The organism is Streptomyces sp. NPDC044064, from assembly GCF_056434245.1.
In genome coordinates this window covers 1-111,717 of the sequence record NZ_JBWKFN010000007.1, presented here as the reverse complement: position 1 = coordinate 111,717, position 111,717 = coordinate 1, and the positions used below count along the sequence as shown (strand labels likewise).

Genomic DNA, 111,717 nt, shown 5'->3' with positions numbered 1-111,717 from the left:
GAGCGGGAGGAACCCCCATCGTCACGGACGGCACGCGTACCGAGCGCCGCCAGGTCGGAGCCGGCACCCGGCTCGCTGAACAGCTGGCACCAGACCTCCTCCCCCGTCCACAGGGGCCGCAGATAGCGCCGCTTCTGCTCCTCGGTGCCGTAGCGCAGGATCGTCGGCGCGGCCATGCCGAGGCCGATGCCGATGCGCCGCGGGTCGTTGTCGGGGGCGCCGGCGGCCTCCAGCTCGGCGTCCACCGCGACCTGGAGGGAGCGCGGGGCACCGAGTCCGCCGAGGCCCTCCGGGTAGTGCACCCAGGCCAGCCCGGCGTCGAAGCGGGCCCGGAGGAACTCCAGGCGGCCGGTCTGCGCGGGAGGGTGGGCGGCCAGCAACTCGGCCGTACGGCGCTTGAGTTCGGCGGCGTCGATCATGCGGCGGCTCCCTTGTCCATGACCACGGCCACCCGGCCCGTGGTCACCCCGTCGGCGACCCGCTGCACGGCCGCGGCGGCGTCGGCGAGCGGTACCCGCTCGCTCACCAGCGGCTTGATCGCGCCCCGTGCGGCCAGCTCGGTGAGCCGCTCGTGGCAGTGCAGGACCAGCTTCGGGTTCTTGGTGTTGTACAGGCCCCAGTGCAGGCCGAGGATCGAGTAGTTCTTCACCAGGGCGTGGTTGAGCGCGGGGCTCGGGATGGTGCCGCTGGCGAAGCCGACCACGACGATCCGTCCCTCGAAGGCGACGACCTTGGCGGACTGGGCGTAGGCCGCGCCGCCGACGGGGTCGTAGATCACGTCGGCGCCCCGGCCGCCGGTGGCCTCCTTCACGGCGGCGACCACGTCCTCGGTGCGGCGGTCGACGACCACGTCACAGCCCAGCTCCCGGGCGACGGCGGCCTTGTCGGCACCGCCGACCACGCCGATCACGGTGGCTCCGGCCGCCTTGCCGAGCTGTACGGCCGCGCTGCCGACGCCGCCGGCGGCGGCGTGCACGAGCAGGGTCTCCCCCGCTTCCAGGCGGGCGCGGCGGTGCAGCCCGAACCAGCCCGTCTGGTAGCCGATGTGCAGCGCGGCGGCCTCGGCGTCGTCCAGGGACTCGGGGGCGGGCAGCAGGGCGCGGGCGTCGGCGAGCGCGTACTCGGCGAAGCCGCCGTACGGCAGCGCGGGGTTGGCGATCACCCGGCGGCCGTCCTCGGTCTCGGCGCAGATCTCCACACCGGGTGTGAAGGGCATCGGCGGCCGGATCTGGTACTGCCCCCGGCACATCAGGGCGTCCGGGAAGTTGATGTTGGCGGCGCGCACCCGCAGCAGCACCTGGCCCTCGCCGGGCGTGGGCCGCTCCACCTGGGCCAGGCGCATCACCTCGCTCGGCTCGCCGTTCTCGTGCACTTGCCATGCCTGCATGCGGGGCCTCCACGGGACTGCTTCGTCTGACCGGGTCCGATCGCATACTAAGCGGTCGCTTGCCATTCGGGAAACAGGCCGGGCACGTCACTTGCGCGCCGGCTTCGCCCGTACGTGCATCCGCTCCCCCTGCGGACCGAACAGGCTGAGGAACTCCACCGGCCCTTCTCCCGTCGACCCGAACCAGTGCGGCACCCGCGTGTCGAACTCCGCCGCCTCCCCCGCCGACAGCACCACGTCGTGCTCCCCGAGCACCAGCCGGAGCCTGCCCGAGAGCACATACAGCCACTCGTAGCCCTCGTGGGTGCGCGGCTCCGGCTCCTGCCTGCGCTCGGGTTCGCGGACCTTGAAGGCCTGGAGGCCGCCGGGCTGGCGGGTAAGCGGCCAGAAGGTACGGCCGTGCCGCTCCAGGGGCTTCGCACGCACCCGGGGGTCGCCGACCGGCGGCGCACCGACCAGCTCGTCCAGCGGCACCTGGTGGGCCTGGGCGATGGGCAGCAGCAGCTCCAGGCTGGGTTTGCGCAGACCGGACTCCAGCCGGGACAGGGTGCTGACGGAGATGCCGGTCGCCTCGGACAGCGCCGCCAGGGTCACCTCCCGCTCCTTGCGGATCCGCCGGAGCCTCGGGCCCACGCCCGCCAGGACGTCGTCGGTGTTCTCGGTGCTCATGCCCGTATTGCAGATTCGGCAAAGAAGTTTGTCAATGCGGCAGCCGGCGGGCGACCGTCGGGCGCGGAGGTGGTCACCGTGACCGAGACATATGAAGTGGTGGTGGTCGGGGGCGGCGCGGCCGGCCTGTCCGCCGCGCTGGTGCTGGGCCGGGCCCGGCGGCGCACGCTGGTGGTCGACGCGGGCGAGCCGCGCAACGCGCCGTCCGCGCACCTGCAGGGCTATCTGTCCCGGGACGGCATGTCGCCCGCCGAGTTCCTGGCCGTGGGCCGCGAGGAGATCGCGCGGTACGGCGTGGAGCTGGTCCGGGACCGGGCCGTGGACGCGACCAGGGGCGAGGACTTCACCGTGGTGCTCGCGAGCGGCCGGACCGTAAGGGCGCGGCAGCTGGTGGTCGCCACCGGTCTGAAGGACGAGCTGCCGCCGGTCCCCGGGGTCGCCGAGCGGTTCGGCCGGGACGTGATCCACTGCCCGTACTGCCACGGCTGGGAGGCCCGCGACCGGGCGACCGGCGTGCTCGCGAGCAGCCCGATGAGCGTGCACCAGGCGCTGATGGTGACGCAGTGGTCGAAGGACGTGCGGTTCTTCCTGCACGAGGTGCGCGAGACGGAGCTGACGGACGAGGACCGGCGCAGGCTGGCCGCCGCCGGGGTCAACGTCGTACCCGGTGCGGTCACGGAGGTGCTCGCCGAGGAGGACCGGCTCACCGGCGTCCGGCTCGCGGACGGCACGGTCCACGACCGCGAGGTGCTGTACGTCGCGCCGCGTGCCGTTCCGCAGAACGCCCTGCTCGTGCGGCTGGGTGCGGAACTGCGCGAGACGCCCTTCGGCAGCTTCCCGGTGCTCGACGAGCGGGGCCTGACGACCGTGCCGGGCCTGTGGGCGGCGGGCAACGCCGGCGGCTTCGCCGAGCAGGTGGTGAACGCGGCGAGCCGTGGCTACCGGGCCGGGGCGGCGATCAACGGCGAGCTGCTCTTCGCGGACCTCGACGCGGCCGCGCGGGTGTAGAGACCGCACCCGCGGTGCAACCATGACTGCATGCTGCTGTCCCGGCTGGCCGAGGTGTCCCGGGAGGTCGCCGCGACGGCCGCCCGGTCCCGTAAGACCGCGCTGCTCGCGGAACTGTTCCGGGAAGCGGAGGCGGACGACGTGCCGATCGTCATCCCCTACCTGGCCGGACGGCTGCCGCAGGGGCGGCTCGGCGTCGGCTGGAAGGTGCTGGGCCGACCGGTCCCGCCGGCCGCCGGGCCCTCGCTGACCGTGCGGGAGGTCGACGCCCGGCTCGGCGAGCTGGGCAAGGTGTCCGGGGCCGGCTCCCAGGCGGAGCGGGCCCGGATCGTCGGCGAGCTGATGGGCGCGGCCACCGGGGCGGAGCAGCACTTCCTGCGCGGCCTGCTCACCGGTGAGGTGCGGCAGGGCGCGCTGGACGCGGTCGCCGTGGAGGGTCTGGCGCAGGCGACCGGCGCGGATCCGGCGGACGTCCGGCGGGCGGTGGTGCTCGCCGGGTCGCTGCAGACGGTGGCACAGGCCCTGCTGGCACAGGGGCCCGGGACGCTGGACCGGTTCCGGCTCACGGTCGGCCGCCCGGTGCTGCCGATGCTGGCGCAGAGCGCCTCCTCGGTGGCCGAGGCGGTCGAGAAGCTGGGCTCGTGCGCGGTGGAGGAGAAGCTGGACGGCATCCGGGTCCAGGTCCACCGGGAGGGCAGCGCGGTCCGGATCCACACCCGGACGCTGGACGACATCACCGACCGGCTGCCCGAAGTGATCCGGGCGGCCCTGGGGTTGGCGAGCGACCGGTTCATTCTCGACGGCGAGGTGATCTCCTTCGGCGCGGACGGCCGGCCCCGCTCCTTCCAGGAGACCGCCGGCCGGGTGGGCTCCCGGACCGATGTGGCGAAGGCCGCCGCGGAGGTGCCCGTCTGCCCCGTCTTCTTCGACGTGCTGCTGGTCGACGGCCAGGACGTCCTCGACCTCCCGTTCTCCGAACGGCACGCGCTCCTGGCCGATCTGGTGCCCGCGCCGCTGCGGGTCCGCCGGACCGTGGCGTCGGGGCCGCAGCACATTCCCGACGCGGAACGCTTCCTCGCCGACACCCTCGCCCGCGGCCACGAGGGCGTGGTCGTGAAGGCGCTGGACGCCCCCTACAGCGCGGGCCGGCGCGGTGCGTCCTGGCTGAAGGTCAAGCCCGTGCACACGCTCGACCTGGTCGTCCTGGCCGCCGAGTGGGGCCACGGCCGCCGCACCGGCAGGCTCTCCAACCTCCACCTCGGCGCCCGCAACCCGGACGGCACCTTCGCGATGCTCGGCAAGACCTTCAAGGGCATGACCGACGCGATGCTCGCCTGGCAGACCGAGCGGCTGCGGGAGCTGGCCGTCGAGGACGACGGCCGGTTGGTCACCGTACGCCCGGAACTCGTCGTGGAGATCGCCTACGACGGCCTGCAGCGCTCCTCACGCTACCCGGCCGGCGTCACCCTGCGCTTCGCCCGCGTGGTCCGCTACCGCGAGGACAAGAGGGCGGCACAGGCCGATACGGTGGAGGCCCTGCTGGCGGCCCACCCGGAGGTCAAGCCGTGACGGTGCGGACGACGAAGCGCAGCGCGGGACTACTGCTGTTCCGGCACACCGACGACGGGCTGGAGGTGTTGCTCGGCCATATGGGCGGTCCCTTCTTCGCGAAGAAGGACGCGGGAGCGTGGACCGTGCCCAAGGGCGAGTACGAGCCGGACGAGCCCGCCTGGGAGGCGGCCCGGCGCGAGTTCCGGGAGGAGCTGGGGCTGGCGCCGCCCGACGGGCAGGCCGTACCGCTCGGCGAGGTCGCGCAGGCCAACGGCAAGATCGTGACCGTGTGGGCGATCGAGGCCGACCTGGACCCGGAGGCGATAGCCCCCGGCACCTTCACCATGGAGTGGCCTCCGAGGTCCGGGCGGACCCAGGAGTTCCCGGAGCTGGACCGGGTGGCGTGGTTCGGCCTGGACCGGGCCCGGGCGCTGATCATCACGGCTCAGGCCGCGTTTCTCGACCGCCTGGGGGAGCACTCGGGCTGAAGGGGGGGCCTACGCGTTGCGGTCGGCACCGCCGCGCGCGAAGGTCGAAGCAAGCCCGCTCCCAGGGAGGTCAGCCATGCCCATCGCGACGGTGAACCCGGCGAACGGCGAGACGCTCAAGACGTACGAGCCCATGGGTGAGGAGGAGCTGGAACGCCGGCTCCAGCTCGCCGAGGCGACGTTCCGCACCTACCGGACGACCACGTTCGCCGAACGCGCCCGACTGCTGAACAAGGCCGCCGACCTGCTGGCGGAGGACCAGCAGGAGATCGGCCGGGTCATGACCACCGAGATGGGCAAGCCGGTCAAGCAGGCCCGCGCGGAGGCCGCGAAGTGCGCCAAGGCGATGCGCTGGTACGCCGAACGCGCCGAGGGACTGCTCGCCGACGAGGAACCGGCCGAGGCGGACGTGCGGGACTCCGGCGCCTCGCGGGTCCGGGTGCGCTACCGGCCGCTCGGGCCCGTCCTCGCGGTGATGCCGTGGAACTTCCCCCTGTGGCAGGTGATCCGCTTCGCCGCGCCCGCGCTGATGGCGGGCAACGTGGGCCTGCTCAAGCACGCCTCGAACGTCCCCCAGACGGCCCTGTACCTGGAGGACCTGTTCCACCGGGCGGGCTTCAAGGAGGGCTGCTTCCAGACACTGCTGGTCGGCTCGGGAGCGGTCGACGGCATCCTGCGCGACGAGCGGGTGAAGGCCGCGACGCTCACGGGCAGCGAGCCGGCCGGGCGGGCCGTCGCCGCCGCCTCCGGCGAGATGATCAAGAAGACGGTGCTGGAGCTGGGCGGCAGCGACCCGTTCGTCGTCATGCCCTCCGCCGACCTCGCCCGGGCGGCGCAGGTCGCCGTGACCGCGCGGGTGCAGAACAACGGACAGTCCTGCATCGCGGCGAAGCGGTTCATCGTGCACACCGACGCCTACGACGCCTTCGCCGAGAAGTTCGTCGCGGGCATGAAGGCGCTCAAGATCGGTGACCCGCTGGCGGAGGACACCGAGGTCGGACCGCTCGCCACCGAGCAGGGCCGGGTCGACCTGGAAGAGCTGGTCGACGACGCGAAGCGCAGTGGCGCCCGGGTGCTGTGCGGCGGGGAACGCCCCAACTGGCCGGGCTGGTACTACCCGCCGACCGTCCTGGCGGGCATCACCCGGGAGATGCGCATCCACCGCGAGGAGGCGTTCGGGCCGGTCGGCACGCTGTACCGGGCCGACGACCTGGACGAGGCGATCCTGATCGCGAACGACTCCTTCTTCGGGCTGAGTTCGAACGTGTGGACGCAGGACGAGAACGAGGTGGAGCGGTTCGCGCGGGACCTGGCGGCGGGTGGCGTGTACGTCAACGGGATGACCGCCTCCCATCCGGCGTTCCCGTTCGGCGGTGTGAAGAGGTCCGGGTACGGACGTGAGCTGTCCGGGCACGGAATCCGGGAGTTCTGCAACATCACCACGGTTTGGCAGGGTGCGTGAGGACTGCGCGGCTACCATCCCGTTTGTGAACCGCGAAGTGACTCTGCCTCTGATCGTCGACGACCGCGGTGCCCTGCAGGTTGCCGCGGCCGATGTGAGTAAGTTGTTGCGGACCGTCGGTGGGCGGTGGCTGCATCTTGTCGAGGCAGGGGAGCAGGGGCTCGACGAGGATACCGTCGCCGCGTTGACCATCGAGCTGGCGAAGCTCGCGGATCGTATCGACGTGGCGTGCATCGCCCACAGCAGTGGAGCTCCTGGCTAGGGAGTTTCCCCCAGCGCGTTCCAGAACATCGCCTCGTAGGACTGGAGCAGGCTTCCGTAGGTGTGGGCCAGGCCGGTGTTCAGGCGGCCGGATTCCAGTGCCTCCGCCACCGCCGCCGTCGCCTGTGCGTCCAGACCGGGGGACGGCTCCGCGAAGAGGTCGAAGAAGGCGCAGGCCTCGTCGGAGAAGTCGTAGTGACGGCGCAGGCCTTCGGCGATGCGGGCGCAATAGCCGCCCCACGCCGAGAAGTTGGCGGTGAGGGCCAGGATCGCGTCGGCCGGGGAGGCGTTGAGGGCGAGCCAGGAGACGTAGGCGGGGTAGGCCTGGCAGCCGGAGCGGGGAACGTACGCGCGCGTCTGCTCCCCGGTCACGCCGGATGCGGCCGCGAACGCGGCCAGATGCTCCCCCGCCAGCGTCTCGCCCTCGGCGAGCGAGGTGAAGAAGGCGGCCGCGGTGCGGGAGTCGGCCGCGCGCTCCGCCAGGTGTACGAAGGCGCGCCGGTCCGCGGCGATCACCCACCGCTGTTCCAGGGCCAGGGCGGCGAGGATCTCGCCGCTCGCCTCGCCTCCGGCGATCAGCGGGACCAGGTGGTTGGTCCGCGGGTCCGGGGCGAGTTGGGCGGTCGTGTCGGCCAGTAGTTCTGCGGCTTCGGGCGCCATCGGGTCCTCCTTGGGGCGTACGGGTTCCAGGTCCGATACCTACCCCTTGTCCCCGATTCGGAGTAATCCGACGAGAGATCGTCGCCCCCTCGGGTGAACCTGGGTGGACCACCTTCTGACCGGCGGGCGCGGGTCCGCCGGACGGCGAAAGCAGGGACGGCTCATGGCGACTTTGTGCAGACCCTCGGTGTCCGTACCCGAACACGTCATCACGATGGAGGAGACGCTGGAGCTGGCACGTACGCACCACACGGACCACCCCCAGCTCCCGCTGGCCCTCCGGCTGATCGAGAACACGGGCGTCCGCACCCGGCACATCGTGCAGCCCATCGAGGAGACCCTGAAGCACCCCGGGTTCGAGGAACGCAACAAGCTCTACGAGGCCGAGGCGAAGGCCCGTGTCCCCGCGGTGATCCAGCGCGCGCTCGACGAAGCGGAGGTCCTGACCTCCGACATCGACGTCATCATCTACGTGTCGTGCACGGGCTTCATGATGCCCTCGCTGACCGCGTGGCTGATCAACGAGATGGACTTCCCGTCCAACACCCGCCAGCTCCCCATAGCCCAGCTGGGCTGTGCGGCCGGCGGCGCGGCCATCAACCGGGCCCACGACTTCTGCTCGGCCTACCCCGAGGGCAACGCCCTCATCGTGGCCTGCGAGTTCTGCTCGCTGTGCTACCAGCCCACCGACCTCGGCGTCGGCTCGCTGCTGTCCAACGGCCTGTTCGGCGACGGCATCGCCGCTGCCGTGGTGCGCGGCCGGGGCGGATCGGGCGTCCAGCTGGAGCGCAACGGCTCGTACCTGATCCCCAAGACCGAGGACTGGATCGCGTACGACGTCCGGGCCACCGGCTTCCACTTCCTGCTGGACAAGCGCGTGCCGACCACCATGGAGCCGCTCGCCCCGGCGCTCCAGGACCTCGCGGGCATGCACGGCTGGGACGCCGCCGACCTGGACTTCTACATCATCCACGCGGGCGGGCCCCGAATACTCGACGACCTCAGCAAGTTCCTGCAGGTCGACCCGCACGCGTTCCGGTTCAGCCGGGCCACGCTCACCGAGTACGGCAACATCGCCAGCGCCGTCGTCCTGGACGCGCTGCGCCGGCTGTTCGAGGAGGGCGGTGCCGAACATCGGGCGCGCGGGCTGCTGGCCGGGTTCGGTCCCGGCATCACCGCCGAGATGACCGTGGGCCGCTGGGTCCAGGACAGCGGGACGACTCGATGAGTGAAGAGACCCTCACCGAGACCCTGCCCCCGATCCGGCACTGGCCGGCGGTCGATCTGACCGGGACCGACTTCGACCCGGTGCTGGCCGATCTGATGCGCGAGGGCCCGGTCACCCGCGTCCAGCTGGCCAGCGGCGAGGGCTGGGCGTGGCTGGTCACCCGGTACGACGACGTGCGCATGGTGACCAACGACTCCCGCTTCAGCCGCGAGGCGGTCATGGGCAGGCAGGTGACCCGGCTCGCCCCGCACTACATCCCGGACCGGGGTGCGGTCGGTGTCCTGGATCCGCCCGACCACACCCGGCTGCGCCGTTCGGTCGCCGCCGCGTTCACCGCGAAGGGCGTGGAGCGGATCCGGCCGCAGGCACGCGGCATGCTGGACGAGCTGGTCGACGAACTCCTCCAGGACGGCCCGCCCGCCGACCTGACGGCGACGGTCCTCACTCCCTTCCCGATCGCGGTGATCTGCGAGCTGATGGGCGTCCCGGCGGGCGACCGGCGCGACATTCACACCTGGACCCAGCTGATCCTGTCCTCCGCGCACGGAAAGGAGGCCAGCGAGAAGGCCAAGCGCGAGATGAGCGCCTACTTCTCCGATCTCGTCGGGCTGCGCGAGGGCAGCACGGCCGAGGACGTCACCTCGCTGCTCGGCGCCGCCGTGGGCCGGGGCGAGGTCACCCTGGAGGAGGCCGTCGGTCTCGCCGTCCTCCTCCAGATCGGCGGAGAGGCGGTCACCAACAACAGCGGCCAGCTGTTCTACCTGCTGCTGACCCGCCCCGACCTGGTCGCCCGGCTGCGCTCCGATCCGGGGATCCGCCCGAGGGCGATCGACGAACTGCTGCGCTTCATCCCTCACCGCAACGCCGTCGGCCTCTCCCGGATCGCCCTGGAGGACGTGGAGATCAGGGGTGTACAGATCCGCGCGGGCGACGCGGTCTATGTCTCCTACCTGGCCGCCAACCGCGACCCGGGCGTCTTCACGGACCCGGAGACCATCGACTTCTCCCGCAGCCCCAACCCGCACGTGGCGTTCGGCTTCGGCCCGCACTACTGCCCCGGCGGCATGCTGGCGCGGCTGGAGTCGGAGCTCCTGGTGGACGCCCTGCTGGACCGGCTGCCGGGTCTGCGGCTCGCCGTACCGCCAGGACAGGTGCCATTCAGGAAGGGCGCGTTGATCCGCGGGCCCGAGGCCCTGCCCGTGACGTGGTGAGCGGCCGATGACGACGACCGAGGGGCTGGCGGTACCGGAAGGGTCCGCGGCCCGAGGAGTGGCGCAGGCCCGGGCGGACGCGCCGGTCCAGGAGGCGACGCAGTCCGAGGGACTGCTGGTGCCTCCCGGCCATGGCCGCGTCGTCGCGACGTCCGCCCAGCGGGTGACGTTCAAGGTCACCGGCACCCATTCGCGGACGGCCTCCACCTTCGAGGTGGAGGTCCCGCCGGGCTTCGACGTCGGTGCCCATGTACACACGCGCAGCGAGGAGTTGTTCTACGTCCTCGACGGCGAACTGGACGTGCTCGCCTTCGAGCCGCGTGTCCGCACCCCCGACAACTGGCAGAAGTGGGAGTCGAGTTCGGGCAGCCGTGTGGTGAGGGCAACCCCGGGCACGGTGATCGTCGTACCCCCAGGCTGCCCGCACGCCTTCGCCAACCCGACGGACACCCCGGCGAAGATGTTCTTCCAGGCGTCCCCGCCCCCCGATCACGAGCGCTACTTCGAGGAGCTCCTGGAGATCCTGGGGAACGGGGGGCCGCCGGACCACGAGGCGATCGAGGAACTCCGCAAGCGGTACGACATCGAGCAACTCACGCCTCTGAGACACCGCTGAGCGTCCCCACGACGCTACCGGATCGGCATCCCCGACAGGGTCCGCGCGATCACCAGCCGCTGGATCTCGCTCGTACCCTCGAAGATCGTGTAGATCGCGCTGTCCCGGTGCATCCGCTCCACCGGGTACTCCCTGGTGTACCCGTTGCCGCCCAGGATCTGGATCGCCTGCGCGGTCACCTTCTTCGCGGTCTCGCTGGCGAACAGCTTGGACATGGAGCCCTCGGCCGCGGTGAACGGCTTGCCGTTGACCGCCATCCAGGAGGCACGCCACACGAGCAGCCGCGCGGCGTCGATCTGCGTGCGCATGTCCGCCAGCTGGAAGGCGACGCCCTGGTTGTCGATGATCGGCCGCCCGAACTGCTCACGGGTCGTCGCGTAGTCGAGAGCCACCTCGTACGCGGCCCGCGCGGTGCCCACCGCCATCGCGCCGACGGCCGGGCGGGAAGCCTCGAACGTGGCCATCGCCGCGTTCCTGACCCGCTCACCGCCGGAGGCCTTGGCCCGCTGCCGGGCCCGGGCGAGCCGCTCGTCCAGCTTCTCCTTGCCGCCGAGCAGGCAGGAGCCGGGAACGCGCACGTTCTCCAGGACGACCTCGGCGGTGTGCGAGGCGCGGATGCCGTGCTTCTTGAACTTCTGCCCCTGGGACAGGCCCGGCGTGCCCGGCGGGACGATGAAGGAGGCGTGGCCCTTGGAGCCCAGCTCCGGGTCGACGACCGCGACGACGACGTGGACGTTGGCTATGCCGCCGTTGGTCGCCCAGGTCTTCGTACCGTTGATCACCCACTCGTCCTTGGCCTCGTCGTACACGGCACGCGTGCGCATGGACGCGACGTCGGAGCCGGCGTCGGGCTCGGAGGAGCAGAACGCGGCGACCTTGACGTCGTTCGCGTCGCCGTACATCTGGGGGATCCAGGTGCCGATCTGCTCCTCGGTCCCGTTGGCGAGAACGCCCACGGCGGCCAGGCCGGTGCCCACAATGGAGAGGGCGATGCCCGCGTCGCCCCAGAACAGCTCCTCCATGGCCATCGGAATACCGAGGCCGGTGGGGTCGAAGTACTGCTGCGCATAGAAGTCGAGGGAGTAGATGCCGACCTTCGCGGCCTCCTGGATGACCGGCCAGGGAGTCTCCTCACGCTCGTCCCATTCGGCGGCCGCGGGGCGGATCACATCGGCGGCGAAACCGTGCAGCCAGTCCCGGACCTCCTTCTGTTCGTCGTTGAGCTCCATGGTGAACTCGGCCATGTCCCCTCCAGCGGCGGCGCGTACGGTGTTACTAGCGGTAACCCGAGTGTGTTACTGACCGGTAGGAAAAGTCAACTCCCGATGACGCCTCGGCATCCCGTTCGATGTCAGGGGCGTGGACAGTGTTAGTTTGCGCAGGCGTCACCGAATCAGCACGGGTGGGGAGAGCACATGGACACCACGCAGCGGACCGATCAGCAGCGGTCCGCCGACCGCCGACGGCGCGAGCTGCTGGAGGCGGCGGACCGAGTCGTTCTGCGTGACGGTCCGCAGGCCTCGATGAACGCCATCGCGGCGGAGGCCGGAATCACCAAGCCGATCCTCTACCGCCACTTCGGCGACAAGGGCGGGCTCTACGCGGCCCTGGCCAAGCGGCACACGGACGCTCTCCTCGACTCGCTGCGGGCGGCACTGGACGCCCCGGCCGAGCGGCGGGAGCGCGTGGAGTCCACGCTGGACACCTATCTCGCGGCGATCGAGGCACGGCCTCAGGTGTATCGGTTCCTCATGCATCCGGCGGAGGGAAGCCAGGGCGGCGAACCGGGCTTCGACGTCGGCAAGCATTCGGCTCCGCTGCTCCGGCGGATGGGCGAGGAGCTGGCCCAGGTCATCGAGGAGCGGCTGGATCTCGGGCCCGGGAGCCAGCAGCTCGCCCGGGTCTGGGGGCACGGGATCGTCGGGATGATGCATGCGGCCGGGGACTGGTGGCTCGGGGAGCGGCCGTGCTCCCGCGCCGAGTTGGTGAGGTCTCTCGCCGATCTGCTGTGGGGGCGCCTCGCGGCGGCCGGGGACAAGATGGGCGGTCCGGGGTTCTGACCGCCCGCCTCCTGCCCGCGGGCCGTGGGGGTTTGTCGCACAGTCCCCCGCGTCCCGTCAGGCGCGACCGCCCGCACGGTGCCACGAAGATCGCGAGATTTGTCTCATCAGTCTGCGGCGGCGCCGGCCCTCGAGGTGGTCGGCGTACACCGTGCCCTCCAGGTGGTCCGACTCGTGCTGCAGGCACCTGGCGAAGAAACCCGTGCCGTGCACGGTGACCGGTTCTCCCGTCACCGTGAATCCCTCGACGACCGCGTGGTCGTGGCGTTCCATACCCGCTTCCAGTCCCGGCAGGGACAGGCAGCCCTCCGGACCGCGGATCACCACACCGTCGGCCTCCACCAGGCGCGGGTTCACGACATGTCCGAGATGTCGGACGTCCTCGTCGTCGGGGCAGTCGTAGACGAACACCCGTAGCGGCACGCCGATCTGGTTCGCGGCCAGGCCCACCCCCTGGGCCGCGTACATGGTCGCGAACAAGTCCTCCACGAGTGCCGCCAGTTCGGGGCCGAAGTCCGTGACGTCCCGGCAGGGCTCGTGCAGGACGGGGTCGTGGAGCAGGGAAAGAGGCCGGACGCGCCCGTGGGCGCCCGGGATCGGGCCGTGTCGCATGGCGGCAAGGGTACGGTTCGTTCAGTTCATGCCCGCCGCCAGGCAAGGGCCGGGATTCGGGTGTGCGAATGGATCTCGATAGGCTGAGGCCCACACCACGTAGCCGGATGGCCCCAGGCGCGGCGCGTACGCAAGGAGGATCGAGAACTGATGGCAGGCAACTCGGACCCGCTCACGCCGCGGGCCAAGCTGGCCGTGACCGCGGGCAAGGCGGTCGCGGCGGCGTCCCGCGCCGCAGGACGCGGCAGCGGATCGGTGATCGGTGGCCGGGTCGCACTCAAACTCGACCCCGACCTCCTCGCCCGGCTCGCCCAGAACCTGGACGTCGTCCTGGTCTCGGCGACCAACGGCAAGACCACGACGACCCGGCTGATCGCGGAGGCCCTGCGGGCCGCGGGCGAGGTCGTCTCGAATGCGCTCGGCGCGAACATGCCGGCCGGCATCACCTCGGCGCTGGCCGGCGGCTCGGACGCCAAGTTCGCCGTCATCGAGGTCGACGAGAAGTACCTGGCCGGCGTCGCCCGGGACACCGACCCGAAGTGCATCGCGCTGCTCAACCTCTCGCGCGACCAGCTGGACCGCGCGGCCGAGACCCGGATGCTCGCCGAGAACTGGCGCGAGGGCCTCGCCGGGACCAAGGCCGTGGTCGTCGCCAACTGCGACGACCCGCTGGTGGTCTGGGCCGCCTCCTCGTCCCCGAATGTGATCTGGGTCGCAGCCGGGCAGATGTGGAAGGACGACGCCTGGTCCTGCCCGTCCTGCGGTGGCGTGATGCAGCGCCCAGGTGACGACTGGTTCTGCGGCGAGTGCGGCTTCCGCCGGCCGACGCCCACCTGGGCGCTGTCCGGGGACCATGTGCTGGATCCGCACGGTTCCGCCTGGCCGATCCACCTGCAGCTGCCGGGTCGCGCCAACAAGGCGAACGCGGCCAGCTCCGCGGCCGTCGCCGCCGTCTTCGGGGTGCCTCCGCAGGTCGCCCTGGAGCGCATGTACCAGGTGCAGGCCGTCGCGGGACGCTACGACGTCGTCCAGTTCGAGGGCCGTGACCTGCGGCTGCTGCTGGCGAAGAACCCGGCCGGCTGGCTGGAGACGTTCTCCCTGATCGACCCGCCGCCCGCCCCGGTGATCCTGTCCGTCAACGCCCGCGGCGCCGACGGCACCGACACATCCTGGCTGTGGGACGTCGACTACACACGGCTGACCGGCCACCCGATCTTCGTCATCGGTGACCGGAAGCTGGACCTCGCCGTCCGTCTGGAAGTCGCGAACCAGCACTTCCAGGTCTGCGAGAACCTCGACCAGGCCGTGCAGATGTGCCCGCCGGGCCGGATCGAGGTCATCGCGAACTACACCGCGTTCCAGGACCTGCGCCGCCGCGTCGGCAACTGATCTTCGAAGGGCGATCACCTCATGAGCGACAACCAACTGCGGCTGGTGTGGATCTACCCCGACCTGCTGAGCACCTACGGCGACCAGGGCAACGCCCTCGTCGTGGAGCGGCGGGCCCGGCAGCGCGGCCTGGACGTGGCCCGGCTGGACGTACGCAGCGACCAGCCGATCCCGACCTCGGGTGACATCTATCTGATCGGTGGCGGCGAGGACCGGCCGCAGCGGCTCGCGGCCGAGCGGCTGCGCCGCGACGGCCATCTGCAGCGCGCGGTGGAGAACGGCGCGATCGTCTTCTCCGTGTGCGCCGGCTACCAGATCCTCGGCCACGAGTTCATCAACGACCTCGGCCAGCGCGAGCCGGGCCTCGGCCTGCTGGACGTGGTCTCGGTGCGCGGCGAGGGCGAGCGGTGCGTCGGCGACGTCCTCGGGGACATCGACCCGCAGCTCGGCCTCCCCGAGCTGACCGGATTCGAGAACCACCAGGGCGTCACCCACCTCGGGGCCACGGCGCGTCCCTTCGCCCGGGTGAAGATCGGCAAGGGCAACGGGACCGGGGACGGCACCGAGGGCGCGTACAACGGGACGGTCTTCGGCACGTACATGCACGGCCCCGTGCTGGCCCGCAACCCGCTGATCGCCGACCTGCTGCTGAAGCTGGCGCTCGACGTCAACGCGCTGCCGCCGATCGACGACCGGTGGTACGACGCGCTCCGCGACGAGCGCATCACGGCTGCGCAGCAGCCTGCGTAAGCGGCGTCTCAGCGCCGTTTCAGCGTGGTCTCAGCGGTTTCCGGCAGGCTCGTAGCGGGCCCGCCTGACGGGCCGTCCGCTCACATGTGCGGGCGCGTCCAGCAGGCGGACGCCCGCTACGGTACGACCCCCTCCCGCCGGTAGGGTGGCCGGGAATCCGCCGGACGACGTGGTCCGGTTTTCCGGCCCACGTTGAGAAGGTAATTCGGGCTATGCGCATTGGTGTCCTCACGTCCGGCGGCGACTGCCCCGGCCTGAACGCCGTCATCCGGTCCGTCGTGCACCGTGCCGTCGCCGACCACGGCGACGAGGTCATCGGTTTCCGGGACGGCTGGAAGGGCCTCCTGGAATGCGACTACATGAAGCTCGACCTGGACGCCGTGGGCGGCATCCTGGCCCGCGGCGGCACCATCCTCGGCTCCTCCCGGGTCCAGCCCTCGCATCTGCGGGACGGCGTGGAGCGGGCCAAGAGCCATGTCGAGGAACTGGGCCTCGACGCGATCATCCCGATCGGCGGCGAAGGCACCCTGAAGGCGGCCCGGCTGATGTCGGACAACGGCCTGCCCGTCGTCGGCGTCCCGAAGACCATCGACAACGACATCGCCGTCACGGACGTCACCTTCGGCTTCGACACGGCGGTCGGTGTCGCCACCGAGGCCCTGGACCGGCTGAAGACCACCGCCGAGTCCCACCAGCGTGTGCTGGTCGTGGAGGTCATGGGCCGGCACACCGGCTGGATCGCGCTGCACTCCGGTATGGCGGCCGGCGCCCACGCCATCGTCGTGCCGGAGCGGCCCTTCGACATCGACGAGTTGTCCGCGCGCGTCGGGGAGCGGTTCGAGGCGGGCAAGCGGTTCGCCATCGTGGTCGCCGCGGAGGGCGCCAAGCCGCGGCCCGGCTCCATGGAGTTCGACGAGGGCGGCAAGGACATCTACGGCCACGAGCGGTTCGCGGGGATCGCCCGGCAGCTGTCGATCGAGCTGGAGCAGCGGCTCGGCAAGGAGGCGCGGCCGGTGATCCTGGGGCATGTGCAGCGGGGCGGGACGCCCACGGCGTACGACCGGGTGCTGGCCACGCGGTTCGGCTGGCACGCGGTGGAGGCCGTGCACCGCGGGGAGTTCGGCATGATGACCGCGCTGCGCGGCACCGACATCGTGATGGTGTCGCTCGCCAAGGCCGTGGAGACGCTCAAGACGGTCCCCGCCGAGCGGTACGACGAGGCGGAGTGCGTCCTCTAGCCCGGTGGTCCGACAGAGAACAACCCGCCCCCGGTCACAGCCGTGACCGGGGGCGGTTCTACTCTTGGGGGCGGACAGACGCGTACAACCCCCACGAATCAGGAGCCGCCGGATGGATCACAGCGGGCACGGCATGATGATGGACTTGCCGCCGTTCACGCTGGGGCGGGGACTCCAGTGGTCGGCGGACCCCTTCTTCCTCGTCGCCTGTCTGGCCGGGCTGGCTCTGTACGGCTGGGGCGTGGTGCGGCTGCGGCGGCGCGGGGACGCGTGGCCCGTGGCCCGTACGGTGTCGTACGTCGTCGGTGTGCTGACCATCGCGCTGGTGATGTGCACCAGGCTGAACGACTACGGCATGGTCATGTTCAGCGTGCACATGGTGCAGCACATGGTGATCAGCATGCTGTCGCCGATCCTGATCCTGCTGGGCGCCCCGGTCACGCTGGCGCTGCGCGCGCTGCCGGTGGCCGGCAAGGGCCGCAAGGGGCCGCGTGAGCTGCTGCTCGCACTGCTGCACAGCCGGTACATGCGGATCATCACCCACCCGGCCTTCACGATCCCGATGTTCGTCGCGAGCCTGTACGCGCTGTACTTCACCCCGCTGTTCGACTTCCTGATGGGGTCGAGGGCCGGGCACGTCGGGATGATGGTGCACTTCCTCGCCGTGGGTGTGGTCTTCTTCTGGCCGATCATCGGCGTGGACCCCGGGCCCCAGCGGCCGGGTCACCTGATGCGGATGCTGGAGCTGTTCGCGGGCATGCCGTTCCACGCCTTCTTCGGCATCGCGCTGATGATGGCGTCGGAGCCGATGGTCGAGACGTTCAAGCACCCGCCCGCCTCGCTCGCCGTCGACGCGCTCGCCGACCAGAACGCGGCCGGCGGCATCGCCTGGGCGTTCAGCGAGATCCCGTCCGTGCTGGTGCTGATCGCGCTGCTGTTCCAGTGGTACGGCTCCGAGCAGCGGCAGGCCAAGCGCAAGGACCGGGCCGCCGACCGGGACGGTGACAAGGAGCTGGAGGCGTACAACGCCTATCTGGCCTCTCTCCACGCGCGGGAGAGCTGAGTCCGCGGTACGGGGAGCTGAGCCCGGGTTACGGGAGGCGGCTCCGCGGTATGCCGTTCGCGCGGCGTTCGGGGCACCATGGTCGGGGACGGACCATGAGGAGGGTGTCGCGATGCCCGGTTCCATGAACGGTTCCACCAAAGCCATGGGGGCGATGACCGTCGGCGGTCTCGTCGTCGTGACGGCCTACACGGTCGCACTCGGCAGCAACGGCTGGCTGTGGTTCGGCTGGGTGGTGCTCATGCTGCTGACGCTCGCCATGGTCGTCACCCAGTCGTAGGACGCTCGACGCGGGCGTGGCTGATTACAGTGCCCGCATGAACAGCAGGGCTGCCTCCTTCGACGACCTCGACCGCAAGATCATCACCGCGCTGATGGCGAACGCCAGGACCAGCTTCGCCGAGATCGGCGCGGCGGTCGGGCTGTCGTCCACCGCGGTCAAACGGCGCGTGGACCGGCTGCGGGAGACGGGGGTGGTCACCGGGTTCACGGCGACCGTGAAGCCCTCCGCGCTCGGCTGGCGCACGGAGGCGTACGTCGAGGTGTACTGCGAGGGCGCGGCCCCGCCGCGGCGCCTGGCGGAGGTGGTGCGCAACCATCCGGAGATCACGGCGGCCATGACGGTGACCGGCGGCGCGGACGCGCTGCTGCACGTGCGCGCGCGGGACGTGGAGCACTTCGAGGAGGTGCTGGAGCGGATCCGTGCCGAACCGTTCATCCGGAAGACGATCAGCGTGATGGTGCTGTCCCACCTTCTCCCGGAAAGCCCGGAGGCGGGCGCGACCCACGCCGCACCCGAATGATCGTGAGCCAAACCCCGAAGCGCGCAGTTCTCATGCGTATTCCCTGACCACGACGCAGCGATGCTGCGCATGCACGCAGCTTTCGTCGCTTGTCGTCCGCCTCCGTCCCTTCCTACCGTTGTGCCAACCCTCAGTGACGCGCAGGAAAGCGGAGGAAACCCTCTGTGCCCGAAAGCCGTGTGTCGCGCCCCCGGCGCTTCCTCGTCTGCGAACCCAGACATTTCGCCGTGCAGTACGCGATCAATCCCTGGATGCATCCCGACACACCCGTCGACGTGGATCTGGCCCAGGAGCAGTGGCAGGCGCTGATCCGCACCTACCGCTCCCACGGCCACGTCGTCGAGGCGGTCGACCCGGTCCCGGGCCTGCCCGACATGGTGTTCTCCGCCAACGCGGCGTTCGTGGTCGGCGGCCGGGTCTTCGGCTCCCTGTTCCACGCGCAGGAGCGACGCCCCGAGTCGGTCCACTACGACACGTGGTTCAAGTCGGCCGGCTACGACGTCTACCGGCCCGAGGCGGTGACCGAGGGCGAGGGCGACCTGGTGTGGACCGGCCGGTACGTGCTGGCCGGCACCGGGTTCCGCACCACCCGTGAGGCCCACCGCGAGGCGCAGGAGTTCCTCGGCCACCCGGTGATCGGCCTGACCCTGGTGGACCCGTACTTCTACCACCTCGACACCGCGCTCTTCGTCCTCGACGACGACAACATCGTGTACTACCCGGAGGCCTTCTCGCCGGGGAGCCGGGAGGTGCTCAAGCGTCTGTACCCGGACGCGGTGCTCGCCACCCGCGACGACGCGATGGCGTTCGGCCTGAACTCCGTGTCCGACGGCCGGCACGTCTTCATCGCACCCAAGGCCGAGGCGCTGGCCGAGCGCCTGACCGAGCACGGTTACGTCCCCGTCCCCGTCGACCTGTCGGAGTTCCACAAGGCCGGCGGTGGCATCAAGTGCTGCACCCAGGAGATCCGCTGATGACCGCACCCGCGCACGAGCGCACGTCCGACGACCTGATCAAGGCGGAGGAGCCGGTCCTCGCGCACAACTACCACCCTCTGCCCGTGGTCGTCGCCCGGGCCGAGGGCACCTGGGTGGAGGACGTCGAGGGCCGCCGCTACCTCGACATGCTGGCCGGCTACTCGGCCCTCAACTTCGGCCACCGGCACCCGGCGCTGATCGAGGCCGCGCACCGCCAGCTCGACCGGCTGACCCTCACCTCCCGCGCCTTCCACAACGACCGGCTCGCCGAGTTCGCCGAGCGGCTCGCGGAGCTGACCGGCCTGGACATGGTGCTGCCGATGAACACCGGCGCCGAGGCGGTGGAGAGCGGCATCAAGGTGGCCCGCAAGTGGGCGTACGACGTCAAGGGCGTCCCCGCCGACCGGGCCACGATCGTGGTCGCGGCGGAGAACTTCCACGGCCGCACGACGACGATCGTCAGCTTCTCCACGGACGAGACGGCCCGCGCCGGCTTCGGCCCCTTCACGCCCGGCTTCCGGATCGTGCCGTACAACGACCTGGCCGCGCTGGAGGAGGCGGTCGACGAGACGACGGCGGCGGTGCTGCTCGAGCCCATCCAGGGCGAGGCCGGGGTCGTCATCCCGGACGACGGCTACCTGGCCGGCGTGCGTGAGCTGACGCGCCGCAAGGGCTGTCTGTTCATCGCGGACGAGATCCAGTCCGGCCTCGGCCGCACCGGCCGCACCCTCGCCGTCGAGCACGAGGACGTCGTCCCGGACGTGCTGCTGCTCGGCAAGGCGCTCGGCGGCGGCATCGTGCCGGTGTCGGCGGTGGTGGCCCGGCGCGAGGTGCTGGGCGTGCTGCGCCCGGGCGAGCACGGCTCCACGTTCGGCGGCAACCCGCTGGCGGCGGCGGTCGGCACGGCAGTGGTCGAGCTGCTGGAGACCGGCGAGTTCCAGCGCCGGGCTGCCGACCTGGGGCAGATCCTGCACGGCGGCCTCGCCGAGCTGGTCGGCCGGGGCGTGACCGGCTTCCGCGCGCGCGGGCTGTGGGCGGGCGTCGACGTCGACCCGGCCATCGGCACCGGCCGTGAGATCAGCGAGCGCCTCATGCGGGAGGGTGTCCTGGTCAAGGACACGCACGGCTCCACGATCCGGCTGGCCCCCCCGCTGACCATCACGGCCGACGAGCTGCGCTCGGCGCTGGGCTCCCTGGAGAAGGTGCTGGGCGCGGGCGGCCGGTGACGGGGGCAGGGGGCCGGCCGCACGTCGCCGGCCCCCTGCCCGCTCGGTCAGCCCTGCTTCCTGCGCCAGCTCCAGCTCCAGCTCTAGTTCTTGCTCTTACTCTTGCCGAGGAGCTGCTTCATCTCCTCGATCTCGGCGTTCTCGCGCGTGGGAGGACGACCGCGGCGCACGCCGTCGTCGCGGCCTCTGGATCCGCAGGAGTGGGAGTTCCACCAGGGAGGGTGGTGCACGGGCCGCGTCCGGCGCCATGACCGCACACGAGCGCAGGCCGGTCGCCGCTGCGAGGGCGGTCACGGGGTCGGGTACGAGTGGGCCCCCACCGGTGCGGGCGCGGGCACGGTCCGTCAGGTCGCGGACGGCAGACAGCCCTTGACACGGGTTCAGCCGATCGATATGTACATGCCATACCATTGGTACGTACCAATCCCGCGCGGCCTCGCGCGTCGACCCGGCGCCCGACTCCCCAGTGGAGGCAGCGATGCGAAGACCATCGGCACTCGTCGCCCTGTTCCTCGGCGCACTGCTCCTGCTCCTCTCCCCACCACCCGCACTCGCCGCGGGCTCGGCCACGGCGTCCTTCGCCAAGACCTCGACCTGGGACGGCGGTTACCAGGGCGCCTACACCGTCACCAACGGCGGCAGTACCACCGTGTCCGCCTGGACCATCGAGTTCGACCTGCCCGCCGGCACCACGGTCGGCTCGTACTGGGACGCACTGCTCACCCGGAGCGGCAGTCACTACACCTTCAAGAACCGTGAGTACAACGGTTCGTTGGCGCCGGGGGCGAGCACCACTTTCGGGTGGGTGTCGAGCGGCACCGGCACACCGGCCGGCTGCCGACTCAACGGAGCGCCCTGCACCGGTGGTTCGGACGGCGGCGACACGACCCCGCCCGGCGTGCCGGGCGGGGTCACCGTGGGCTCCGCGTCCAGCTCGTCACTGACCGTGCGGTGGACGGCCGCCACGGACGACTCCGGCTCCGTCGCGGGCTACGACATCTCGCGCGACGGCGGCACTCCGATCGCGGTGACCGGCACCTCGTACACCGCCACCGGGCTGCAGGCGGCCACGAGTTACTCGTTCCGCGTGCGGGCCCGGGACGCGGCGGGCAACGTCTCCGCCTACAGTGCGGCGGTCAGCGGTACGACCGCCTCCGGGGGCACCCAGCCGGGCGGCGGCGTGCACACCGCTCCGTACATCGACATGGGCGCCTGGCCCACCCCGAGCATGCCCGACATGGCCTCCGCGAGCGGGCTGAAGAGTTACACCATGGCGTTCGTCACCGCCTCCGGCTGCAAGGCCATGTGGTTCAACGCCTATGACCCGCGCAGCGGCTGGGCCAAGGACCAGATCGACGCGATCCGGGCGAACGGCGGTGACGTGAAGGTCTCCTTCGGCGGCGCGTCCGGCATCGAACTGGCCCAGGCCTGCGACTCGGTGGACTCCCTCTACACCGAGTACAACGCGGTCGTGAACGCGTACGGCCTGACCTATGTCGACTTCGACATCGAGGGTGCGGCCGTGGCCGACCCGGCCTCGGTCAGCCGCCGTTCCCAGGCCCTGGCCCGTCTGCAGCAGGCCCACCCCGGGCTGCGGATCTCCCTCACCCTCCCCGCGCTCCCGGAGGGCCTGACCTCGGACGGCCTGAACGTGGTCAAGGCGGCCCGGGACGCCGGTGTCGACCTCGACCTCGTGAACATCATGGCCATGGACTACTACCGCAGCGTCGACTACGGCGACGCCGCCCTCCAGGCCGGGCAGTCCACCTTCACCCAGCTGCGCTCGCTCTACCCGGGCAGGTCGGACGCCCAGCTGTGGGCGATGACCGGCGTCACACCGATGCTCGGCCAGAACGACGACGGCCACGTCTACGACCAGAGCGACGCCCGCCAGCTGGTCTCCTTCGCCCAGGGCAAGCACCTCGGGGAACTGTCCTTCTGGGAGGCGACCCGGGACCGCAACGCCTGCACCGGGGCCCTGTACCAGTGCACGAACGTCCCGCAGTCCCCCTACGAGTTCGCGAAGATCTTCGCGGCGTACACCGGCTGACGCAGCCTCGCGCCGTCTACGGCCGCTCGCCCGCGCCACGACCCGGTGGACCGGGCGAGCCGGCCGGTCCGGGGCGGTGCCGCGAGTGGCCGTACCAGTCGTGCAGCACGGCACTGCCCACCAGGAGGTCCTGGACGGAGGCCCGGCGTCTGCTGGCCGGGATCCACAGCAGTCCCAGCGGGAAGAGGAGGTACAGGACGGCCCGCAGCACGGCGGGCACGAGGGTGAGCCGGGCGCCGGACCGGCCGGTCACCCGCAGGCCCATCATCTGGTCACCGACGGTGCGCCCGACCGTGCACCAGCTGCCCGCGAGATAGACGGCCGCGAGCGCGGAGCCGAATCCCACGGCACCCCACAGTCCGAGCCGGGGTGCCGAGACCGGGGGCCCCACCAGCAGATACCGCAGCGCCGCGTAACCGAACTGAACGACCGCGACCGCGCCCAGCACTACGAGGACGTCCACGACGGCGGCCACGGTACGCGTGACGATCCCGGCCGGCAGTCCCTGCACGACCGCCGGACCGGGCGCACGGGCCGTCGAGGTCACGACGGCTCCGGTCCCCCGCGTCGCGCTCCGGGCGGCGGCCCGCCGGCCGACGGCCCCGGAGGGGATCCGGCGCGATGCAGCAGCCGGTCGGTGAAGCGGTCCACGAACCGGTCGGCGCGGGCGTTCTGCTCACGGAACGCGTCCAGCGTCTCCGCCGTCATGCTGCCCCCGGTGTCCCGGACGATCCGCCCGACGTCCAGCTCCTCCAGCACCTGCTCGGTGTACGTCACCAGGTCCAGCCGGGCCAGCACCGCGTCGAGGTCGATGCGCCGGGCGACCCGGTCCACGTCCAGCCGCTCCGCCACCGCGTCCACGTCGATCCGGCCGACGGCGGCGTCCAGGTCGATCCGGGACAGCAGGGCGTCGACGTCGACCCGGGCCAGCACGGCGTCCAGGTCCACGCGGGCGAGGACCGCGTCGAGGTCGATCCGGGACAGCAGGGCGTCGAGGTCGACGCGCCGGGCCACGCGGTCCACGTCGAGGCGGTCGGCCAGGGCGTCGAGGTCCAGTTCGTCCACGACGGCCGCCGTCACCGCCCGGACGAGCGCCCGCGCCAGGTCCCCCGCCTGGCCTCGCGACCGCTCCCGTTCCGCCGCTCCCCGCGCACTCCAGTACGCGATGCGGCGGTCCGCCGCACTCCGCACGGCCGACGGCACGAGCAGCCGGGTCGCGGCGCCGGCCCAGCGCCCGGCCCGGTCGGCCGTGCCCACGACCCTGGACACCGACTGCCGCTCCACCTCCAGCGCGAGTGCGAACAGCGCGTCGCCCAGCGGCGCCGGCGCACCCACCCGATGCGGCCTCCCGCCACGAGCCGCGGACACCGTCTGCGACACCAGGTCGGCCAGCCCCAGGACCAGCCGCGTCACCCCCTGGGGCACGGGCCCCACGAGGCCGTCGTCGCCGCTCCCACCCGCCGGCTCGGAGGCGGGCGAGTCGCCCGCGGACCTGCTCATGCCGGTATCGGACCATCCCGGACCCGGGCCCGCCCTCACCCACCAGGGGTGACCTGCGCCGGCCGGCCGGAGCGCGGGTACACGTCATCCGCATCACGGTCACCGGTGTCCGGACAGCCTCACCCGCGTCGGGTGAGCAAGGGGCGCCGGGCGGCCGCCTACGGTGAAGGAGCCCAGACGGCAGACTCCGGAAGGCGGACCCCCCATGCCCACCACATCAGACGCTCCCGTCCTCGACACACTGGCCGCCATGACGATCGACTCGATAGAACGCTGCGGCATGGACGAGCGCTCCCTCATCCTGACCCGCATCGCCGCGCTCGTGGCCATGGACGCGCCGGCGATCTCCTACCTCGCCCACGTCGACCCGGCGGTCAAGGCCGAACTGACCGTGGAGCAGCTGCAGGACGTCCTCGTGGCGATCGCCCCCGTCGTCGGCACCGCACGGGTCATGTCGGCCGCTGGCCACATCGCCCAGGCCTTCGGCGTGGCCATCGCCATGGCCGAGGCGGAGGCCCAGTCCATCGCCGAGGCGGAGGCCCGAAGCCGGGACAGTTCCTGAGCCGGGCGACAACGGCTCGTACCTGAGCACGTGAGGTGACGTCAGGTACGAGCCGTTGTTCTCACGCGATGTCGGGCATCCCGGACGCCCAGTCGTCCAGCACCCTGGAGGGGTCCAGCGCGACGGGCAGTTCGGTCAGGCCGCGGAACGCGGGGAAGGGCACGGTCAGCCACTTGGCCTCGTCGGCCGGCAGGGCCAGGGAGATCCCCGGGAAGCGGCGGAAGAGCGAGGCCAGGGCGATCTGCATCTCCATCCTGGCCAGCGGTGCGCCGAGGCAGTAGTGCGGGCCCGTGCCGAATCCCAGATGATTGCTCTGCACGCCCGGCCGGGCGATGTCGAAGGTGTCGGGGCTCTCGAACGCGGCGGCGTCCCGGTTGGCCGAGGTGACCGCGATCTGCACCAGCGAGCCCTTGGGAATGTCCGTCCCCGCGATGGAGATGTCCTCCAGCGCGTGACGGAAGGTCGCGTTCTCGACCGAGCCCTCGAAGCGGATGATCTCCTCGATGGCGTTCGGGAGGAGTTCGGGCGAGTCGATCACCTGCTTGAGCTGCTCGGGATGCGTGAGCAGCGTGAAGACGGCGTTGCCGATGAGGTAGGCGGTCGTCTTGTGGCCGGCGAACAGCAGCACCCACAGTGTGGACAGCAACTCGCCGTCCGTCAGTGACTCCTGCTCGTCCTGCGTCTGGATGAGGATGCTCAGCAGGTCGTCCTCGGGGGCCTTGCGCTTACGGGCGATCAGGACCTCGAAGTACTCCCGGAGCGCGGTCTCGGCGTCGGCCAGCCGGTCCTTGTCCTTCTTGCTGAAACCGGTCCGCGCGACGACGCTGCACCACTGCTGGACCTCCTGCCTCTCCTCCTCGGGGACCCCGATCAGCTCGCAGATCACCTGCAGGGGCAGCGGGAAGGCGAAGGCCGACAGGAGATCGACGGACTGCAGGGTGGAGCACTTGTCGAGCAGCGCGTCGGTGATCTCCTGGATCCGTGGGCGCAGGGCCTCGATACGGCGGGGGACGAAGGCACGGCTGACGATCCGGCGCAGCCGCGTGTGCTTCGGCGGGTCGGCGAACAGCATGTTGTCGTCCAGGGCGATGGAGGAGTCGCCGAAGATCGAACGGTAGGCGTCGATGGCCGCGTACATGTCCTTGCTGATCCGCGGGTCGGCCAGCGCGGCCTTCGCGTCCTCGAACCGCGTGATGAGGTACGAGTCCACACCGTGCGGCGGGGTGAGACGGCACACGGGCGCGTTCTCACGCAGATGCTGATAGAGAGGGTGCGGGTTGGACCGGTATTCGGGACAGCCGCGGGACGCCGCATCCACTGCCCGGGCTGTCTCGTCCGCGGTCTCCTGCTCTTGCATCTGAGTCATCGACGGCCCTTCTTCTCTTCCCGCAGTGGCACGAGTCGGCTGAACGCTGGAACGCAGGAATGCATTGACGCCACTCGTGACGGGAAAACGCCATTCACCCTGACGCTGGCCGAACTCCTCGGCACGGTACGGCCGTGGAAACACCGAATGCGCCGTCCGAGGGAAGGATCGATTGCCGACCCGCTGACCGTATGACAGGTTCGAACCCAGGGCCGCCATGAGGTCGAATTGCTGCCCGAACTACCGCTGGGTCACTGGAGGAGGACGGGCCGTGGACAGGCGCGACGAAGAAATGGTGCCGGTGTTGATCGTGGGCGGTTCGCTCGTCGGACTGTCCGCGTCGGTGTTTCTGGGAAGACTGGGCGTCGGCCATACGGTCGTCGAACGCCGGGCCGCCACTTCCGAACACCCCCGGGGCCGGGGGAACAACATGCGGACAATGGAGTTGTTCCGCACCGCCGGCCTGGAACCGGACATCAGAAAGGCCGCGGCCTCCCTGTCCGGCAATCACGGCATCATGCAGACGGACAAGCTGTCGGGCGGTCGGAGCAGATGGCTCTCGGCCCGGCTCACCGGCGGGGCGCCCGAGAAGGAGGTGTGCTCCGCCCTGCGGTGCGCGTGCAGCCAGAACGACCTGGAGCCGGTCCTGCTGACCCACGCCCGTGAACTGGGCGGGGACGTGCGCTTCGGTACGGAGCTGGTCTCCTTCACCGAGGACCGGGACGGCGTGACGTGCGAACTGCGCGAGCGGGAGAGCGGCCGTACGTACACGTTGCGCACGGCCTACCTCCTGGCAGCCGACGGACCGCGCAGCCCGGTGCGCGAGCGCCTCGGCATCGGGCAGAGCGGAGGGGGCGACCTGTTCCACAACGTCAGCGTCACCTTCCGCAGCAAGCTCCTGCGCCAGGTGGTGGGCGATCAGCGCTTCCTCGTCTGCTACCTGAACGGGACCGAGGGCGACGGGGTCCTGCTGCCCGTCGACAACGAGGAGAAGTGGGTCTTCCACATCCCGTGGTTCCCCGAGCGCGGCCAGACGCTCGACCACTTCACCGACACGCGCATCGCGGACCACGTCAGGGCCGCCGCCGGGGTACGGGACCTGGACGTCGAGGTCACCGGGCGTGCCCCGTGGCACGCGGCGGACCGGGTCGCCGACCACTACCGGCAGGGACGCGTCTTCCTCATCGGTGACTCGGCCCACGAGATGCCCCCCACCGGCGCGTTCGGATCCAACACAGGCATCCAGGACGCTCACAACCTGGCCTGGAAGATCACCGCGGTACTGCACGGCTGGGCGGGCGAGGGCCTGCTGGACACCTACGATGACGAACGGCGCCCGGTCGCCCTGGCCACGATCGCCCGGGCCATCGAGCAGGCGGCGCGCGAGGAGCACCCCGGCTACGCCGCCGCGCAGGGCCCCGGCCAGAGCGCGGACCTGATGACCGTGGCCCTCGGCTACCGCTACCTCTCCACGGCCGTGTCCGGCGCGGACACCGGAGCGCCGACCATCCCGGAGACGCTCCGCCTGCAGGCGGACCCCGGCACCCGGGCCCCGCACATGACCGTCGTGCACAACGGGGACACCAAGTCGACCATCGATCTGTACGAGCGGAGCTTCGTACTGCTCTCCGGCCTTCCGGACGGACCATGGCCGTCGGCCGCCCACGCCGCGGCGACCAAGCTCGACGTCCCCCTGGTGCCCTACCGCGTCGGCGCCGGCCCGGACTTCGACCTCGACACCACGGCCGCCCACGGCACCGACGCCGGTGGCGCGGACTGGGCCGCCGTCCACGGCGTCACCCCTCGGGGCGCCGTGCTCGTCCGCCCCGACGGAATCGTCGCCTGGCGTTCCGCGGACCTCCCCGCGGACCCCGCGGCCGAGCTGACGCGCGTCCTCGAAGGCCTCCTCAGCCGCTGATCCCGCTCTCCGACGCCCCCGGACCCTTCCACCGTAGGGAGCCCCTTCCATGCCGACCGACCTGCAAGCTCCGGGCGACATAGGCCACCGCACCGCACTGGGCGACGACGACGCCCGACACGAACGAATAGACGTCCACCACCACTACACCGCCCCCGAATGGGTGCGGTGGGCAGAGAAGAAGGGGATCGCGGGCCGTGACAGCCTGCCGCCGTGGACCCGGTGGGACGAGACCGCCGCCCTGGACCTGATGGACCGGACCGGGACGCGCACCAGCATCCTCACCGTCGCCATGCTGGGACGCTTCAAGGAGGCGGCGGCACGCAAGGAGAGCACGCGTGTCGCCCTCGACGCCGCCGGCGCCCTGACCACCAGGCACTCCGGCCGCTTCGCCTTCTTCACACCCGTCTTCCTCGACGACGCCGAACTCTCCCGCTGGTCCGTCTCCTACGGAATGGACCAGCTCGGGGCCGTGGGCGTCAGCGCGCGGACCAGCACGGGCGACACGTATCTGGGCGACCCCGCACTCGACCCGATCATGGCGGAACTGGACGAACGCGCCGCCGTGATCAGCACGCACCCCATGCAGGTGAACACCTCCGGCGCCCCCCAGGGCGTACCGCCGTTCGTGTGCGACTTCCTCATGGACACCACCCGCGCCGCCCTGAGCCTGATCATGAACGGGACCCTGGACCGCTTCCCGCGGCTCACCTTCATCCTCCCGCACGGCGGCGGGTACCTCCCCTACATCGCGAGCCGGGTCGAGGTCTTCGGCCGCCAGCTGGTCCCCGCCGTCGACCCGGGCCGCGTGCGCGACTACCTGCACCGCTTCTACTACGACACGGCCGCGCCGATGTCCCCGTCGGCCACCCCCACGCTGCTGGCCGCCGCGGGTTCCTCCCGGATCCTCTACGGAAGCGACTGGCCACCCACCCCCACGCACGTGGTCACCGAGGTGACCGCTCCCGCTCTGGACGGGGATCCCGCCCTCGGCGACCGGGAACGCGACCACATCAACCGCGGGAACGCCCTGCGTCTGCTGCCCGCACTCGCTCCTGCCTGAGCCGCGAAGGCAGTGTCCCTTCGTACCGCTCGCGGGGAGCGACGCGAAGGGACACTGCCCGCTTCACCGAGCCGCACGGGCGGCGGGCCGGCTCAGCTCAGCACAGTCCGGCCGGGATCGAGACCCGGCAGAAGTTGCCGCGGAAGAGGTTGCTGCCCTTCGAGGCGTTCTGATTGACCAGGTCGGCCGGGGCGTTGCCGGTGAACCAGTTCTCGTCGACGCGGTTCTTGTCGTTGACGGCGCCGACGAAGCTCTTGTACAGCACGACCCCGCCCGACAGCGGCGACCGGCCGCTGTTGCCCGCGACCACGTTGTGCTTCAGCAGAACGCTCTCCGCACCGGACAGTACGATCCCGGAGCCCTGCACGAACGGCAGCCGGGCCGTCTTGGCGCAGTACTTGTTGTTCCGCAGCACATAGTTCTCGCTGACGGTGAGCGCGCCGGCCCGGGGCTTGTTCTCGTCTCCGATGACGATCATCCCGGTGCAGTTCCCGGTCATGTAGTTCCGCTGGACCGTGAGGTTTCGCAGGCGCAGGACCGTCAGGCCGTTCCGGTTGCCCTCCAGGGCGTTCCCCTCCACGACCAGGCCCCGGCTGTCCGTGGCCCCCTTCTCCGACATCGTCGTGTTGGCGAGGTACAGCCCGGCGTCACCGTTGTCGCGGGCGACGTTGTTCTTGAACACCCCGCGCGTGGAGTGCTCCTGCGAGATGCCCCACTTGCCGTTCTTCTCGGATCGCACCCGCTGCACGGTCAGGTGGTCGGTGGCCATGGACCACAGACCCACGTTGGCGAAGCCCGTCAGCTTCAGGTCGGAGACGGTCACGTCCGCGACGGGCTTGTTCCGGAGCCCGATCACACAGATGCCCTTGCCGCCCTCCACGCAGCCGACCGCTGCCTTCGGGCTGGGAACGGCCTTCTTCTTCGGAGGCACGATCACCGTGCGCGCACCGACGCCGCGGAGGGTCAGTCCGGAGGTCTTGACCGTGACGCTCTCGTGGTAGGTACCGGCCTGCACCAGGACCGTGTCACCGGCGTGGGCGGCATCCACCGCCTTCTGGATCGACCCACCCTGGCGCACCGTCAAGGTCCGCGCGGTCGGGGAGGAGACCGCCGAGGCCGGGAAAGCACCCGGGCCCGCAGCGAGAAGTACGGCGACGAACGCGGCGTACCGAACATGGTTCAGTTTCATGTCCGGAACGTAGGACCGAATCGGCGGATGCCCGCACGGAACTCACCCGCATACCTCCCAACGGGCGTAAAGGTTCATATGACCGGCCGTGTACGGACGACGTCGGAGTAGCAGCGGTGGCAACCCCATCGGGCCGTACCTAGGCTCGCTAGCGGAAACGAGCCCGCGGGAAGGAAAGAGAATGTCGCAAGTCCACGAAGAACAGATCCGCGTCGGCGCGCTCGATACGGTGGCTCGGCCCCGAAAACTCACGGGTGTTCTGCGTTCCGCGGCCAAGCAGACCAACCTGGTCCCGGTTTTCCTGGTCCTCACGGCCATGATGGTGGCACTGTGGCTCATGGGAATGCCCTTCATGCAGGCCCTGACCATTTCGACCGCACTGAAGATTTCGATGGTTCTTTTCGCTGCACGTCGGCTGCCTCGCGCCTCGAAGGGCTGACGCACGGGGATCATCCCTGTTCCGACCGCTGAAGACCGCTCGGCCCGAGGCGCCCCGTCCGGCCTCGGGCCGAGCCCGGTCTCAGGCCCCTCGGCCCGCCTTCTCGCCGGCCCCGCTCTCCCCCACGCCCCACCGCGGCGTCGCCGCGGAGTCGTCGTCGCGGCCCGGATGCGCCCGGCGCTCCCGCAGATCGGCCACGGCCAGGACCAGGGCGACCAGGATGATGGCCGTGGCGGTGAGCAGCCCGAGCTGAAGGGCCGTCGTGGCACGGCCGTGGTTGGAGAGGTGCGCGAAGTACACGGCGCCGACCACGGCGATACCCATGGCCGAGCCGATGCGCTGACCGGTCTGCATCACCCCGCCGGCCGCACCGGCCCGTCGCACCGGCACGAGCGTGAGGGTGAGGGTCGTGTTGGGCGAGACCGTGAGACCGGACCCGATCCCGCCGATGACCAGCGGCAGCGCCATGGCCCAGCCCACTCTCTCGCCGGGCACCAGCTGAACGGCCAGGACGACGCCGAGCAGCCCGAGGACCACCGCACCCAGGCCGATCACGACCAGACTGCGGCCGTAACGCGTCACCAGCCGTCCCCCGAGGGCCGCGCCGACCGCCGAGGCAACCGCGAACGGCAGGATCGTCACACCGGCGGCGAGGGCGCTGTATGCCGCGGAGTTCTGCAGGAACAGCGACAGGACGAAGAAGATGGTGGTGAGCCCGGCGAAGAACGTGAGGCTGATCAGGGTGCCGAGCGTGAAGGAGCGCAGGGAGAAGAGCCCGAGGTCGACCAGCGGCGCCCTGCCCCGGCTGCCCCGTGCCCTTTCCCACACCCAGAAGGCCCCCAGCAGCAGTGCGCCCACCGGGAGCAGTACCCACTTCGCCCGCCCCTGCCACTGCTGCTCCTGGACCAGGGGAAGCAGCAACGCGAGCACGCCCGCGCCTAGGAGCAGTACGCCCACCGGATCGAACTCCTCCCGTCTGTCGCCCGGCACCGGGAGGCGGGGCAGCAGCCGGTGCCCCGCGACGAGGGCGGCCACCCCGATGGGCACGTTGACGAAGAACACCCAGCGCCAGCCGTCGTCCGTGCCGAACGCCTGGATCAGCAGTCCGCCCGCGAGCGGGCCCACCGCGGTGGACACGGCGACGACGCTGCCGTGGAAGCCGAAGGCCCGGGCCCGCTCGGCGCCCTGGAACATCTGCTGGATCAGCCCCGAGGTCTGCGGTGCGACCACACCGGCGGCAGCGCCTTGGACCAGCCGGAACACCACCAGCCAGGTGGGGCCGGCGGCGAGACCGCACGCCACCGACGCGGCCGTGAAGACACCGAGGCCGAACAACAGCGCCTGGCGGCGCCCATACAGGTCACCCAGTCGTCCCGCCGGCGCGAGCGCGAGCCCGAAGGCGAGGGCGTACCCGGACACCACCCAGGACTGGGTGGCTTCGGAGGCACCGAGCCCGCGCTCCATGGAGGGCAGAGCCACGTTCACGATCGAGACGTCGAGCAGCGAGATGAAGCCCGCGGTCAGACAGACTCCGAGCGCTTTCCACCGCCGGTCGTCGAGAGCGGGCCGGGCCGTTTCTGTGGTCATGTGATCACGCTATGCATGCGTGAGCGGTCGCACCAGTCGACGAGAGCGGGGCGGCCCTCACACCTGACTATCTGTCAATGAACTCAGTAAGGTGTCAGCATGAGCCCGGCTGAACACAACCGCAGATGACCACAGGCGCACCTGAGCCCATACCCGTGATCCCTGTACCGACCTGGGGAAACACCGGCCCAGCGGGGCGGCCGGCAAAGTGAGGGACGAACCGTGTTCTACTACCTGCTCAAGTACGTGCTGCTGGGCCCCCTGCTCAGACTGGTCTTCCGCCCCCGGATCGAGGGGCTGGAGAACGTGCCGGCGTCGGGTCCGGCGATCGTCGCGGGGAACCATCTGTCCTTCTCCGACCACTTCCTGATGCCGGCGATGCTGAAGCGGCGCATCACCTTCCTCGCCAAGGCGGAGTACTTCACCGGGCCCGGCATCAGGGGCCGCCTCACCGCGTTCTTCTTCCGCAGCGCCGGCCAGATCCCGGTGGACCGCTCCGGCAAGGACGCGGGGCAGGCCGCGATCCGCGAGGGGCTCGGGGTGCTGGGCAAGGGCGAGCTGCTGGGCATCTACCCGGAGGGCACGCGCTCGCACGACGGCCGGCTGTACAAGGGCAAGGTCGGGGTCGCGGTCATGGCGCTCAGGGCGGGGGTGCCGGTGGTGCCCTGCGCGATGATCGGCACCTTCGAGGCCCAGCCGCCGGGCAAGGTCATTCCGAACATCCACCCCGTGGTCATCCGCTTCGGCAAGCCGCTCGACTTCTCCCGCTATGCCGGCATGGAGCACGAGAAGGCCATCCTGCGGGCCGTCACCGACGAGATCATGTACGCGATCCTCACGCTGTCCGAGCAGGAGTACGTCGACCAGTACGCGGCCGTGGTCAAGGCGGAGCAGGCGGCCGAGAAGAAGGAGCGGAAGTTCCCGCGGGCGCCGCTCAGCTGATCTGCCGTCGGCAGAACGGCTCCGCGCCGAGCGTGCCGCCTGCCTAGGCTCGCCCCATGAAACGGGCTGTGGTGATCGGGGCGAGCGGACAGATCGGCCGTCCGGCGGTGGCGGCACTGGAACGGGACGGCTGGGACGTGACGGCCGCCTCGCGGGGCGGCGGCCGGGACGAGTCGTGGGGCCCGGGGGTGCGTGCGGTCCGGCTGGACCGTGCCGACGGCGGGGCGCTCGCGGCCGTGGTGGGCGACGGCTGCGACCTGGTGGTCGACATGGTCGCGTACGACGCCGGGCACGCGCGGCAGCTGACGGACCTCGCGGGCCGGATCGGCTCAGCGGTGGTGATCTCCAGCGTGTCGGTGTACGAGGACGACAAGGGGCGGGGCTTCGACACCCTGGACGAGCCCGACGGCTTCCCGGCGTACCCGGTGCCGGTCGCCGAGACGCAGCCGACGGTGGCGCCGGGCGAGGCGACCTACAGCACCCGCAAGGCGGCCCTGGAGCGTGAACTGCTCGCGATGGGCGCGGAGTTGCCGACGACCGTGCTGCGGGCGGGCGCGGTGCACGGGCCGTACAGTCCGCTCCCCCGCGAGCTGTACTTCGTGAAGCGGCACCTGGACGGGCGGGGCGGGCGGGTGCTCGCGTACGGCGGGGAGAGCCGGTTCCATCCGGCGAGTGCCCGGAACATCGCCGAGCTGGTCCGGCTGGCCGCGGCCCGCCCCGGGACCCGGGTGCTCAACGCCTGTGATCCGCAGGCGCCGACGGTCGCCGGGATCGCGGCGGCGATCGACGCGGTCATGGGCGCGGAGCCGCAGACCACGCTCGTGGCCGGTCCGCCGCCCGCCGGATCCGTGGGCCGCACCCCGTGGTCGGTGCCGCTGCCGGCCGTCTTCGACATGTCCGCAGCCGGGCGGGAGCTGGGCTACCGGCCGGTGGTGTCGTACGAGGAGAGCCTGCCCCGGACGGTGGAGTGGCTGCGGCAGCGGCTCGCCGGGGGAGACTGGCGGGAGCTCTTTCCGCTGCTGGCGCGGGCCTATCCCGACCTCTTCGACTATGCGGCCGAGGACGCCTGGACGGCGGGGACATGACGAAGGGGCGGCCGGAGAGTCCGGCCGCCCCTCGTTGCCGTACCGGAGGGGTTACGGCTTGGGCGTCGCGTGCGGCGCGCAGCTCACGTCGGCGGTGTCCAGCTTGCCGTCGATCAGGTAGCTGTCGACCCGCTCGTTGATGCAGGGGTTGACCAGGCTGGTCACACCGTGGGAGCCCGCGCCCTCCTCGGTGATCAGGCGGGAGCCCTTGAAGCGCTTGTGCAGGTCGACGGCGCCCGGGTACGGGGTCGCCGCGTCACGCGTGGACTGCACGATCATCACCGGCGGCAGACCGCGGTGCGTCCTGACGTCCACCGGGGTCAGCTGCTTGGTCGGCCAGGTGGCGCAGGGCAGGTTCATCCAGGCGTTGGCCCAGGTCATGAACGGGTAGTCCTTGTTGAGCCGGGTGTTGTCCCGGTCCCACTTGCGCCAGCTGGTGGGCCACTTGGCGTCGGCGCACTCGACGGCGGTGTAGACGGCGTTGCCGTTCTCGGCGCTGATGTTGCCGGCCGTGTCCGACAGGTCGGGGGCGGCCGCGTCGACGAGCGCCTTGGTGTCTCCGGCGACGTACTTGCTGAACACCGAGGCGACCGGCACCCACGACGAGTCGTAGTACGGGGCGCTCTGGAAGAAGGAGATCAGCTCGGCCGGGCCGACGACCCCGCCGATGGGGTTCTTCTTGGCGGTGGCGCGCAGTTCGAGCCACTTGGCCTGGACGGCGGCGCGGGTGGTGCCGAGGTGGAAGGCGGCGTCGTTCGCGGCGACCCAGTCCTCCCAGTCCTTCCAGCGGCCCTCGAAGGCGATGTCCTGGTTCAGGTTGGCCTGGTACCAGATGTTCTCGCGCGACGGGTCGACCACGCTGTCCACGACCATGCGGCGCAGGTGGCCCGGGAAGAGGGTGCCGTAGACGGCGCCGAGGTAGGTGCCGTAGGAGACGCCGAGGTAGTTGAGCTTCTTCTCGCCCAGCGCGGCGCGGATGACGTCCAGGTCGCGGGCGGTGTTCGGCGTGGTCATGTGGGGCAGCATGGCGCCGCTGCGCTCGGCGCAGCCCTGCGCGTACCCGCGGGCCAGCTTGCGCTGCGCGCTCTTGTCGGCCTCGGTGTCCGGGACCGGGTCGGCCTTGGGGGCCTTGACGAACTCCTGCGGGTCGACGCAGGAGATGGGCGCCGAGTGGCCGACACCGCGCGGGTCGAAGCCCACGAAGTCGTAGGCCTTGGCGACGTTCGCCCAGACGGCGTTCTTGGTGACGACCCGGCGCGGGAAGCGCAGACCGGAGCCGCCGGGACCGCCCGGGTTGTAGACGAGGGCGCCCTGGCGCTCCTCGGGGGTCCCCGTGTTGCCGATGCGGTCGACGGCGAGCTTGATCTGCTTGCCGTACGGCTTGGCGTAGTCGAGCGGCACGGAGACCCAGCCGCACTGGATGGGCTTCTCCAGGCCCCAGTCGGCAGGGCAGTCCTGCCAGTCGATGCCGGCCTTGGCGGCGCGGGCGGCGGCGATCTGGGCGCCCCTGGCCTCGCGGTCCTGCCCGTGGCGGCTGTCGGCGCTGGCCGCGGGAGCCGCCACCGCGCCGGCTATCAGGGTCGCGGTGACGAGTGCTCCGGCCGAACCGAACGCCAGCAGGCGGCTCTTCGGTCTGTTCTCCCTCAAGTGGGCCCCTCCCCCAACAGAGTTGTACAAGTGGTCAGGCGGGGATCCTCTCCGCTGTGAGCCCTCCGAGAACAGGGGGCGCAGACGTTTCTTTACCAATCCGATAAACGGACGATCGCGTCCCGCTGAGCGGAGCGTGTGCCTTTCAGGCCAGCAGGGTCAGCGCCTCGTCCAGCAGCCGCCGCAGCCCGAGCGCGTCCGGGGCCAAGGCGCTGACGAGCACGGCGGGTCCCGCCAGCGGAACCAGTGCGGCGCACTCCCCCAGCATCCGCGCCGCAGCCGGCCGCTCTGCGAACTCAGGCCGTACGACGAGCAGTTGGCCCACCGACCGGTGTCCGGCGAGCACGGCGGGCCCGTCCCAGCCGCCCGGCGCGCCGGGTCCGCAGGACAGCTCCTGGTCCAGCACGGTCCGGCCGGCGACGCGCACCGTGAGCCGGCTGGTGAGCCGTCCCGGTGCCTCTCCGACCCGGCCGAGCACCTGCTCCTCGCGCAGCACGAGCCGTGCCCCGGCGGCGAGTTCGGCCCGCGTGGTGACGTACAGGTCGCTGCCGCCGGCCGAGATCAGCTGCTCGGGCAGCCAGCGCAGCTCGCCGCCGTCGGCCACGTCCAGCCGTACGTCGTAGCGGGCCTCGCCCTTGCCCTGACCCGGGAGCGCGATGGTGGCAGCGGCCGAGCCGACGTGCAGCCGGGCGCCCTCCTCCACCCGCGCCGCCAGCGAGAAGCGGTCCCCGCCGAGCGGGCCGCTCATCGCGCCGACGACCATCACCCGCGCCTCGCCGACGCCCGCCCGGGTACGGCGCAGCGCCAGCGGGCCCTCGCCGTCGAGCACGGGCAGCGCCGTACCGCCGCGTCCGTCGGCGCGGGCGACGATCCGGGCGTTCGCCCGGACGCCGGTCGCCGTCATGCCGCCCACGCGGCGAGCCGCTCCCGCACCCACGCGGCCACGTCAGCGACGCCGGCCTCCCCGCGCAACGACTGGAAGACGACCGGGAGTTCGGCCCGCTGCGCCTTGGCGTCGGCGGCCATCCGGGCCAGGTCGGAGCCGACGTGCGGCGCGAGGTCGGTCTTGTTGACGACGAGCAGGTCGGCGGTGGTGACGCCGGGCCCGCCCTTGCGCGGGATGTCGTCGCCGCCCGCCACGTCGATCACGAAGATCTGCGCGTCCACGAGCCCCTTGGAGAAGGTGGCGGTGAGGTTGTCCCCACCGGACTCGACGAGGATCAGGTCCAGCGGCCCGACCTCGTCCTCCAGATCCTCCACGGCCTCGAGGTTGGCGGAGATGTCGTCGCGGATCGCGGTGTGCGGGCAGGCCCCGGTCTCCACGGCAGTGATCCGCTCGGGCGGCAGCACGGCCTCCCGGAGCAGGAACTCGGCATCCTCGCGGGTGTAGATGTCATTCGTGACGACGGCCAGGGACAGCTGGTCGCGCAGCAGGCGGCACAGCGCGGCGACGGTCGCGGTCTTCCCGGAGCCGACGGGCCCGCCGAGCCCGATGCGCAGCGCGCGGCGGGAGCCGTCGGGACGGTGGGCGTCGGCACTCAGGGCGGCGGGGCCGTGGTGGGTGTGGTCGAGGTGCATGTACGGCTCCAATGGTTGAGAGGCTTCGTGTGGGGTCGGCCACTCGCCGCCCGACCGGGTCGGGCGGGTGCGGTGCGGAGATCTATGACGCGAACAGGCGCACGGGCCAGGTCGCGTGCCACTGCGCACCGACCTCCAGCAGGGGCCCCGACGCGGCGGGCAGCGCATCGACTCCCTCGTCGCTCACCCTGCGCGCCGCCTCCACCGCCGCGTCCGCGACGCGGTCCAGCTCCGGGGTCAACCGGGCCAGAACCCCTGTCGCGTCGAACGGGTCGAGGCTCAGCAGACGGACCGTGGCCGTCGCCGGCCCGCTCACGCTCTCGTACGCCGCGCAGTACGCCGCGTCCACGGGGCCGAGACCGGCCGACCGCGCCGCGACTCCGAGCACGACCGGCTGATGGGCGCCCTTGGGGAACTCCCCTGCCAGCGCGTCGAGTTCGGCCGAAGGCCAGCTCGCGCGCGCGGCCCGCATCAGCTGCCGGCCGAGCCTGCGCGCGGCGAGCCGCAGCGCGGGCGAGGGGGTGCGGGCGTCCGCGGCCGCGTCCAGCTCACGGGGCTCGACGCCCAGGACGGCGGCGGCCGCCAGCGCGCCCGCGACCAGGCCGGCGGTGTGCAGCCGCCCGCGGCAGAAGTCCTCCAGGCCCGCCGCGGAGGTGATCCGTCCCGCCTTGACTGCGGCCTCCGCTCCACCGGAGTGCGCGTGCCCTCCGGCGGGGAAGCGGCCGTCGGCCAGGACGAGCAGTGCTGCCCTGGACATCAGAAGAGGAAGTAGCGCTGGGCCATGGGCAGTTCTGCCGCCGGAGCCGCCTCGACCAGCTCGCCGTCGATGTGCACGGCGAAGCTGTCGGGGTCGATCCGCACCTGGGGACGCGCGTCGTTCTCCCGCATGTCCGCCTTGGTCACCCCGCGCGTCGAGTCGATGGCGACGAAGCGCTTGCCCAGCTGGAGCCGCTCCGGAAGCCCGTCCTCGACGGCCGCCGGGGCCACGAAGTTGAACGAGTTGGCGGCCGGCGCCCGTCCGATCGCCCCGTACATCGGCCGGGGCAGGATCGGCTGCGGTGTCGGGATGGAGGCGTTGGCATCACCCATCTGTGCGTACGCGATCTGGCCGCCCTTGATGACGAGGTGCGGCTTGACCCCGAAGAACGCGGGCTCCCACAGCACCAGGTCGGCGAGCTTGCCGGTCTCCACGGAGCCGATCTCGCGGGCCAGGCCCTGGGCGAGCGCCGGGTTGATCGTGTATTTGGCGACATAGCGTCGCACCCGCCGGTTGTCCGCGCGCCCGTCGCCGGGCAGTGCGCCCCGCCGCCGCTTCATGACGTGCGCGGTCTGCCAGGTGCGCAGGACGACCTCGCCGACCCGGCCCATGGCCTGGGAGTCGGAGGAGATGATCGAGATCGCGCCGAGGTCGTGGAGTATGTCCTCGGCGCCGATGGTCGACGGCCGGATCCGGGACTCGGCGAAGGCCAGGTCCTCCGGGACCGCCGGGTTGAGGTGGTGGCACACCATCAGCATGTCGAGGTGTTCCTCGGCGGTGTTGACGGTGAACGGCCGGGTCGGGTTGGTCGAGCTGGGCAGCACGTGCGGCTCGGAGACCACGGTCATGATGTCCGGCGCGTGCCCGCCGCCGGCACCCTCGGTGTGGTACGCGTGGATGCCCCGGCCGGCGATCGCGGCGAGGGTGTCGCCCACGAAACCGGCCTCGTTGAGGGTGTCGGTGTGGATGGCGACCTGGATGCCGGTGCGCTCGGCGACGGTCAGGGCCGCGTCGATGACGGCCGGGGTGGACCCCCAGTCCTCGTGCAGCTTGAGGCCCAGGGCGCCGCCGCGGATCTGGGAGAGCATCGCCTCGTGCGAGACCGTGTTGCCTTTACCGAGGAAGCCGATGTTGAGCGGGTACTGCTCCATCGCCTCCAGCATCCGGGCCAGGTGCCAGGGGCCGGGCGTCACGGTGGTCGCCTTCGAGCCTTCGGCCGGTCCGGTGCCACCGCCGACCAGGGTGGTGATGCCGGAGGCGAGCGCCTCGTCGGCGATCTGCGGGCAGATGAAGTGGACGTGCGCGTCGATGGCGCCGGCCGTGAGGATCCGTCCGTTGCCGGCGATGACCTCGGTCTCGGGGCCGATCACCAGGTCGGAGTGCACGCCGTCCATGGTGTCGGGGTTGCCGGCCTTGCCGATGCCGGTGATCCGGCCGTCGCGGATGCCGACGTCGGCCTTGACGATCCCCCAGTGGTCGACGATGACGACCCCGGTGACGACCGTGTCGGGAGTGCCTTCCGCGCGCGTGGCACGCGACTGGCCCATGGACTCGCGGATGACCTTGCCACCGCCGAAGACCGCCTCGTCACCGGCGAGTCCGGGGCCGCCGGAGCGGTCCTCCTCGATCTCGATCAGCAGGTCGGTGTCGGCGAGCCGGATGCGGTCGCCGGTGGTGGGGCCGAACAGGTCGGCGTAGGCCTCGCGGGAGATCTCAGGCATCGAGGGCACCTCCGGTCTCGCCACGCAGTCCGGGCACGATCCGGGCGCCGGCGATCGGCACGAGCTCGACGGCGACCGGGATGCCGGGCTCGAAGCGTACGGCGGTGCCGGCGGCGACGTTCAGCCGCCTGCCGTGGGCGGCGGTCCGGTCGAACTCCAGGCCGGGGTTGGCCTCGGCGAAGTGGTAGTGGGAGCCGACCTGGACGGGCCGGTCGGCGGCGTTGAGCACGGTCAGCCGGGTGACCTCGCGGCCTTCGTTGCAGACGACGGGGCCGTCCGCGAAAAGCACCTCTCCGGGAATCATCGCGGCCCCCTCAGATGATCGGCTCGTGGACCGTGACGAGCTTGGTGCCGTCCGGGAAGGTGGCCTCGACCTGCACGTCGTGGATCATCTCCGGGATGCCGTCCATGACGTCTTCCCTGGTGAGGAGCTTGCGGCCGGAGGACATCAGCTCGGCGACGGTCCGGCCGTCACGCGCGCCCTCCAGGATGTGCGACGTGATGAGGGCGACCGCTTCCGGGTGGTTGAGCCTGAGCCCACGGGCCCGGCGCTTCTCGGCCACGTCGGCCGCCACATGGATCAGCAGCCTCTCTTGTTCGTGCGGGGTCAGTTGCACGTCCCACCTCACAGTCCTTGCTCCGGACCGTGCGGGGTCCGGCTGCCGCAGCCACCACGACGGGGATAGGTGTAACACACAGACAAATTCGCCCGAACATGATCAACACAGGCAGAAAAACCCCTGATGGCGTGGATCGGCAGGCTAGTTCGCCGGAGTTTCAGCGACGTTAACCAGACCTTGATCAACACATGACTGCGCGATGGGCCCGCACATACCCGGCTACGAGGCGCCGGGCCCCCGGTGCTCGGCCGCGATCCCGAAGCGCTGCCGCTCCCGGGCCGCGGGCTCGACCTCGCGGACACGGGACACCGAGGTGACCACCGGCTGCTCCTCGGCCGGCTCGTCGAGGGCGTCGAGCCGCTCCAGGTCCGCGGCCGAGACCAGCGCGACCAACGGCTTGCCGTGCCGGGTCACGACGACGCGCTCACCGCCGTACACCACCCGGTTGATCAGGTCGGCGAGCTCAGCCCTGGCTTGCGTCACCGGAATCTCGTAGGCCATGCCCCTAGCTTACGGGGCGCTCATGACGTCCATGAGGTCCATGAAGTACGACGAAAGTCCAGGTCAGTGCAGCACTAGCCCTCGCCCGCCGAGTGGACGTGAGGATGTGTGAGACGGCGGCACCCGGCCGCCGAGCCTCACAGATGTCCTTCTACAGCACGTCGCCCGCGTCCGCCTGCCCGATCGCTGCCGCCAGCTCTTGCCGCAGGACCTCGGTCCGCTGCTCGGCTTCCCCGTTCGGCGGCGACCCGGGCGGTTGGTACGCCATGGAGCGGTCACTGGCTGCGGCCGAGTGGATTGAGGCACACGCCAGTCGATCAGCGGGGAGTCCGCCACCGCTTTCGGTTCGATGACCGTCAATCATCCGCATGTTCGATTCTATGGCGATGGGCAGGCGACCTCCCCGAACGGGGATCTTTGATCTGTCGCAGCGAAGGTTGAGTGATTCTCAGCGAAGCTTGAGTGGTGCGGGTCACTCAGTTTCGTTGCGCTGGCGGGCGGCGAGGATCGCGACGTCGTCCTCGTACGCGCCGTTCGCCAGGCGGGCCAGGAACGTGTCGAGCATGTCGTCCAGAGGGCCGTCTGCTGGCAGGCTCAGCGCTTCGAGCGCCTGCACCGAGACGTCGATGTCTGTGCCGCGTCGTTCCACCAGTCCGTCGGTGTAGAGCACCAGCGTGGTGCCGCGGTCCATTCGGACGGTGAGCGGTTCGTAGCCCCCGAGTCCGGTACCGATGGGCGGGCCGGCCGGGAGCCACCAGACCTCGATGCTGCCGCCCGGTCGCAGGACAGCTGGCGGCAGATGTCCTGCGCTGGCCGCCGTGCAGGTGCCCGCCCGCGGATCCATGACCGCGAGAAGACAGGTGGCGAGGCGGTCAAGCCCGAGCTGCGCGACCTGGCGGTCGAACTCGCCGAGGATCTTGTCGACGCCCGTGCCGGCAGTGGCAATGGTGCGCAGTAGGGAGCGGTACTGGCTCATGGCGACAGCGGCCTGGAAGCCGTGGCCCATCACGTCGCCCATGACCAGCAAGGTGCGGGAGTCAGGCAGGGGAATCGAGTCGTACCAGTCCCCACCGACCAGGACGCTGCGGCCGGAGGGGAGGTAACGGGTGGCCACTTCCACAGCAGGGTGGGGGGTGCGGGGTTCGGACAGCAGGGCCCGCTGGAGTTCCAGCGCCATGGTGTGTTCGTAGCTGTAGCGGCGCGCGCTGTCGATGGAGAGGGCGGCCCGGTCGGCCAGAGCCTGGATTGTCACGAGGTCGTCGTCGTCAAAGGGCTGCGATGCGCTGGCCCGGCCCAGAAGGACGACGCCGACGGGGCGGCCTGCCGTGATCAGGGGGGCGATGAGAAGCGAGTGGATGCCGGCCGCGCGGAAGATTCTAGTTCGTTCGGGGTCTACCGTCACTTTCTGGAACAGCTCGTCCGAGGCCAGGTTGCCCAGCCATGGCCGCCCGCTGTCCAGGCAATGCCGTGTGGCGACGCCACGGGGAACGTCGACGTACGGTCCTGGTCCGCCCATCTGGTGCAGCAGCCATTCCATCCCAGGGGGCGCTGAACCCCTCACCTTGCGCAGCCGCAGGAAGCCGGGAGGAGGCGGGGGAGCACCGGTGAACTCCTCCTCGACGATTCCCACCGCGGCCATGTCGGCCAGCGAGGGCGCCAGGAAGTCGACCAGCTCCTGGCACGTGGTTTCGATGTCGAGCGTGGTGCCGACGCGCGTGACCGCGGCATCCAGCAAGGCAAGCCGCTGATGGGCGGTCTCCAGGTCGTCCAGATAGCGGCGCAGATTACTGATCTCCACGCCGATCCCGCACAGACACGCATCCTGTCCGGGCAGATCCACCCGGTGATAGACCGCTCGCCAGAGCCTTTGCCCTAGCGGCGAGGAGACTCCTGTCGTTCCTGAGATGGTTGCCTCCCGAGGTTGCCCGTCCGCGAGTACCTCGAACAGGACGTCGTCCGATCTCTGGAGGTCCGGCAGCACTTCCCCGAGCGTTCGCCCCAGGAACGCGGAGGCGGGCAGGCCAGTGACCTTGACCCACGCCGGATTGACGTACAGATGACACAGTTGCGCGTCGAGAACGACGATGGGGGCCAAGGTCCCCTCTACAAGCTGACGCGCCAGAAGGCCATCACCCTCTGGAAAGTGCCACTGCGGCATGGGGCCCTCACCGTTCACAGGTTCCCTCTCGCTGTCATCGCTGGAGCCAATGCATACCCCGTTGATGGAGTGACCTCTCGCTTGAGCGTCCTGCGGGTGGGGCCGCAGGGCTGCCACTGTCCGGCGGCCGGCGCATCGCCCTGATCTGTGCGCTTAACCATCGGTGAGAAAAACCGCCAGTCAGCAATCTTCGTTGCGAACCGCTCAGCCTTCGCTGCGAGAGGTCAATCTTCACCGTGATGGGTGACCACCGGTCACAACACGGCTACAGCACGCACATGCCGCCCTCGCGGCGCGCATCATGCGGGCACGATCCACGAGTCATGGGGGGACCATGAGCAACACCACGCCACCACGACCCGAGTTCACGCCGCCACCCCCGGCCGCACCCGCCGAAGAAGTCCCGCACCAACCTGATCATCATCGGATCGGCAGCCGCCGTGATCGCGGCAGTCATCGGGACCGGCATCGCCGTCGTCAACAGCCGTGACGACAGCGGCAAGCAGGACAGCAAGGCTTCTACCGCGCCGTCGACGGACACAGCCGCCACCGCCGCGGAGGACCCGACCCCGGAGCCGGCGTATGACACCGTCAACGAGAACAGCTTCACCATCAAGCTGAAGACCACGAAGAAGCAGTGCTTCGGCTCCGCCGGCTGCAACCTGACGGTCGAACCGCGCCTGACGTACATGGGTGACAGCGAGGGCATAGACCCGGACGCCATGTATGAGATCACCTACGAGATCCACGGCGACGAGTCCGGGCCGGTCATCGAGACGGCTGAGCTGTCGGATCAGACGAGTCTGAACTACACGCCGTCGATGATCAGCACCGGGTCGTCGGGGACGAAGGTGACGGCGGAGATCACCGACGATTCGACCTCCGGGTAAGGGCTCACGCAGCGGCCCCGCTCCGGATCCCGGGCGGGGCCGTCGTCATGCGATGGGCTCATCGCCGGCGGGTGGCCGTTCTTCGCCTTCGCAGCGCGGTTGCGCGCAATCGCCGTGCACCTGGGAGGCCGCGCAATTTGCCGCAATCCTCGGGCGCCCCCGCGCCATGCCGCGCATTCTGGGAGTCCAACCATCCGGCAGCGGAGGCGACATGGCGCTCAGGTTCATCGGCACGACCAGCGACGACGGCGACTGCCCCACCCTGCACGAGATCGAAGGCACGGACGAAATCCTCGTTCAGGGCGACCGCGAGACCGACCCCGAGCACCTGGTACAGCTGCGGGACGTGAAGCCGTCCGAGACGTTCGTACGCGTCCCCCGCAGCCTGCTCACCCGCTACGCCCCGAGCACCCCGGCGCCCGAGCTGCAGCCGTTCTCGTCGATCGCCCACCTGTTCCGAGAGTTCCGGCACACCGCCTGGCGGTTGGAGACCCGCCGCGGCTACGCCTCCGACCGGCGCAGCCCCAAGTGGGCACGCTGGCAGGCGGGCGAGGACATCGCCGCCGATCCGGCCAACACGTGGCGGGAGAACGTAGCCGAGCAGACTGCGGCCGGGAAGCGGTTCGAGCGCGTGCGCCTGGTCGACGCCCCGCTCACCGACGGGCAGCAGTTCCTGCTCGCCAGCGCGCCGGGCAACTTGGCCGCAGGCGAGGACATCCGCAACCTGACCCGCACGCTGGCCGAGCAGTTGCGGCTGCCCGACTACGACTTCTGGCTCTTCGACTCCCGCGTAGTCGCCCGGTTCGCCTTCGGCGAGGACGACACCACCCTCGGCGTGTACGTCACCGAGGACCCGGCCGAGGTGCTCGCCGCCTGCCAGGCCCGGGACGCCGCTTGGCATCACGCTGTGCCTACGCAGGAGTTCGCTCGGCAGGTAGCTTCGACCGTGTGAGCACAGACTTCCAGACGGCCCGTGAAGCCCTCGGTGCGCGCCTGCGCGAGCTGCGCGCCGAAGCCGGGTTGGAAGGCAAGGAACTCGCTGCCCGCCTCGACTGGCAGACCTCCAAGGTCAGCCGCCTGCAGAACGGCAAGCAGACCCCGACACGCGAAGACCTGACCGCGTGGGCGGGCGCCCTGGACCGGCCGGACGTCGAGTCGGAGCTGCACGGGCTGCTGGCCGGTCTGGACATGAAGCAGCGGAACCGGTCATGGCGCAGGCAGCTGGCCGGCGGACACCGCGGCCGGCAGGAGATCGCTGTACGGCAGACCGAGGCCACATCACTCATCCGCGGCCTTGAGGTGTCCCGGATCCCGGGGTTGTTCCAGACCCCGGAATACGCACGGGTCATCTTCGACGCCAACGCCGAGTTCCGCGGGATCCCGCCGACCACGGACGACGCGGTCGAGAAGCGCATGCGCAGGCAGGAAGCCCTGTACGACCCGGAGAAGACGTTCCGGTTCCTCGTCTGCGAGGCCGCCCTGTATCACCGGCCGTGCCCCGCCGAGGTGATGGCCGAGCAGCTCGACCGGATGTACAACCTCGTCGGTCAGCGACGCATCGAGCTGGGCATCATCCCGTTCGGCGCGCAGCTGCGCCGCACAGCCCCGCACGCGTTCTGGATCTACGACCGCCGGTTGGTCATCGTCGAGACGATCAGCGAGGAACTGTGGCTGACGGGTGACGAGGACTTGGCGCTGTACGAGCGGGCGTGGGACTGGCTCGCCGAGTCCGCCGAGTACGGCGCCCCGGCACGGCGTCTGATCGGCCGTGCACGGGCCTCTCTCGACCTGTCGTAGGCAATCAGCTGCAACCTCCGGAGCAGCTCGCGCAATCCCGCGCAATCGGCGCGCAGCGGCGCAATCGCCCTGCATACGTTCGGGTCATGGCGACACACATCCCCTTCGCCCCAGTGCGTGAGGGCCAGGGCTGGCTCCTGTCCTGCGCCCCCAACCCGGCAGAGGTACGGCGTGCGTGGGACGCCCAACAGCTCGCCGCGATCCCTACCGGCCCCCGCTGGCGGGTCGCCGAGGCGGCGCTGGCGCGATCCCTCGAAGCGATCCGGCGGCTGGGCTCGAACCCCCACGGCCCCGTGCTCGCCGACATCCCCCACGGCCTGACCTGGTGGCTTCTCCCGCCGGGCCTGGCCGACGAACTCGACGACGTCGCCGACCTCACCGTTCGCCCGGCCGACTGGGCTCTTGAGTGCCCGCCCGTCACGCTCTCCCTGGGCGGCCGGTGGTGGCTGGCGCTCCCGGACGGCACCGGCCAGCTGACCGACCCGACACTCCTCGCCGCCGCGTTCGGCCCGGGCGGCTACCGGCCCGAAGCGGAGACACGAGCATGAGCACCGCGACGCAGACAACCCGGTCGAGCCCGTTGGCTCTGTTCCAACTGCCAGCCCCCGCGGCCCTGACCGGCGCCCAGCTGCGCGGCGCGCATTGCGTGTGGTGCGCGGCGGAACTCCACGGTGACACGGCCGTCAGCCTGGAGCCGCGCCACGACAGCGTCAAGGGCGTGCCCGGCCGCTGGTACCCCCGTGGCTGTCGGTCCTGCACCCTCAAGCCGCTCCTGCTGCTGGTGCGAACGCACCCGGGCGAATGCGAGCAGTGCACGGACGACGCCTCTCTGTGCGAGACCCGCCGCGCCCTGCGCGCCCTGGCCTTGGAGCTGCACCGATGAGCCAGACAGGGGAAACAGAGCAGGCCTCGCGAGCAGCTGGCCGGGCCGCCGGGTGCTGCTGGGAGCCATACCTGGGTGGCAAGGCTCGCTGCACGCGGCCGCCGCACGAAGGCCGTAAGCATGTGGACCACTTCACCGGCCGGACGTCCATCGCCGACGTGAAGGGTGTCGAGTGGACCAACTGACCCAGCTCTAGACCCCGTCCCGGCACACAGGCCTCCAGCGTTCCCCACGACGGTGAATCGGGGAGGAAACGGCGCTGGAGAGCAGGGCCGTCTCTACCCGGCCAGGGGCGGCCCTGCAAACAAACGCCAGCCATGCCGGAGCACCCAGTACCCCCAACCGGGGGACATGCATCTACACGAGGAGGAACAACGTGACCGTCGCGTTAGAACGTCCCACCGCAGCCCGCACCCGCGATCCGCAGGAGCTGCTCAACGCGGTCGCACCACACATCACCGAGCTGACCGTCAACGTCTTCGACTCCGGCATGAGCCTGTGGGACCGCGAGATCGCGCTGCTCCTGCGCGACCACACGGTGGTCCGCGACATGGCCGAACGTATCCTCGGCAACGCGGTCATGTACGTCATGGGCTCCATCGAGAACCCCGACCAGCACCTCGGCGTCGGCAAGCTAGTCGACATCGGCGTGCACCAGCTCATCCTCGACACCCCCGTCTGGTGGGGCATCTGCCGCCTCTACAACGGCGGCCGATTCAAGCACCACGCCCCGTTCATCGAACGCCGCCGTGACGGCCTGTGCCTACGCACCGGCGAGTTCCTCCGCTCCCAGGGCTGGCCGATCGACGAGGAGCTGTGGGCCATCGACGGCGCGGACTGCTCCCCGTGCGACGACAAGGTCCCTGACAGCCACTGAGCCCACTACAGTCGCCCCCGCCCTCACGTTCCCCCGGAGGGCGTGGGCTCCCTCGTACCTACGACCAGAGGAACAGAAGTGCCCGTACCGCACGACATCCCCGCCGAGACCGAACTCTGGGACGCCTTCGCCGAGTCGGCGTTCAAGGATGACGCCGAGCCCTCCTTCTGCTGGACCCAGTACGCCGGCCACGGCCCCGGCCCCGACCTGCTCGACACTCCGGAATCGGTGCTGGAGATCGGCTGCGGTACCGGCCGCGCCCTCGCCCACCTCGCCCAGCGGGGCGTCAAGGCCTGCGGCGTCGACCTCTCGCCCCGCATGGTGGAACGAGCCGGGGAGAAGTGGGCACCACTCGGCGTGCGGATCGAGCAGGGTGAGATCCTCGAATGGCTCGCCGCCGACGAGACACGCTACGACGCGGTGTACTCCATCTTCGGCGCGGCCTGGTTCACCGACCCGTCCCGCCTGTTCCCGCTCGTGCGCGAGCGCCTGGTGTCAGGCGGCGTGTTCGTGTTCTCTCAGCCGCCGGCCATCCCGGGCGCCTACGGACCGCAGGGCATGTACAAGGGCGGCTTCGCGGGCAAGGCGATGTTCACCTACCGCTACAGCTATAAGCCCGCGGTGTGGGAGCGGCATCTCCTACGGGCTGGTTTCACCACCGCCGTGGCGATGGTGGTGGAGGCTCCACAGCCTGGGCATATCGGCACGCTCATCGTCCAGGCGCGGGCCTGACTGGCACAATGCCGCCCGCCCTCAACGCTCCCCAGGCGGTCACGAGGACGGGCTACTGGTCATGGGTGGCGCCGCTACCTACATCGCCAACCGCAACCCCGCCCTAGCGGCGGCGATCGTGGTCGACACCGGGGTGGTCGGCCTGCTGATCATCATGCTGCAGGGCAGCAACGACAACAAGCAGTGAGCGCAAGCGGCCGTGGCCTGCGGGTCCGCCTGATCATGACCTCGGCCGACTTCGCGCGTCACCTACGCCTGCGACCGGCTGGAAGAGACGCTGGGCGATCCTCATCCAATCCTTCCCCGGTGTCCGGTAGCCACGTCACCGCGGCCTCCCTCTCCGGCGACAACCAGCAGCAGGAGGTCTCCACCGGACCGTGCGCGAGAAGGGGTACGAGCGCGTAACCTCGCGGTCGAGGGCACCTGGCGCGGTCGCTTCGGGCTGAGGAAGCAGTGGGTCCACCGCACACACTGACACGACCGTGCCCGGACGCCGCGACGACGACCGGGCACATTGCTGCACGCAACACGATCAGACGATGAACCCCCGCGCCTCGCACATCGCCCACTGGTGGTCCTGGTAGGCGATCCCGGGTGCGCCACCTGAGCCGACCGCCGCGCGGAGCTGCCCCTCAGGTTGGCAGTCCGCTCCTCGACATGTGGCTCGCCAAGAAGGCACGCGACCTTGAGGAGAGCACGATTCAGGGGTACAAGAACGCACTGGTTCACGCACACGAGTACCTGGGACAACTTCGCGTACAGGAGCTGACCGAGGATCAGGTCGAGTCGATGGCCGCCTTGCTGCTCGTAGCGGCGCGGCGGGAAGACCCGAGCGGCATCAGGCCGAGCGCGGCCAGCGGGGTGCTCTCACGCCTCAAGGAAGCCCTCGGCCGGACCGTCGTGCGCAAGCTCGTTCACCCGAATGTCGCCGAGTACGTGCAGATCCCCCGCAAGGCATGGAAGGGAGACCGGCGCTCCAACAAGCGGCCCATGCCGTGGAATGTCGTCGAGGTCAAGGACTTCCTGGTAGGCATCAGGGGCGACCGCCAGTTCGCCGTCCTCATGCTGAGCCTGATGGGGCTGCGTCCGGCCGAGGTGGCCGGCCTGCGCTGGGAGGACGTCGATGTCGACGCAGGCACGCTGTCCATCGCCAGACACTCGAACGATGATCGCGAACAGCCGGGTCTTGGAGAAAGACACCAAGACAGAAGCCGGCGAGCGCGTCCTGCCGCTACCGGAACCCGTCCGGCGGGCCCTGATCGCCTTCAAGGCCCTGCAGGAGATCGAGCAGATGTCCCTGGGCGGCTACTGCCTGCCGTCCGGCTACATGTTCGTCGACCACCTCGGGCAGCCGCTGACAACTCGCCATCTGCGTGAGAGCGCCTACTCCCTGATGCGATCGCTTGGGATGCGGCAGGTGCGGCTGTACGACGCTCGCCACAGCTGCCTGACGTTCCCGGCGGTCAATGGAGTCGAGGACGCCGTCCTGGCGGCGTGGGCGGGGCGTCCTTCACGGAGCGCGTCTACGTCCATCCGAGCCCGGAAGATCTGCGGGCTGCTTCCGATCACCTCACGGTCCTCTTGGGCTTCGGCGAGGAGCCAGCGGCCTGAGCGCCGTTTGTGAGAGATCACCGCTGAGGGAGGCCTAAAAGGCGCCTCTGAGCTGCCACTTATTCGCGATCACTAGCATGTGCACCCATTCTAACGTCACGTACGTCCTGTACATTTTTTACAGAAGCGAGGCCGCACCGGCCCTGTCGCGACGAAGGGGTATGCCCATGACCCGACTGTCCGCCCGTCACGTCCTGCCCGAGTTCACCGAGCGCACGAGCACGGGCCACCGCACGCTCGACCCCTACTCGAAGCTGTTCGAGAACCGGGTCGTCTTCCTCGGGACACCGCTCGACGACACGGCGGCGACCGACGTCATCACACAGTTCATGCACCTCGAACACACGGCCCCGGACCGGGACATCACGCTGTACGTCAACTGCCCGGGCGGCTCGTTCAGCGCGATGACGGCGGTCTACGACACGATGCGGTACGTCACCTGCGACGTGGAGACCTACTGCCTGGGCCAGGCCGCCTCGGCCGCCGCGATACTGCTCGCGGCAGGAACCCCGGGGAAGCGGTTCACGCTGCCGAACGCACGCATGGTGCTCGAACAGCCCGCGATGCCCGAGCCGGCCGAGGGGCAGCCGAGCGACCTGGTCATCCAGGCCGACGAGTTGGCCCGGACCCGCTCCCTCATGGAGGAGATGCTGGTCCTGCACACCGGGCGCACCCCGGAACAGGTCCGACAGGACCTGGAGCGGAAGCTGGTGCTGGACGCGCCGGGCGCACTGGCGTACGGCCTGGTGGACGGCGTGGTCCCGAGCCGCAGGGGCACCCCCGGCGCACAGCACGCGGGGTGAGCCGGCCGATGCTGCCACCGGAGCTTCCGCCGCTGCCCGCCCTGACGCGTGCCGAGGGCGAGTTGATCGACCGTTACCTGGAGGCGGTCGACCTGCTGGGCCGGATCAACCCGGCGCAGTCCGGGGACACCTACCGCGGGCTGCGCGCGGCGCAGGCCCTGGTGCGCAAGGCGTCCGAGCTGCGCGACGCACTCGCCCTCATGCACCAGCGCGGCGAGACGCAGCTGCATGGGGACACGCTGGCAAGGGCGTTGAGGGTGCTCGACGGCGAGCGCCGCACCGCTCGCGTCGTGCTCCCGCCGGACTGCGTGGGCTGATCCGGACGCTCGACCGGCCCGACGGGACCAACGCGTCGACGGACCCGTCGGAGCCGGACTCGAAACGGCCCGAACGATGTACCCCCGGCCGGCGTATCTTCCGAACTTTTTCCGGGTCTCCCGGCTTGCGCAGCACGCCGGTTGAAGGTCGGCGGGAAAGTGCTTCTTCCCAGGTCCGGGGCTACGCCCGGGATCTGACGGTGCCTCGAACACAGCAGCGTCCACCCGAACGGGTGAGTGGTGAGTAACGCCACAAATCCCCGATTCCATTGGGATTTTCCGACTCCTGTGAGTGAAGATCCCTGTCTGACGACAAGACCCCGCCACCGCGGCGGGGCGATCCGGGCGGACGCCGAGTCCTGCCGCCGCCCTGGATGACCGGTCGACAGGAGTGGATCGGCAGGAGTGGAGGACCCAAGCAAGCCGGGTCGCCGGAACGGACGTTCGTCGCACAGACGGGCGGCCGCACCGAGCAGCCCTTGGGGTGAAGCCGCAGCGATGCGGCCGGGCAACTTCGCCAGCCCGAATCCGACAGGTCATCCTTCACAGGCGGCTGACGAAGGGTTGCGCATGACTGCGCTCAATCGTGTCCCGTCGCTCATGGCCCGGGCCGGTACGGCCTCGGCCCTCACCCTCGCCGCCGTGGGCGGCTCGATCGTGGTGCCGGGCCTCGCCACCGACGCCTCGGCCGCCGGCACGGCGGCGAAGGCACTCCAGGTCGCGGCCTCCAAGAAGGGTGCCCCGTACGCATGGGGGGCCACCGGGCCGCGCCGCTTCGACTGCTCGGGGCTGACCCTCTACTCGTTCAAGAAGGCGGGCAAGAAGCTGCCGCGCACGGCCGCTCAGCAGTACAACAAGACGCATCACATCTCGGCCGGCAACCGCAGGGCCGGCGACCTGGTGTTCTTCCACTCGGGTTCGAGCGTCTACCACGTCGGCATCTACGCCGGGAAGGGCAAGATCTGGCACGCGCCGAAGACCGGGGCCGTGGTGCGACTGGAGAAGATCTGGAGCAGGAGCGTCTGGTACGGCCGGGTCAGCTGACCCGGGCTCAGGGCAGGAGCGGCTCCAGCAGCAGGGCCGCTCCCAGCACCGTGAGCGCCGCCCCGGTGCCCGTCCGCAGCATGCGGGCGGCCCGGGGCCGGCGCAGCCACCGGCCGAGGCGGTCCACCAGCAGGGCCACCACCTGGAACCAGGCCAGCGCCAGCGTGCAGACGATCAGCGCGAGCAGCAGCGTCCTGGGGAGCGCGGAGCCGCCGGACGGCACGAACTGGGGCAGCAGGCTGAGGAAGGTCAGCGATGCTTTCGGGTTGAGGACGTTGGTGACGAAGCCCTGCCGCAGCGGGTGCCCGGCCGACGGTGCCGCCTCGACGGAATCGGTGGCGGGCCGCCGCAGCGACCACAGGGTCCGCACGCCGAGCTGCAGCACATAGACGCCGCCCAGGAGCTGCAGCGCGCGGAAGAGCGCGGGGACGGCCACCAGCACGGCCGCGACTCCGGCCACCGCCAGCGTGGTGTGCACGAGGAGGCCGCCCGCGATGCCGAGCCCGCAGACCGCGCCGGCGCGGCGGGAGACCAGGGCGTTGCGTACGACCACCGTGAAGTCGGCGCCCGGCATGGCGACGAGTCCGGCGGCGATCCCGGTGAAGGCGATGAGCTGTCCGTCCATACCGCCAGCGTGCACGGAGCCGGCCTTCAGCAGGTATTTCGAATGAACATGGTCTGTCTTAAGCAGTGCTTTAGGCTGGTCCCATGTACGACCCCACACGGCTGGCCGCGCTGGTCGCCGTGGCGGAGGCGGGCTCCATCACACGGGCCGCCGACCGGCTCGGCTACACACCGCCCGCGCTATCCCAGCAGCTGGCCAAGCTGGAGCGGGAGGCGGGCACGGCGTTGCTCGTACGGCATCACCGCGGGGCCCGGCTGACCGAGGCGGGCGAGGTGCTGGTGGCGCGGGCCCGGAGAGTTCTTGACGAGCTGGAGCAGGCCCGGCACGAACTGGCCCGGCTGACCGGTCTGTCGGGCGGGGTGCTGCGGCTCGGCACCTTCCCGACCGCGGGCGTCCATCTGCTGCCGCCGGCGCTGAGCGCGTTCCGCCGGGCACACCCGGACGTCGAGCTGTCGGTCGCCGACTACGACCCGCCGGCCGGGGTCGCCGCGGTGGCGGCCGGCGAGGTGGATCTGGCGCTGACCCACGCCTACGACCCGGGCGAGGGCGCCGCGGTACCGGCCTCGGTCGGTCTGGAGCCGGTCCTGGTGGAGGAGCTGGTGCTGGTGACGGCACCGGGTCATGCGCTGAGCAGCGCCTCGTCCCGGCTGCCGCTGGAGCAGCTGGCCGGGCAGCCGCTGATCAGCATGGCCCCGCACCATCCGGCCCGACGGGAGGTGGAGGCCCTGCTCGCCGAGGCGGGCGCCACTCCTGCGCTGCTGGTGCCGACCCCTGGATATGCCGTGGTGTGCGCGCTGGTCAGCGCGGGGCTCGGGGTGGCCGTCGTACCGGAGATGGTGGCGCGGACCGCGGTGACTCCCGTCGGGGTGCGGCCGCTGGAGGCGGGACGGCTGCGCCGTACGATCTCGGTCGCCTTCCGGCCCGACGAGGTCGCTCCGGCGGCGGAGGCGTTCCGGGCCCTGCTGCACGGGGCGTTCGGCCGCGCCCGGCAGACTCCGGTGCGTGAGCGGCCGTCACGGTGAACCGTCGCCCGGCCGAATTGGGGTGGCCTTCTGCATCCGAAGCGGTTCAGCAGGGGCGGGCGGGGACCGGCTAGAGCTCGGGCTGGCCTGCCGTCACCGGCTCGGCCGGGACGGCCCAGGGGAGTTCGATGGAGACCGTCTTGCCGCCCTCGCGGGTGGGGCGCACGCGGAGCTTGCCGCCGCACTCGGCGGTGAGCCAGCGGATGATGACCATGCCGCGCCCGTTGTCCTGCTGGACGGCGGCGGGCAGTCTCTTCGGAAAGCGCGGATGGCTGTCCGTGACACCGATGCGCAGATGTTCGTCACGGTCCAGCGCGATGTCGACCGTGAAGGTGGGTGACTGTCCGAAGGTGTGCTGTACGGCATTGGTGGCCAGCTCGGAGACGATGAGCCGCACGGTGTCGGCCGCTTCGGTGTCCGACGGCAGCCCCCACTCCTCGAGGGTTCCCACCACGTAGGAGCGGGCCGCGGAGACCGAGGCGGGATCGCTCGGCAGAGTGACGGATGCTTCCAGATGGTCTGCCATGGCGACGTCGTCCCTTTCCCACGGGACCGCAGTCCGACGAGGAGCGGATGGTTCGAGTACGGTCCCGGAATGGTGCTTGTTCGCCAGACTGCCATCACCGGGCCGGTCAGGGGAGCGATCCACCAAGATATGCATATATCTGTCGCTCAAAGCGGTGAACTCTGCGACGCGAGAGCGTATTTGGGCGGCCCGGAAGGAGTAAGGAGTAATCCATGCAGAACGGTCCCGCGGTGCGGCGTCGCAAATTGGGCGCCGAACTGCGTGCACTGCGTACCGGGGTGGGGCTCACCAGCGGTGAGGCGGCCCGTCTCGTGGGCTGGCACCAGTCGAAGGTGAGCCGCATCGAAACCGGCGCCAGCGGGGTGAAACCGGCCGACGTGCGGTTACTCCTCGATGCCTACGGGGAACGGGACGGCCAACTGCGTGAGTTGCTGATGATGTTGGCGGGTTCGGAGGAGGCGGGCGGGCGCAGCCGCTGGTGGCACGCCTACCGTGGCATCCTGCCGTCCACCTACCGCGATTTCATCAGCCTGGAGTCGCAGGCGACCGGGATGCGCACCCTGGAGACCACGGTGGTTCCCGGCCTTCTTCAGACGCCCGAATACGCCCGCGCGGTCACCCGCGCGGCCCTGGACGGGGTGGACACGGAGCGGCTGGACGCGCTGGTGGAGGTGCGGCTGGCCAGGCAGGACGTGCTGCGCTCCGATCCACCGCTGGAGCTGAGTGCCGTGCTGGACGAGGCGGTGCTCAGGCGCGAGATCGGCGGGCCGGAGGTCATGGCGCGGCAGCTGGCCCGGCTGGTCGAGTGCGCCCGCCTGCCCCAAGTGCGCCTCCAGGTGCTCCCGTTCGCCTCCGGTGCGCATGTCGGCCTGACCGGGCCTTTCGTTATTTTCTCATTTCAGAGCACTTCCGATCTGGATGTGGTTGTTCTCGACCAGTTGACGAGTAGCCTCTACCTGGAACGGAAAGAAGACCTCAAGGCCTACCTGGAGGCCTTCAACACCCTCCAGATCCACGCCCTTTCACCCGAGGAATCGTTGGATTACATCGCCGGGATAGGTGACGGCGCGTAAGGAGGCACCATGCCAGCACTGCCTCGGAACGTCCCTGCCAGTACCGATCTGCACGACGTGCGCTGGCTGCGCAGCAGCTACAGCACGGGAGCCAACAACTGTGTGGAGACGGCCCGGCCGCACTCCGGCCGCTGGGCCGGACTGCTCGCCGTGCGCGACTCCAAGAAGCCGGCCGGACCCGCGCTGCTCTTCTCCCCCGGGAGCTGGGCGGGGTTCGTGACCGCGCTCCGATGATCCCGTTCCCACCCGACCGGACCGACCCCTACTGATCAGATCCGATCACTTTCGTGCGATGCCCGGCCGTGTCACGCCGACTCATGGTCGCGTCTCGCCGATCACACGTACAGCGCGTTCGATCTCGGCCCCTGAGAGGTCCGCGCGGGCGGTCAGCCTCAGCCGTGAGATGCCGTCGGGCACGGAAGGAGGACGGAAGCAGCCCACGGCCAGGCCTGCCGTACGGCAGTCGGCCGCCCAGCGCACGGCCTGCTCCGGGGACGGAGCCCGCACCGAGACCACCGCGGCGTCCGGACGCACCGCTTCCAGACCCGCGGCGGTCAGGCGTGCATGCAGTTCGGCGGCGACCCCACGGGCCCGTTCCGCCCGTGCCGGTTCGCGCCGCAGCAGCTGCAGCGCCGCCAGCGCGGCGCCGGCGGCCGCGGGCGCCAGACCCGTGTCGAAGATGAACGTCCGGGCCGCGTTGACCAGATGGTCGATCACCCGGGCCGGACCCAGCACCACCCCGCCCTGGCTGCCCAGCGACTTGGAGAGCGTGGCCGTGACGACCACGTCCCCGGCACCCGCGAGACCGGCCGCGTGCGGGGCGCCCCTGCCGCCGTCGCCCAGTACTCCGAGACCGTGGGCGTCGTCCACGACCAGCCCCGCGCCGTGCTCCCGGCACGCCTCGGCCAGCGCGGCCAGCGGGGCCGCGTCCCCGTCGACGGAGAACACGGTGTCGGAGACGACGATCGCCTCTCCGCCGTGCGTGCCCAGCGCCTTGTCCACGGCCTCCGGGTCGGCGTGCCCGACCACCTGCGTGGTACCCCGGGCGAGCCGGCAGCCGTCGATGAGCGAGGCGTGGTTGCCCGCGTCGGACAGGATCAGGGAGCCGTGCGGGCCCAGCGCGGTGACCGCGGCGAGGTTCGCGGCATAACCGGATGAAAACACGAGAGCCGCCTCGAACCCGCAGAAGTCGGCCAGTTCGTGCTCCAGCTCGGTGTGCAGCTCGGTGGTGCCGGTGACCAGCCGGGAACCGGTGGCGCCGCCGCCCCAGGTCCGGGCGGCACGGGCCGCCCCTTCGACGACCTCGGGGTGGTGGGCGAGGCCCAGATAGTCGTTGCTCGCCAGATCCAGCAGCGGCGAGTCGGCGGGGCGCGGGCGCAGGGTCCGTACGAGTCCGGCGCGGCGACGCGCCTCGGCCTGCTCGTCGATCCAGCCGAACGCCATGGGTCCTCCGGGGCTTTTGTAGGTAGCGGACAGACCCTAGCGGCACGGCCGACCACCCAGGGTGTGGCAATACCCACACGGTGATCCGTCTCCGTTGTGCAAACTCTCCTTGGCCGGAAGCGGTCCCGTAGGACAGGATCGGACCTCATGGACCTGCTGAACACGCTGGTGGACAAGGGGCTGCGGCGCGAGCTGCCGACCCGTGAGGAAGCACTCGCCGTGCTCGCCACCTCCGACGACGACCTGCTCGATGTGGTGGCCGCGGCCGGCAAGGTGCGCCGGCACTGGTTCGGCCGGCGCGTGAAACTCAACTACCTGGTCAACCTGAAGTCCGGGCTGTGCCCGGAGGACTGCTCCTACTGCTCCCAGCGGCTGGGCTCCAAGGCCGACATCCTCAAGTACACCTGGCTCAAGCCCGACCAGGCCTCCCAGGCCGCCGCGGCGGGCCTGGCCGGGGGCGCCAAGCGCGTCTGCCTGGTGGCCAGCGGGCGCGGCCCGACGGACCGGGACGTGGACCGGGTCTCCGAGACCATCAAGGCCATCAAGGGCCGGAACGAGGACGTCGAGGTGTGCGCCTGCCTCGGTCTGCTCTCCGACGGCCAGGCCGAACGGCTGCGCGAGGCGGGCGCGGACGCCTACAACCACAACCTGAACACCTCCGAGGCCACGTACGGGGACATCACCACCACCCACACGTACGCCGATCGGGTGGACACGGTGCAGAAGGCGCACGCCGCCGGTCTGTCCGCCTGCTCGGGTCTCATCGCCGGTATGGGTGAGACCGACGAGGACCTGGTGGACGTCGTCCTGTCGCTGCGCGAGCTGGACCCGGACTCCGTTCCGGTGAACTTCCTCATCCCGATGGAGGGCACCCCGCTCTCCGCGGAGTGGCACCTCACCCCGCAGCGCTGCCTGCGCATCCTCGCGATGGTCCGCTTCGTCTGCCCCGACGTCGAGGTGCGCATCGCAGGCGGCCGCGAGGTCCACCTGCGCACGATGCAGCCGCTCGCGCTGAACCTGGCCAACTCCATCTTCCTCGGCGACTACCTGACCAGCGAGGGACAGGCCGGCAAGGCCGACCTGGAGATGATCGCGGACGCCGGGTTCGAGGTGGAGGGCGCCGGCGAGGTGACGCTGCCGGAACACCGGGCGACGGCGGGCGGGTGCGGCTCGCACGCCGACGCGGGGTGCGGGTCGCACGAGGAGGCCGGGTGCGGATCCGTCTGCGGTTCGCACGAAGGAGCGGACGCGCACGGTACGGCGTCCGTGCCGGCCACGAACGAGGCGCGGACCGACCTGGTCGCCGTCCGCCGCCGGGGCGCCGGAACGGACCTCGCGCCCAATGCCTGACCCGTCCGGCCTGAGTGTGCCCGAACTGCTGGAGCTGGACCGCCGGCACGTGTGGCATCCGTACGGTCCGATGCCCGGGCGTGCCGAACCGCTCGTCGTGGAGTCGGCGAGCGGGGTCCGGCTGCGGCTCGCGGACGGCTCGGGTGAACTCGTCGACGGCATGTCCTCGTGGTGGTCGGCGATCCACGGCTACAACCACCCGGTCCTCAACGAGGCGGTGCGCGAGCAGCTGGGGCGGATGAGCCATGTGATGTTCGGCGGGCTCACCCACGAGCCCGCCGTACGGCTGGCGAAGCTCCTTGTCGACTTGTCGCCGGACGGCCTGGAGCATGTGTTCCTGGCCGACTCCGGATCGGTGTCGGTCGAGGTCGCCGTGAAGATGTGCCTGCAGTACTGGCGCTCGCTCGGCCGCCCGGGCAAGCAGCGGCTGCTGACCTGGCGCGGCGGCTACCACGGCGACACCTGGCAGCCGATGTCGGTCTGCGACCCCGAGGGCGGGATGCACGAACTGTGGACCGGCGTGCTCCAGCGCCAGGTGTTCGTGGGCCCGCCTCCGGCCGAGTACGAGGAGTCGTACGCACAGGAGTTGCGCGCGGCCATCGAGCGGCACGCCGACGAGCTGGCCGCGGTGATCGTGGAGCCGGTGGTGCAGGGCGCGGGTGGGATGCGGTTCCACCCCCCCGCGTATCTGCGGGTGCTGCGCGAGGCGTGCGACGCGCACGACGTGCTGCTGGTGTTCGACGAGATCGCCACCGGGTTCGGCCGCACGGGTGCGCTGTTCGCGGCGGACCACGCGGGTGTCACACCGGATGTGATGTGCGTGGGCAAGTCGCTGACCGGCGGCTATCTGACGCTGGCGGCGACGTTGTGCACGCCCCGGGTCGCGGACGGCATCTCGCAGGGCGAGGTACCGGTGCTCGCCCATGGACCGACCTTCATGGGCAATCCGCTGGCGGCGGCCGTGGCCTGCGCCTCCATCGAGCTGCTGCGCGGGCAGGACTGGCGGTCGGAGGTCGGGCGGATCGAGGCGGGCCTGCGCGCGGGCCTGGCTCCGGCCGCGGACCTTCCCGGTGTCAAGGACGTCCGCGTCCTCGGCGCCATCGGGGTCGTCCAGCTCGACCACGAGGTGGACATGGCCGCGGCCACCCGGGCCGCGGTGCGGGAGGGCGTGTGGCTGCGCCCGTTCCGCGACCTGATCTACACGATGCCGCCGTACGTCACGGACGACGCGGATGTGGCACGGATCGCACGCGCGGTGTGCGCCGCGGCGCGGGAGGGATGAGATGCCGGTACTGGTGATCACGGGGACGGGCACGGAGGTCGGCAAGACGGTCACGACCGCGGCCGTCGCCGCCGCCGCGCTCGCGGCCGGGCAGTCGGTGGCCGTGCTGAAGGCGGCGCAGACGGGGGTACGGCCGGACGAGCGCGGTGACGCGGACGAGGTGGCCCGGCTCGCCGGGCCCGTCACGGCCACCGAACTGGCGCGGTTCCCGGAGCCGTTGGCTCCCGGTACCTCGGCCCGGCGGGCCGGGATGGCCCCGGTGCATCCGCACGAGGTGGCCGAGGCCGCGGCCAAGCTGGCCACCGAGCACGATCTGGTGCTGGTCGAGGGGGCGGGCGGGCTGCTCGTACGGTTCGACGCGGCGGGCGGGACGCTGGCGGACGCGGCCCGGCTGCTGAGCGCTCCGGTGCTGGTCGTGGCCTCCGCCGGGCTCGGCACACTGAACACCACGGAACTGACGGCCCGTGAACTGAGCTCGCGCGAGCTGGAGCTGGCCGGCGTGGTGATCGGCAGCTGGCCCGACGCCCCCGACCTCGCCTCCCGCTGCAACGTCATGGACCTGCCGGAGGTGGCCGCCGCCCCGCTGCTCGGCGCACTGCCCGCAGGGGCCGGGGCACTCCCGCCCGCCGACTTCCGTACGGCTGCATCGCAGTGGCTGGCCCCGCGCCTGTACGGGTCGTGGGACGCGGAGGCGTTCCGGATCCGGGAGGCGCCCTGACGGAGGGGTTCCGGGTGTGGGAGGCGCCCCGGGGCGTGTCCGGCGGATCAGGCCGGAGTCGTCCCGGGGCCCGGCACACGCTCGAATCCGCCGGACGCCCCTGGTCGGTGCCCGGTGAGGCGTCGAGGAGGCATACCGGTTCGATCCGTGAGCGGATGCCCGGACGGGCGAAGACTCCGCGCAGATGGTGGTCGGGACGACTGGGGCGCGGACTTCGAGGCCGACGGCTACGGCTCCTCGGGGCTGTTGACCACTTCGAGTCGGTGGCCGGGGTGAACCACGGCACCTCGGCGGAGCTGAGCGGGGCGGCCGGCGTCGACGTCGGCTGCGTCTCGCACACCGACATGAACAACGACCACGGCGTCTACGAACAGGTGGACGACTTCCTCTCGTGAGGCGTGACTCGTTCGGCGGGGGTGCGACGGGGGCGTACGGGGGACAATCTCCGTAGGCCCGTCCTCCGGGAGGTTGCCATGCGGCTGTCGTCGGCCGGTTCCGGCAAGGTGGCGCAGAGTCCCGTCCACCACCCGCTGTTCGCCCGTTACTACGCCCGGTTCAGTGTGGCCGCGGAGTCCCGGCTCGGGATGGCCGGGGTGCGCGAGCGGCTGCTCGCGGGGCTGTCCGGGCGGGTGATCGAGATCGGCGCGGGCAACGGGCTGAACTTCACCCACTACCCGGCGGCGGTCGCGGAGGTCGTGGCGATCGAACCGGAGCCGCTGCTGAGACGGTTGGCGCTGCAGTCGGCGCGGCACGCCGAGGTGCCGGTCGACGTGGTGCCGGGGGCGGCGGAGGGGCTGCCCGTCAAGAGCGAGGCCTTCGACGCGGTCGTGCTGTCGCTGGTGCTGTGCAGCGTGCGGGACGTGCCCCGGGCCCTGGCCGAGGCACGGCGGGTGCTCAGGCCCGGCGGCGAGGTGCGGTTCTTCGAGCACGGCCGGGGCGGCGGCCGGATGATGACGCTGACCCAGCGCACCCTGGACCGGAGGCTGTGGCCGGCGCTCAACGGTGGCTGCCACCTGTCCCGGGAGCCGGTGGCCGCGCTGCGCGAGGCCGGGTTCGAACTCGGCCCGCTGCGGCGGATGCTGGTGCCGGAGAAGGGTCCGAAGCTGCCCGCCTCGTACTGCGTGCTGGGGACCGCCTGGCGGCCGGACGAGCCGGTCCGGCGCTGATCACAGGCTCCAGCGGCGCAGTTCCCCGGCGATGTCGTCGATGCTCGCCTCGCCGTTCTTGACCAGCCGTGCGAGATCGCGGACCTGCTCGGGTGTGGTGACGACCTTCAGGCCGCTGGCGACCAGATAGGCGTAGGCCACGGCCGAGGCGAACAGCGCGTTGGAGCGCTCCAGCGCGGGCACGTGGATGAGCAGCTGGAGCAGGGCCGCGGCGCGGGCGTGCGGGGTGTCGTAGACGGGCACGTCGAATATCTCGGCCCGGTGCCGGGCGACGGCGGCGACCAGCGCGCCCCAGTCGGTGACCTGCGGATCCCCGGGGGTCCCGCGTTCGGCGAGCATGAGCAGCCAGGCGAGGTCGATGCTGAGATCGTTCAAGGGATCAGCTGCGCCCCACGCCGGAGTCGGTGCCGCGCGTCTCGGCGAACTCCTCGGCGAACACGGACTCGTACTGCTTCATGAAGTCGGCCGCAGCGTCCACGAAGGTGCGACCGGCCTCCCCCGCGTCCTGTCTGACCAGCTCTTCGATGTAGCGGTTGACACTCATGCCGCGGGCCAGGGCGCGCTCGCGGGCCGCGCGGGCGGTGTCCTCGTCCACGCGCACGTTCAGCTGGGTCTTCGCCATGCTTCGACGCTAGCGCCGAGATGCTAGCAACGGCAAGGGCCACCGGGCGGAAGGTGCCCCTTACACGGTCTCCGAGTCCTCGGCCCCAGGGGGGATTCCGGCTGTGCGAAGGGTCACACTAGGCTCGGCCCCGACCATGAGTCGGGACGTCCAGGCGACCGGGAGGCGGTCTTGTCCACACCTGCTTCGGAGTACGCGCCGGGCCGGGCGCCGGACGGCGGGGTCGCCGCCCGTGCCCGCGGGCTGACCAAGGCGTACGGCTCGGGCGAGACGGCCGTGCTCGCCCTGGACTCGGTCGACGTGGACATCGCACGTGGCCGGTTCACCGCCGTGATGGGTCCCTCGGGCTCGGGGAAGTCCACGCTGATGCACTGCCTTGCCGGACTGGACGACGTGTCGGCCGGTCAGGTCTGGGTCGGCGACACGGAGATCACCGGACTGAAGGACCGCGAGCTGACCCGGCTGCGGCGGGACCGGATCGGGTTCATGTTCCAGTCGTTCAACCTCATCCCGACGCTGAACGCGGCCGAGAACATCACGCTGCCCATGGACATCGCGGGCCGCAGACCCGACGAGAAGTGGCTGGACCAGGTCATCGACACCCTCGGGCTGCGCGGACGGCTGACCCATCGCCCGGCGCAGCTCTCGGGCGGCCAGCAGCAACGGGTCGCCTGCGCGCGGGCGCTGGCCTCCCGGCCCGAGCTGATCTTCGCCGACGAGCCGACCGGCAACCTGGACTCGCGGGCCGGACTGGAGGTGCTGGGCTTCCTGCGCAGCGCCGTTGACGACCTGGGGCAGACCGTCGTCATGGTCACCCACGACCCGGGCGCCGCCGCCCACTCCGATCTGGTGCTCTTCCTCGCCGACGGGCGGATCGTGGACCGGATGGAGCGGCCGACCGCGGATGCCGTACTGGAGCGGATGAAGGCGTTCGACGTGGTGCGCGGACGGCTCGGCGACGACAGCATCGCCCTGGAGGACTGACCCGGTGCTCAAGGCGACCTTGAGGAGCTTCCTCGCGCACAAGGGCCGGCTGGCGCTGTCCGCGCTGGCGGTCGTCCTGTCCGTCGCGTTCGTCGCGGGCAGCCTGATCTTCTCCGACACCGTCACCCGTACCTTCGACCGGCTCTTCGCCTCGACCTCCGCCGATGTGACGGTCGAGCCGAAGCAGGACCTGAGGTCCCCGGTGCCCAGCGGCGCGGTGCAGACCGTGCCCGCGGCCCTGAAGGGGCAGGTGGCGAAGGTCGACGGGGTCGCCGCGGTGCACGCGGACGTGTCGGTGCAGAACGTGGTGGTGGTCGACGGCCACAACAGGTCGGTCGGCCCGACCACCGGTGCCCCGACGATCGCCACCTCCTGGTACGTCACCCACCGCAGCCCGGTGAAGCTGACCTCCGGTCATGCGCCGGACGGCGCGGGCGAGGCACTGCTGGACGCGGACACCGCCGACAAGAAACACGTGCGGATCGGCGACACGCTGACCGTCCAGGCGCAGCCGGGCACCTTCCGGGTCCGGGTCGTCGGCATCGCCACGTTCACCACCACCAACCCGGGCGCGGCTCTGGTCTTCCTGGACCCGGCGGTCGCCGCCCGCGAGCTGCTCGGCTCCGCCGACCGGGCCACCAGCATCTCGGTGGACGCGGCCGGGGGCGTGAGCGACCCGGAGCTCAAGCGCCGGGTCGGCGAGGCCGTCGGCGCCGGCACCTACGACCTGAAGACCGCCGACGAGCAGGCCAAGTCGGCCGCGGCCGACCTCGGCGGATTCCTGGACGTCATCAAGTACGTGATGCTGGGCTTCGCCGGCATCGCCGTGCTCGTGGGCATCTTCCTGATCGTCAACACCTTCTCCATGCTGATCGCCCAGCGCACCCGTGAACTGGGCCTGCTGCGAGCCCTGGGCGCCGACCGGCGGCAGGTGCGGCGGTCGGTGCTCACCGAGGCGGTGCTGCTCGGTGTCGTCGGCTCCACGCTGGGCCTCGCGGCCGGGATCGGCCTGGCGTTCGGGCTGATCCGGCTGATGAGCTCGTTCGGTATGAACCTGAAGGCCACGGAGATGGTCATCGGCTGGGCGACGCCCGTCGCGGCGTACGCCGTCGGTGTCGGCGTCACCTTCGTCGCCGCGTACCTGCCCGCGCGGCGCGCCGCGGCCGTCTCGCCGATGGCGGCCCTCGCGGACGCCGAAGTCGCCGGCGTGGGCAAGCCGTTGAAGGTGCGGGCGATCGTCGGATCCGTGGTCGGGGCGGCCGGCGCGGCCGCGCTGGCCGGGTGCGCGGCGGCCACGAAGACCGCCTCGGCGGCCTCCCTGCTGGGCCTCGGCGTGGTGCTGACGCTGATCGCGACCGTGATCGCGGGGCCGCTGCTGGTACGCCCGGTGATCCGGGTGCTCGGCGGTGCCTTCCCCGCTCTGTTCGGATCGGTCGGCCGGATGAGCCAGCGCAATGCCCTGCGCAATCCGCGCCGTACCGGCGCCACGGCGGCCGCGCTGATGGTGGGTCTCGCGCTGGTCGGCGGGATGTCGGTGGCGAGCGCCTCCATGTCCGCGTCGTTCGACCGGCAGATCGACAAGACGCTGGGCGCCGACTTCACCGTCCAGAACACCAACTTCCTGCCGTTCACCCGGGAGATCACCGACAAGGTCCGTGGCACCGAGGGTGTACGGCTCGTCGTACGGCAGCGCTTCGCACCCGTGGCCGTACGCCTGCCCGACGGCAAGCGGGTGGAGACGACCGCCGCCGGCTACGACCCCCAGGTGGACGAGGTCGCCCATGTCACCTACGCAGCCGGGAGCAGCGCGGCGGCCCTCGCGGACGGCGGCCTCGGCATGGACGTCACCTTCGCCAGGGATCACCACGTGCGCCTGGGCAGCACGCTTCCCGTCGAGTTCCCCGGCGGCCGCACGACCGAGATGAGGGTCGGCGCCCTCACCGACCAGGGCGGCAGCGGCGGATTCGGCATGCAGGGCGGGCTGTTCTTCGGCATCGCCACCGTGGAGAAGTACGTGCCCGGCGGCCAGGACGCCGCGCTCTACGTCGACAAGGCCGCCGGCACCGGCGCGGACCGGCTGCGCTCCCGGCTGGAGCGGACGCTGAAGCCCTATCCGCAGGTCCAGGTGCGCGACCAGGCCGACTACAAGAAACTCGTCCACGACCAGATCGCCGTGCTGCTCTACCTCGTGTACGCGCTGCTCGGACTCGCGATCGTCATCGCCGTGCTCGGCGTGGTCAACACCCTCGCCCTGTCGGTGGTGGAGCGAACCCGGGAGATCGGGCTGCTGCGCGCGATCGGTCTCGGCCGGCGGCAGCTCAGGCGGATGATCCGGCTGGAGTCGGTGGTGATCGCCGTGTTCGGCGCGGTCCTCGGGCTGGGGCTCGGACTCGTGTGGGGCGTGTGCACCCAGCAGGTGCTGGCCCTGCAGGGCATGAGCGCGCTCGCGATCCCGTGGGGCACGATCGTCGGGGTGGTGATCGGCTCGGCCGTGGTGGGCATCGTGGCGGCCCTGCTGCCCGCGCTGCGGGCGTCCCGGATGAATGTGCTGGCGGCGATCGCGCACGAGTGACGGCACCTTCTTCCGATTCTTCCGAGCGAGGCGCCTCCTCCCCCGAGCGAGGCGCCTGCTCCCGGGCGGCAGGCCTGCCCCTGCGCGTGTCGCGGGCGTGATGGAACCCCGGGCACAGACTCAAGTCACCTTCTGTTGAGGAGAGTTCATGCCGCGCGCGTTCCGTTTCGGGGTCAGTCTGCTCACGCCGTCGTCCGCCGCCGAGTGGCGGGCCAAGTGCCGCCGCGCCGAGGAGCTGGGGTACGACGTGATCCTGGTCCCCGACCACCTCGGGATGGTCGCGCCGTTCCCCGCGCTGGTCGCGGCCGCCGAGGCGACGGAACGGCCCCGGCTCGGGACGTTCGTACTGAACGCGGGCTTCTGGAACCCCACCCTGCTGGCCCGCGAGGTCGCGACCACCGACGCGCTGACCGGCGGCCGGCTCGAACTCGGCCTGGGAACCGGTTATGTCCAGTCCGAGCACGAGGCGGCCGGGCTGCCGTACGGCTCCCCGCGCGAGCGGGTGGACCACCTGCGGCGCACGGTGGAGGAGCTGGACCGGCTGCTCGGCGCCGCGGATCTCCCCGACTCCGGGCTCCGCCCGAGCGGCGGGACCCCCGCGCCCCGCCCGGCCCGGAGCCGGGTACCGCTGCTGCTCGGCGGCAACGGCGACCGGATGCTGCGCCTGGCCGCGGAGCACGCGGACGTCGTCGGCTTCACCGGGGCACGGCTGGTGCCGGGCACCACGACGGGGAAGCTGGAGCCCGTCGACGCGGCGGGGGTGGACGAGCGGGTGGCCCGCTACCGGGAGCTGGCGGCGGGCCGGACGGAACCCGCCGAGCTGAATCTGCTCCTCCAGCTGGTGGCCGTCACCGACGACCCGGAGCCCGTGCTCCGGCCGCTGCTGGAGCGGCAGCCCGGGCTGACCCTGGACCGCGCGCTGGCGCTGCCCGTCGTGCTGGCCGGCCCGCTGGAGGAGGTCGCGGCGCGGGTGCGGGCGCAGCGGGAGCGGTTCGGGTTCTCGTACCTGACCGTCCTGGAACCGCACATGGAGGCGTTCGCTCCGGTGATCGCCCGGCTGCGGGAGGAGTCCGCATGATGGAATTCCCGGGCGCGAGCAGCCTGGTGTGCTGGGCTGGGTCCATGATCGAATCGAGCACACGTTCCGCCCGGCCCTGCGACCTCGACGCCGTCCTCGCCTTCTGGAAGACGGCCGCCGAGGGCACCAGCATCAGTGACGACCGTGCGGGAGTGGAGCGGCTGGTCGCCCGCGATCCCGAGGCACTCATCCTTGCCGAGCAGGCGGGCGAGCTGGTCGGCACGGTGATCGCGGGCTTCGACGGCTGGCGCTGCCATCTGTACCGGCTCGCGGTGCATCCGGAGCGGCGGCGCCAGGGCATCGGCTCGGCGCTGCTGGCCGCCGCCGAGGAGCGGTTCGTACGGCTCGGCGGGCGGCGCGGGGACGCGATGGTGCTGGTCCGCAACGAGACCGCGCACCACGCCTGGCGGGCGGCCGGGTACGCGCCGGAGGAACAGTGGCGGCGCTGGACGAAGCCGCTCACCGACTAGGTCGCTTTGCCCATCCTTTACCATTGAGGGAGCACTCGGCCCTCGATGAAAGGTTGTGAGCGTCCACCCATGGGCGATCCTCCCGGTCCGCGACACCGCGCGTTCCGCCCCGCCCTGTCCGATCATGGGACAGGGGTGACCCGATGACCGAAGTGCTGCTCCTTCTGGTGGCGATCCTGCTCTCGCTCGCCTGCGGCGCCTTCGTGGCCGCCGAGTTCTCGCTGACCACGGTCGAGCGGGGCGAGTTGGAGCGGGCCGTCGAGCGCGGCGAGCGCGGCGCGGCCGGCGCCCTGAAGGCCGTACGGAACCTGACGTTCCAGCTCTCCGGCGCGCAGCTCGGCATCACGGTCACCAACCTGGTCGTCGGCATGCTCGCCGAACCGTCGATCGCCAAGCTGCTCGCCGGGCCGTTCGAGGCGCTGGGTCTCTCGTCCCCCACGGCCAGCACGGCCGCGCTGCTGCTGGGCACGGGCCTGTCGACGGTGTTCCTGATGGTCGTCGGCGAGCTGGTGCCGAAGAACTGGGCGATCTCCTCGCCGCTGGCCGTGGCGAAGCGGGTGGGCAACCCGCAGCGCTGGTTCAGCGCCGCCTTCCGCCCGTTCATCACGCATCTCAACAACACGGCCAACCGTGCCGTGCGCCGGATCGGCATCGAGCCCGCCGAGGAGCTGGCCTCCGCGCGCGGGCCCCAGGAGCTGGCGGCCCTCGCCCGGCACTCCGCCAAGGCGGGCGCGCTGGAGGCGGACACCGCCGAACTGTTCGTCCGGACGCTGAACCTGGCCGACCTCACCGCGGAGAACGTGATGACCCCGCGCGTCCAGGTCGTCGCCCTCGACACCCTTGCGACCTGCGAGGACGTGGCGAACGCGACCCGGGCGACGGGCCTGTCCCGGTTCCCGGTCTACCGCGGCAGCCTCGACTCGGTCGTCGGCGTCGCCCACGTCAAGGACGTCCTGGCCCTGCCCGCCGAGGAGCGGCCCCGCCGCTCGGTCACCCAGGTGGTTCGCGAGCCCCTGCTGGTGCCCGAGTCCCTCACCGTCGACCGGCTGCTGGACCGGCTCTCCGGCAAGCGCACCATGGCCGTCGTCATCGACGAGTACGGCGGCACGGCGGGCGTGGCGACGCTGGAGGACATCGTCGAGGAGGTCGTCGGCGAGGTACGGGACGAACACGACCCGCACGAGACGCCCGACCTCGCCCCCGCCGGCGCCGACGAGACGGGCCGGGCCCTGTACTCCGCGGACGGCGCCGCCCGCACCGACCAGCTCGCGCGCGTGGGTCTGCGGGTGCCCGAAGGGCCGTACGAGACCCTGGCCGGCCTGGTCGCCACCGAGCTGGGCCGCATACCCGAGGTCGGGGACCGCGTCGAGGTGGCCGGCTGGCGGCTGGACGTGGTGGACGCCTCGGGGCGTCGGTCGGCCCGGGTGCTGCTGCACGCGCCGCTGGACGACGCGAAGGACGCCGAGCGCAACGACGGCAGGACGGAGAGGGCGCGATGACCGCCGTACAGCTGCTGATCGGTCTGGCGACGCTGGTCGTCAACGCCTTCTTCGTGGGCGCCGAGTTCGCGCTGATCTCCGTGCGCCGCTCCCAGATCGAGCCGCTCGCCCAGGAGGGCGACCGGCGCGCGAAGAGCGTGCTGTGGGGCCTGGAGCACGTCTCCGCGCTGCTGGCCGCCGCCCAGCTCGGCATCACCCTGTGCACGCTGGTCCTGGGTGTGGTCGCCGAGCCCGCGATCGCGCATCTGCTGGAGCCGGTGTTCCACGCGGTCGGCGTGTCCAAGAGCGTGGGCCACGCCGTGTCCTTCGTGATCGCCCTGACTCTGGCCACCTATCTGCACATGCTGCTGGGCGAGATGGTGCCCAAGAACATCGCGCTGGCCGAGCCCGTGCGCAGCGCGCTGCTGCTCGGCCCTCCCCTGGTCGCGCTGTCCCGGGCACTGCGCCCGGTGATCTTCGCGATCAACGTCTTCGCCAACGGGCTGCTGAAGCTGCTCAGGGTGGAGGCCAGGGACGAGGTGGCCGCGACCTTCACGGACACCGAACTCGCCGAGATCGTCAAGGACGCCAGCGCGGCGGGACTGATCGACGACCGGGCGCAGGAGCGGCTGCACGACGCCCTGGAGCTGGGCAGACGGCCGGTGCGGGACGTGGTCGTGCCCCTGGAGCGGGTGGTGTACGCACGCGTGGGCGTCACGGCGGAGCAGCTGGAGCGGCTGTCGGCCGAGTCGGGCTTCTCCCGGTTCCCCGTGGTCGACGAGGGCCGCCGGATCGTGGGGTATCTGCACGTCAAGGACGCGCTGGACGCCTTGCCCCGGGACACGCCGTTCCGGCTGCGCGACATGCGGCCCATCGCCCGGGTGCGCGAGAGCACCCCGCTGGACGACGTCCTCACCGCGATGCGGGGCAGCCGTACGCACGTCGCGGGCGTGCTCGGCGACGACGGGCGGCTGGCCGGTCTGGTGACCATGGAGGACGTGCTGCGGGAGCTGTTCGCGCAGCCCGCGTGAGGGGCGTCCTGGATCGCCCGGGGTGACCGACCGCTGGGTATGGAGCCGGGATACCATCGCTGTCGCCATGCAGACGAATCCCATACCTCCCACGCACTCCAGCCTGGTCGCGGTCGGCGACTCCTTCACCGAGGGCATGTCGGACCTGCTGCCCGACGGCTCCTACCGGGGCTGGGCCGACCTGCTCGCCGCGCGGATGGCCGCCCGGACCCCCGGGTTCCGGTACGCCAACCTCGCGGTGCGCGGCAAGCTCATCGGGCAGATCGTGGACGAGCAGGTCGAGGTGGCGGCCGCCATGAACCCCGACGTGATCACGCTCGTCGGCGGACTCAACGACACCCTGCGGCCCAAGTGCGACATGGGCCGGGTGCGGGGCCTGCTGACGGAGGCCGTCGAGCGGCTGGCCCCCAGCTGCGGGCAGCTCGTGCTGATGCGCAGCCCCGGCCGGCAGGGCCCGGTGCTGGAGCGGTTCCGGCCGCGCATGGAGGAGCTGTTCACCTGCGTCGACGAGCTGGCCGAGCGGCACGGCGCCCTCGTGGTGGACCTGTACGGGGCGCCGTCGCTGGCCGACCCGCGGCTGTGGGACGTGGACCGGCTGCATCTGACGTCCGAGGGTCACCGCCGGGTCGCGGAGGCGGTGTGGCAGACGCTCGGCTACGAACCCGAGGACGCCGAGTGGCGCACACCGATGCCGGCCACCGCGCCGCCCGGGTGGGGCACCCGGCGGGTCGCGGACGCCCGGTTCGCCAAGCAGCACCTCCTGCCGTGGATCGGCCGTCGCCTGACCGGCCGCTCCTCCGGCGACGGCCTCCCGGCGAAGCGGCCGGAGCTGCTGCCGTACGAGGGGCCGGCGTAGCGTTCCGGCCATGACCACCCGGGTGATCAGCCTCAGGGGCCGGATCCACGAGTTCGGCCCCCGGCTGGAGCACGCCCCCGCGGACGTCGTCTACGTGGGCCGCCGCTGGACCATGGGCGGCTGGGATCTCCCGCGCCACCCGCTGTACAACCCGTTCGCCTACGACACACCGAAGAAGAAGCGGGACGGCACCCGGGCCGAGGTCATGGCGCTGTACCGGGCCCGCCTCCTGGAGCGCCCGGAGCTGCTGGACCTGGTCCCGGACCTGCGCGGAAAGACCCTGGCCTGCTGGTGCGCGCCCGAGCTGTGCCATGCCGGTGTGCTGGCGGAACTGGCCGACACGGACGAAGTGGCGCAGCTCTCGTAGCATCCGCCGAACAACCCCATGGCGCTGGCCTGCACAAATCGCCAGTAGAATCCGTGTACGTGACTTCAGCGCCCGCCAAGCCCCGCATCCCGAACGTCCTCGCCGGACGTTACGCCTCCACCGAGCTCGCCACGCTCTGGTCGCCCGAGCAGAAGGTGAAGCTGGAGCGGCAGCTCTGGCTCGCCGTGCTGCGGGCCCAGAAGGACCTCGGCATCGAGGTGCCTGACGAGGCGATCGCCGACTACGAGCGTGTCCTCGACACCGTCGACCTGGCCTCGATCGCCGAGCGCGAGAAGGTCACCCGGCACGACGTGAAGGCTCGGATCGAGGAGTTCAACGACCTCGCCGGGCACGAGCACGTGCACAAGGGCATGACCTCCCGCGACCTCACCGAGAACGTGGAGCAGCTGCAGATCCGGCTGTCGCTGGAGCTGATGCGCGACCGCACGGTGGCCGTGCTGGCGCGGCTGGGCAAGCTGGCCGGCGAGTACGCCGAGCTGGTCATGGCCGGCCGCTCGCACAACGTCGCCGCGCAGGCCACCACCCTCGGCAAGCGCTTCGCGACCGCCGCCGACGAGCTGCTCGTCGCCCACGGCCGGGTCGAGGAGCTGCTCGGCCGCTACCCGCTGCGTGGCATCAAGGGCCCGGTCGGCACCGCGCAGGACATGCTGGACCTGCTGGGCGGGGACGCCTCGAAGCTCGCCGAGCTGGAGGACCGGATCGCGCGGCACCTGGGCTTCTCGCAGGCGTTCACCTCGGTCGGCCAGGTCTACCCGCGCTCGCTGGACTACGAGGTCGTGACCGCGCTGGTGCAGCTGGCGGCGGCGCCGTCCTCGCTGGCCAAGACGATCCGGCTGATGGCCGGGCACGAGCTGGTCACCGAGGGCTTCAAGCCGGGCCAGGTGGGCTCGTCGGCGATGCCGCACAAGATGAACACCCGCTCCTGCGAGCGTGTCAACGGCCTGATGGTGATCCTGCGCGGCTACGCCTCGATGACCGGCGAGCTGGCGGGCGACCAGTGGAACGAGGGCGACGTCTCCTGCTCGGTGGTGCGCCGCGTCGCGCTGCCGGACGCGTTCTTCGCCCTCGACGGCCTGCTGGAGACCTTCCTGACGGTGCTCGACGAGTTCGGCGCCTTCCCCGCCGTGGTCGCCCGTGAGCTGGACCGCTACCTGCCGTTCCTCGCCACCACCAAGGTGCTCATGGGCGCCGTGCGCTCGGGGGTCGGCCGCGAGGTCGCGCACGAGGCGATCAAGGAGAACGCGGTCGCCACCGCGCTCGCGATGCGCGAGCAGGGCGCCGAGCGCAACGACCTGCTCGACAAGCTCGCCGCCGACGAGCGGCTGCCGCTCGACCGGGAGCAGCTGTCGGCGCTGATGGCCGACAAGCTGTCCTTCACCGGTGCGGCCGCCGCCCAGGTCGGCGTGGTCGTCGGCCGGATCGAGGAGATCGTCAAGCAGCGCCCGGAGGCCGCCGGCTACACGCCCGGAGCAATCCTCTGACCCTCCCCGAAGCTCTCGGCTCCGCTCGAGCAGGGAAGCGCCCCCGTACCCAGGCGGAACTGGAGGCCGCCCGCGACCGTCTCGTCCCTGACGTGGTCGCGGACGGTCTCCAGGTGCTGTTCTGCGGCATCAATCCGGGACTGATGACGGCGGCCACAGGCCATCACTTCGCCCGCCCTGGCAACCGCTTCTGGCCGGTGCTGCACCTGTCCGGGTTCACCCCGAGGCTGCTGAAGCCCGCGGAGCAGCAGGAGCTGCTGTCGTACGGGCTCGGCATCACGAACGTGGTGGCCCGGGCGACCGCGCGGGCCGACGAGTTGAGCGCCGAGGAGTACGTCGAGGGCGGGCGGCTGCTGACGGCCAAGGTGACGCTACGGCGGCCGAGGTGGCTGGCCGTGGTCGGGGTGACCGCCTACCGGGCGGCCTTCGGGGACCGCAAGGCTCAAGTGGGGCCGCAGGAGCGGACCATCGGGGACACCCGGGTGTGGGTGCTGCCCAATCCCAGCGGACTGAACGCGCATTGGACGGCGGCGACGATGGCGGAGGAGTTCGCGCGGCTGCGGGAGGCCGCGGGCGGCGCGCCGGATCAGGGGGGATCCGTCTCGGTCACGACACCGAGGAGTTGAAAGGGCAGCTCCGTGCCCCACTGGGAGACGCCGAGGGCGACCCATCGGCCCGTCCCGGCCGCCTCCCACAGGTGGACGTCCGGTACGTGTCCGCTGAGTCCGGCCCACGGCTCGGCTATCTCCTCGCCCTCCGTCGTCCGGCCGAAGAGGCTGTGCAGGCTGAAGAGCTGCGCTGGTCCCCACCGGTCGGTGAGCCGCTCCGCGAGGCCGTCCCGGTCGGCCTCGTACTGCGCCGCGGTCTCCTCCTGGCCGGTGCCGTCGTCCTCCCAGAACTCGCCACTGGTCTGTAAGGCGACCAGGTGATAGCCGGGTCCGCTCTCGCCGTGCTCCGTCCTGCCGTGTGCCGTGGGGAACTCCCGGGCGCACAGCAGGTCGATGAGGGTCAGACACTTCGCGATGTCCATGTGATCCAGTAAAGCGGGGCCCACTGACAATTGGCGGGCCGTCAGCCATGCCTGTGCCGGGCCGTCAGGCGTCCCATGCCGGGCCGTCAAGCATCCCCCGTGCCGCGGGCCGGCGGAGCCCGGCACTCGCCGGGGTGGGCCCGGCCGAGTACGATCCGCCCAACACGCCCGCGAGCTGGGAGGACGGACGGTGGGCCAGCTGACCGGCGGCGATCCCTCGCTGCTGCGGAGGATCAATTCCGCGGTGGTGCTGCACGCGCTGCGTGCCACGGACTGCGCGACGCTCACCGAGATCACCCGGGTCACGGGACTGTCCCGGCCGACCGTCGAGGGAGTCGTGGAGGGGCTCATCGAGGCGGGGCTCGTGGTCGAGAAGGCGGCCGAGGAGGGCACCGCACGCCGTCAGGGGCGACCGGCTCGCCGCTTCCGGTTCCGCGCCGAGGCGGGGCATCTGCTGGGTCTGGAGATCGGCGCCCACCGCGTCGCTGTGCTCCTGTCAGACCTGGACGGACGGGTGCTGGGCGCGCAGGCCAAAGAGGTGGACGAGACGGCTCCGGCGGACGAACGCCTGGAGCGGCTGCGCGGCGCCGTCGCCGAGCTGCTGCGCCGGGCCGGGGTCGCACGCAGTTCGCTGCGGGCGGTGGGCGTGGGCACTCCGGGCATCGTGGAGGCCGGCGGCACGGTACGGCTGGGCACGGCCCTGCCGCAGTGGACGGGCCTGAACCTCGGCGAGCGGCTCAGCCGCTCCTTCAAGTGCCCGGTGCTGGTGGAGAACGACGCCAACGCGGCGGCCGTCGCCGAACACTGGAAGGGTGCGGCGACGGAGACGGACGACGTGGTGTTCGTGCTGGCCGGGCTCAGCCCGGGGGCGGGTTCACTGATCGGCGGACGGCTGCACCGAGGCTACGGCGGGGCGGCCGGTGAGATCGGCGCGCTCCATCTGCTGGGCCGGGAGGCGACCCCGGAGACGCTGCTGTCCACCACCGACGAGCCGCTGCACCCGTTGGACGAACAGGCTGTCGCCGAGGTGTTCGCGCTGGCCCGCGAGGGCGACCAGCGGGCTCGGGCGGCCGTCGAGCGGTTCATCCAGCGCCTCGTCCACGACGTGGCCGCGCTGGTCCTGGCCCTCGACCCTGAGCTGGTCGTGATCGGCGGCTGGGCGGCCGGCCTGGACGGCGTACTCGATCCCCTGCGCCGCGAACTCGCCCGCTACTGCCTGCGTCCGCCCCGGGTGACGCTGTCCCTCCTGGGCGAGGCAGCCGTGGCCACCGGCGCCCTGCGGCTCGCCCTCGACCACGTCGAGGAGCAGCTGTTCGCGGTGGAGGGCACGGTCACGGCACGGCGATAGGGCCTGCCCTGCGGACCGCGTGGCGCGGAGGCGGCGCTGTCTGATCAGCACGGTTGAGCGGGACCCGGTGCGTGAGGCCGCGAGCCTGACCGGTGGGACACCGCGCGCCCCGGAGGGGTTCCGGGGCGCCGTGGGGTGGGCCGGGGCTCAGGAGGCCCGCTGCTCGGGGTCGTGGTGTATCTCCACGCCGGGCGAGTCGCCGAAGGTGAGGCGGCAGGTGTCGGCGCGGTAGGTCGCCACGGAGAGTGCCGCGGTCCGGCCGCCCGCGAAGAAGCGGGTGGTGACGACCAGGACGGGTGCGCCGGGCAGCCGGTCGAGGTCCTTGGCGTCGTCCGCGCGGGCCGAGCCCAGCTCGACGGCGCGGTCCTGGCCCTCCAGCTCCTGGCGCTGCAGCTCGCGCAGCACGGCACGCGCGCGTGCCGGGCCGGACGGGGCGTCGATCGCGGTGAGGTCGGGCACCGAGGCGGCCGGGACGTAGAGCAGCTCCGTGGCGACGAGCTGGCCGTGGGACATCCGGGAGCGGCGCACGACGTGCACGGGCTCGCCGGAGTCTGCCTCCAGGGCGACAGCCACGGCCACGGGCGGCGCGGACTGGTCGCAGTCGACCGGCTGCCAGGCGTCGTCCGCGGCCCCCGGCCAGGCGTGCTGCCGGCTGCCGACGGCCACACCCACACGCGGGGGCGCGACGGTGGTGCCGACACCGCGGCGGCGCTGCAGCCGGCCCTCCAGCTCCAGCTGCTCCAAGGCCTGGCGGAGCGTGGCGCGGGCCACGCCGAAGCGGGCGGCGAGGTCGCGCTCATTGGGCAGGATCTCGCCGACCGAGAACTCGGAGTCGAGTGCCTCACTGAGCACGGTCTTGAGATGCCAGTACTTCGGTTCCGGCACCGATTCCAGCTGCTGGGTCCCCACCCTGTCCTCCGCAAGAGCCGTGGTCCGGCGGTTTTTAGCGCCCTTGTTTATTAAAGGTTGTTGCACTTATCTGTGACCATAGGGCGGCCGAAACCCTTGGTCAAGACCAATCCTCGATCCCTGAGGCAACACACAGGGGCGACGCCGTGGAGCGTTCACGAGGCGTTCGCACGCGGCCGCATGTGTGACATCGCGGCAAAGCCCCCGTCGTACGACCTGGGCTTTCGCCCCCGCAGGACTCGGCGGAGCGCCAGGGACCGCGGCTTGCCGGAGTCACGGATGAGACACACGGTGCTGATGCGACGGTCAGCGATGTCCACCCGGAAGACGGCGTCGGGCCTGTCACCCGAAAGGGTGAGCATCGCCTCCGCCCCGTTGACCTCGACGTGCCCGCGCTCACCGTCCAGCCCGACACGCCCTCCGGCGCTCCGGTGGAATCGACCAGTTCCGTACCGGTCCGGACCACAATGTCCGCGGACCGCCGGTGGCCGGCGGCCGGGGTCCGGGAGGTGACCGATGCGCTACGCGGTGCTGGGCACGGGCGAGGTGGGCCGCACGCTGGCCGGCAGGCTGGTGGAGCTGGGGTACGAGGTGACCCTCGGGTCGCGGACGAAGGACAATCCGATCGCGGTGGAGTGGGCGACGGCCGCGGGCGGCCGGGCGCACGCGGGCTCGTTCGGGGACGCGGCCGCGGCGGCCGACGTGGTCATCAACGCGGTGGGCGGCCGGGTGGCGCTCGACGCACTGCGGGCGGCAGGTGCGGAGCACCTGCACGGCAAGGTCCTGCTGGACGTCTGCAATCCCGTGGCGTTCGAGGACGGACAACTGCGTCTCGACCCGGTGGAGTCGGACAGCGTGGCCGAGCGGATCCAGCGGGCCTTCCCGCACGCGCGCGTGGTGAAGACGCTGAACACGGTCAACTGCCAGGTGATGGTGGCTCCGGCGCGGGTGCCGGGCGAGCACAACCTGTTCGTGTGCGGTGACGACGCCGCGGCCAAGCAGCAGGCGACGGAACTGCTCGGGGAGTTCGGCTGGCCGGCGGACCGGGTGCTGGACCTGGGCGGCATCCGGTCGGCACGGTCCGTGGAGATGCTGCTGCCCCTGTGGTTCAACCTCTTCCAGAAGTTCGGGCACGCCGACTTCAACTTCGCGGTGCACCGGGGGCATTGAGGACGGCGCGAGCGCGCGGCGCCGCCGAACCAGGGGCTACCCGTCGGTAGCAATTGCTGACAAGCTGTCTACGGCGTCCGTCAGCAGCCCAGACGAGGAGCACCCTCATGTCCGCCACCGTCTCCTTCACGGTCCCCACTCCGCACGGCCCGAAGGACGTGACCGTCTCCTACGCGCGCGTGGGACGCGGTGAACCGCTGGTCCTGCTGCACGGCATCGGCCACCACCGGCAGGCGTGGGACCCGGTGGTGGACATCCTCGCCACCGAGCGCGACGTGATCGCCGTGGACCTGCCGGGCTTCGGCGCGTCCCCCGGCCTGCCGGCCGGCCTGGACTACGACCTGCCCACGACCGACGCCGTGCTCGGCGCCCTGTTCGAGGCACTGGAGCTGGACCGCCCGCACGTGGCCGGCAACTCGCTGGGCGGCCTGCTGGCCCTCGAACTGGGCCGCGAGAAGCTCGTACGATCCGTCACGGCACTCTCCCCGGCCGGATTCTGGACGCAGCCCGAGCGGCGCTACGCCTTCGCGCTGCTGCTCACGATGCGGGGCATAGCCCAGCGGCTCCCGCTGCCCCTGGTGGAGCGGCTGTCGCGCACGGCGGCCGGACGCACCGCGCTGACGAGCACCATCTACGGCCGTCCGGCACGCCGCTCACCCGAGGCCGTGGTCGCCGAGACGCTCGCGCTCGGCGGGGCCACCGGTTTCGACGCGACGCTGCGGGCGGGCACCACCGTCCAGTTCACCGACGACCTGCCGGGCATGCCGGTCACCGTGGCCTGGGGCACCCGGGACCGGCTCCTCGTGCGCCGCCAGGGCGTCCGCGCCAAGACGATCATCCCGCACGCCCGGCTGGTGCGGCTGCCCGGCTGCGGGCACTGCCCGATGAGCGACGACCCGGCGCTGGTCGCCCGCGTGATCCTCGACGGCAGCCGCTGACCGGCGCCCGCGAACGGGACGGCGAGCGGAACGGCGCGCACCGGGCAGGCGTTCGCCGCGGAATCCCGGCGCAGCCGGAGCCCAGGGCGACCCCGGCGCCGACCAGGGCGCTGCAAACTGCCTGCGCGGGGCCGTAGGAGCCGGTGCCGACCAGCGGGGCGGTGCAGGCGGCGGCCACCGGGATGAGCCCGGAGAAGAGCGTGGCGCGCTCCGCTACGAGCCGCTGCATGCCCATGTACCAGCACACGAAGCCGACGACCGTGACGACCGCCGCCTGCCACAGCAGTGCGGCGGTCTCCGCGGCGTCGGGACGGCGCAGCCACGCGCCACCGTCCAGGGCCGCCCCGGCGAGCGCGGCCTCGGCGACGGCGACGGCGCACACCGTCGCGGACAGCAGCCGCGGCCCGAACGGCCTCAGCACCGGCACGGCGAGGACGGCGAACCCCACCTCGCCGCCCAGCGCGCACGCCGAGAACGCGATTCCCGGCCCGTCCGTACGGCCCCAGCCCTGCACGGTGAGCGCGCCGGCGGCGACGAGCAGGGCGCCGTGGAGCACCCTGCGCTGCGGGCGGCGCCCGTCGAGGAGCGGCACGACTACGGCCACCACGACCGGTGTGCAGCCGACGAAGACACCCGGCACCGCGGCTTCCGCGCTGCGTTCGGCCCCGACGACCGCCAGGTTGAAACCGACCATGCCGACGGCTGCCGGCAGCCCGAGGCGGAGCCACCGGCGGGGGCCGAGCGCACGCAGCCGACGGCCGGCGTCCCGTCCGGCGAGGGCGGCGAGGAGGGCACCGCGGGTGGTGGTGGCGTTCATGACCGTGACGTCAGGAAGCGGCGCGGTCCGGTCTAAGGTCCACTTCCATGACGTCATCGGGGACCAATGCGGCCGGTCTCACGGGCTCCGCCGCGTGGGAGCTGCTGCTGCCCGCGGCCTCGGCACCGGCACGCGCGCGTGGCCGTGCCCTCCAGGCGGCGCTGCGCGAGGCCATCCGCTCGGGCCGGCTCACACCCGGCACCCGGCTGCCGTCCAGCCGGGACCTCGCCGCCGACCTCGGCGTGTCACGGGGGTTGGTCACGGAGGCGTACGAGCAGCTGACGGCCGAGGGGTATCTGCGCAGCGGCCGGGGCGCGGGAACGTGGGTGGGCGACGCGGTACGCGCGGCCCGGCCCGGCGCGCGGGACCTCACGCACCGCCCACCCGGCCCCCGGGCCGACTTCGTGCCGGGCACGCCGGACCTGTCGCTGTTCCCGCGGGCCGCCTGGGCCACCGCACAGCGTGCCGTGCTGGCCGAACTGGCGCACCACGACCTCGGCTATCCGGACCCGCGCGGGCTGCCCCGGCTGCGCACCGCGCTCGCCGGACTTCTGGCCCGCCGCCGGGGCGTGGTGGCGGACCCGGAACGGATCGTGGTGGTCTCCGGGGTGGCCCAGGCGAGTGCCCTGGCCGGATCGGTGCTCCACGCACGCGGTCTGCGCTCGATCGGGGTCGAGGACCCGGGGAGCCCGCAGCACGACGGCCTGTACGCGGCGGCCGGCCTGGGCACCGTTCCGCTGCCGCTGGACGAGGACGGCCTGGCCCTCGGCCCGCTGCGCGCGTCGGGTGTACGGGCCGTGGTGACCACGCCCGCCCACCAGTACCCCACCGGGATCGCGTACTCGGCGCGGCGGCGTGCCGAACTGCTCGGCTGGGCACGGTCGGTGGACGGTCTGGTGCTGGAGGACGACTACGACGGGGACTTCCGCTACGACCGCGCACCCGTGGGCGCCCTCCAGGGCCTCGATCCGGAACGCGTCGCCTACATGGGCTCGGTCAGCAAGTCCCTCGCCCCCGGGCTGCGGCTGGGCTGGCTGCTGGTACCCGCGGCCCTGACGGAGGAGATCGTCGAGCGCAAACGGACCATGGACCTCGGTCATCCCTCGCTCGACCAGGCGCTGTTCGCGCACTTCCTGGAGCGCGGCGACTACGACCGGCAGCTGCGCCGCTGCCAGCGCGCCTACCGGGAGCGGCGCGACGCCCTGGTCGCCGCCCTGGCCGGGCACTTCCCCGAGGCGCGCGTGTCCGGGATCGCCGCGGGCCTGCACGCCATCGCCGAACTCCCAGAGCGGTACGGCCCGGAGGAGGACTTCATGAAGCGGGTCGCCGCCGCCGGCGTCGCCGTACGGCCGCTCAGCGCCTGCACGCACGCGCGTACCGGTGACCGCGGTGTGCGCCTGGTGCTCGGGTACGCGCATCTGCCGCCGGCCCGGATCCGGGCCGGCGTACGCCTGATGGCGGCGGCCCTGGGCGGGTGATCTCCGGCCGGGTGTCCGGTTGTTCACCTGCGGTTCGCGCGCGCGCCGCAGCGCCCCAGTAGGTGTGGCTCTGCACACTGGCCGGATCCCGCTCCTGGAGGCACAGCCATGTCCCACAGTCCCTTCCCCGGCCGCCGCAGCGTTCTGCGCGGCTCCCTCGCCGCGTCGGCGGCCCTGGCCCTGCCCGCGGGCCTCGGCGCGGCACCGGCGTTCGCCCTCTCCGGCCGCCCCCGGGCGGGCTGGGGCGTTCAGACGGGTGACGTGACCGCCGACTCGGGCCTGGTGTGGGTGCGTTCGGACCGGCCGGCCCGGATGATCGTGGAGACCTCGGCCACCGAGTCGTTCCGCAACCCGCGCAGATGGCACGGCCCGCTGCTGGGCGCAGACACGGACTTCACCGGCACCACCCGGCTGTACGGCCTGCCCTCCGGCGAGCAGATCCACTACCGCGTGCTGCTCGCCGACCCGGACGACCCGCGCCGCACCGGCGAGCCCGTGCCCGGCACCTTCCGCACCGCGTCCCGGCACCGCCGCGACGGCGTGCGCTTCCTGTGGTCGGGCGACCTGGCCGGGCAGGGCTGGGGCATCAACCCCGGCCTCGGCGGCTACCGGATCTACGACGCGATGGGCAAGCTGGACCCGGACTTCTTCCTGTGCAGCGGCGACAACATCTACGCCGACGGCCCGATCAGCGCCACCCAGGCCCTGCCGGACGGCTCCACCTGGCGGAACATCACCACCGAGGAGAAGGCGAAGGTCGCCGAGACCCTCGCCGAGTACCGGGGCAACTTCCGCTACAACCTGCTCGACGAGAACCTGAAGCGGTTCAACGCCCAGGTGCCCTCCGTCATCCAGTGGGACGACCACGAGGTGCGCAACAACTGGTACCCGGGCGAGGTGATCACCTCCGCCGACACCCGGTACACCGAGAAGAGCATCGACGTGCTGGCGGCGCGCGCCCGGCGGGCGTTCAGCGAGTACTTCCCGGTCTCCACTCTGCGGCCCGGCGCGCAGGAGGGCCGCGTCCACCGCGTGCTCCGCCAGGGGCCGCTGCTGGACGTGTTCGTGCTGGACATGCGCACCTACCGCAACGCCAACTCGCCCGACAACCAGACCGTGGACCCGCAGGGCATCCTCGGCCGGGAGCAGCTGGAGTGGCTCAAGCGGGAGCTGTCCCGCTCGCGTGCGGTGTGGAAGGTGATCGCCGCCGACATGCCGCTCGGCCTCGTCGTGCCCGACCCGATGGAGGGCCTGCCGAACTTCGAGGCGGTGGCGCAGGGCGACCCGGGCGCGCCGCTCGGCCGTGAGCTGCAGATCGCAGAGCTGCTGCGCTTCATCAAGCACCGGCGGATCACCGGCACGCTGTGGCTGACGGCGGACGTGCACCACACCTCGGCCCAGCACTACCAGCCGGCGCGGGCCGCGTTCACGGACTTCGAGCCGTTCTGGGAGTTCGTCTCCGGGCCGCTGAACGCCGGCGCGTTCCCGGCCAGCGCGCTGGACAACACGTTCGGTCCCGAGCGGGTGTTCGTGAAGGCGCCGACCGCGTCGAACGTCTCGCCCGCCGGCGGCTACCAGTTCTTCGGCGAGGTCGACATCGACGGCGGGAACGGAGAACTGACGGTACGGCTGCGCGAGCAGGACGGCACGGTGCTGTTCACGCAGACGCTGCAGCCGGGCCGGGTCGGCCAGTAGGGCACCGCGCGGCCGCCTGGTCCCGTCAGGACATCGTGGGGCCGCCTGGTCCCGTACGCTCGAAGCCGTGCCGCGCACCGGCGTCATCCCCCGGAGCGCGGCACGGTCAGCCGCCCGTCAACTCCTGCGCCGGGACTGTGTTTTCGCAGGTCAGACCGATTGTCAGTGGTCGCCTCTACGGTTTTTCCCATGACGCGATCACTGCAGGCCGTGGCCTATCGACGACCCTCCGCGCTCGAGTCCGCGGCGGACGGGCGCCGCCTCGGGCTGGAAACGTCCCGGGGTGCGACGCCCACGGGCGTGCAGGACCATCCGCGTTTCTTCGCGGGCTTTCTGACCTCGCCTCAGGTCGCCGCCGCGGCGCTGCTCGCGGTGGCCGACGTGGCGGCCGCGCGCTATTACCAGCCGCAGCTGCGCGCCTCGCTCGACCCGGTGGTGACCGGCAACGGCGACCGGCTGCGCTTCGAGTCCTTCTCCGGCTGCGGCGGGGTGTACGCACGGCTGGACGTCCTCACCCCCGGCCTCGACGGCGGCGAGGTGGGGCACGGCACGACGAACGTCGACGTCAACAATCCGCTGCGCGAGGCCCTGTCCCGGATCGGCACCGCCGATCCGCTCCATCTGCGCGTCGGCCCGGACGAGCTGGCGGTCACCACGCTGGACGGCCCGCTGGTGGAGAAGAAGGTCCCGCTGCCCGACCGGTGGCTGCGCGGCTTCGCCGAGGCCCAGGTGATCGCGGCCGCGTTCGACCTGCGGGCCGAGCTGCCGGCGGACGAGGCGGTGCGGTTCCTGCGCGGGCTGCCGAAGGCGGGCGGGGCCCGGCGGGCCTCGGGCGGACCGCGCTGGGTGGTCCCGGTGGGCCGCGGACTGCGGCCCACGACACGGCCGGTGCCGGGCGCGGTGTGCCTGCCGGGTCCGGAGCGGCTGGCCGCGCTGCAGCGGGTGCTGCGGCATGCGACGGCCCTTCGGGTGTACGGCCCCGCGGTCGGTGGTGCGGCGAGTACGGCCGCAGCCTGGGAGGCCGTCCTGCCCGGCATGCGTCTCACGCTCACGCTGTCGCCGGACGCCTCGCGCGGCTTCTCCGGCGAGGGCGGCGTCCTGGACGCGCTCGCCACCGACGAGGCCGCCGGGGACGCCGAGCTCATAGCCGTGCTGCTGGCGTGGGAGCCCCGCATCGACGTGGCCGACCTCGCGGCTGCCTCGGGACTCACGCCCGAGCGGGTGCGCGCCGCCCTGGTCCGCCTCGGCACCTCGGGGCGTGTCGGATACGACACGGCGGAGGCGGCCTACTTCCACCGGGAACTGCCCTACGACGCAGAGCGCGTCGAGAAGCACAATCCGCGGCTGCGCTCGGCCGGAGCCCTGGTGGCGGCGGGCGCGGTGGCCCTGGACGGCGCCCTGGCCACGGTGACCGCCGAGGACGGACATGTGCACCGGGTGCGGGACGCCGCGGGGGTGCTCACCTGCAGCTGTCTGTGGTGGGCGAAGTACCGGGGCGGACGCGGTCCGTGCAAGCACGCGCTGGCGGTGCGGATGGTGCGGCGGGGCGCCGAGGTGGGACAGGACATGGCGGCGATCGACGGGGGCGTGCGATGAGTGAGCTGATGGAGGCGGTGCGGGCCGGGCGCACGGCGGAGACGCTGCGGCTGGTGAAGGGCATGACGGCGGCCGAACGGCGCGCGTCACTGCCGGATCTGAAGGAGTTGCGCAAGGAGTTGCGGGCCGTGCCGCCGTGGGAGGGCCGGTTCGAGAAGATCCGACCGGCGCTGCACCTGGCCGGTGCCGCCTGTCACACGGGAGCCGCGGCGGCCGCGGCCTGGCTCGCCGCGAGCGACCTGCGGTGGCGGCAGGCGTCCGCGGAGTCGCTCCTGCGGGTGCTGGAGGACCGGGACACGGGCTGGCTGGCCGACGTGGCGCACCGGCTGGCCCAGCGGCCGGTGTCCGCGCAGGTGTCGTACCCCCTGATGGCGGGGCTGGTGAGCCGGTCGGGCTGCGAGGTCCCGGTGACGGACGCCTATGTGGCCGGCTGGATCCGGCACGTCAGCGTCGGCGACCGCGGCCGGCGCCGGGAGGGCGTCGCCGACGTGCTGCGCCGCGAGCCGAACCTGGTCACGCTGGTCGGCGGGCTGTTCACGCTCTCGGATCTCTCCGAGGTCCGCTGGCTGCTCGGTGAGGGGCCGGGATCCTGGCAGAGCGCCCTCGCGGCACTCGCTCAGGAGGGCTCCCTGGACCATGAGTTCCTGGTCGATGCCTGTGTCGCCCGGCTGGTGCGCGGCGGCGGGCCCACCGACCACCGGATCTTCCTGCCGGTGCTGACGGGGCTCGCACTCACCCGGGAGGAGGAGCGGGCGCGGATCCCGGACTGGACGGCGCTGTCCCGCGACGCGGTCTCCCCCGTCGCCGCACACGCACAGGCGGTGCTCACCGGCCTGGCGCTGGAGGGCGATCTGACCGCCCGGCAGCTGGCCGAGGCCTCGGAAGGGCTGCTGTTCCGCAGCGAGAAGAAGCTCGTGCGGGCCCAGCTCGTCCTGCTCGGCAAGGTGCTCGCCCGCGACCCCGGCACGGCGGCGGAGCTGCTTCCGGTCGTGGCCCAGGCGTTCGGGCACGAGGACACCCAGGTGCAGGAGCGGGCGCTCAAGCTCGTCGAGCGGCACCTGAAGGTGCTCGACGCCGACGAGGTCCGCGAGGAACTCGCCCGAGCCGCACAGCAGTTGTCCCCGGCGCTGCGCGCCCGGGCGGCCGCGGCACTGGGCGTCGTGGCGAGCGGGTCCGAGGAGGTGTACGAGGAGGTGCTGCCGCCCGCCCCGGAGCCGTTCCGGCTGGAGCCCGCGCCGCTGACGGCCGAGGAGGTGGCCGAGGAGATGGGGGCGCTGCTGGCCTCCGAGGGAGACGTGGCCGCGTTCGAGCGGGCGCTGGACGGTCTGGTGCGGCACGCGTACCAGGATCCGGAGGCACTGCGCCGGGCGCTCGTGCCGGTGGTCGCGAACCGCTGGTGGGCCACGGACGAGGACCGGCAGTGGCCGCGTACGGACGACATGTTCAGCAACTCCCGCTACGGCCTCTTCAGCGCCCAGCAAGGCCTCGAACTGCTCCTCGCGACCCTGCACGGCAAGGTGAGCACGGCGACGCTCCACGCCGCGGTGCGTAAGGGGCCGTCGGAACACGAATGCCCGCACAGCGGCCTCGCCCGGGTCTTCGACGCGCGGCTGCGCGAGGTGGCGTACCGCCTGCGCACGGAACCGATGCCGCTGCTGCTCGCCACGCCCACCTGGAGCACGGGCCTGCTGGAGCCGGCGGAGCTGGTGGCCCGCCTGGCGGAGTACCGGCGCCTGGACGCCCGGGTGTGCGCGACCGACTTCGCCCAGGCACTGCTGCGGGTGCGCAGGGACGACCGTGCAGCGGCCGAGGAGGCGGCGGGGCGGGCCAGGGCGCTCGGCACTCCGGAGGGGGTGCGGCTGGCCCGCTGGCTGCGCGGCACCAACGCTGCCCTCCCCGAGACCAGACGGCACACCAGGGGCGAGCGGATCCTGCTGGAGCTGGCCGAACTCCCCGAGCTGCAGGACGGTTTCCCGCAGGAGTTCCACCGGCTCGGCCGGCCGCTGTCCGTCTTCTCCGGCCGCTGGCACTGCAGCCACTGGAACCACGCCACCCGCCGGCACTGGCTCGCCGCGCTCCCGGAGCGGCGGGAGCTGGTCGCGGCCCGGATGCTGCACGATCTGGCCGACACGGCGGTGGACGACGAGCGCGGTACCGGCGTCCTTCCGCTGCTCGCCGAATCCGGCGGCGCGGCGGGCGAGGCCGTGCACCTGTGCGTGGCGTACGGGCTCGGTGCGCGGCACCAGGAGGACCGGCTCGCGGCGGTGGACGCCCTGCTGGTGCTGGCCGCGCGGGGGCAGCTCGACGCGGCGCGGCTGGGCGCGGATCTGGGCGCGCTGGTGGGGCGCGGCGCGGTGAAGCCGCAGCGGCTGGCCGAGTCGGTGCGGACGGCGGCGGCCACGGGAGCCAATGCGACGATATGGGAGCTGCTCCGGCACGCCCTGCCCGTTCCGCTGGCCGGTCTGGCGACCGCCCGCCCGGAGGCGGCGGCCGTGGCGGCCCGGGGTCTCGGGGACCTGATGGCCGTGGCGGCGGAGTGCGCCGAGCGGTCCGGGGCACGCGGAGAGGTGCCGCATCTGGCGGAGGCCGCCGCGCGTGGCGGCTCCTCCCGCCTGGTCGTCCAGGCGCGGCGGCTGCGGGACGCACTGGCCGAGGAGGTGGCCGCCTGAGCCGGGCCGGTATGTCCACTCACCAGAACAGTAGAAGGCGCAACAAAAAGGGCGGAAGCATGCTTTACCCATCGGTCACAAACCGTTCGTGATCACGCAACACCGTTCCTTCACAGTGAGTGCATGACTCCAGACATGTCTCAAGTGACCCGGACGAAGCACGGACGGCCCGTGCACCACTGGCGGCGGGACCTCGTCGAGCTCGCCGCCGTGTTCACGGCCGTTGCCGTGGCCGACGGGGTGGCGAACCTGATCGGGCACGGGCCCGACGGTCCGGCGCTGCTGGTCATCTCGGCGATCGCGCTGGCCGCGACGGCGGGCTTCCACACATGGTGGGCTCGGCGCCACGGTCACGCACCGCCGCCGCCGGCCGAGGATACCGGTGCCCGGTCGGCCGCAGCTGCGCGTTCGGCCGGGCCCGTACAGGAAGCGGAGACGCAGGACGTGGCCGGGACCGGCGCGTTGTGGCGGATGCGGACGACGGTGAAGGACGAGCCCGGTTCGCTGGCCGCGCTGTGCACGGCGCTGGCCGGGCGGCGCGTCGACATCCTGAGCCTGCAGACGCATCCGCTGGCCGACGGCACGGTCGACGAGTTCCTGCTGCGGTCGCCCGAGGCGCTGACCGGGGCCGAGATCACCCGGGCGGTCTCGCTGGCCGGTGGTACGTACACCTGGATCGAGCGGGCCGACGCCCACGACCTGGTGGACGCCCCCACCCGGGTGCTCGGCCTCGCGGCACGCACCGCGCTGGACGCGGCCGAACTGCCGCTGGCACTGAGGCAGTTGCTGGGCCGGTGCACGATCCGCTCGCTGCCCGCCCGGCCGGTCGGCGGGGGGCGCGGCCCGGAGCCGGTACCGGTCGAGGGAGTCCTCGAGGACACCGTGATGCGGCTGCCGGCGCCGGAGGGTGGTGTGCTCACCGTGGAGCGGCCGTATCTGCCGTTCACACCGACCGAGTTCGCGCGGGCCAGGGCTCTGGTGGAGCTGGACAGCCGGCTCGGTCCGCGGATCCCGCGCGGCCAGGACGTGCTGACGCTGCCCGAGGGCAACGACATCGCCGTGCGCCGGGCGGACACGGGCGACCTGGCGGCGGCCCGGGCGATGCACGAGCGGTGCTCCAAGCGCACCCTCGGCATGCGGTACCACGGGCCCGTCGGGGACACCGAACGTTATCTGAACCACCTGCTCAGCCCCCGGTTCGGCCGGACGCTGGCCGCGCAGACCCCCGCGGGCCGGATCGTCGGCCTCGGGCATCTGCTGTGGGACGGGGACGAGACCGAGGTCGCGCTGCTGATCGAGGACGCCTGGCAGCGGCGCGGCGTCGGCGCCGAACTGCTCGGCCGCCTGGTGGCGATGGCGGTGGAGGCGGGCTGCGAGAGCGTCTACGCGGTGACGCAGGCCTCCAACACGGGGATGGTCGCCGCGATGCGCGGTCTCGGGCTGCCCCTGGACTACCAGATCGAGGAGGGCACCCTGGTCATCACGGCCCGCCTGGACGCCACGCCGGTCGCCGCGCGTACGCCGTACGGCGGCGGTGAGGAGCGGCTCGGCGGGGCGAGCCGGCGCGACTGAGCCCGGCCCGACGGACGAACGGCCCGACGGAACCACGGCCCGGCGGTCTCCCGCCGGGCCGTGGTCGTGCGCACCCCCGTCAGCGCACGGCTTCCTGGAGCGGCACCGGCGTGGCGGTCCGCTCCCCCAGGGCCTGGTCCAGGTCGGCCCACAGGTCGTCGACGTCCTCCAGGCCCACCGACATCCGCAGCAGCCGGTCGCTCACCCCGGCGCCGCGCCGGTCGTCGGCGTCGACGATGCGGTGGCTGATGGAGGCGGGGTGCTGGATGAGGGTGTCCACGCTGCCCAGGCTGACCGCCGGGGTGACGAGCCGAACCCGGGAGATCACCTCGTGCGGGTCGCCGTGGACCTCGAAGGCGACCATCGCGCCGCCCAGGCGCGGGTAGCGGACGCGGGACACCCGCGGGTCGGCGGCGAGCCGGGCGGCCAGCTCGGCGGCGGTCGCGGAGGCGGCCCGGACCCGCACCGGCAGTGTGGACAGGCCCCTGAGCAGCAGATAGCCGGCCAGCGGATGCAGGACCCCGCCCGTGGCGAAACGTATCTGCCGAAGCTGTCCGGCGAACTCCTCGTCACAGGCCACCACACCGGCCAGCACGTCGCCGTGGCCGCCGAGGTACTTGGTGGCGCTGTGCAGCACCAGTCGCGCGCCCTGTTCGACGGGGCGCTGCAGGACGGGTGTGGCGAAGGTGTTGTCGGCGAGCAGCGGGACCGAGCCGCAGGCATGGGCGATCGCCCGCACGTCGAGTTCGGTGAGCGTGGGGTTGGCCGGGGACTCGACCATCACGAGACCGGTGTCGGCACGCAGCGCGTCGGTGATGCCGGCCGGGTCGGTCCACGTCACCTCCGTGCCGAGGAGGCCGGCGGTCAGCAGATGGTCGCTGCAGCCGTACAGGGGTCGTACCGCGACCACATGGCGCAGGCCCATGGCGGAGCGGGCGAGCAGGACCGCGCTGAGCGCCGCCATGCCGCTGGCGAAGGCGACGGCGGACTCGGTGCCCTCCAGCCTGGCCAGGGCTGTCTCGAAACGGGCGACGGTCGGATTGCCGAGGCGGCCGTAGATCGGCGGGCCGACCGGGTCGGCGCCGTCGGTGGCGAAGGCGTCGATGCGAGCCGCCTCGCCCCGGCTGTCGTACGAGGGGTAGGTGGTGGACAGGTCGATGGGCGGGGCGTGCAGGCCCTGCCGGGCGAGGTCGTCGCGGCCGGCGTGCACGGCCTCGGTGGCCAGTGCTCTCGATGCGGTGCGTACGGCGTCGTAGGCACCCGTGCTCGCTGTGTCCATGGGCGGAAGGTTGAACACAGGACGGGCCACAGGAATCGAACACCGTGCTACGTTCGGCCAATGGCTGAATCCGTCGTACTGGATCCGGTGGATCTTCACCTGCTGCGACTGCTGCAGAACGACGCCCGGACCACCTACCGCGATCTCGCCGCGCAGGTGGGCGTGGCGCCGTCGACCTGTCTGGACCGGGTGACCCGGCTGCGCCGTGCGGGCGTGATCCTCGGCCACCAGCTGCGGCTCGATCCGGCGAAGCTGGGTCGCGGTCTGGAGGCCCTGCTGTCGGTGCAGGTCCGGCCGCACCGGCGGGAGCTGGTCGGGCCGTTCGTGGAGCGGATCCGGGCGCTGCCGGAGTCACGCACGGTGTTCCATCTGACCGGGCCCGACGACTATCTGGTGCATGTGGCCGTGGCGGACATGGCCGATCTGCAGCGGCTGGTCCTGGACGAGTTCACGGCGCACCGCGAAGTGGCCCGGGTGGAGACCCGGTTGATCTTCCAGCAGTGGGACTGCGGGCCGCTGCTGCCTCCGGCGACGCCCAGAGCGGAATCACGAATACCTGGGTGACGCAGGCATAGTCCCCGTACGAGGATGGGCGGCATGTCTGAGATCCAGAGCCCGCTGCCCCGCCAGGTCGCCGACGCCTATGTGGACGACCTCATCGCCCTCGACCCGGTCACCGGTACCTACCTCGGTGTGAAGGAGAGTTCGAGCAGGCTGCCCGACTACTCGCCGCGGGGCCGGGAGGCCCTCGCGGAGCTGGCCCGGACCACCCTCGCCCGGCTCGACGAGGCGGAGCGGCGCCCCGGCGCCGACAGTGATGTCGAGCGTCGCTGCGGGCGGCTCCTGCGGGAGCGGCTGACCGCCGACCTGGCCGTGCACGAGGCCGACGAGCACCTGCGCGAGGTCGGCAACCTGAGCACGCCGGGCCACTCGGTGCGTGAGGTCTTCACGGTGATGCCGACGCAGACGGAGGAGGACTGGGCAGCGATCGCCGAGCGGCTGCGTGCCGTGCCGGGGGCGTTCGCGGGCTACCAGGAGTCCCTGGCGCTCGGTCTGGAGCGCAAGCTGTACGCGGCGCCGCGGCCGACCGCGACGTTCGTCGAGCAGCTCACCGAGTGGTCGGACACCGACGGCAAGGGCCTGGGCTGGTTCGAGGACTTCGCCTCCGCCGGTCCGGACGCGCTGCGCGCGGAGCTGGACGAGGCGGCCCGCGCGGCGAGCGCCGCCGTGGTGGAGCTGCGGGACTGGATGCGGGACGTGTACGCGCCGGCCGTCGAGGGCGCCCCGAACACGGTGGGCCGCGAGCGCTACGCGCGCTGGTCCCGCTACTTCAACGGCACCGACCTGGACCTGGACGAGGCGTACGCCTACGGCTGGTCGGAGTTCCACCGCATCCTCGGAGAGATGCGCCAGGAGGCGGAGAAGATCCTGCCGGGTGCGGACACCCCGTGGGTGGCGCTCGCGCACCTGGACGAGCACGGCCGGCACATCGAGGGTGTCGACGAGGTCCGGGAGTGGCTGCAGGGCCTGATGGACAAGGCCATCGAGGATCTGGACGGCACCCACTTCGACCTCGCCGAACGGGTGCGGAAGGTGGAGTCGTGCATCGCCCCGCCCGGCGGTGCCGCGGCCCCGTACTACACGCCCCCGACGGAGGACTTCTCGCGTCCCGGGCGGACCTGGCTGCCGACCATGGGGCAGACCCGGTTCCCGGTGTACGACCTGGTGTCGACCTGGTACCACGAGGGCGTGCCCGGGCATCACCTGCAGCTCGCGCAGTGGGCGCACGTCGCCGAGGACCTCTCCCGCTACCAGGCCACGGTCGGCGGGGTCAGCGCCAACGCGGAGGGCTGGGCGCTGTACGCGGAGCGGCTGATGGACGAGCTGGGCTACCTCACCGACCCGGAGCAGCGGCTCGGCTACCTGGACGCGCAGATGATGCGGGCGGCCCGGGTGATCGTCGACATCGGCATGCACCTGGGGCTTGAGATCCCGGCGGACTCCCCGTTCCACCCCGGTGAGCGCTGGACGCCGGAGCTGGCCCAGGAGTTCTTCGGCGCGCACAGCAGCCGGCCCGCGGACTTCGTGGAGAGCGAGCTGACCCGGTACCTGACGATTCCGGGCCAGGCGATCGGCTACAAGCTCGGCGAGCGGGCGTGGCTGCTGGGCCGTGCGAAGGCCCGTGAGCGGCACGGCGACGCCTTCGACCTGAAGGCCTGGCACATGGCGGCCCTGTCACAGGGTTCGCTGGGCCTGGACGACCTGCTGGACGAGCTGTCCCAGCTCTGACCCGTCCGGGTCGCAACGCCTTCAGCCGCCCTCGGAGTTGATCACCTCGCCGGGGCCCGGCCCGGCTCGTCGGGCCCGCCCCGGCGTGCGGCACATGGTGACGCCGCTGAACGCTCGCGCCGTACGCGACCGGATCCCGGGCGATGGACCGCACCCCGTTCGGCCTTTCGGCCGTACGGCCGTGCCCCGGTGGCGGCCCCGGTGGTGAGACGGCTTGCTGGTGGCGAGAGGCGAGTCGGAGGAGGCGGGCCGGGTATGCAGGGAAAGGGGCCGGGGCAGGAGGCGATGGAGACCCCGCGCGCCGCGGGGCTGGCCGGAGTGGTGTTCGCGCTGCTGCTGGCGGCGGCGATCGTGCTGATCCGGCTGGCCATTCCCGAGGGGGCCGACGCGGCCGACGTCCAGGGGGTCACCGGCTCCGCGCGGCGCACCGCGGTGCGGATCGCCCTCGCGCTCGTACCGTTCGCCGGCATCTTCTTCCTGTGGTTCGTCGGCGCCGTCCGGGCCCACGTCGGCGCCGTCGAGGACAAGTTCCTCGCGACCGTCTTCCTCGGCAGCGGACTGGTCTTCACCGCCACGATGTTCGCCTCCGCCGCGGCGGCCGGATCCGTACTGGCCCTCGCGCACTCCGAGGGAGCCGGCCCCGCGCTGCCCACCTGGGACTTCGGCCGCCACCTCGCGTACTTGCTGATCACGGGGTACGCGATGCGGATGGCGGCCGTGTTCGTGTGCTCCATGTCGGTGATCGGGCAACGCCTCGGCGTGCTCCCGCGCTGGCTCTCGGTGCTGGGCTTCCTGACCGCCCTGATCCTGCTCTTCGTCTCCTCGAACGTCCCCTGGGCGGAGCTGGTCTTCCCCGCCTGGTCGCTGGTGCTCAGCGTCCACATCATCGTGGCGAGCGGTCGCTCCGGGTCGCGTCGCACGGCGTCCGCGTGACGCCGCGGGGCCCTTCACTCGAACGGCGTGCCTGAGCGCGCGGGGTCCTGCGCGCCGCTCGCATGCTGGCGAGCGGGACATGACCGCCGTCCGGAGGCGTCCGCGCGGAACGTGGTGGCGCGCACCGGACCTGGCCACCTGAAGGACGGAGCGTCGATGAGGCTCGTCGTCGATCTCAACAAGTGTCAGGGGTACGCGCAGTGCGCGTTCCTCGCGCCCGACGTCTTCGCCATGCACGGCGAGGAGGCGCTGATCTACAACCCACGGGCGCAGGAGGAACAGCGGGAGCGACTGGCCCGTGCCGTCGCCGCCTGCCCGGTGCAGGCGATCACGGCCGACGGGCTGGACGGCACGGGTGCGGACGACGCCTCCGGCCGGGAGGCGACCGATGGTCACTGACTACGTGGACTGGCTCAGGCGCGAGGGCCGGATCGTGATCGTGGGCGCCTCGCTGGCCGGCCTGCGGGCCGCCGAGACGCTGCGCGCCGAGGGCTTCGCCGGTGAACTCACCCTGATCGGTGACGAGCCGTACGATCCCTACGACCGGCCGCCGCTGTCCAAGAGCGTCCTGCTCGGCAGGGCGGACCCGCTCCACACCGAACTGCCCCGGCGCCGCGAGATCGACGCGAAGTGGCGCCTCGGTGTGCCGGCGGCGGGTCTCGACATGACCGTGAAGCGGGTGCGGCTGGCCGACGGCGACGAGGTCGAGTACGACCGCCTGCTGATCGCGACCGGTGTGCGAGCCCGGCCCTGGCCGAAGGAGTCGGAGGCGCAGCTGGACGGCGTCCTGCTGCTGCGGACCCGGAACGACGCGGCCGCCCTGTACCGGCGGCTGAAGGCCGGTCCGCGCCGCGTCCTCATCATCGGCGCCGGGTTCTCCGGGTCCGAGATCGCCTCGGCCTGCCGGGAGATGGGCCTCGCGGTCACCGTGGCGGAGCGCGCGGGCGCGCCCCTGGTGGGAGCCCTCGGCGGGGTGATCGGCGGGGTGTCGGCGGAGCTGTACCACGAGAACGGTGTCGACCTGCGCACCGGTGTCATGGTCACCGGTCTTGAGGGCGACTCGGTGGGCCGGGTGAAGGCCGCCCATCTGTCCGACGAGACCGTCGTCGAGACGGACCTCGTGGTCGTCTCGCTCGGCTCTACGCGCAACACCGAGTGGCTGACCGGGTCGGGGCTCGGCGCGGGTCCCCGGGGCATCGCCTGTGACGCGGGCTGCCGTGCCTTCGACTTCCGGGGCATCGTCACCGACGACGTCTTCGTCGCGGGCGACGTGGCCCGGTCCCCGCACGCGCTGTTCGGCTACCAGTTCCTCTCCCTGGAACACTGGGGCAACGCCGTCGCGCAGGCCGAGATCGCCGCGCACAACATGATCAGCCCCAGCAGCGACCGCCGCCCGCACCTGTGGGTGCCCGCGTTCTGGTCGTCGCAGTTCGGCGTGAACATCAAGTCCGTCGGCGTCCCGCCCATGGGCGAACAGATCATGATCACGCAGGGCTCCCTGGCGGATCGCCGTTTCGTCGGCGTGTACGGCTACCAGGGCCGCGTCATCGCCGCCGTGAGCTTCGACAACACCCGGTGGCTCGAGTTCTACCAGCGGGAGATCGAGCGAGGAGCGCCGTTCCCGGTGGAGTACCCGACGGTCGACCGACGCCCCGAGGGCCGCCAGCCGGTCCCGGCCGACTTCCCCGACCCGTCGCTGCCGACCCACGGCCCGGGCGTGACCCTCAGCGGCTACTCACCGACCGACCGGCAGCTCGTCTTCACCCCGGCCCACTGACCCGGCGCCCGGACTCCGCTCCCCTTCCCGGGACCTTCACGCCCCAAGGACTCCGCATGACGCACGCCCCGCTCCTGCGCCAGATCACCGACTTCGCGAACCGCGCCAACCCGTATCCGCTGTACGAGGAGCTCCGCAAGACGCCGGTGCTGCACGAGGAGGAGGACGGTCCGTACGTCATCAGCTCGTACTGGGACATCAAGAACCTGCTCCACGACCCGCGGATCAGCTCCGACGCGGCCAACCTCACCGCCCCGGGCGACGACGAGCTGTCCGGACCGGAGGCGACGGGGCTGCCGCCGAGCTTCATCCGGCTCGACCCGCCGGAGCACGACCGGCTGCGCCGGATCGCCAACAGCTCCTTCGGACCGCCGCACCGGCCCACCCGGGTCGACTCGATGCGCGGCGAACTCGCCCGGATCGTCACGGACCTGATCGACGGGTTCGGGGACGCGCGGCAGATCGACGTGGTCGACCAGTTCGCGTACCCCTTCCCGGTGACCGTGATCTGCCGGCTGCTGGGCGTACCGCGCGAGGACGAGCCCCGCTTCCGTTCCTGGGTGGACCCGATCGTCGCCGGCCTGGACCCCGACACCCGCACGAGCGCCGAGTCCATGAAGACCGCGCAGGAGGCCCGGCTGCAGCTCGGCATGTACCTGAACGGGCTGGTGGAGAAGCGCGCCAGGGAACCGCACGACGACATGCTGTCCGACCTGGTGAACAGCCGCGGTCCGGACGGCGCGATGACCACGATGGAAGTGCTGAGCACGGCGGTGCTGCTGCTCATCGCCGGTCACGAGACGACCGTCAACCTGATCACCAACGGCATGCTCACACTGCTGCGGTTCCCGCGGTATCTCCAGCGGCTGCGTGACGACCCGGGCCTGTCCGTGAAGATCGTCGAGGAACTCCTGCGCTACGAACCGCCGGTGCAGCTCGTGCCGCAGCGCACCTGCATCACCGACATCGAGGTGCGCGGCGTCACCATCCCGAAGGGCTCGCGGATCTGGCTGGTCCTCGGCGCGGGCAACCGGGACCCGGAGCGCTTCCCCGACCCCGACCGGTTCGACCCGGACCGCGAGGACATTCAGCACCTCGGCTTCGGCAGCGGCATCCACAGCTGCTTCGGCGCCCCGCTGGCCCGGCTGGAGGCCCAGATCGCGCTGGCCGAACTGGCCCGGCGGCTCGACAATCCCCAACTGGTCGAGGACCCGCCGCCCTACCGCCCGAACGCCGTGCTGCGCGGCCCGCGCCACCTCGACATCACTTTCGACGGCCTGCGGTGACGGCAGGCGCGGCCCGGTTCAGTCCGCGAGCCGCCTGAGCTGGACCAGGCCGACCCAGGTCTCGGGGCCGGGCTGGGTGTAGGCGGCGCGCACCGCGTACGCGCCCGGTTCCAGCGCGACGCGCAGGTGCTCCTCGCCCTGCGCCGCGCCGCCCGGCCATGCCGAGTCGAACAGCACCACGGGGCCAGGCACGTTCCAGCGGACCTCGTGTTCCCACACGGCCGCGTCGAGCGCGCCGGGGATCTGGGCCAGCAGCTCGCTCTCGGAGTTCGCGGCGGACCAGCGCACGAAGGTGCCGTGGTCGGGCAGGTACGAGGTGGAGGCGGGTTCGTCGCCGAAGACGAGAGCGGTGCTGTCTCCGACCGGGAGCAGGCCGACCCGGCCGTCGACCTCGCACGCGCGGTCGTAGTCCGTGGCGAGCTCCTCGCTGTCGGCGCCCGCCCAGAACGGCAGCACCGTCTCCGGTACGGCTATCAGCGGGCCGCCGCCCGACTCCACCCACTCCAGTGCGCCTGGATCCGCGTATCGAGCCATGCGCAGAACCTACACGGCGGGTGTCAGCAGCCGCACTCGCCGTCCACGGGTGCCGTCAGCGGGTCGGCGTCCCGGCGCGCCGGCCCCTGCCAGGTCTCGTAGGCGAAGCCCTCCCGCGCCCAGTACTCGAAGCCGCCGAGCATCTCCTTGACCCGGTAGCCGAGTTCGGCCAGGGCGAGGGCGGCGCGGGTGGCGCCGTTGCAGCCGGGGCCCCAGCAGTACGTCACCACGGGCACGGACCTGTCGAGGAGCTGCTCGGCCTGCTCGGGGATGAGCGCGGTGGGCAGGTGGACGGCGCCGGGGATGTGCCCCTGGTCCCAGGACTCGGTGGAGCGGGTGTCGATCACGACGAAGCCGGGGTCGCCGTCGGCCGCGAGCGCGGCGGCCACGTCGGAGACGTCGGCGTGGAAGGCGAGGGCGGCCCGGAAGTGGGCGGCGGCCTCGGCGGGGGCGGCGGGGGCGACCCGCAGGACGGGGTTCACGGAGTTGGTGATCATGGCCAGAAATCTATGGCGCCCGGCCGGGTCCCTGAAGTGATGATCCCCGGGCCTCCCCTTGATCGGCCGGGGTTTTCCCTGCTATCCATCCGGGATGACCGTGTATTCCCCGGACGCCACCGACTGGCGCATCCTCGAGGTCCTCCAGCGGGAGGGCCGGGCCAGCTACGCCGAGCTGGCGCGCGCCGTCTCCATGTCGCCGAGCGCGGTCACCGAACGGGTGCGCCGGCTGGAGGAGGCCGGTGTCATCCAGGGGTACGCGGCGGTCGTGGACCCCGAGCGCCTCGGCCTTCCGATCCTCGCGTTCGTCCGGCTCCGCTACCCGAACGGCAACTACAAGCCCTTCCACGACCTGGTGGCGGTGACGCCCGAGATCCTCGAGGCCCACCACGTGACCGGTGACGACTGCTTCGTCATCAAGGTCGCCGCGCGGTCGATGCCGCATCTGGAGGAGATATCCGGCCGGATCGGCGCGCTGGGTTCGGTGACCACGAGCGTCGTGTACTCCTCACCGCTGCCCCGGCGTCCGCTCGGCCGCTGAGCGTCAGCCGCCCCGCTGGCGCAGCGAAGACCCCGACCTGCCCTTGACGACCTCCAGCTGGGCGTGGATCCGGCGGCGCAGGTCGGCGACATGGCTGACGATGCCGACGCTGCGGTCGCGTTCGCGCAGCGAGTCGAGGACGTCCAGGACCTCGTCCAGGGTCTGGTCGTCGAGGCTGCCGAAGCCCTCGTCGATGAAGAGGGTGTCCAGGCGGACGCCCCCGGCCTCGTCGGTGACGACGTCGGCGAGACCCAGGGCGAGGGCGAGGGAGGCGAAGAAGGTCTCGCCGCCGGACAGCGTGGCGGTGTCCCGCTCACGGCCGGTCCAGGCGTCCACGACGTGCAGCCCGAGGCCGCTGCGGCCGCGTCCGGTGCGGTCGTCGGAGTGGACGAGGGTGTAGCGGCCGCACGACATCCGCTGCAGCCGTACGGTCGCGGCGGCGGCGACCTGCTCCAGGCGGGCCGCCAGGACGTACGACTCCAGGCGCATCTTGCGTTCGTTGTCCGCGGACGTGCCCGCCGTGAGCGCGGCCAGACGGGCCACCCGGTCGTACTCGGCACGCAGCGGGGCGAGTGCGCGTACTCCGGCGGCGGCACGGGCGGAGAGCCGGTCCAGCTCGGTGCAGCAGCGGGCGGCCGCGTCCCGTGCGGAGGCGGCCGCGCGCAGCCGGCGTTCCGCCTCGGCCGCCGTCCGCTCCGCCGCGCCGACGTCGGCGGGCGGCTGCTGTGCGGCGGCCGCTGTGCCGGCCTCGGCCAGTGCGGCGCGTACGGCCACCTCCTCCGACTGCCAGGCGTCCAGGCGGTGTTGGAGGTCGCGGTGGGCCGCGTCGTCCAGCAGCGCGGCGGCCGCGGCCTGCGGGGTGTCGAAGCCGGCGCGGTAGGCGGCGTCGGCGAGGCGGGCGTCGGCGCCCTTGAGCCGCTGCGATGCGTCCTGTGCGGCGCTCGCGGCGTGGGCGGCCTCGGTGAGCAGCGTCGCCTGCCGCTCCAGTTGTGCGGCGCGGGCGGCCACGCTGGTCGCGGCTCCGCGTGCCTGCGTCAACTCCTGCTCCAGGAACGCCTGTTCGCGTTCCAGGGTCTCGCGCCGGGTGAGCCGGGAAGCGGCTCGTACGGCGGCTTCCTGGCGGGCCTGAAGGCGCTGCTCGCGCTCGCGCTCGGCCTGGCGCAGCTCCTCCTGGGCGGCGTGCAGGGCGGAGGCGTCGCGGCGTGCGCGCGCATGGGCTTGCTCCAGCCGGTCGGCCTCGGCGGCGAGCTGTGCGGTGGGGGTGTCGCCGGCCTCGGCGGTGGCTGCGGCCAGGGCCTCGCGTACGACGCCGAGGCGTCGTTCGTCCTCGGTGTGCTGTTCCTCGGCGCGCCGGTGGGCGGCCTGGGCACGTTCCTCGGTCTCGCGGCCGACGTGTCCGGCGACCTTGCGAGCCGGGGCGGGGTGTGCGGTGGCTCCGCAGACGGCGCAGGGTTCGCCGTCGTTGAGGTGCGCCGCCAGCTCGGCGGCGATGCCGTTCAGGCGCTGTTCCTTGAGGTCCAGCCAGTGGGCTCGGGCGTCGAGGGCGCCTTGTCCGGAGGCGAGGGCCCGGCGCTGCGCCTCCTCCAGGTCGGCTGCCAGCTCGTCGCGGGTCCGTGCGGCGTGCAGGCGCCGTCGTGCGGGTTCACGCTGGACGGCGAGCTGTTCGGCGCGGGTGGCCGCCTCCTGCGCGGATTCGGTGCGGGACTGGAGGGCCGCCCGCGCGTCGTCCCACTCGGCGAGCCAGGCGTCGGCCTCGCGCAGGACGTCCTCGTCGGCACGCTCCTGCCGGTCCAGCCCGGCCCGCTCCTCGACCAGTTCGGCGAGCCGCCGCTCGGCGCGCCGGGCCGACTCGAGGCCGCCCAGCTCCTCGGCGGCGCGGCGGGCGGCGGCCGCGAGGCCCGCGGGGCCCGCGTCGGCGTAGGTGCCGGGGAGCGTACGGCGTGCTCGCGCCTCGGCGCCGGCGGCCGCGCCGTGCTCGGCCTCGGCGGCCTCCCGCAGCTCCAGCGCGGGCGCCACCGTCTCCGCCTTGCGGGCGCGCGCCATGCGCTCCTGTGCCTCCCGGTGGGCACCGGCCCGCTCCTGGAGGCGTTCGGCCCGCTGCCGGGCCTCGGTGAACCGGCCCTGGAGCCGGGCGAGTTCGCGTACGTCGTCCAGGGTGCGCTGTGCCTCGGCGCGGCCGGACTCGGTGGCGGCAAGGCGGCTGTGGGCGACGGTGAGGCGCTCCCGCACGGTGCTGCGGGCCACGGCCGCGGCACCGAGGACGGCCTCGGCCAGGCCGGGCTCGCCGGGGCTCAGTCCGGGCAGCTCCATCGCGTCGCCCGCCGCCTGCTGCATGCGGTGCGCGTCGGCGAGGAGCGCCGCGTCGCCCTCGCGTACCCGCGCCTCGGTCGTGCGCCGGCGCTCCGCGAGCCGCTTCTCGACATCGGCGAAGCGCTGGGTGTCGAAGAGGCGGCCCAGGAGACGGCCGCGGGCCTCGGCGTCGGCGCGCAGGAAGCGGGCGAAGTCGCCCTGGGGCAGCAGGACGACCTGGCAGAACTGCTCGCGGCTCATGCCGAGCAGCTGGGTGATCTCCTCGCCGATCTCCTGGTGGGAGCGGCTGAGGTCCTTCCAGACGCGGGCGGTGGCGTCGTACTCGCGCAGCCAGGTCTGGGCCTTGTCGACGGTGGTGCCCGTGCCGCGCAGCTTCTTCCGTTCCCACGGCGGCTGCCGGGTGATCTCCAACCGGCGTCCGGCTACGGTGAGTTCGAGGCGGACCTCGGTGCGGGTGCCGGGCTCGGCGTGGTCGCTGCGCAGGTGCATGCCCTGGCCGCTCTGCCGGGCGCCGGGCACGGAGCCGTAGAGCGCGTAGCAGACGGCGTCCAGGACGGAGGTCTTGCCCGCGCCGGTGGGACCGTGCAGCAGGAAGAGCCCGGCGGCGGACAGCGCGTCGAAGTCGACGCTCCGGGCGCCGCCGAAGGGGCCGAAGGCGGTGATGTCGAGCCGATGCAGCCTCACCGGGCCGCCTCCCGGACCATGTCGTCGGCGCGCACCGCGTCGAAGGCCTCGCCGAGCACGGCCGCCTCCTGCTCGTCGGGCCCGGCGCCGCGCACATGGGCCACGAAGTCCTGGGCGATCTGCCGGTCGCTGCGGCCGGCCAGGCGCCGGGCGTACGACACCTCGGGGTCGCCCGGGCCCCGTTCCGGGTCGAAGGCCAGGCTGAGGGTGTGCGGGAAGCGCTCGGCGAGCCGGGCCATGGGGTCGGCGGGGCGGACCGGGTCGGTGAGGGTGGCCTCGACCCAGGCGCCCTCGTGACGGGCGAGGGCGGGGTCGGCGAGGAGGTCGTCCAGGGCACCCCGGATGCGGGCCAGCGGGCGCGGCACCGGGCAGTCGAGCCGCTCGGCGGTGACCGAGCCGCCGGCGTCCAGGTCGACGAGCCACATGCTCTTGCGGTGGCCGGCCTCGGAGAAGGAGTACGCGAGCGGGGAGCCGGAGTAGCGCACGCGCTCGGTGATCGTCTGGCAGCCGTGCAGATGGCCGAGCGCCACGTAGTCGACGCCGTCGAAGACCCCGGCGGGTACGGCAGCGACTCCGCCGACGGTGATGTCCCGCTCGCTGTCGCTGGCCTGGCCGCCGGTGACGAAGGCATGGGCGAGGACGACGGAGCGGGTGCCCGGCGGGCGGCCGGCGAGGTCGGCGCGGACGCGGTCCATGGCGGCGCCGAGCACGGCCTCGTGACCGGCCCTGTCCACCGCGAACTCGTCCTTGACCAGGGCCGGTTCGAGGTACGGCAGCCCGTAGAAGGCCACGTCGCCGTGGGCGTCGGCCAGCAGGACCGGGGTGCCGGCGGCGGACGGCTCGGTACGCAGATGGATGCCTGCGCGGTCGATGAGTCCGGCGCCTACGCCGAGGCGGCGGGCCGAGTCGTGGTTGCCGGAGATCATCACCGTGGGCACGCCGAGGGCGGCGAGGCGGTGCAGGGCGTCGTCGAACAGCTCGACCGCGGCGAGCGGGGGTACCGCGCGGTCGTACACGTCTCCGGACACGACCACCGCGTCCACCGCGTGTTCGCGCACGGTGGTGACGAGGTGGCCGATGAAGTCGGCCTGGGCGCCGAGCATGCTCACCCGGTGGAAGGCCCGGCCGAGATGCCAGTCGGACGTGTGCAGCACTCTCACGAAACCGCTCCGGCCCGCACGACTACCCCATCCACACTTCAAGGACCTGCACGAACCCGGACAGGCTCGCGCACAGCACCCACCACGCTAATGCCTCGGCGCACCTGATCCACCACGGACCTCGTTGCACGACCGGCAACCACGCCCGATATGACCCGAAATCACCTTGATATGGGCAAAAGTCGGCCGCGACACCACCGGACCGCTGTCATGAGCGTCACGTGCCGACCTCCGCGTCCCGCCAGCCGTTCGGGCGGATGCTCCGCGTGATGGCCTCGGCCGTGGCGCGGACATGGGGCAGCAGGCGGACCGGCTGGACGAGGTCGACGCGCCCGACCGCCCCGACGGCGGCGACGACGGCGCCACGGCTGTCGCGCACCGGGACGGAGAGCCCGCCCCATCCCTCGGTGAGCATGCCACGGACCAGCGCGTGCCCCTCGCGCCCGACCCGCACGAGGCAGCGGCCCAGTGCGGCGCCGTCGGTGATGGTGGTGGGCGTGTACGCGGGCAGCGGACCGGCGCAGATCGCGTTCCGCACGGACTCGCCGGCATGGGCGAGCAGCACCAGGCCCACCGAGGAGGCGTGCAGCGGCAGACGGCCGCCCGGATGGGTGTACAGCTCGGCGAGATCGGCCTGGTTGGTCACGACGGACAGGCATACGCTCTCCACGCCGTCACGTATGGCCAGCGTCGCACCGACCGACGTCTGTCTGTGCAGTTCGACCAGGTGCGGCTGGGCGGCCTCGGCAAGTGACGAGCTGCGCGGGGCCAGCACGGCCGTCTCCCACAGGCGCAGGCCGATGCTGTAGCCCCCGTCGGGGCAGCGTTCCAGGGCTCCCCAGCCGGTGAGCTTGTTGACGATGCGGTGAACAGTGGCGACCGGCAGCCCCGAGCGCCTGCTGATGTCCGACAGCGTCAAGGTCCGGTTGTCACGGTCGAAGGCGCCGAGGATGCTCAGCGTCCGGTCGACGACGGAGCGCTCCGGAGCACCGGAGGGGGAGGTGGTCATCCCGTTGAATTCCCTTCACCTGCACGTCAGGGGTGCTTGTGTAATCGTGCTGGCACCAGGCGTGAACCGGTGACGGGCGGCCACCGCTATCATCAAGTCTTCAAGCAGCCCTAGGAAGGTCGATCCCGGAACGTTCATGGTCGATTTCGCTTCGTTACCGATCCCTGTCGTCCCGTACACCCCGATCTGCCGACCTGGCCTCGGTATCGCGATGTCGACCGTGCGCGATCTGCGCCGACGGGCGCCCACGGAGTTGCTCGCCGCTCCGCATCGGCTCGAATTCCACCAGATCATGCTGGTGACGAAGGGCCGGGGAAAGTACTCGGTGGACTCCGCTTGCATACCGTGCTCGGCCGGCACACTGCTGTGGACCCGGCCGAACCAGGTGATCCAGGCGTTGCCGGAGGACATGGAAGGCGAACTCCTCATGTTCACCGAGGCGTTCCCGCTGCCGATGCACGCCGGACTCGGGCTGCTGGACGATGTGCTGCGCCCCAGCCACTGGCAGCTCTCGGACATCGAACTACCGCTGTTACAAAGGGGCCTGACGCTGCTTCAGGAGGAGTTCGCGCGGCCCGACCGAGGCCTTGGCGAGCAGGTGCTCAAGCATCTGCTGGCCGTGGTGCTCATCCGTATCGACGAGGTGTGCCGCCTGCGTCACGACGAGGTCCACACCGGCGCTCCCAGCGGTGAGGCGGGCGAGCTGTTCGTCCGCTTCCGCCGGGAGCTGGACGACGCGTACCGCTCCACCCGGCTGGTGGAGGACTACGCCGCCAGGCTCAACTGCAGTACCCGCGCCCTGTCCCGGGCCTGTCGCGCCGTCGCCGGCACGTCCGCCAAGGACGTGATCGACGCCCGGGTCGCGCTCGAGGCGCGCCGGCTGCTCGTCCACACGGACCTGCCGCTCGCCGCCATCGCCCGCCATCTCGGCTTCTCCGAGGTCACCAACTTCGGCAAGTTCTTCGTGCGGCGCGTGAATACGGCACCCGGTGCATTCCGGCGGGACGCCAGGGCCCTCAACCAGCCCGGATCCGACGATTAACCTGGAGTTCTTTCCACTCTCTGGAAGAGCGGTTGTTCGGGAATCCGGAAGCTGGCAAGACTGTGCCCTGCGTGCTTCGGGCGGCCACTCCGAAGACACCGTGGACCTGCAGGTCTGTACCAGAAAGAGCGATCCCACCTTCGTTCGACCCGACCACCCGCCAGATTACTGACGAGTTTTTTTCTGCCCTCCCCGGCACCGAATCCCCAAAGCAGAACACCGCTCAAATCTCCCCGATTCCTCGTCCGGCGCCCCAACTTCCAGCCGGCGTTCCGGGATTGCACCGCGGCGACCGGGCGGAAACCCGGTTGGCCGAGCAGTCATGCGCGCAGCACCGTCCACGGGCCCTCGTGCGCCCGTACACCCCCATCACGACGGGCCGGTGCACGCCCACATCAACCGCACGCGCCTCCGGCATGCCCGGAGCCGCGCCCGAGGAAGGACGACCCATCATGACCGCAGTGACCGCTTCCGAGGCCGAGACCTGGCTGATCGAGAAGATCGCCCACCGCCTCGGCGTGGCGCCGGGCGAGGTCTCGCGCGAGGTGTTCTTCGACGAACTGGACCTCGACTCGACCGAGGCGCTCATCCTCGCGGGCGAGCTGGAGAACTGGCTCGGCTTCGAGCTGAGCACGACGACGCTCTGGTACCACCCCACCGTCAAGGACCTGGCGTCCTTCCTGGCCGAGGAGAGCGACCGGCGTGCGACCGCCGCGTGACCGACGGCCGCCGGTGGCCCTGGAGTTCAGGGCCACCGCGGCCGGCGGCCGCACGGTCTACGTCGTCCATCCCGGCGCGCTCGCGGCGCAGGTCCACCGGGGCCTGGCGGACGCACTGCCGGAGGGCGACGGGCTGACCGTCCTGGATCTGGGCGCGCTCGACGAGTACGCGCGGGCGGCGCTGAACGGCGGCCGGGCCGACACGACCGTGGAGGCCCTGGCCGGCCGGCTGCTCGCCGCGACGGAGCCGCTCCGGGTGCCGTACACGCTCGCCGGCTGGTCCTTCGGCGGAGTGCTCGCCCTGGCCATGGCCCAGGTGATGCCGGCCGAACGGCGCCCCGAGCGGCTGGTGCTCCTCGACAGCATCGCGCCCGCCGAGGAGTACAAGCAGCCCGACGAGGCGCTCGAACCCGACCTGCTCCTCGGCTGGTTCGCCATGTACCTCGGGGCCAAGCGGGACAGGCCGATCGGACTCGCCCCCGGGGCGCTGGCCGGACGCGGGGCGGACGACGGGCTGCCCGTCGTGCTCGACGCGGCCGTCGCCGCCGGTGCCCTGCTCCCGGGCACTCCGCTGCCGGGCCTGCGCAAGCTCTACGACACCTACGTGGACGGGCTGTTGCGCAACAACCGGCTGACGGCCCCGTACCGGCCCGCCCCCGCGCCACTGCCCCTGGTGCTGGTGCAGGCGGAGGGCAGCCTCGTCCCGGACGACCCCACGCTCGGCTGGACGCCGCTCGCCCCGCACGGTCTGACCCGGCACGGCTGTCCGGGCGACCACTACACGATGCTCAGCCGTCCCGACTCCCTCGGTGTGATCGCCCCGCTGCTGCACGCAGCCTGAACCTGCCTCGCCCCTCTCCCGCGCGCCACCCGCAGGTCCCGAACCTCCCCGGGGCGCCGTACGTCAGGCCCCGCCGTTCCGACCAAGAGAGCCTCGCCGTGAACGCTTCGCACCCTTCCGACCTCGATCGCCGGCTCGCCCGGGATCCGATCGCGATCGTCGGCCTGTCCGCCCTGTATCCCAAGTCGCGTGATCTGCGCGCGTTCTGGGCCAACGTCGTCGCCGCGGCCGACTGCATCGAGGACGTGCCCGCGACCCACTGGGACGTGTCGGAGCACTACGACCCCGACCCCGCAGCGCCCGACAAGACGTACGCAAAGCGCGGCGGCTTCATCCCCACCGTGCCGTTCAACCCGCTGGAATTCGGGCTGCCGCCCAACACCCTCGAAGTCACCGACGTACTGCAGCTGCTGAGCCTCGTCGTGGCCCGCGACGTGCTCAAGGACGCGGGCGCCGACCAGGACTGGTACGACGCCACGCGCACCGGTGTGGTGCTGGGCGTGACCGGCGCCAACCAGCTCACCCAGCCGCTGACCGCCCGGCTCCAGACGCCGGTCCTGAAGGAGGTCGTCCGCAGTTGCGGGCTGTCCGAGCGGGACGCGGAGGAGATCGCGGAGAAGTTCAAGCTGGCCTTCGCGCCCTGGGAGGAGAACTCCTTCCCCGGCATGCTCGGCAACGTCGTCGCCGGCCGCATCGCCAACCGCCTGGACCTCGGCGGCACCAACATGACGATCGACGCGGCGTGCGCCAGCTCGCTCGGCGCGGTCAAGGCGGCGGTCAGCGATCTGCTGGAGCGGCGCTCGGACACGATGCTGGTGGGCGGCTGCGACGCCGAGAACACCATCTTCATGTACCTGTGCTTCAGCAAGACGCCCGCGTTCTCCAAGCAGGGCGCCATCCGCCCGTTCGACGCCGACGCCGACGGCACGCTCATCGGTGAGGGAATCGGCATGCTGGCGCTGCGCCGGCTCGCCGACGCCGAGCGGGACGGCAACCGGATCTACGCCGTGCTCCGCGGCATCGGCTCCTCCAGCGACGGCCGCTTCAAGTCCATCTACGCCCCGCGCAAGGAGGGGCAGATGACCGCGCTGCGCCGGGCGTACGAGGACGCGGACTGCTCCCCGGCCTCGGTCGAGCTGTTCGAGGCGCACGGCACGGGTACGGCGGTCGGTGAGGCGACCGAGCTGTCGGCGCTGTCGGCTGTCGTGTCGGAGTTCACCAAGGAGCGCCAGTTCGCGGCGGTCGGCAGCGTGAAGTCGCAGATCGGCCACACCAAGGCGGCCGCGGGCGCGGCCGGGATGATCAAGCTGGCGCTGGCCCTGCACCACAAGCTGCTGCCGCCGACCATCAACGTGGACCGGCCGAACCCGGCGCTCGACTGGGCCGAGAGCCCGTTCTACGTCGGCACGCGCACCCGGCCCTGGATCCTGGACCCGGCCCGGCCGCAGCGGAGGGCGGGCGTGTCGTCCTTCGGTTTCGGTGGCACCAACTTCCATGTCGTGCTGGAGGAGTTGGGCGACGGGTCCGACCTGCGGGTGATGTTCCCCGTGAACCGGGTGTTCATGTGGCATGAGCCTGACATCGAGCAGCTGGTGCGGGCGGTCGGCGAGGGCGGGGAGCCCCGCACCGGTCCCGCCCCCGCGGATCACCCCCGGCTCGCCCTGGTCGCCGGCAGCGACACCGAACTCGCCGAACTGCGCGCCCTGGCCGCGACGGAGCTGCGCGCCGAGCCGTCGGCCGAGTCCTGGTCGCACCCCAAGGGCATCTACTTCCGCCGGTCCGCCGCCCCCACCGGCAAGGTGGGCGCGCTCTTCGCCGGGCAGGGCAGCCAGTACGTCGAGCCCGGCCGCACGGCGGTGCTCGCGCTGCCTCCCCTGCGGGAGGCCTTCGACCGGGCGAACGCGGCCTTCGCCGGGCACGAACTCCCGCTGTCCCGCATCGCCTTCCCGCCGCCCGCCTTCGACGAGGCGACCCGCACGGCCCAGGAGTCGGCCCTGCGCCGCACCGAGTACGCCCAGCCCGCGATCGGCGCGCTGGCGGCCGGCCACTACCGCTACCTGACCGAACTGGGCTTCGCCGCGGACGGGTTCCTGGGGCACAGTTTCGGCGAGCTGGCCGCCCTGTGGGCCGCCGGGGCCCTCGACGACGACACCTACTTCGCCCTGGCCCGGGCCCGCGGTGCGGCGATGGCACCGCCCGCCGACCCGGACTTCGACGCCGGCGCCATGGCCGCCGTCAGCGCCTCCGAGGAGCGGGTCCGCGAGCTCCTCGCCGCGCACCCGGAGCTGATCGTCTGCAACCGCAACGCCCCCGACCAGGTCGTGGTGGGCGGCGCCACCGAGGCCGTGGAGCGGCTGGTCGAGGCGGCCGGCGCCGCCGGGACCCGGGCGCTCAGGCTGCCGGTGTCCGCGGCCTTCCACACGCCGTTCGTCGCCCACGCCGTGGAGGAGTTCGGACGGCGGGTGGCCGGCGCCGAGGTGGGCGAGCCGCGCCGCCCGGTGTTCGCCAACTCGCCGGGCGCCTCCTACGGCCCGGACGCCGACGCCAACCGGCGCACCCTGGTGGAGCAGCTGGTCAAGCCGGTCGAGTTCGCCGACCGGATCGAGGAGATGTACGCGGCGGGCCACCGCACGTTCGTCGAGTTCGGCCCGAAGGGCGTGCTGACGCAGCTGGTCCGACGCATCCTCGGCGAGCGCGAGCACTTCGCCGTGCAGCTGGACCCGGGCGACAAGGGCGACGCCGAACTGACCCTGAAGCGGGCCGTGGCCCAACTGGCCGTCCTGGGCGTGCCGTTGGCCGTCACGGACCGCTATGCGGCCGAGGCGCCGCGCGAGGAGCCGGTCAAGGGCATGACCGTGCCGCTCAACGGCATCAACCACGTGCCCGAGGCCCGGCGGGCCGCCTACCGGGAGGCCGTGCAGAACGGCTACCGGGTCTCGCTGCCGACGGCGGGCGCGGTTGCGCCGACGGCCGCTGTTCCGACGACGGCCGCTGTTCCGGCCCCGGCCGCACCGGGCTCTCCGGCTCCCGCGGCTGTCCCGGCTCCGGCGATCGTCGCGGCTCCCGCCGCCGCCCCGGCGCCCGCACCGCAGCCGGTCGCCCGGCAGGTCACGCCGGGCGACCGGACCCCCGCCCCGCAGGCCGCGCCCCCGGCGCGGCCCGCCCCACCGGACGTCCTGGAGAACGAGTTCATGGCAGAGGAACACCGGACCCCCGCGCCCGACGACCGGCTCGCCGGGCTGCTCGCCGACCACCTGGCCCTGCACGACGACTACCTCACCGGTCAGCTGTCCAGCGCCCAGCGCCTGATGGGGCTGCTGGAGCGGGCCGACGAACAGGGCCGTGTCGACGACGTGCTCCCGGGGGTCGCCTCCGTCAAGGAGCACGGTCTGGCGATCGGGCGCACCCATCTGCGGGCCAACGAGATCCTGCGGGACCTGGCAGCCCTGGAGTACGGCGCCGCCACCGCTGCCCCCGCGGCCGCTCCGGCCGCCGAGACCCCCGCGGCCCTGGCGCCCACACCCGCACCGGCCGTGGCGGCTCTGCCCGAGGCTCCCGCGACTCCGGCGCCCGCGGCCCTGGAAGCCCCGGCGGCCCCGGCCCCGGCGGCCCTTCCCCCCGCCGAGCCCCCGGCCGAGCCCCCGGCTTCCGGTGCCTCCCCCGGGGACGTGCGGGCCGCGCTGCTCGACGTGGTGTCCCGGAAGACCGGCTACCCGGCCGACATGCTCGACCTGGACATGGACGTGGAGGCGGACTTGGGCATCGACTCCATCAAGCGGGTCGAGATCATGGGCGTCCTCCAGGAACGCTTCCCCGGCCCCACCCCGGTCGGCCCCGAACAGCTCGCCGAACTCCGCACGCTCAGCGAGATCGTGGACTTCGTGCTCAGCCTCGGCGGGGTGCTCGGCGACACGCCCGCGCCGACGGCGGCGACGGCCGTGACCGCGGCGGCCCCCACGGTGGTCTTCGGCACCGCGGACATCGCCGCCGCCCTCCTCGGTGTCGTCTCGGAGAAGACGGGCTACCCGGCGGAGACGCTGGACCTGGACATGGACGTGGAGGCCGACCTCGGCATCGACTCCATCAAGCGCGTCGAGATCATGGGCGTCCTCCAGGAACGCTTCCCCAGCCCCACCCCCGTCGGCCCCGAACAGCTCGCCGAACTCCGCACCCTGAACGAGATCGTGGGCTTCGTCCTCGAGCTGAACGCCCCGGCCTCGGCAGCCCCCGCGTCCGCCGCGAGCGCTCCCACGGCACCCGCCGCCTCCGCCGACGACGTACGCGGCGCGCTGCTCGACGTGGTGTCCCGGAAGACCGGCTACCCGGCCGACATGCTCGACCTGGACATGGACGTGGAGGCCGACCTCGGCATCGACTCCATCAAGCGCGTCGAGATCATGGGCGTCCTCCAGGAACGCTTCCCCAGCCCCACCCCCGTCGGCCCCGAGCAGCTCGCCGAACTCCGCACCCTGAGCGACATCGTGGGCTTCGTGACCGGCCTGTCCGGCAGCCCGGAGCCCGTGACCCGGCCTCTCCCCGAGCCGAAGGCCGAGACCGACGCCGCCGACTCCGACGCCCCCGCCCCGGACGCCCCCGCCCCGGGTGCCCTCGGCCGCGGGCAGGCCGCGCTCGCCGAGCTGCCCGATCCGGACCAGCTCGTCGGGGCCTACCCGCAGGACGGTGTCGTCCTCGTCGTCGACGACGGCAGCGAGGTCGCCGCGGCCACGGCCGCCCGGCTCGGGGAGGCCGGCCGCCAGGTGCGCGTGCTCCGGCTGCCCGGCGTGCCGCAGCGGGTCACGGGAGCACGGGACACCGCCCTGACCGGCTGGGGCGCCACCGAACTCGCCGCCCGCATCGAGGAGTCGGCCACCGACCCGGTGCATCTGGTGCTCGTCTTCGCCGCGGCGGACGACCTGCCCTGGGCGGAGGGCGTACGACGGCTCGCGCACACGCTGCTGGTCGCCAAGCACACGGTGGCCCCGCTGACCGCCGCCGCCCGGCGCGGCCACCGGGCCGCGTTCGTCACCGTCACCCGGCTCGACGGATGCTTCGGCCACGGCGGTGTCGCCGAGGACGCGGCGCCCGCCGGCGGCGTCGGCGGTCTGGTGAAGACCCTCGCGGTGGAGGAGCCCGCGCTCTTCTGCCGGGCGCTGGACCTGAGCCCGGCCCTCGGCGCGGCCGAGGCCGCGTGCCTGGTGCTGCAGGAGGTCTACGACGCCGCCGCGGGCCCCGTCCAGGTGGGCCGTGACGGCACGCGCCGGGTCGGTCCGACGCTCGGCGAGCAGCCGGCCGCGCCCGCCGCCCCCGGCGCTCCTCTCGGCTCCGGCGATCTGCTCGTCGTCACCGGCGGCGGGCGTGGCATCACCGCGCGCTGCGCCATCGCCCTGGCCGGCGCGTACCGTCCCGGCCTGCTGCTGCTCGGCCGTACCGCCCTCGGCGCCGAGCCGGAGTGGGCAGGCGGCCTGACCGACGCGGCCGCGCTCAAGGCCGCGGCCGTGGAGCACCTGAGGGGCACGGGCGAGAAGCCCACCCCGAAGCGGGTCGAGCAGCTCTACCGGGCGGTGATCGGCGAGCGCGAGGTCCGCGCCACCCTCGACGCGGTCCGCGCGGCGGGCAGCGAGGTCGACTACCTGCCGGTGGACATCACCGACGCCGCCGCGACGGCGGCCGCCCTGGCGCCGTACCGGGAGCGGATCACCGGCCTGGTGCACGGCGCCGGCGTCCTCGCGGACCAGCTGATCAGCGCGAAGAAGGCGGCCGAGGTCGAGCGGGTCTTCTCCGTCAAACTCGGCGGCCTGCGCTCCGTGACGGCCGCGGTCCCGGCCGAGCGGCTGCGCCACGTGCTGCTGTTCTCCTCGGTCGCCGGGTTCTTCGGCAACCGCGGGCAGTCCGACTACGCGATGGCCAACGAGGTGCTGAACGCGTGGGCCGCCACGTTCAGGCGCAGCCACCCCTCCGCCCACGTCACCGCCCTGAACTGGGGCGCGTGGGACAGCGGGATGGTGTCGCCGCAGATCAAGGCGGTGTTCGAGGAGCGCGGCATCACCCTCATCCCGGAGGACACCGGAACCCGGCTGTTCACCGAGCAGTTCGCGCCCGAACGGTCCGGTGACGTGATCACCGTTCTCGGCCCGACCACGCCCCTGTCGGAGCCGGAGCACAACGCACCCACGTCCCCGGTCGTCCTGGAGCGGGACCTGGCGGGCCTGGCCGGTGAACCGCTGGTCGCCGACCATGTGATCGGGGACGCGCCGGTGCTGCCCGCCGCCGCGGCCCTCGGCTGGGCCGCGGGCGCCGTCGAGCGGCTGACCGGCGCCGCGGTCGCGGAGATACGGGACTTCGTGGTCCACAAGGGCGTGGTCTTCGACGGCGGCCTCGACGGCAGCCGCTTCCAGCTCTCGGTCGACCCGACGCCCGACGGCGCCGAGGCGGACGTGGCGATCCGGTCGGTCACCGGCGACGGCGCCGTACGCCCGCACTACGCGGCCCGCGTGCTGCTGCGCGCCGCCACCGGGCAGCGGCCGGCGCACCTGACCGGTCTGCCCGCCCTGGGCGGCGGCAGCGACGCCCGCGTCTGCTACACCGACGGCACCCTCTTCCACGGCGCCTCCCTGCGCGGTCTGCGCCGGGTGCTGGAGTCCGCCGAGGCGCGGCTGGTCGTCGAGTGCGCCCTGCCCGAACACCGGCCCGCCGGCGGCGCGTTCGGCAGCGGCCGGTACGCGCCCGGCACCGCCGACCTGCTGCTGCAGGCCGCGCTGGTGTGGATGCGCCGGTACCGCGACACGGCGAGCCTGCCGATGTCGGTGGGGCGGGTCGACCTGTACGAGGCGCTGCCGGACGGCGGGCCGTTCGTCGTGGTGGTGGAGCCGGTGTCGGCGAACGGGACGACCGCGACTCTGACGGTGACCGCGTGCGCCCCGGACGGCCGGGTGCTGTCCCGGTTCACCGACGTCTCGCTCGTGTCCACCCCGCAGCTGGCCGCCAAGTTCGCGGGCCGCTGAGCCGACATACGGACCGCCGGTCCCGGGGGGGGGGGGGGGCGCCCCCCCCCCCCCCCACCCCTCCCGGGGGGGCGCTGTCAGCTCCCCAACTGGTACCGCCTCGGGGTGCTTCCTTTTTTTTGTGGGGCGCGG

At 72.0% G+C, this 111,717-nt stretch carries 106 protein-coding genes and 1 pseudogene (1 of these 107 only partly in view); 73 read left to right on the top strand and 34 right to left on the bottom strand.

Annotated elements, in window-relative coordinates; all coding sequences use genetic code 11:
* The 3 genes from AC07DS_RS13725 to AC07DS_RS13715 form a co-directional block, all read right to left on the bottom strand.
* Positions 1–419 carry the 5' end (the start) of an acyl-CoA dehydrogenase family protein gene (locus tag AC07DS_RS13725; RefSeq protein ID WP_479144951.1) on the bottom strand. 799 nt of this gene lie to the left of the window's left edge, so 419 of the gene's 1,218 nt are visible here — the first part of the coding sequence; its start codon is at positions 417–419; its stop codon lies off the left edge, out of view.
* A complete protein-coding gene (locus tag AC07DS_RS13720) occupies positions 416–1,387 on the bottom strand; it encodes an NADPH:quinone oxidoreductase family protein (protein ID WP_479144949.1) in 972 nt (323 codons plus the stop codon). The genes AC07DS_RS13725 and AC07DS_RS13720 overlap by 4 nt, the downstream gene beginning before the upstream one ends.
* 87 nt (positions 1,388–1,474) lie before the next feature.
* Positions 1,475–2,056: a helix-turn-helix domain-containing protein gene (locus AC07DS_RS13715; protein ID WP_479144947.1), complete on the bottom strand. Its 582-nt coding sequence runs from the start codon at positions 2,054–2,056 to the stop codon at positions 1,475–1,477.
* 78 nt (positions 2,057–2,134) lie between these two features.
* Between AC07DS_RS13715 and AC07DS_RS13710 the strand changes: the two genes are divergently transcribed.
* The 5 genes from AC07DS_RS13710 to AC07DS_RS13690 all read left to right on the top strand — a co-directional run bounded on the left by AC07DS_RS13710 (position 2,135) and on the right by AC07DS_RS13690 (position 6,827).
* Positions 2,135–3,064 (top strand): NAD(P)/FAD-dependent oxidoreductase, encoded by a 930-nt coding sequence (locus AC07DS_RS13710; protein WP_479144945.1) that lies wholly within the window; start codon positions 2,135–2,137, stop codon positions 3,062–3,064.
* Between the two features lie 30 nt (positions 3,065–3,094).
* On the top strand, positions 3,095–4,633 hold the full coding sequence (locus AC07DS_RS13705; protein WP_479144943.1) for an ATP-dependent DNA ligase: 1,539 nt from the start codon (positions 3,095–3,097) through the stop codon (positions 4,631–4,633).
* Positions 4,630–5,103, top strand: a complete 474-nt coding sequence (locus tag AC07DS_RS13700) for an NUDIX hydrolase (protein ID WP_479144941.1) — start codon at positions 4,630–4,632, stop codon at positions 5,101–5,103. Before AC07DS_RS13705 ends, AC07DS_RS13700 begins: the two co-directional genes overlap by 4 nt.
* A gap of 76 nt (positions 5,104–5,179) precedes the next feature.
* The gene (locus AC07DS_RS13695; protein ID WP_479144939.1) at positions 5,180–6,565 is read left to right on the top strand and encodes an NADP-dependent succinic semialdehyde dehydrogenase; all 1,386 of its coding nucleotides are present in this window, start codon (positions 5,180–5,182) and stop codon (positions 6,563–6,565) included.
* Positions 6,566–6,590: 25 nt separating this feature from the next.
* Complete coding sequence (locus tag AC07DS_RS13690) at positions 6,591–6,827, top strand: DUF6213 family protein (RefSeq protein ID WP_145885049.1); 237 nt, start codon at positions 6,591–6,593, stop codon at positions 6,825–6,827.
* Here AC07DS_RS13690 and AC07DS_RS13685 read toward each other — a convergent pair.
* A complete protein-coding gene (locus AC07DS_RS13685) occupies positions 6,824–7,486 on the bottom strand; it encodes a transcriptional regulator (RefSeq protein ID WP_479144937.1) in 663 nt (220 codons plus the stop codon). The genes AC07DS_RS13690 and AC07DS_RS13685 overlap by 4 nt on opposite strands.
* Before the next feature lie 163 nt (positions 7,487–7,649).
* Between AC07DS_RS13685 and AC07DS_RS13680 the strand changes: the two genes are divergently transcribed.
* The 3 genes from AC07DS_RS13680 to AC07DS_RS13670 all read left to right on the top strand — a co-directional run bounded on the left by AC07DS_RS13680 (position 7,650) and on the right by AC07DS_RS13670 (position 10,541).
* Positions 7,650–8,714, top strand: a complete 1,065-nt coding sequence (locus AC07DS_RS13680) for a type III polyketide synthase (RefSeq protein ID WP_479144935.1) — start codon at positions 7,650–7,652, stop codon at positions 8,712–8,714.
* On the top strand, positions 8,711–9,925 hold the full coding sequence (locus AC07DS_RS13675; protein ID WP_479144933.1) for a cytochrome P450: 1,215 nt from the start codon (positions 8,711–8,713) through the stop codon (positions 9,923–9,925). Before AC07DS_RS13680 ends, AC07DS_RS13675 begins: the two co-directional genes overlap by 4 nt.
* A gap of 118 nt (positions 9,926–10,043) precedes the next feature.
* Complete coding sequence (locus AC07DS_RS13670) at positions 10,044–10,541, top strand: cupin domain-containing protein (protein ID WP_479145288.1); 498 nt, start codon at positions 10,044–10,046, stop codon at positions 10,539–10,541.
* A 14-nt stretch (positions 10,542–10,555) separates the two neighbouring features.
* Here the strand turns inward: AC07DS_RS13670 and AC07DS_RS13665 are convergent, their stop codons facing one another.
* Positions 10,556–11,785, bottom strand: a complete 1,230-nt coding sequence (locus AC07DS_RS13665; RefSeq protein WP_479144931.1) for an acyl-CoA dehydrogenase family protein — start codon at positions 11,783–11,785, stop codon at positions 10,556–10,558.
* Positions 11,786–11,956: 171 nt separating this feature from the next.
* Here AC07DS_RS13665 and AC07DS_RS13660 point away from each other — a divergent pair, with 171 nt between their 5' ends.
* Positions 11,957–12,601, top strand: a complete 645-nt coding sequence (locus AC07DS_RS13660; RefSeq protein ID WP_389185982.1) for a TetR/AcrR family transcriptional regulator — start codon at positions 11,957–11,959, stop codon at positions 12,599–12,601.
* 57 nt (positions 12,602–12,658) lie between these two features.
* On the opposite strand, the gene def is transcribed toward AC07DS_RS13660, so the two are convergent.
* A complete protein-coding gene (gene def, locus AC07DS_RS13655) occupies positions 12,659–13,213 on the bottom strand; it encodes a peptide deformylase (protein WP_479144929.1) in 555 nt (184 codons plus the stop codon).
* 150 nt (positions 13,214–13,363) lie between these two features.
* Between def and AC07DS_RS13650 the strand changes: the two genes are divergently transcribed.
* From AC07DS_RS13650 to AC07DS_RS13610, 9 genes are all read left to right on the top strand, one after another.
* Entirely contained in the window at positions 13,364–14,602 is a 1,239-nt protein-coding gene (locus AC07DS_RS13650; RefSeq protein WP_386580604.1) for a MurT ligase domain-containing protein, read from the top strand.
* A 21-nt stretch (positions 14,603–14,623) separates the two neighbouring features.
* Entirely contained in the window at positions 14,624–15,352 is a 729-nt protein-coding gene (locus AC07DS_RS13645) for a type 1 glutamine amidotransferase (RefSeq protein WP_479144927.1), read from the top strand.
* Between the two features lie 212 nt (positions 15,353–15,564).
* Positions 15,565–16,590: a 6-phosphofructokinase gene (locus AC07DS_RS13640; RefSeq protein ID WP_479144925.1), complete on the top strand. Its 1,026-nt coding sequence runs from the start codon at positions 15,565–15,567 to the stop codon at positions 16,588–16,590.
* Positions 16,591–16,702: 112 nt separating this feature from the next.
* Positions 16,703–17,653 (top strand): cytochrome c oxidase assembly protein, encoded by a 951-nt coding sequence (locus tag AC07DS_RS13635; protein WP_479144923.1) that lies wholly within the window; start codon positions 16,703–16,705, stop codon positions 17,651–17,653.
* 112 nt (positions 17,654–17,765) lie between these two features.
* On the top strand, positions 17,766–17,933 hold the full coding sequence (locus tag AC07DS_RS13630) for a hypothetical protein (RefSeq protein ID WP_145885038.1): 168 nt from the start codon (positions 17,766–17,768) through the stop codon (positions 17,931–17,933).
* Positions 17,934–17,970: 37 nt separating this feature from the next.
* Entirely contained in the window at positions 17,971–18,456 is a 486-nt protein-coding gene (locus AC07DS_RS13625; protein WP_479144921.1) for an Lrp/AsnC family transcriptional regulator, read from the top strand.
* Between the two features lie 164 nt (positions 18,457–18,620).
* A complete protein-coding gene (ddaH, locus tag AC07DS_RS13620) occupies positions 18,621–19,430 on the top strand; it encodes a dimethylargininase (RefSeq protein ID WP_479144919.1) in 810 nt (269 codons plus the stop codon).
* A complete protein-coding gene (rocD, locus tag AC07DS_RS13615; RefSeq protein WP_479144917.1) occupies positions 19,430–20,659 on the top strand; it encodes an ornithine--oxo-acid transaminase in 1,230 nt (409 codons plus the stop codon). Before ddaH ends, rocD begins: the two co-directional genes overlap by 1 nt.
* A gap of 478 nt (positions 20,660–21,137) precedes the next feature.
* Complete coding sequence (locus tag AC07DS_RS13610) at positions 21,138–22,709, top strand: cellulose binding domain-containing protein (RefSeq protein ID WP_479144915.1); 1,572 nt, start codon at positions 21,138–21,140, stop codon at positions 22,707–22,709.
* A 16-nt stretch (positions 22,710–22,725) separates the two neighbouring features.
* Here the strand turns inward: AC07DS_RS13610 and AC07DS_RS13605 are convergent, their stop codons facing one another.
* Together AC07DS_RS13605 and AC07DS_RS13600 are read right to left on the bottom strand one after the other, a co-directional pair.
* Positions 22,726–23,256 (bottom strand): RDD family protein, encoded by a 531-nt coding sequence (locus AC07DS_RS13605; RefSeq protein WP_479144913.1) that lies wholly within the window; start codon positions 23,254–23,256, stop codon positions 22,726–22,728.
* The gene (locus AC07DS_RS13600) at positions 23,253–24,209 is read right to left on the bottom strand and encodes a hypothetical protein (RefSeq protein ID WP_479144911.1); all 957 of its coding nucleotides are present in this window, start codon (positions 24,207–24,209) and stop codon (positions 23,253–23,255) included. The genes AC07DS_RS13605 and AC07DS_RS13600 overlap by 4 nt, the downstream gene beginning before the upstream one ends.
* Positions 24,210–24,414: 205 nt before the next feature.
* Here AC07DS_RS13600 and AC07DS_RS13595 point away from each other — a divergent pair, with 205 nt between their 5' ends.
* On the top strand, positions 24,415–24,771 hold the full coding sequence (locus AC07DS_RS13595; protein ID WP_479144909.1) for a carboxymuconolactone decarboxylase: 357 nt from the start codon (positions 24,415–24,417) through the stop codon (positions 24,769–24,771).
* Between the two features lie 61 nt (positions 24,772–24,832).
* On the opposite strand, the gene AC07DS_RS13590 is transcribed toward AC07DS_RS13595, so the two are convergent.
* Positions 24,833–26,137, bottom strand: a complete 1,305-nt coding sequence (locus AC07DS_RS13590; protein ID WP_479144907.1) for a cytochrome P450 family protein — start codon at positions 26,135–26,137, stop codon at positions 24,833–24,835.
* 292 nt (positions 26,138–26,429) lie between these two features.
* On the opposite strand from AC07DS_RS13590, the gene AC07DS_RS13585 reads away from it, so the two are divergent.
* Positions 26,430–28,055: an FAD-dependent oxidoreductase gene (locus tag AC07DS_RS13585; RefSeq protein WP_479145286.1), complete on the top strand. Its 1,626-nt coding sequence runs from the start codon at positions 26,430–26,432 to the stop codon at positions 28,053–28,055.
* Between the two features lie 49 nt (positions 28,056–28,104).
* Positions 28,105–29,118, top strand: a complete 1,014-nt coding sequence (locus tag AC07DS_RS13580; RefSeq protein WP_479144905.1) for an amidohydrolase family protein — start codon at positions 28,105–28,107, stop codon at positions 29,116–29,118.
* A 97-nt stretch (positions 29,119–29,215) separates the two neighbouring features.
* Here the strand turns inward: AC07DS_RS13580 and AC07DS_RS13575 are convergent, their stop codons facing one another.
* Positions 29,216–30,307, bottom strand: a complete 1,092-nt coding sequence (locus tag AC07DS_RS13575) for a right-handed parallel beta-helix repeat-containing protein (protein WP_479144903.1) — start codon at positions 30,305–30,307, stop codon at positions 29,216–29,218.
* A gap of 181 nt (positions 30,308–30,488) precedes the next feature.
* Here AC07DS_RS13575 and AC07DS_RS13570 point away from each other — a divergent pair, with 181 nt between their 5' ends.
* Positions 30,489–30,746, top strand: coding sequence for a hypothetical protein (locus tag AC07DS_RS13570; protein WP_479144901.1), 258 nt, complete (start codon positions 30,489–30,491; stop codon positions 30,744–30,746).
* Positions 30,747–30,827: 81 nt separating this feature from the next.
* Here AC07DS_RS13570 and AC07DS_RS13565 read toward each other — a convergent pair whose 3' ends face one another.
* Positions 30,828–32,333: an MFS transporter gene (locus AC07DS_RS13565; protein ID WP_479144899.1), complete on the bottom strand. Its 1,506-nt coding sequence runs from the start codon at positions 32,331–32,333 to the stop codon at positions 30,828–30,830.
* Positions 32,334–32,555: 222 nt separating this feature from the next.
* Between AC07DS_RS13565 and AC07DS_RS13560 the strand changes: the two genes are divergently transcribed.
* Both AC07DS_RS13560 and AC07DS_RS13555 read left to right on the top strand, forming a co-directional pair.
* On the top strand, positions 32,556–33,275 hold the full coding sequence (locus tag AC07DS_RS13560) for a lysophospholipid acyltransferase family protein (protein WP_479144897.1): 720 nt from the start codon (positions 32,556–32,558) through the stop codon (positions 33,273–33,275).
* A 68-nt stretch (positions 33,276–33,343) separates the two neighbouring features.
* Positions 33,344–34,360 (top strand): NAD-dependent epimerase/dehydratase family protein, encoded by a 1,017-nt coding sequence (locus AC07DS_RS13555; RefSeq protein WP_479145284.1) that lies wholly within the window; start codon positions 33,344–33,346, stop codon positions 34,358–34,360.
* A gap of 51 nt (positions 34,361–34,411) precedes the next feature.
* On the opposite strand, the gene AC07DS_RS13550 is transcribed toward AC07DS_RS13555, so the two are convergent.
* The 9 genes from AC07DS_RS13550 to AC07DS_RS13510 all read right to left on the bottom strand — a co-directional run bounded on the left by AC07DS_RS13550 (position 34,412) and on the right by AC07DS_RS13510 (position 43,342).
* Complete coding sequence (locus AC07DS_RS13550; protein WP_479144895.1) at positions 34,412–36,007, bottom strand: alpha/beta hydrolase; 1,596 nt, start codon at positions 36,005–36,007, stop codon at positions 34,412–34,414.
* Positions 36,008–36,152: 145 nt separating this feature from the next.
* A complete protein-coding gene (locus AC07DS_RS13545; RefSeq protein ID WP_479144893.1) occupies positions 36,153–36,911 on the bottom strand; it encodes an urease accessory protein UreD in 759 nt (252 codons plus the stop codon).
* Positions 36,908–37,585 (bottom strand): urease accessory protein UreG, encoded by a 678-nt coding sequence (ureG, locus tag AC07DS_RS13540; RefSeq protein WP_479144891.1) that lies wholly within the window; start codon positions 37,583–37,585, stop codon positions 36,908–36,910. The genes AC07DS_RS13545 and ureG overlap by 4 nt, the downstream gene beginning before the upstream one ends.
* 82 nt (positions 37,586–37,667) lie before the next feature.
* Positions 37,668–38,342: an urease accessory protein UreF gene (locus AC07DS_RS13535; protein ID WP_479144889.1), complete on the bottom strand. Its 675-nt coding sequence runs from the start codon at positions 38,340–38,342 to the stop codon at positions 37,668–37,670.
* The gene (locus AC07DS_RS13530; protein ID WP_479144887.1) at positions 38,342–40,063 is read right to left on the bottom strand and encodes an urease subunit alpha; all 1,722 of its coding nucleotides are present in this window, start codon (positions 40,061–40,063) and stop codon (positions 38,342–38,344) included. Before AC07DS_RS13530 ends, AC07DS_RS13535 begins: the two co-directional genes overlap by 1 nt.
* Entirely contained in the window at positions 40,056–40,367 is a 312-nt protein-coding gene (locus AC07DS_RS13525) for an urease subunit beta (protein ID WP_479144885.1), read from the bottom strand. The genes AC07DS_RS13530 and AC07DS_RS13525 overlap by 8 nt, the downstream gene beginning before the upstream one ends.
* Before the next feature lie 10 nt (positions 40,368–40,377).
* Complete coding sequence (locus AC07DS_RS13520) at positions 40,378–40,680, bottom strand: urease subunit gamma (RefSeq protein ID WP_386580556.1); 303 nt, start codon at positions 40,678–40,680, stop codon at positions 40,378–40,380.
* A gap of 222 nt (positions 40,681–40,902) precedes the next feature.
* A complete protein-coding gene (locus AC07DS_RS13515; RefSeq protein ID WP_479144883.1) occupies positions 40,903–41,184 on the bottom strand; it encodes a type II toxin-antitoxin system Phd/YefM family antitoxin in 282 nt (93 codons plus the stop codon).
* 472 nt (positions 41,185–41,656) lie between these two features.
* A complete protein-coding gene (locus AC07DS_RS13510; protein WP_479144881.1) occupies positions 41,657–43,342 on the bottom strand; it encodes a PP2C family protein-serine/threonine phosphatase in 1,686 nt (561 codons plus the stop codon).
* Positions 43,343–43,782: 440 nt separating this feature from the next.
* Here AC07DS_RS13510 and AC07DS_RS13505 point away from each other — a divergent pair, with 440 nt between their 5' ends.
* From AC07DS_RS13505 to AC07DS_RS13450, 12 genes are all read left to right on the top strand, one after another.
* Positions 43,783–44,232: a hypothetical protein gene (locus AC07DS_RS13505; protein WP_479144880.1), complete on the top strand. Its 450-nt coding sequence runs from the start codon at positions 43,783–43,785 to the stop codon at positions 44,230–44,232.
* Positions 44,233–44,443: 211 nt separating this feature from the next.
* Complete coding sequence (locus AC07DS_RS13500; RefSeq protein WP_479144878.1) at positions 44,444–45,184, top strand: DUF6879 family protein; 741 nt, start codon at positions 44,444–44,446, stop codon at positions 45,182–45,184.
* Entirely contained in the window at positions 45,181–46,029 is an 849-nt protein-coding gene (locus AC07DS_RS13495; protein WP_479144876.1) for a helix-turn-helix domain-containing protein, read from the top strand. Before AC07DS_RS13500 ends, AC07DS_RS13495 begins: the two co-directional genes overlap by 4 nt.
* A gap of 86 nt (positions 46,030–46,115) precedes the next feature.
* Positions 46,116–46,577, top strand: coding sequence for a hypothetical protein (locus AC07DS_RS13490; RefSeq protein ID WP_479144874.1), 462 nt, complete (start codon positions 46,116–46,118; stop codon positions 46,575–46,577).
* On the top strand, positions 46,574–46,912 hold the full coding sequence (locus AC07DS_RS13485; protein ID WP_479144872.1) for a hypothetical protein: 339 nt from the start codon (positions 46,574–46,576) through the stop codon (positions 46,910–46,912). Before AC07DS_RS13490 ends, AC07DS_RS13485 begins: the two co-directional genes overlap by 4 nt.
* A gap of 376 nt (positions 46,913–47,288) precedes the next feature.
* Complete coding sequence (locus tag AC07DS_RS13480) at positions 47,289–47,789, top strand: glycine-rich domain-containing protein (protein ID WP_479144870.1); 501 nt, start codon at positions 47,289–47,291, stop codon at positions 47,787–47,789.
* Positions 47,790–47,867: 78 nt separating this feature from the next.
* Positions 47,868–48,521 carry a class I SAM-dependent DNA methyltransferase gene (locus AC07DS_RS13475; protein ID WP_479144868.1) on the top strand — a complete coding sequence of 218 codons (654 nt, stop codon included), beginning with the start codon at positions 47,868–47,870 and terminating at the stop codon, positions 48,519–48,521.
* Positions 48,522–48,582: 61 nt separating this feature from the next.
* A complete protein-coding gene (locus AC07DS_RS13470) occupies positions 48,583–48,708 on the top strand; it encodes a hypothetical protein (RefSeq protein ID WP_479144866.1) in 126 nt (41 codons plus the stop codon).
* A gap of 470 nt (positions 48,709–49,178) precedes the next feature.
* Entirely contained in the window at positions 49,179–49,898 is a 720-nt protein-coding gene (locus tag AC07DS_RS13465) for a hypothetical protein (RefSeq protein ID WP_479144864.1), read from the top strand.
* 401 nt (positions 49,899–50,299) lie between these two features.
* A complete protein-coding gene (locus tag AC07DS_RS13460) occupies positions 50,300–50,935 on the top strand; it encodes an ATP-dependent Clp protease proteolytic subunit (protein ID WP_479144862.1) in 636 nt (211 codons plus the stop codon).
* Positions 50,936–50,943: 8 nt separating this feature from the next.
* The gene (locus AC07DS_RS13455; RefSeq protein ID WP_479144860.1) at positions 50,944–51,252 is read left to right on the top strand and encodes a hypothetical protein; all 309 of its coding nucleotides are present in this window, start codon (positions 50,944–50,946) and stop codon (positions 51,250–51,252) included.
* A 570-nt stretch (positions 51,253–51,822) separates the two neighbouring features.
* The gene (locus tag AC07DS_RS13450) at positions 51,823–52,296 is read left to right on the top strand and encodes a C40 family peptidase (RefSeq protein ID WP_479144858.1); all 474 of its coding nucleotides are present in this window, start codon (positions 51,823–51,825) and stop codon (positions 52,294–52,296) included.
* Positions 52,297–52,303: 7 nt separating this feature from the next.
* On the opposite strand, the gene AC07DS_RS13445 is transcribed toward AC07DS_RS13450, so the two are convergent.
* Positions 52,304–52,921 (bottom strand): LysE family translocator, encoded by a 618-nt coding sequence (locus AC07DS_RS13445; protein WP_479144856.1) that lies wholly within the window; start codon positions 52,919–52,921, stop codon positions 52,304–52,306.
* 83 nt (positions 52,922–53,004) lie between these two features.
* Between AC07DS_RS13445 and AC07DS_RS13440 the strand changes: the two genes are divergently transcribed.
* Complete coding sequence (locus AC07DS_RS13440) at positions 53,005–53,943, top strand: LysR family transcriptional regulator (RefSeq protein ID WP_479144854.1); 939 nt, start codon at positions 53,005–53,007, stop codon at positions 53,941–53,943.
* A 70-nt stretch (positions 53,944–54,013) separates the two neighbouring features.
* On the opposite strand, the gene AC07DS_RS13435 is transcribed toward AC07DS_RS13440, so the two are convergent.
* Positions 54,014–54,469: an ATP-binding protein gene (locus AC07DS_RS13435; RefSeq protein ID WP_479144852.1), complete on the bottom strand. Its 456-nt coding sequence runs from the start codon at positions 54,467–54,469 to the stop codon at positions 54,014–54,016.
* A gap of 212 nt (positions 54,470–54,681) precedes the next feature.
* Here AC07DS_RS13435 and AC07DS_RS13430 point away from each other — a divergent pair, with 212 nt between their 5' ends.
* Both AC07DS_RS13430 and AC07DS_RS13425 read left to right on the top strand, forming a co-directional pair.
* On the top strand, positions 54,682–55,542 hold the full coding sequence (locus AC07DS_RS13430) for a helix-turn-helix domain-containing protein (RefSeq protein WP_479144850.1): 861 nt from the start codon (positions 54,682–54,684) through the stop codon (positions 55,540–55,542).
* A gap of 9 nt (positions 55,543–55,551) precedes the next feature.
* Positions 55,552–55,776, top strand: coding sequence for a DUF397 domain-containing protein (locus tag AC07DS_RS13425; RefSeq protein WP_386580538.1), 225 nt, complete (start codon positions 55,552–55,554; stop codon positions 55,774–55,776).
* An 81-nt stretch (positions 55,777–55,857) separates the two neighbouring features.
* On the opposite strand, the gene AC07DS_RS13420 is transcribed toward AC07DS_RS13425, so the two are convergent.
* A complete protein-coding gene (locus AC07DS_RS13420) occupies positions 55,858–56,985 on the bottom strand; it encodes an 8-amino-7-oxononanoate synthase (protein ID WP_479144848.1) in 1,128 nt (375 codons plus the stop codon).
* A 147-nt stretch (positions 56,986–57,132) separates the two neighbouring features.
* Between AC07DS_RS13420 and bioB the strand changes: the two genes are divergently transcribed.
* From bioB to AC07DS_RS13395, 5 genes and pseudogenes are all read left to right on the top strand, one after another.
* Entirely contained in the window at positions 57,133–58,335 is a 1,203-nt protein-coding gene (gene bioB / locus AC07DS_RS13415; protein WP_479144846.1) for a biotin synthase BioB, read from the top strand.
* Positions 58,328–59,617 carry an adenosylmethionine--8-amino-7-oxononanoate transaminase gene (locus tag AC07DS_RS13410; protein ID WP_479144844.1) on the top strand — a complete coding sequence of 430 codons (1,290 nt, stop codon included), beginning with the start codon at positions 58,328–58,330 and terminating at the stop codon, positions 59,615–59,617. Before bioB ends, AC07DS_RS13410 begins: the two co-directional genes overlap by 8 nt.
* A 1-nt stretch (position 59,618) precedes the next feature.
* The gene (gene bioD / locus AC07DS_RS13405) at positions 59,619–60,335 is read left to right on the top strand and encodes a dethiobiotin synthase (RefSeq protein ID WP_479144842.1); all 717 of its coding nucleotides are present in this window, start codon (positions 59,619–59,621) and stop codon (positions 60,333–60,335) included.
* A 284-nt stretch (positions 60,336–60,619) separates the two neighbouring features.
* A pseudogene (locus AC07DS_RS13400) lies at positions 60,620–60,730 on the top strand (lipase); the annotation flags it as partial.
* A gap of 78 nt (positions 60,731–60,808) precedes the next feature.
* On the top strand, positions 60,809–61,501 hold the full coding sequence (locus tag AC07DS_RS13395) for a class I SAM-dependent methyltransferase (RefSeq protein ID WP_479144840.1): 693 nt from the start codon (positions 60,809–60,811) through the stop codon (positions 61,499–61,501).
* Here AC07DS_RS13395 and AC07DS_RS13390 read toward each other — a convergent pair whose 3' ends face one another.
* Both AC07DS_RS13390 and AC07DS_RS13385 read right to left on the bottom strand, forming a co-directional pair.
* Positions 61,502–61,876 carry a fic family toxin-antitoxin system, toxin component gene (locus tag AC07DS_RS13390; RefSeq protein ID WP_336115095.1) on the bottom strand — a complete coding sequence of 125 codons (375 nt, stop codon included), beginning with the start codon at positions 61,874–61,876 and terminating at the stop codon, positions 61,502–61,504.
* A gap of 4 nt (positions 61,877–61,880) precedes the next feature.
* On the bottom strand, positions 61,881–62,123 hold the full coding sequence (locus AC07DS_RS13385) for a toxin-antitoxin system HicB family antitoxin (protein WP_479144838.1): 243 nt from the start codon (positions 62,121–62,123) through the stop codon (positions 61,881–61,883).
* A gap of 171 nt (positions 62,124–62,294) precedes the next feature.
* Here AC07DS_RS13385 and AC07DS_RS13380 point away from each other — a divergent pair, with 171 nt between their 5' ends.
* The 10 genes from AC07DS_RS13380 to mug all read left to right on the top strand — a co-directional run bounded on the left by AC07DS_RS13380 (position 62,295) and on the right by mug (position 73,087).
* Positions 62,295–63,107 (top strand): ABC transporter ATP-binding protein, encoded by an 813-nt coding sequence (locus tag AC07DS_RS13380; RefSeq protein WP_479144836.1) that lies wholly within the window; start codon positions 62,295–62,297, stop codon positions 63,105–63,107.
* Positions 63,108–63,111: 4 nt separating this feature from the next.
* Positions 63,112–65,679 (top strand): ABC transporter permease, encoded by a 2,568-nt coding sequence (locus AC07DS_RS13375; RefSeq protein ID WP_479144834.1) that lies wholly within the window; start codon positions 63,112–63,114, stop codon positions 65,677–65,679.
* Positions 65,680–65,827: 148 nt separating this feature from the next.
* Positions 65,828–66,757 carry an LLM class F420-dependent oxidoreductase gene (locus tag AC07DS_RS13370; protein WP_479144832.1) on the top strand — a complete coding sequence of 310 codons (930 nt, stop codon included), beginning with the start codon at positions 65,828–65,830 and terminating at the stop codon, positions 66,755–66,757.
* Positions 66,758–66,801: 44 nt separating this feature from the next.
* A complete protein-coding gene (locus AC07DS_RS13365; protein WP_479145282.1) occupies positions 66,802–67,227 on the top strand; it encodes a GNAT family N-acetyltransferase in 426 nt (141 codons plus the stop codon).
* Positions 67,228–67,370: 143 nt separating this feature from the next.
* Positions 67,371–68,726, top strand: coding sequence for a hemolysin family protein (locus AC07DS_RS13360; protein ID WP_479144830.1), 1,356 nt, complete (start codon positions 67,371–67,373; stop codon positions 68,724–68,726).
* Complete coding sequence (locus AC07DS_RS13355; RefSeq protein ID WP_479144828.1) at positions 68,723–69,736, top strand: hemolysin family protein; 1,014 nt, start codon at positions 68,723–68,725, stop codon at positions 69,734–69,736. Before AC07DS_RS13360 ends, AC07DS_RS13355 begins: the two co-directional genes overlap by 4 nt.
* Positions 69,737–69,803: 67 nt before the next feature.
* Positions 69,804–70,592, top strand: coding sequence for an SGNH/GDSL hydrolase family protein (locus AC07DS_RS13350; RefSeq protein ID WP_479144826.1), 789 nt, complete (start codon positions 69,804–69,806; stop codon positions 70,590–70,592).
* A 10-nt stretch (positions 70,593–70,602) separates the two neighbouring features.
* A complete protein-coding gene (locus AC07DS_RS13345) occupies positions 70,603–70,959 on the top strand; it encodes a DUF4326 domain-containing protein (RefSeq protein WP_145884998.1) in 357 nt (118 codons plus the stop codon).
* A gap of 59 nt (positions 70,960–71,018) precedes the next feature.
* Complete coding sequence (gene purB, locus AC07DS_RS13340; protein WP_479144824.1) at positions 71,019–72,461, top strand: adenylosuccinate lyase; 1,443 nt, start codon at positions 71,019–71,021, stop codon at positions 72,459–72,461.
* Positions 72,462–72,553: 92 nt separating this feature from the next.
* Positions 72,554–73,087: a G/U mismatch-specific DNA glycosylase gene (gene mug, locus AC07DS_RS13335; RefSeq protein WP_479144822.1), complete on the top strand. Its 534-nt coding sequence runs from the start codon at positions 72,554–72,556 to the stop codon at positions 73,085–73,087.
* On the opposite strand, the gene AC07DS_RS13330 is transcribed toward mug, so the two are convergent.
* Complete coding sequence (locus tag AC07DS_RS13330) at positions 73,048–73,491, bottom strand: hypothetical protein (protein WP_479144820.1); 444 nt, start codon at positions 73,489–73,491, stop codon at positions 73,048–73,050. The two genes, mug and AC07DS_RS13330, sit on opposite strands and share 40 nt — an antisense overlap.
* Before the next feature lie 190 nt (positions 73,492–73,681).
* Between AC07DS_RS13330 and AC07DS_RS13325 the strand changes: the two genes are divergently transcribed.
* The gene (locus tag AC07DS_RS13325; RefSeq protein ID WP_479144818.1) at positions 73,682–74,839 is read left to right on the top strand and encodes an ROK family transcriptional regulator; all 1,158 of its coding nucleotides are present in this window, start codon (positions 73,682–73,684) and stop codon (positions 74,837–74,839) included.
* 147 nt (positions 74,840–74,986) lie between these two features.
* Here the strand turns inward: AC07DS_RS13325 and AC07DS_RS13320 are convergent, their stop codons facing one another.
* Entirely contained in the window at positions 74,987–75,748 is a 762-nt protein-coding gene (locus AC07DS_RS13320; protein WP_479144816.1) for a GntR family transcriptional regulator, read from the bottom strand.
* A gap of 516 nt (positions 75,749–76,264) precedes the next feature.
* On the opposite strand from AC07DS_RS13320, the gene AC07DS_RS13315 reads away from it, so the two are divergent.
* Positions 76,265–76,918: an NADPH-dependent F420 reductase gene (locus AC07DS_RS13315; protein ID WP_479144814.1), complete on the top strand. Its 654-nt coding sequence runs from the start codon at positions 76,265–76,267 to the stop codon at positions 76,916–76,918.
* Positions 76,919–77,025: 107 nt separating this feature from the next.
* Positions 77,026–77,856 (top strand): alpha/beta fold hydrolase, encoded by an 831-nt coding sequence (locus AC07DS_RS13310; RefSeq protein ID WP_479144812.1) that lies wholly within the window; start codon positions 77,026–77,028, stop codon positions 77,854–77,856.
* On the opposite strand, the gene AC07DS_RS13305 is transcribed toward AC07DS_RS13310, so the two are convergent.
* Positions 77,753–78,673 (bottom strand): DMT family transporter, encoded by a 921-nt coding sequence (locus tag AC07DS_RS13305; RefSeq protein ID WP_479144810.1) that lies wholly within the window; start codon positions 78,671–78,673, stop codon positions 77,753–77,755. The two genes, AC07DS_RS13310 and AC07DS_RS13305, sit on opposite strands and share 104 nt — an antisense overlap.
* A 47-nt stretch (positions 78,674–78,720) precedes the next feature.
* Between AC07DS_RS13305 and pdxR the strand changes: the two genes are divergently transcribed.
* From pdxR to AC07DS_RS13280, 5 genes are all read left to right on the top strand, one after another.
* Positions 78,721–80,151 carry a MocR-like pyridoxine biosynthesis transcription factor PdxR gene (gene pdxR, locus AC07DS_RS13300; RefSeq protein WP_479144808.1) on the top strand — a complete coding sequence of 477 codons (1,431 nt, stop codon included), beginning with the start codon at positions 78,721–78,723 and terminating at the stop codon, positions 80,149–80,151.
* Between the two features lie 108 nt (positions 80,152–80,259).
* Positions 80,260–81,846, top strand: coding sequence for an alkaline phosphatase D family protein (locus AC07DS_RS13295; RefSeq protein ID WP_479144806.1), 1,587 nt, complete (start codon positions 80,260–80,262; stop codon positions 81,844–81,846).
* A 189-nt stretch (positions 81,847–82,035) separates the two neighbouring features.
* Positions 82,036–83,442: an SWIM zinc finger family protein gene (locus AC07DS_RS13290; RefSeq protein ID WP_479144804.1), complete on the top strand. Its 1,407-nt coding sequence runs from the start codon at positions 82,036–82,038 to the stop codon at positions 83,440–83,442.
* On the top strand, positions 83,439–86,111 hold the full coding sequence (locus tag AC07DS_RS13285) for a DUF7824 domain-containing protein (RefSeq protein ID WP_479144802.1): 2,673 nt from the start codon (positions 83,439–83,441) through the stop codon (positions 86,109–86,111). Before AC07DS_RS13290 ends, AC07DS_RS13285 begins: the two co-directional genes overlap by 4 nt.
* 123 nt (positions 86,112–86,234) lie before the next feature.
* Positions 86,235–87,683, top strand: a complete 1,449-nt coding sequence (locus tag AC07DS_RS13280; protein ID WP_479144800.1) for an N-acetyltransferase family protein — start codon at positions 86,235–86,237, stop codon at positions 87,681–87,683.
* Positions 87,684–87,762: 79 nt separating this feature from the next.
* Here the strand turns inward: AC07DS_RS13280 and AC07DS_RS13275 are convergent, their stop codons facing one another.
* Positions 87,763–88,962, bottom strand: a complete 1,200-nt coding sequence (locus AC07DS_RS13275) for a trans-sulfuration enzyme family protein (protein WP_479144798.1) — start codon at positions 88,960–88,962, stop codon at positions 87,763–87,765.
* A gap of 60 nt (positions 88,963–89,022) precedes the next feature.
* Here AC07DS_RS13275 and AC07DS_RS13270 point away from each other — a divergent pair, with 60 nt between their 5' ends.
* The 6 genes from AC07DS_RS13270 (at position 89,023) to AC07DS_RS13245 (ending at position 95,247) form a co-directional block, all read left to right on the top strand.
* Positions 89,023–89,526: an Lrp/AsnC family transcriptional regulator gene (locus AC07DS_RS13270; RefSeq protein ID WP_094219622.1), complete on the top strand. Its 504-nt coding sequence runs from the start codon at positions 89,023–89,025 to the stop codon at positions 89,524–89,526.
* Between the two features lie 33 nt (positions 89,527–89,559).
* A complete protein-coding gene (locus AC07DS_RS13265) occupies positions 89,560–91,251 on the top strand; it encodes a DUF885 domain-containing protein (protein ID WP_479144796.1) in 1,692 nt (563 codons plus the stop codon).
* A gap of 255 nt (positions 91,252–91,506) precedes the next feature.
* Complete coding sequence (locus AC07DS_RS13260; protein ID WP_479144794.1) at positions 91,507–92,184, top strand: hypothetical protein; 678 nt, start codon at positions 91,507–91,509, stop codon at positions 92,182–92,184.
* A gap of 156 nt (positions 92,185–92,340) precedes the next feature.
* Entirely contained in the window at positions 92,341–92,583 is a 243-nt protein-coding gene (locus tag AC07DS_RS13255) for a ferredoxin (RefSeq protein WP_479144792.1), read from the top strand.
* Positions 92,573–93,961: an NAD(P)/FAD-dependent oxidoreductase gene (locus AC07DS_RS13250; protein WP_479144790.1), complete on the top strand. Its 1,389-nt coding sequence runs from the start codon at positions 92,573–92,575 to the stop codon at positions 93,959–93,961. Before AC07DS_RS13255 ends, AC07DS_RS13250 begins: the two co-directional genes overlap by 11 nt.
* 56 nt (positions 93,962–94,017) lie before the next feature.
* On the top strand, positions 94,018–95,247 hold the full coding sequence (locus tag AC07DS_RS13245) for a cytochrome P450 (protein ID WP_479144788.1): 1,230 nt from the start codon (positions 94,018–94,020) through the stop codon (positions 95,245–95,247).
* 18 nt (positions 95,248–95,265) lie between these two features.
* Here the strand turns inward: AC07DS_RS13245 and AC07DS_RS13240 are convergent, their stop codons facing one another.
* Entirely contained in the window at positions 95,266–95,781 is a 516-nt protein-coding gene (locus AC07DS_RS13240) for an immunity 21 family protein (protein ID WP_479144786.1), read from the bottom strand.
* Between the two features lie 23 nt (positions 95,782–95,804).
* A complete protein-coding gene (locus tag AC07DS_RS13235; RefSeq protein ID WP_479144784.1) occupies positions 95,805–96,278 on the bottom strand; it encodes a rhodanese-like domain-containing protein in 474 nt (157 codons plus the stop codon).
* A gap of 94 nt (positions 96,279–96,372) precedes the next feature.
* On the opposite strand from AC07DS_RS13235, the gene AC07DS_RS13230 reads away from it, so the two are divergent.
* Positions 96,373–96,819 (top strand): Lrp/AsnC family transcriptional regulator, encoded by a 447-nt coding sequence (locus AC07DS_RS13230; protein ID WP_145884978.1) that lies wholly within the window; start codon positions 96,373–96,375, stop codon positions 96,817–96,819.
* 3 nt (positions 96,820–96,822) lie between these two features.
* On the opposite strand, the gene AC07DS_RS13225 is transcribed toward AC07DS_RS13230, so the two are convergent.
* From AC07DS_RS13225 to AC07DS_RS13215, 3 genes are all read right to left on the bottom strand, one after another.
* Entirely contained in the window at positions 96,823–99,813 is a 2,991-nt protein-coding gene (locus tag AC07DS_RS13225) for an AAA family ATPase (protein WP_479144782.1), read from the bottom strand.
* Positions 99,810–100,973: an exonuclease SbcCD subunit D gene (locus tag AC07DS_RS13220; RefSeq protein ID WP_479144780.1), complete on the bottom strand. Its 1,164-nt coding sequence runs from the start codon at positions 100,971–100,973 to the stop codon at positions 99,810–99,812. The genes AC07DS_RS13225 and AC07DS_RS13220 overlap by 4 nt, the downstream gene beginning before the upstream one ends.
* Positions 100,974–101,190: 217 nt before the next feature.
* On the bottom strand, positions 101,191–101,982 hold the full coding sequence (locus AC07DS_RS13215) for an IclR family transcriptional regulator (protein WP_479144778.1): 792 nt from the start codon (positions 101,980–101,982) through the stop codon (positions 101,191–101,193).
* A 211-nt stretch (positions 101,983–102,193) separates the two neighbouring features.
* On the opposite strand from AC07DS_RS13215, the gene AC07DS_RS13210 reads away from it, so the two are divergent.
* The 4 genes from AC07DS_RS13210 to AC07DS_RS13195 all read left to right on the top strand — a co-directional run bounded on the left by AC07DS_RS13210 (position 102,194) and on the right by AC07DS_RS13195 (position 111,585).
* The gene (locus AC07DS_RS13210) at positions 102,194–103,024 is read left to right on the top strand and encodes an AraC family transcriptional regulator (RefSeq protein ID WP_479144776.1); all 831 of its coding nucleotides are present in this window, start codon (positions 102,194–102,196) and stop codon (positions 103,022–103,024) included.
* Between the two features lie 452 nt (positions 103,025–103,476).
* Positions 103,477–103,743 (top strand): acyl carrier protein, encoded by a 267-nt coding sequence (locus tag AC07DS_RS13205; protein ID WP_479144774.1) that lies wholly within the window; start codon positions 103,477–103,479, stop codon positions 103,741–103,743.
* Entirely contained in the window at positions 103,727–104,584 is an 858-nt protein-coding gene (locus tag AC07DS_RS13200) for a thioesterase domain-containing protein (RefSeq protein WP_479144772.1), read from the top strand. The genes AC07DS_RS13205 and AC07DS_RS13200 overlap by 17 nt, the downstream gene beginning before the upstream one ends.
* Positions 104,585–104,682: 98 nt before the next feature.
* Positions 104,683–111,585 (top strand): SDR family NAD(P)-dependent oxidoreductase, encoded by a 6,903-nt coding sequence (locus AC07DS_RS13195; protein ID WP_479144770.1) that lies wholly within the window; start codon positions 104,683–104,685, stop codon positions 111,583–111,585.
* Positions 111,586–111,717 lie beyond the last annotated feature (132 nt).

What these genes read in the sequence shown, in the direction of transcription:
- AC07DS_RS13720 (WP_479144949.1), bottom strand. Translation starts at nt 1,387, where the DNA reads ATGCAGGCATGGCAAGTGCACGAGAACGGCGAGCCGAGCGAGGTGATG.
- AC07DS_RS13715 (WP_479144947.1), bottom strand. Translation starts at nt 2,056, where the DNA reads ATGAGCACCGAGAACACCGACGACGTCCTGGCGGGCGTGGGCCCGAGG.
- AC07DS_RS13705 (WP_479144943.1), top strand. Translation starts at nt 3,095, where the DNA reads ATGCTGCTGTCCCGGCTGGCCGAGGTGTCCCGGGAGGTCGCCGCGACG.
- AC07DS_RS13695 (WP_479144939.1), top strand. Translation starts at nt 5,180, where the DNA reads ATGCCCATCGCGACGGTGAACCCGGCGAACGGCGAGACGCTCAAGACG.
- AC07DS_RS13685 (WP_479144937.1), bottom strand. Translation starts at nt 7,486, where the DNA reads ATGGCGCCCGAAGCCGCAGAACTACTGGCCGACACGACCGCCCAACTC.
- AC07DS_RS13680 (WP_479144935.1), top strand. Translation starts at nt 7,650, where the DNA reads ATGGCGACTTTGTGCAGACCCTCGGTGTCCGTACCCGAACACGTCATC.
- AC07DS_RS13675 (WP_479144933.1), top strand. Translation starts at nt 8,711, where the DNA reads ATGAGTGAAGAGACCCTCACCGAGACCCTGCCCCCGATCCGGCACTGG.
- AC07DS_RS13665 (WP_479144931.1), bottom strand. Translation starts at nt 11,785, where the DNA reads ATGGCCGAGTTCACCATGGAGCTCAACGACGAACAGAAGGAGGTCCGG.
- AC07DS_RS13660 (WP_389185982.1), top strand. Translation starts at nt 11,957, where the DNA reads ATGGACACCACGCAGCGGACCGATCAGCAGCGGTCCGCCGACCGCCGA.
- def (WP_479144929.1), bottom strand. Translation starts at nt 13,213, where the DNA reads ATGCGACACGGCCCGATCCCGGGCGCCCACGGGCGCGTCCGGCCTCTT.
- AC07DS_RS13650 (WP_386580604.1), top strand. Translation starts at nt 13,364, where the DNA reads ATGGCAGGCAACTCGGACCCGCTCACGCCGCGGGCCAAGCTGGCCGTG.
- AC07DS_RS13645 (WP_479144927.1), top strand. Translation starts at nt 14,624, where the DNA reads ATGAGCGACAACCAACTGCGGCTGGTGTGGATCTACCCCGACCTGCTG.
- AC07DS_RS13640 (WP_479144925.1), top strand. Translation starts at nt 15,565, where the DNA reads ATGCGCATTGGTGTCCTCACGTCCGGCGGCGACTGCCCCGGCCTGAAC.
- AC07DS_RS13635 (WP_479144923.1), top strand. Translation starts at nt 16,703, where the DNA reads ATGGATCACAGCGGGCACGGCATGATGATGGACTTGCCGCCGTTCACG.
- AC07DS_RS13630 (WP_145885038.1), top strand. Translation starts at nt 17,766, where the DNA reads ATGCCCGGTTCCATGAACGGTTCCACCAAAGCCATGGGGGCGATGACC.
- AC07DS_RS13625 (WP_479144921.1), top strand. Translation starts at nt 17,971, where the DNA reads ATGAACAGCAGGGCTGCCTCCTTCGACGACCTCGACCGCAAGATCATC.
- rocD (WP_479144917.1), top strand. Translation starts at nt 19,430, where the DNA reads ATGACCGCACCCGCGCACGAGCGCACGTCCGACGACCTGATCAAGGCG.
- AC07DS_RS13610 (WP_479144915.1), top strand. Translation starts at nt 21,138, where the DNA reads ATGCGAAGACCATCGGCACTCGTCGCCCTGTTCCTCGGCGCACTGCTC.
- AC07DS_RS13600 (WP_479144911.1), bottom strand. Translation starts at nt 24,209, where the DNA reads ATGAGCAGGTCCGCGGGCGACTCGCCCGCCTCCGAGCCGGCGGGTGGG.
- AC07DS_RS13595 (WP_479144909.1), top strand. Translation starts at nt 24,415, where the DNA reads ATGCCCACCACATCAGACGCTCCCGTCCTCGACACACTGGCCGCCATG.
- AC07DS_RS13590 (WP_479144907.1), bottom strand. Translation starts at nt 26,137, where the DNA reads ATGACTCAGATGCAAGAGCAGGAGACCGCGGACGAGACAGCCCGGGCA.
- AC07DS_RS13585 (WP_479145286.1), top strand. Translation starts at nt 26,430, where the DNA reads ATGGTGCCGGTGTTGATCGTGGGCGGTTCGCTCGTCGGACTGTCCGCG.
- AC07DS_RS13580 (WP_479144905.1), top strand. Translation starts at nt 28,105, where the DNA reads ATGCCGACCGACCTGCAAGCTCCGGGCGACATAGGCCACCGCACCGCA.
- AC07DS_RS13575 (WP_479144903.1), bottom strand. Translation starts at nt 30,307, where the DNA reads ATGAAACTGAACCATGTTCGGTACGCCGCGTTCGTCGCCGTACTTCTC.
- AC07DS_RS13570 (WP_479144901.1), top strand. Translation starts at nt 30,489, where the DNA reads ATGTCGCAAGTCCACGAAGAACAGATCCGCGTCGGCGCGCTCGATACG.
- AC07DS_RS13565 (WP_479144899.1), bottom strand. Translation starts at nt 32,333, where the DNA reads ATGACCACAGAAACGGCCCGGCCCGCTCTCGACGACCGGCGGTGGAAA.
- AC07DS_RS13545 (WP_479144893.1), bottom strand. Translation starts at nt 36,911, where the DNA reads ATGACGGCGACCGGCGTCCGGGCGAACGCCCGGATCGTCGCCCGCGCC.
- ureG (WP_479144891.1), bottom strand. Translation starts at nt 37,585, where the DNA reads ATGCACCTCGACCACACCCACCACGGCCCCGCCGCCCTGAGTGCCGAC.
- AC07DS_RS13535 (WP_479144889.1), bottom strand. Translation starts at nt 38,342, where the DNA reads ATGTCCAGGGCAGCACTGCTCGTCCTGGCCGACGGCCGCTTCCCCGCC.
- AC07DS_RS13530 (WP_479144887.1), bottom strand. Translation starts at nt 40,063, where the DNA reads ATGCCTGAGATCTCCCGCGAGGCCTACGCCGACCTGTTCGGCCCCACC.
- AC07DS_RS13525 (WP_479144885.1), bottom strand. Translation starts at nt 40,367, where the DNA reads ATGATTCCCGGAGAGGTGCTTTTCGCGGACGGCCCCGTCGTCTGCAAC.
- AC07DS_RS13515 (WP_479144883.1), bottom strand. Translation starts at nt 41,184, where the DNA reads ATGGCCTACGAGATTCCGGTGACGCAAGCCAGGGCTGAGCTCGCCGAC.
- AC07DS_RS13510 (WP_479144881.1), bottom strand. Translation starts at nt 43,342, where the DNA reads ATGCCGCAGTGGCACTTTCCAGAGGGTGATGGCCTTCTGGCGCGTCAG.
- AC07DS_RS13500 (WP_479144878.1), top strand. Translation starts at nt 44,444, where the DNA reads ATGGCGCTCAGGTTCATCGGCACGACCAGCGACGACGGCGACTGCCCC.
- AC07DS_RS13490 (WP_479144874.1), top strand. Translation starts at nt 46,116, where the DNA reads ATGGCGACACACATCCCCTTCGCCCCAGTGCGTGAGGGCCAGGGCTGG.
- AC07DS_RS13485 (WP_479144872.1), top strand. Translation starts at nt 46,574, where the DNA reads ATGAGCACCGCGACGCAGACAACCCGGTCGAGCCCGTTGGCTCTGTTC.
- AC07DS_RS13470 (WP_479144866.1), top strand. Translation starts at nt 48,583, where the DNA reads ATGGGTGGCGCCGCTACCTACATCGCCAACCGCAACCCCGCCCTAGCG.
- AC07DS_RS13465 (WP_479144864.1), top strand. Translation starts at nt 49,179, where the DNA reads ATGTGGCTCGCCAAGAAGGCACGCGACCTTGAGGAGAGCACGATTCAG.
- AC07DS_RS13460 (WP_479144862.1), top strand. Translation starts at nt 50,300, where the DNA reads ATGACCCGACTGTCCGCCCGTCACGTCCTGCCCGAGTTCACCGAGCGC.
- AC07DS_RS13455 (WP_479144860.1), top strand. Translation starts at nt 50,944, where the DNA reads ATGCTGCCACCGGAGCTTCCGCCGCTGCCCGCCCTGACGCGTGCCGAG.
- AC07DS_RS13450 (WP_479144858.1), top strand. Translation starts at nt 51,823, where the DNA reads ATGACTGCGCTCAATCGTGTCCCGTCGCTCATGGCCCGGGCCGGTACG.
- AC07DS_RS13445 (WP_479144856.1), bottom strand. Translation starts at nt 52,921, where the DNA reads ATGGACGGACAGCTCATCGCCTTCACCGGGATCGCCGCCGGACTCGTC.
- AC07DS_RS13440 (WP_479144854.1), top strand. Translation starts at nt 53,005, where the DNA reads ATGTACGACCCCACACGGCTGGCCGCGCTGGTCGCCGTGGCGGAGGCG.
- AC07DS_RS13435 (WP_479144852.1), bottom strand. Translation starts at nt 54,469, where the DNA reads ATGGCAGACCATCTGGAAGCATCCGTCACTCTGCCGAGCGATCCCGCC.
- AC07DS_RS13430 (WP_479144850.1), top strand. Translation starts at nt 54,682, where the DNA reads ATGCAGAACGGTCCCGCGGTGCGGCGTCGCAAATTGGGCGCCGAACTG.
- AC07DS_RS13425 (WP_386580538.1), top strand. Translation starts at nt 55,552, where the DNA reads ATGCCAGCACTGCCTCGGAACGTCCCTGCCAGTACCGATCTGCACGAC.
- AC07DS_RS13420 (WP_479144848.1), bottom strand. Translation starts at nt 56,985, where the DNA reads ATGGCGTTCGGCTGGATCGACGAGCAGGCCGAGGCGCGTCGCCGCGCC.
- bioB (WP_479144846.1), top strand. Translation starts at nt 57,133, where the DNA reads ATGGACCTGCTGAACACGCTGGTGGACAAGGGGCTGCGGCGCGAGCTG.
- AC07DS_RS13410 (WP_479144844.1), top strand. Translation starts at nt 58,328, where the DNA reads ATGCCTGACCCGTCCGGCCTGAGTGTGCCCGAACTGCTGGAGCTGGAC.
- bioD (WP_479144842.1), top strand. Translation starts at nt 59,619, where the DNA reads ATGCCGGTACTGGTGATCACGGGGACGGGCACGGAGGTCGGCAAGACG.
- AC07DS_RS13395 (WP_479144840.1), top strand. Translation starts at nt 60,809, where the DNA reads ATGCGGCTGTCGTCGGCCGGTTCCGGCAAGGTGGCGCAGAGTCCCGTC.
- AC07DS_RS13385 (WP_479144838.1), bottom strand. Translation starts at nt 62,123, where the DNA reads ATGGCGAAGACCCAGCTGAACGTGCGCGTGGACGAGGACACCGCCCGC.
- AC07DS_RS13370 (WP_479144832.1), top strand. Translation starts at nt 65,828, where the DNA reads ATGCCGCGCGCGTTCCGTTTCGGGGTCAGTCTGCTCACGCCGTCGTCC.
- AC07DS_RS13365 (WP_479145282.1), top strand. Translation starts at nt 66,802, where the DNA reads ATGATCGAATCGAGCACACGTTCCGCCCGGCCCTGCGACCTCGACGCC.
- AC07DS_RS13360 (WP_479144830.1), top strand. Translation starts at nt 67,371, where the DNA reads ATGACCGAAGTGCTGCTCCTTCTGGTGGCGATCCTGCTCTCGCTCGCC.
- AC07DS_RS13355 (WP_479144828.1), top strand. Translation starts at nt 68,723, where the DNA reads ATGACCGCCGTACAGCTGCTGATCGGTCTGGCGACGCTGGTCGTCAAC.
- AC07DS_RS13350 (WP_479144826.1), top strand. Translation starts at nt 69,804, where the DNA reads ATGCAGACGAATCCCATACCTCCCACGCACTCCAGCCTGGTCGCGGTC.
- AC07DS_RS13345 (WP_145884998.1), top strand. Translation starts at nt 70,603, where the DNA reads ATGACCACCCGGGTGATCAGCCTCAGGGGCCGGATCCACGAGTTCGGC.
- AC07DS_RS13330 (WP_479144820.1), bottom strand. Translation starts at nt 73,491, where the DNA reads ATGGACATCGCGAAGTGTCTGACCCTCATCGACCTGCTGTGCGCCCGG.
- AC07DS_RS13315 (WP_479144814.1), top strand. Translation starts at nt 76,265, where the DNA reads ATGCGCTACGCGGTGCTGGGCACGGGCGAGGTGGGCCGCACGCTGGCC.
- AC07DS_RS13310 (WP_479144812.1), top strand. Translation starts at nt 77,026, where the DNA reads ATGTCCGCCACCGTCTCCTTCACGGTCCCCACTCCGCACGGCCCGAAG.
- AC07DS_RS13305 (WP_479144810.1), bottom strand. Translation starts at nt 78,673, where the DNA reads ATGAACGCCACCACCACCCGCGGTGCCCTCCTCGCCGCCCTCGCCGGA.
- pdxR (WP_479144808.1), top strand. Translation starts at nt 78,721, where the DNA reads ATGACGTCATCGGGGACCAATGCGGCCGGTCTCACGGGCTCCGCCGCG.
- AC07DS_RS13295 (WP_479144806.1), top strand. Translation starts at nt 80,260, where the DNA reads ATGTCCCACAGTCCCTTCCCCGGCCGCCGCAGCGTTCTGCGCGGCTCC.
- AC07DS_RS13290 (WP_479144804.1), top strand. Translation starts at nt 82,036, where the DNA reads ATGACGCGATCACTGCAGGCCGTGGCCTATCGACGACCCTCCGCGCTC.
- AC07DS_RS13285 (WP_479144802.1), top strand. Translation starts at nt 83,439, where the DNA reads ATGAGTGAGCTGATGGAGGCGGTGCGGGCCGGGCGCACGGCGGAGACG.
- AC07DS_RS13280 (WP_479144800.1), top strand. Translation starts at nt 86,235, where the DNA reads ATGACTCCAGACATGTCTCAAGTGACCCGGACGAAGCACGGACGGCCC.
- AC07DS_RS13275 (WP_479144798.1), bottom strand. Translation starts at nt 88,962, where the DNA reads ATGGACACAGCGAGCACGGGTGCCTACGACGCCGTACGCACCGCATCG.
- AC07DS_RS13270 (WP_094219622.1), top strand. Translation starts at nt 89,023, where the DNA reads ATGGCTGAATCCGTCGTACTGGATCCGGTGGATCTTCACCTGCTGCGA.
- AC07DS_RS13265 (WP_479144796.1), top strand. Translation starts at nt 89,560, where the DNA reads ATGTCTGAGATCCAGAGCCCGCTGCCCCGCCAGGTCGCCGACGCCTAT.
- AC07DS_RS13260 (WP_479144794.1), top strand. Translation starts at nt 91,507, where the DNA reads ATGCAGGGAAAGGGGCCGGGGCAGGAGGCGATGGAGACCCCGCGCGCC.
- AC07DS_RS13255 (WP_479144792.1), top strand. Translation starts at nt 92,341, where the DNA reads ATGAGGCTCGTCGTCGATCTCAACAAGTGTCAGGGGTACGCGCAGTGC.
- AC07DS_RS13250 (WP_479144790.1), top strand. Translation starts at nt 92,573, where the DNA reads ATGGTCACTGACTACGTGGACTGGCTCAGGCGCGAGGGCCGGATCGTG.
- AC07DS_RS13245 (WP_479144788.1), top strand. Translation starts at nt 94,018, where the DNA reads ATGACGCACGCCCCGCTCCTGCGCCAGATCACCGACTTCGCGAACCGC.
- AC07DS_RS13240 (WP_479144786.1), bottom strand. Translation starts at nt 95,781, where the DNA reads ATGGCTCGATACGCGGATCCAGGCGCACTGGAGTGGGTGGAGTCGGGC.
- AC07DS_RS13235 (WP_479144784.1), bottom strand. Translation starts at nt 96,278, where the DNA reads ATGATCACCAACTCCGTGAACCCCGTCCTGCGGGTCGCCCCCGCCGCC.
- AC07DS_RS13230 (WP_145884978.1), top strand. Translation starts at nt 96,373, where the DNA reads ATGACCGTGTATTCCCCGGACGCCACCGACTGGCGCATCCTCGAGGTC.
- AC07DS_RS13215 (WP_479144778.1), bottom strand. Translation starts at nt 101,982, where the DNA reads ATGACCACCTCCCCCTCCGGTGCTCCGGAGCGCTCCGTCGTCGACCGG.
- AC07DS_RS13210 (WP_479144776.1), top strand. Translation starts at nt 102,194, where the DNA reads ATGTCGACCGTGCGCGATCTGCGCCGACGGGCGCCCACGGAGTTGCTC.
- AC07DS_RS13205 (WP_479144774.1), top strand. Translation starts at nt 103,477, where the DNA reads ATGACCGCAGTGACCGCTTCCGAGGCCGAGACCTGGCTGATCGAGAAG.